Below are 115343 nucleotides of genomic sequence, written 5' to 3'. Positions count from 1 at the left end.
GGTGGCGATGGGGCGCGTATGACCCCGCGGCTAAACCCCGAGCGCTCGTCGGACGGCCGTGAGCCGGACCCTGGACTCGGCGATCCAGTCGGGCTTGAGGTCGAGAGGCACGCGGACACAGATCTGTGTGCTGGGCGCGTCGTGAACCTCGACCACGTACGGGTCATCGGCCACGAACGTGAGGTACGCGGCGCGTCCCTCTCTCGGCCAGTTCCCGGCGAACACATCGTCCTCATCCTGCTCGGTGTCCGCGTCGTCGTCCTCGACCGCATCCAGGAGGTCGCCCCACTCGCCGATGTCGTCGGCGTCGAAGTCCGTCCGCACCGTGGCGTTCACGAAGTCGCTGCGGATGACGATCTCGGCGTCGTAATAGCCGGGCTGCGTCGACAGCACACGTACGACGACGCTCTGCGTCCCGTCGTCCAAGCGGATCAACTCAAGCGGCTCGGCGCTCTCGGTCACGGCTCCCCCTCCGGCTGACACGGTTTCTGTACTTCGCTGCTGTACTTCGCTGCTGTACGGGCAAACGCAAGAGGCCCCCGGATCTCTCCGGGGGCCTCTCATCTATGTGCACTCGGCAGGATTCGAACCTGCAACCTTCTGATCCGTAGTCAGATGCTCTATCCGTTAAGCTACGAGTGCTTGTTCTGTTTTTGCCTCGGTCCCGGCCCCTTCGACCCGTTCCCGGCGACAGGAAGAACATTACATGACTGCCGCCGTCATGTGAAATCCGTTTGCCGCACCCCTTGTGAGCTGGGCAAACACCGTCTTGCGGGTCCGAAACGCCGAAGCCCCGGTCCATCAGGACCGGGGCTTCGGATCTTGGAGCGGAGGCGGAGGGATTTGAACCCTCGATGGGCTTTAAGGCCCAAACCGCATTAGCAGTGCGGCGCCATAGACCGGACTAGGCGACGCCTCCAGCACTACCCCCCGCGCGAGCGCGAGTGGTGCGTCCAGATGATGACACAGCATCGCGCCGTGTCACCAATTGGCCCCCACGGTACTAGGCGTCCAGGGCGGAGAGCAAAGCCCTTCTGTTCGTCCTCGTGTCCCGGGGCCCACCGCAACATCGCGGGCCGCCCGGCGTTAGACGCGGTGGAGCCGCTCGGGACGGTGCGGTTCCTCAGTCTTCTTCTTCTCACTCATTCGTGGAGCCCCCTCATGTTGCTGCGCCACATCGCCCTCACCGCCGCATCCGCCGCCGCGCTCTGCGCGGTCCCCGCCGCCGCCCACGCCGACACGGGACCGCTCGGCCTCCCCCAGTTGTTCGCCAAGCCCGCCGCCCAGGACCAGCTACGGGTCACCGTCACCGACACGGGTGACGGAAGGGACGGGACGTACGAGCTGGAGTGCGGGCCCTCGGGCGGTACCCATCCGGAACCCGCGAACGCGTGCGCGCGGCTCGACGAGCTGTCGGCGAACGGCCGCGACCCGTTCGCGCCGCCCTCGCCGGACGCCCAGTGCACGATGCAGTACGGAGGCCCCGCGACGGCCCGCGTCACCGGAACGTGGCACGGCCGGCCCGTCGACGCGACCTACAAGAGGACCAACGGCTGTGAGATCTCGCGGTGGCAGGGGCTCGTTCCCGTGCTGCCCGCGACCGGTCGGTGAACGAGGGCGGGCCATTGTGTGGGGAACGTGCCAAGGTGCGGCGCGGCTCCGGACACCCTGTGACCAGGCATATGCCCGCGCATGCCCCGCCGTCACGCGGCCGGGTGGGGCCACGCACCGACGCATCTTCATTCCACGGGCACATCTTCCGCGTGCGACCTCCCTCTCATCCGGCGCCGCGACCGCAACCTCTGCCCGTAGACTCCCTCCCGTGACATGCCGCGAGCCACGTAGGAAGATGGCTCGCGCGGTCGGCAAGGTGCGGTAATCAGGGAGGAAGCGTCGTCGTGAGCAGCAGGCCATCCCGAGGCGCTGCTCGCCTCGCAGCCATACTCGACGCGCTCCCGGATGCGCTGGTGCTGGTCAACACCAACGGGACCGTCGTCAACGCGAACACCATCGCCCTGGAGGCCTTCGAGGCCCCGGGCACCGCTCTCGTGGGGCGCGGACTGCTCGATCTGCTGCCCGAGTTCGACTCGCGGCTCATCCCCGGATCGATGCGCAGGCCCGACACCACGGACGAGCGCGGGCGCACCAAGCCGACCCGGATGATGGCCCGCCGCACCGACGGCAGCGAGTTCCCCGTCGAGGTCACCAGCGCCAATCTCGCCGACGGCCGCGACGCCGTCGACGGCAACAGCTCGTACGGGAGCGGGAGCTATGGCAGCGGCGCCTCCGAGCTCCTGATGCTCGTCGTGCGCGACCTGTCGGGGACCGTCGACACCGAGGCCGAACTCGCGCGTTCGCAGCGCCAGACCGAGATGATCCTGCGCGCCGCCGCCGAGGGCGTCGTCGGCACCGACACCGACGGCCGGATCGTGCTCGTCAACCCGGCCGCCGCGCAGATCCTCGGCTTCCGCGCCAGCGACCTGGGCGGGCAGGAACTCCACGCGCTCGTCCTCCACTCACGCGCCGACGGCGAGCCGTTCCCGTACGAGGAGTCCCCGCTCGCCGACACCCTGCGCTCCGGGCGCAAGCACCGGGTGCGCGGGCAGGTCCTGTGGTCGAAGAGCGGCGCGCAGGTGCCCGTCGACATGACGACGGCGCCCGTGCGTGACGGTGACCAACTGGTCGGCGCCGTGATGACGTTCACCGACCGGCGGCCCTACGACGAGCTCGTCGTGGCGCACGCGGAGGAGATCGACCGGCGCGACAAGGAGACGGAGCGCGCCGCCACGGAGCACGCGGAGACGCTCGCCCGCACCGTCGAGGAGCATGAGGCGCAGACCGCGCGTACCGAAGAGGAGCACGCGGCCGAGCTCGCCACGATCACCGAGCAGCACACCGAGGAACTCTCCGCCGAGAAGGACCGGATCGCCGCTCTCGCCGAGCGCGAGAAGGACCGTTACGAGGCGCTCGCGGCCCGGCACGAGCAGCTCCTCGCCGTCCTCGGCCAGTCGCTGCGCGGCCCCCTCGACGAATTGCGCGGCCAGCTCACCACCCTGGCCGCGGACGACGCGGGCCAGCTGTGGCCCGAGGCCAACCAGATCCTGCACCACCTCGCGGCCGGCTACAGCCGCATGACCACGCTCGTCGACAACGTGCTCGGCTATCAGCTCCTCGACTCCGGCGACGCGCAGCTGACCCGTACGAACGTGATGCTCGACGCGGTCGTCGCCGCAGGTGTCGACGGGGCGGTCGAGCTGATCGGGCCCGGGCGCGCGCAGTTCGCCGTGCACGCCCCTCCCATCGAGGCCGAGGTCGACGCGGCGCGCCTGGCCACCGCGCTCGCCCACCTCGTCGCGGACGTCGCAGGCATCGACGCCACCGGCAACGCGCGCGTGGGCGTCGTTCCCACGAGCGGCGTCGGCGGATACGTGGACTCGACGATCGTCGTGGCAGCGGCGCTGCGCGGCGAGAGCGTCCGTATCGAGGTACGCGGGCCCTACACGGGCGGCGACCCGGTGCACGAGCCCATCGTGCGCGGCATCGTGCGGGCGCACGGCGGTGTGCTCCAGACGCACGAGGTGCCCGGGATGAGCGGCAGCGCGTACGTACTCGAGGTGCCGATCGGGGGCGGGGCCGGGGCGGTTCCGGTTGCCGATCCGTCGGGTGTTGTCGAGGTGGCCGGTCCCGGTACGGCTGGTCCTGGTACGTCTGTTCCCGGTACGGCTGTCGAGATCGCTTCGTCGGCTGGTCCCGCCCGTACTGAGGTCGGTGCTGAGGTCGGCGCGGGGCTGCCCGAGCAGGCGTCGGGTACGCGCGGCGGGCGGCGGCGGGCACGGCGTGCTTCGGGCGCGTCGGTGGACTCGTTCCTGGAGAGCGGTGTCGCGGCGGCCGCGAGTGCGGTGCCGGGTGCCGACGAGGCCGGGCAAGGCGGCGGTGGCTCGGAGGCTGCCGCTCCGACCGGGCGGCGCAGGCGGCGGGCCGAGGAGTCCGCGGCGGCGGGTGCGCCCGGAAGTGCTCAGGGGCAACTGCCGGCGCAGGCCACGCAGACTCCGGCCGGCGGAACGCCTGCGGGTGACGCGGGGGCCGGGACCGGTACGGGGCGTCGGCGCGGGAGGCCCAACCCGGCTGAGGTCGCCGTTCCGGCGGGAGCCGATGCCGGTCCCGGTGCCGCCGAGGGTTCCGTGGTCACCGCTGCCGAACACGCGGCTGGATCCCCCGCCCTGGGCGAGACCGTGCCGCCGCAGGGTGTGCCGGTCGGAGCGTCCTCGGGCCGCCGGGCCCGGCGCAACTCCGAGCAGGCCGCGCTGCCTGCCGGTGGTTCGGGTGCATCGGGGACTTCGGGTGCATCGGGGGCTTCCGATGCACCCCAGGCCGGGCAGAACGTCCCCGCCGGGCGTCGCGCGCGCCGCGCTCTCGGCAGTGCCCCGGAGCGGGAGACCGAGCAGGCCGGCGCCGCGCGCACCGTATTCGCGCTGCCGCCCGCGGAGGCCGACCGGACGACGCCCGAGCCGGGCACCGCCACGGACGCCGACGCAGAGACGACTACGGGTACGGGTACGGGTGCTGACGGCGAGCGGCACGACACCGCGCAGCGTCACCCCTCCGACGACCACACTCCGCCGCAGCCCCACCCTGTCCAGACGGTTCCGGGCGCGCGCGCCGCGCTGCCGCCGGAGAACGGTGCCAGGCCCCGTGCCGCGCAGCCCCTCCCCGCCGAGGCCCCGTCTGCTGACCCCAACTCGACTCAGGGCCGCGCCATAAGCGTACGAACGCTGGGGCAGGGCGTTCCCTTCGGGCGTCAGATCGCCGAGCAGCAGCGCCCGCCGCGGCCGCAGCCGCTGGCCCCCGGAACGGCCCAGCCGCTGCCGACCCCGGCGCTCCCGAACCAGCAGGCGAACCCGCAGCCCAATGCGCAGGCGCCCGCACAGCCGAACCAGGCCGGCCCGGCGACGGGCAAGCAGCCCGGTCCGCAGGCGAAGCAGCCGTCCGGCGCGCAGGGCGGTCCGTCCGGCCCGAAGACCGGGCAGCAGCCCGTTCAGTCGCCCGGCGGCAACCCTTCGCTCCAGGTCCCGCTGCCCCCTCAGGTCCCGCAGCCCGCGGCGGCCCCGCAGGAGCAGACACAGCACACGCTCGGCGGCTCCGGCCGTCGCCGCAGGCTGTCCACCCGGCCGGACCCCGCCGGCACCCAGCCGGAGACCGCGGCCCGCCCGCACCCGCAGTCCCCGTCGCAGTCGTCGCCGGCGCAGCCGAAGGCTCAGCCCCAGACGCCGTCCGGCCAGTCCCAGCCCGGTCAGCCGCAGTCGCTGCTGTCGTCGTCATCGGAGGGCCGCGGACGTTCGTACGCGATCGGCGCCCCCGACCAGGACGCCGACGAGGGACCCGAGCCGCTGGACGGGCCCGGTGGCGCCGTCGAGGTGGCGATCCGGCCCCAGCCTCAGCCGATGGACGACGAACTGCCCCCGGAGCCGCTCGACAACCCGCGCCGTCTCCTGGTCTGGCCCGCGCCCGACGCGACCACGCAGCAGGCCCTGAGTGACCGCGGCTACCGCCCGGTGACCGTGCACTCCCGCGAGGAGGTCGACGCGCAGATCGCGGCCTTCCCCGCCGCGCTCTTCGTCGACCCGCTGACCGGACCGATCACGCGCACCGCCCTCCAGTCGCTGCGCCAGGCCGCCGTGGCCGCCGAAGTTCCCGTCCTGGTGACGGCCGGGCTCGGACAGGCGACGCGCGAGGCCGCGTACGGGGCCGATCCCGCCGTCCTGCTGAAGGCCCTCGCGCCGCGGGACAGCGAGCAGCACCCGTCGCGCGTCCTGCTCATCGAGGAGCGCGAGGAGATCGCGCTCGCGCTCACCGCGACGCTGGAACGGCGCGGAATGCAGGTCGCGCGGGCGAGTTCCGACGCGGACGCAGTGACGCTGGCCGCGCAGATGCGGCCGAACCTGGTGGTGATGGACCTGCTCCAGGTACGTCGCAGGCGCGCCGGAATCGTCGACTGGCTGCGCGCGAACGGCCAGTTGAACCGTACGCCCCTCGTCGTCTACACCGCCGCTGTCGAGGAGGCCGACCTGCCGCGCCTGGCCGCGGGCGAGACCGTCCTGTTCCTGGCGGAACGGTCGACGAGCGACGAGGTGCAGGGCCGGATCGTGGACCTGCTCGCGAAGATCGGTACCAACTGAGAAACGCGCAACTCGACGAAGGCGCAACTGACAAACCCACAACTGACAAACAGGGGCGGCCCGTTCGGGCCGCCCCTGTTTCACGTGAAACAGTCGCTGAGCTGTGGGCTCAGAGCCGTGTGATGTCCAGATCCCCGTCCGCGTACTGCTTGCGCAGCACCTTCTTGTCGAACTTGCCGACGCTCGTCTTCGGCACCGCCGTGATCACCGTCCAGCGCTCCGGGAGCTGCCACTTGGCGACCTTCTCGCCGAGGAACGCGCGCAGGATCCCGAAGTCGGCGCTCGCGCCCTCCTTCAGGACCACGGTGGCGAGCGGGCGCTCGCCCCACTTCTCGTCGGGGACGGCGACGACGGCCGCCTCGGCGACGTCCGGGTGGGACATCAGGGCGTTCTCGAGGTCGACGCTGCTGATCCACTCACCGCCGGACTTGATGACGTCCTTGGCGCGGTCGGTGAGGGTGAGGAAGCCGTCGGGGCTGATCGTGCCGACGTCGCCCGTCTTGAGCCAGCCGTCGTCGCTGAACTTGTCGGAGGGGCGCAGCGGTTCGCTGTCGGGGCCCGAGTAGTACGCGCCGGCGATCCACGGCCCCCGGACCTCCAGCTCACCGGCCGACTCGCCGTCCCAGGCCAGCAGTTCGCCGCCCGGACCCGAGAGGCGCGCCTCGACGCCGGCCGGGAACCGGCCCTGGGTCAGGCGGTACGCGAACTCCTCGTCGGTGCCGACCGCCGCGGCCGGCGGCCGGGCGACCGTGCCGAGGGGAGACGTCTCCGTCATGCCCCAGGCGTGGCAGACCCGCATGCCGAGCTCGTCGAAGGCCTTCATGAGTGAGGGTGGACAGGCCGAGCCGCCGATGGTGACCTGCCCGAGCGAACTCACCTCGCGGGGCTTCGCGGTGAGCTCCGCGAGCAGGCCCTGCCAGATGGTGGGGACGGCCGCCGCGTGCGTGGGGCGCTCGCTCTCGATCATCTCTGCGAGCGGCGCGGGCTGGAGGAAGCGGTCAGGCATCAGCATGTTCACGCCGGTCATGAACGTGGCGTGCGGCAGGCCCCACGCGTTCACATGGAACTGCGGCACCACGACGAGCGAGGTGTCCTCGTCGGTCAGGCCCATGGACTGCGTCATGTTGACCTGCATGGAGTGCAGGTAGATCGAACGGTGCGAGTAGACGACGCCCTTGGGGTCGCCGGTGGTGCCGGAGGTGTAGCAGAGCGCGGCGGCCTGGCGCTCGTCGAGCTGCGGCCAGTCGTACGTCACCGGCTTTCCGGCAATGAGCTCCTCGTACTCGTGGACCTGGGGGCGCGCTCCGTCGAGGAGCGAACGGTCGCCCGGCCCGGAGACGACGATGTGCTCGACACCCGTCAGGGACGGCAGGAGCGGCGCGAGCAGCGGCAGCAGGGAGCCGTTGACGATGATCACGCGGTCGGCGGCGTGGTTGACGATCCACACCAGCTGCTCTGCGGGGAGGCGCAGGTTCAGGGTGTGCAGTACGGCGCCCATGGAGGGGATCGCGAAGTAGGCCTCGACGTGGTCCGCGTTGTTCCACATCAGGGTCGCGACGCGGTCGTCGTCCACGATGCCGAGGTCGGCGCGCAGAGCGTGCGCGAGCTGGGCGCTGCGGTCGCCTATCTCGGCGAAGCTCCGGCGCTGCGGCCCGCTCTCACCGGTCCAGGTCGTCACCTGGGACGTGCCGTGGATCGTCGACCCATGGGTCAGGATCCTCGAGATCAGCAGTGGTACGTCCTGCATCGTGCTCAGCACGGCGTCCTCCCGGTGGGCGCTACGGCGCAGTAATGTTCCGCCGATTCTCACCGCATACCAGTCGGTATGTCACTAGCCCAGGGAATGATCGATCAGCGAGTAGTCCCGGTCAGCCCTTGGCCGGGCGCAGTTCCGGGTCCTCGCGGAGCTTGCCGAGGGCCCGCGAGACCGCGCTCTTGACCGTGCCGACGGACACCCCGAGCACCTCGGCCGTCTGCACCTCGCTCAGGTCCTCGTAGTACCGCAGGACGACCATCGCGCGCTGCCGGGCGGGCAGCTTCATGATCGCGCGCCACATCGCGTCGTGCAGGGCCTGGTGCTCGGCCGGATCGGCCGCCGCCACGGTCTCCGGCTCGGGCAGCTCGTCGCAGGCGAACTCGTCGACCTTCCGCTTACGCCACTGCGACGTACGCGTGTTCAGCAGGGCCCGGCGCACATAACCGTCGAGCGCCCGGTGGTCCTCGATGCGGTCCCACGCCACATACGTCTTGGTGAGCGCGGTCTGGAGCAGGTCCTCGGCGTCGCACGGGTTCGCGGTCAGCGACCGGGCGGTCCGCAGCAGTACGGGCTGCCGCGCCCGCACGTACGACGCGAACGACGGGTACGACTTGTGCGGCGCGTACGGCGTCGGATGGGCGGCCGGCGCGTACGGCACCGGGTGGGAAGAGTGAGGCGTCATCGCGGCTCGCGGCGCGCTGCGCGTCGCGGCATCCGATGCACTGGAGCAGACAGGCGCCATGGTTGCGGTCATGGCTCCACGCTAGGAGCGCCCCCTACCCTCGCGGATCGGCCGCAGGTCCCGAAGCGGTGTCCGCCTCAGGTTGTAGGAGTGGTGGTATCCCCACCTCCTGAAGGTGGAGGACGCGGTACGCACCCCTGAGGGTTCATCCCTGAGAGCCATTCCATGGGCTTCCTTCCACTCTGTCGCTCCCGCGGACCGGGGCGGCTCATCGGATGCGGGCCACCGGCGCGTGCACCAGATTCCGGTCGATGACGAGGGTCCGCCCGCCGTGCCGCTCCTTCACGTTCCCCGCGTACTGGTGGATCCTGCGCCGCGAACTCCAGGCGGACCCCCGCAGCACGGGCTCCTGGGCCAGCCGGGGCCGCGTGTGCCAGCGCGCGAACCAGATCACCGACGGCAGATCCCGCGCCCCCGCCCGCGCCGCGGCCCGCATGTGCCGCACTCCGGAGTCGGCACTGCTGTAGAACCCGGGCACGTACCCCTTCCGGCGCACCTGCCGGTCCCAGCCCCGCACAAAGGTGAGCGTCGTGCGGGCGCACTTCTTCTGCCGGTACTTGTATGCCTCCATGTCGAGATAGAGCGGGCTGCCCGGCCGGATGCCTACGGCCGTCGCCCTGCGTACGGCGTCCCGCCCCTCCCGCACGCCCTGGCGCCAGGCGTGACGGCCGATGCGATAGGGCTTCTTGGAGGCCGCGACGACACACGGCGACTGCGAACCGACGTACACCGGCAGCACCCGCCACCCCAGCCGCTGCACCCCCTTCATCCAACGGTGCCCGAGCCGGGGCTGATGAGGACAGGCCCGCCCACGGCCCCCGTAGTACACGCCCACCGCCCCGTACTTCGACGACTGCCAGCGCCGCATGGTGTCGAGCGACGGCGCCATGCAGGTGTCGAACGCCGGCCCGTGAAACATCCGCGGATTGGAGAGGGCGGGGAGCAGGGGTTCGGAGGAGGGACCGCCGGCGGCGCCCGGTGCCCCAGGGTCCCGGGCCGGGCCTGTGGCTGGGCCGTCGAGTGCGGAGTCTCCGAGTACGAAGCCGGGGATGGTGGCGAGGTCGGGCAGGGAGAGGCTGGCCAGGGGGTCGAGGTTGGCCAGGGGGTTGAGGTTGGCCAGGGGGTCTGGGTTGGCCAGGGGGTCGGGGTTGGGGTCGTGCGTCGGAGACGGCTGGGGGAGGCCGGGTTCGGCCCGCGCCGACGCGGGGAGGGCTGTCAGCGCCATCAGGAGCAGCGCTAGACCCACGACCAGCTTCCGGCGGTGCCTACGGCGAGTGCGGTGCATAGGGCGAGTGAAGGGGCCGGGGTGCGGACCGGACCCGGGACACACCCCGCGTTCAGCCGTCCGCTCCCAGAATCAGACCCGATGTGGGGACGCCGGTCCCCGCAGTCACCAGCGCCGTGGCGGCGCCGGCTATCTGGTTCACCGCCGTGCCCCGCACCTGTCTGACCGCCTCCGCTATGCCGTTCATCCCGTGCAGGTACGCCTCGCCGAGCTGCCCGCCGTGCGTGTTTAGCGGGAGCCGACGCTCCGCCACGAAGTCCGCCGCCTCACCCGGTCCGCAGAACCCGAATTCCTCCAGCTGCATCAGCACGAACGGCGTGAAGTGGTCGTAGAGGATCCCCACGTCGATCTCGCCCGGCGCCAGCCCTGCCGACCGCCACAACTGCCGTGCCACGACCCCCATTTCGGGCAGGCCCGTCATGTCGTCCCGGTAGAAGCTCGTCATCTGCTCCTGGCCGCGCCCCGCCCCCTGGGCCGCCGCCGTGATCACGGCGGGACGGTGCGGGAGATCGCGGGCCCGCTCGACGCTGGTGACGACGATCGCCTGCCCGCCGTCGGTCTCCTGACAGCAGTCGAGCAGCCGCAACGGCTCCACGATCCACCGCGACGCCGCATGGTCCTCCAGCGTGATCGGCTTCCCATGGAAGTACGCCGCCGGATTGGTGGCCGCGTACGCGCGGTCCATGACGGCGACATGACCGAACGCCTCCGGGCCCAGGCCGTACGCGTGGAGGTAGCGCTGAGCCGCCATCGCCACCCACGACGCGGGCGTGAGCAGTCCGAACGGCAGTGCCCAGCCGAGCGCCGCCCCCTCCGCCGACGGCTCCCGATGCTGCACCCCGGAGCCGAACCTCCTGCCTGAGCGCTCATTGAACGCCCGGTAGCAGACGACCACTTCGGCCACCCCGGTCGCCACGGCGAGCGCGGCCTGCTGAACGGTGGCGCAGGCCGCACCGCCGCCGTAGTGGACCCGGGAGAAGAACGAGAGGTCCCCTATCCCGGCCGCCTGCGCGACGGTGATCTCCGGACTGGTGTCCATGGTGAACGTGACCATGCCGTCGACGTCGGCGGGGGAGAGCCCGGCGTCGTCGAGCGCCGCGCCCACCGCTTCCACCGCGAGCTTCAGCTCACTGCGCCCGGAGTCCTTGGAGAACTCGGTCGCCCCGATCCCGACGATCGCCGCCCGCCCGCCAAGACTGTCCTTCGCCCGCACACTCATGCCGGCCTCCCCGACACCGAGGGACGGGACGGCGTACTCGTGGGGTTCACAGGGCTCGCGAGACTCGGGAGCGTGACCGTCACCGTCCCGGTGACGTGCGTGCCCAGCCCGTTGGCCCCGGCGATCCGCACCACCACCGTGGCACCCCGGCCGGCGGACTCGCCCCCGCTCCCGTCCCCGTCTTCGGCCTCGGCCTCGGCCTCGATAACCGTTCCCGTCAACACCATCGTGTCCCCTGGGTAGTTGGGTGCCCCCAGCCGTATGGCGACCTTGCGCAGAACCGCGGTGGGACCGAAGTGATCGGTGATGTAACGGCCGACGAGTCCGTTCGTCGTCAGGATGTTCATGAAGATGTCGGGGGAGCCCTTCTCCTTGGCGAGCTCCGCGTCGTGGTGCACGTCCTGGTAGTCACGGGACGCGATGGCCCCGGAGACGATCAGCGTCCGGGTGACCGGGATCTCCAACGGCGCCAGCTTCGCGCCGACCCCGGCCCCGATCCCTGTCGAGGCATCCACCATCACCACTTCCCCCTCCTCCCGATCCCTTGCCGCCCGATCCATTCCCTCCGCCTTCACTTCCGCGCTGCCCACGTCGCCCCCGCCCTCTCGGTACCGCTCCCCTCGCCACAGGCGATCAAGTCGCCCAGCTCCGCGAGCAGTTCACCCCCGCATCCCAGATACGCGTCGAGCTGTCTGCCCCACAGGAAATGCCGGTGCACGGGATGCTCCAGGTCGGCGCCCATGCCGCCGTGCAGATGCTGTCCGGCGTGCACGACCCGTCTGCCCGCTTCCGACGCCCACCAGGCCGCGGTCAGCGCATGGCCCGCGCACGGCAGCCCCTCGTCCCGTCGCCATGCCGCCTCGTACGCGGTGACGCGGATGGCCTCCGTATCCAAATAGGCGTCGGCCGCCCGGAGTTGAACCCCCTGCTTCGCGGCGAGCGGTCTGCCGAACTGCTCCCGCTCGTTCGTGTACTCCACGGCACGCGCCAGCGACCCCGCGCAGACCCCGGCCTGAAGCCCCGCGAACGCGGTCCGCGCCATCGCCAGGACGTCGTCGTACGCACCGGGCCCGCCGACCCTCTCCGCCGGCGCCCCGTCGAGAACCAGCCGGCCCACCGACCAGGGCGCGGTGAGCTCGACCGCGTCGCAGCCGGCATCGGCCGTACGCACTCTCCACAGGCCTCGGTCGGCCGTCGCCACCAGAACCCAGGACGCGTCCCGGAGCCACGGAACCCAGGGCACCACCCCCGTGAGCCGCCCCGTGCCCCCGCCCGTCCCCGTCTCCCCGGCCTCCGCTCTGTCGACCCGCACCCCGGCCTGCGCGGGTAACGCCCCCGTGGCCACCTCCGTCCCGTCCCGCAGCCCCGGCAGCAGCCGGTTCCGCTGCTCGGAGGTGCCATGCCTCGCCACCGCGAGCAGCCCGTACGCGCAACTGGCGGCGAACGGCACCTGTGCCGTCGTCCGGCCCTGCTCCTCCAGCATCAGCACGAGCCCGAGCAGCCCGGTCTCCTCCACCGCCCCAGGCAGCCCCGCCGAGCCGAGAGCCTTCCACAGCTCGGGGTCCGTTCCCGTGCCGGCCGCCGCGAGGCGCTCGGGGGTCGACAGGTCACCGAAGATCCGCGCGGCCAGGTCGGCTGCGGCCACCTGGTCCTGCGTAGGTGTGAAGTCCACGTCAGCCCTCCCGTCCCGTAGCAATCCCCGAAGCAACCCCCACTGCAGCACCGTCACCGGCCCGGAAGACCGGCAGCTCCAACTCCTTGTCCACCCGCAGGAATTCGAGCCGAACCGGCATCCCTATTCGGACCTTGTCGTACGGCACCCCCACCACGTTGCTGATGATCCGGACGCCTTCGGCCAGCTCGATCAGGCCCACCGCGTACGGCGGGTCGAAGGCGGGGAAGGACGGGTGGTGCATCACCACGTACGAGAAGACGGTCCCCTCGCCGCTCGCCTCGACCGTGCTCCAGTCCTGCGAGGCGCACGCGCCGCACCCCGGCAGCCAGGGGAAGCGCAGCGTCCCGCATGCCTCGCAGCGCTGGATGAGGAGGCTGTGCTCGCGGACCCCTTCCCAGAACCCGGCGTTGTCCCGGTTCACCACCGGACGGGGCCGCCGGGCCTGCTGCTCCCGTGCCGGCCCCACCGCCCGCCCTGCCCGCGCCGCCGGGGCGTACTTGAGGATCCGGAAGCGATGCGTCCCTGCGAGCTCGCCATCAGCCCTGACATCCATGCGCGTCGTGACGAAGTGCCCCGTGCCCAGCTTCGTCGTCTTGCGCTCGGACACCGACTCGATCACCGCATCGAAGGTGATCGCGTCACCGGGCCGCAGCGGACGCAGATACTCCTGCTCGCAGTCGGTGGCGACGACCGAGGTGTACCCCGCGCCGTCCAGCAGGGCGAACAGCTCGTCGTAGGCGCCGCTGCGCCCCTGGTGCCCGGAGAGCCCACCCATCGTCCAGGCCTGGAGCATGGTCGGCGGCGCTATGGCGTCGGGCCCCTCGTACGCGGGATTGGCGTCGCCCATCGCCTCGCACCAGTGCCTGATCATCGGCTCGTTGACCCGGTCCCTGCCCACCCCCGCGGTGGCCGCGGGCAGCCCTTCGAAGGCCTTCAGCGCCTCGTACGTCATGTCGCCGGTCACCGCCGCCCCCTCCTCATCCCGAGCCGCATCGTCGCGACGATCTCCCGCTGCACCTCGCTCACGCCGCCCCCGAACGTGTTGATCTGCGCCGCCCTGTTCATCCGCTCCAGCTCCCCCTCCGCCGTCCCACCCCAAGCACCACCGCCCGACCCGCCACCACCGGACCCACCACCCGCGCCACCACCAGCCCCACCCCCGAACGCTCCCGGCGACCCGGCTCGAACCAGCGCCGCGTCTCCCGCGATCTCCTGACACATTCGGTACACCTCGACCGCCGATTCGGTTCCCATGACTTTCACGCCGCTCGCGTCGCCCGGCGCGAGGCGCCCCGCCCCGACATCCCCCACCAAACGCCAGTTGAGCAGGCGCGTTGCCGCCAGACGGGCATGCACCTCGGCCAGCCGCGACCGCACCCACGGCAGGTCGATCCGGCGTTCCCCCGTCACCGGATCGGGTGAACGAACCGCTTCGAGCACCGCCGCGTAGAAGTCCTCCGCCTGCATCCCGATCGCGGCGAGCGCGACCCGCTCATGGTTGAGCTGATTGGTGATGAGACCCCAGCCGCCGTTCTCGTCCCCGACGAGATTCGAGGCGGGGACGCGGATCCCGTCGTAGTACGTGGCGGTGGTGGTCAGCCCGCCGACGGTCTCGATGGGCGTCCAGCTGAAGCCGGCGGCGTCCGTCGGCACGAGAATGATCGAGATGCCCTGGTGCTTGGCGGCTTCGGGGTCCGTGCGGCAGGCCAGCCAGATCCAGTCGGCGTTCTGCGCGTTCGACGTGAAGACCTTCTGCCCGTCGATGATCCAGTCGTCGCCGTCGCGGACGGCCCGCGTCCGCAGCGAGGCCAGGTCGGTCCCCGCCGACGGCTCGCTGTACCCGATCGCGAAGACCAGCTCGCCCTTGAGAATCCGCGGCAGGAAGTACGCCTTCTGTGCCTCGGTCCCGTACTTGATCAGGGTCGGCCCGACGGTGTTCAGGGTCACCATGGAGACAGGCGCGCCCGCGCGATACGCCTCGTCGAAGAAGACGAACTGCTCGTCGGGCCCCCGGCCTTGGCCTCCGTACTCGACGGGCCAGCCGAGCCCGAGGAGGCCGTCGGCGCCGATGCGGCGCAGCAGGCGCCGCTGGGCCGTTCGATCGTCGTGGGCCGGCGGCCCTTCCGGCATCAGTTCCCGGAAGTAGGCGCGCAGTTCGGCGCGGAGTTCATGCTGGCGCGCGGTGGGGGCGAGGTGCACGGCGGCGGCCCTCCCGGACCTCGTACGAACAAGGGTCTCTGACCGTCTGTTTCTGACTGACCGTCAGATTCGGTACGACTGTCCGCCAGGTTCGGTACGGGTGTCAAGGGATCAGCACGCGCGCGTGAAGGGCTGGCGGGTGCGCGAAAACGCCTGTGCGGCGATGCCGAAGCACCGCCGCACAGATGTCACGCACCCCTGGCAATGGCCCCCGCCGACAGGAGCCTGCGGGTCACCAGAGCTCGGTGAAGTTCACCGCGATGTTCTCGTTCGACTGGTCGATGGCCGTGAACGCGGAGCCGTTCACCTGGGCCGTGTTGTTCTGGTTCGAGGCGCCGGAGCCCACCGCCTGCTGCTGCGTGGTGGACGAGTTGCCGTGGTTGTTGCCACCGACACCACTGCCGCTCACGGTCGCCACACCCGCGTTCGATCCGTTGTCCGCGAAGGACCCGTTGTCGGCCATCGCCACTCCCGAGAAGAGGGCTGCCGCGAGGGGCAGGGCGGCGACGGCGGCGAGGGCGCGGGCGGTACGGATGTGTGCCATGTCAATTCCTCCAGGAACCGGTAACTACTGGTTGCTCCAAGGCAGTTGGCCGACCGCCTCGGTCGTTGCTCACGACGTCGCGAGATCAGAATTGCCCACCGAATCCCCGGCGAACCAGGGCGGAAGGCCGTATTCCCTCGCAAGCGTGAGGACATGTCGATAAACCTGCTTCACACTCTTAAAGCCCCAGCTCAGCCCGGATTGCGTCCGACTGGCGCAGGACGGGTCAGCCACCGCAGGGGCTGAAGCGTTTCGGCACATTTTTGGTAAATACGCTCCACCCGGGCGAGCCCCCTTCCTTTACTCGAACATTCGTACGAACATGGATGCATGGCCACCACCGACCGGCATGCCGTACCCCTTGCGACCCTGGCCCTCGCCCACGCCCTCTCCGCCGCCGAGCGTGGACTGGCCGTGATCCCGCTCTCCCGCACGAAGCTCCCCGCCCTGCGCTCCCCGCACCGCGACGAACCCGACCCGGCCCCGTGCCACGGCGAATGCGGCCGCCCCGGCCACGGCGTGTACGACGCCACGACCGACCCGGGCCGCATCCGTGACCTCTTCGCGGCGGCGCCCCGCGCCACCGGCTACGGCATCGCGTGCGGACTGCCCCCGCACCACCTCATCGGCGTGGACCTCGACACCAAGTCCGGTACGGACTCCTCGGCCGCACTGCGCGAACTGGCGCTGCGCCACCTCTTCACGATCCCGGACACCGTCGTCGTGGCCACCCCCAGCGGCGGCCGTCATGTGTGGCTCTCCGGACCGCCGGACATCGTGGTCCCCAACTCGGCGGGACGCCTCGCACCGGGCATCGACATCCGCGGCGCGGGCGGCTACCTCGTGGGCCCCGGATCGCGCACGGCCCAGGGCGTCTACAGCGCGGTCCCCGGCACCGCGCACCTGCCTGTCGCGCCCTGCCCGCCGGCACTCCTGCGCCTGCTCACGCCCCCTCCACGCGTGCACCACCCGTCACCGGCACATGCGGGCCAACACGGCCAGGGCCTGGTCCAGTTCGTGCTCGCGGCGCATGAGGGACAGCGCAACACCCGCCTGTTCTGGGCCGCTTGCCGCGCCTACGAGAGCGACCTCGGCGACAGCCTCACGAACGCCCTCGTGGAAGCCGCGACCCGCACCGGCCTGACGGAACGCGAGGCCCGCTCCACGATCGCCTCAGCGGCCCGCCTGACCCAGCGCAACGACGCGGAGGCGTAGGACGCGACGTCCGGGAGGGCAAGCCCTCCCCGCACCCGGGCGAACCCGCCTCCCCAGGACACGCGTAAGGGGCGCCCGCCATAGCGAACGCCCCTTACGAACACCTACCTACCGGCGGTGGGTGTGGGATTTGAACCCACGGTGACTCGCGCCACGACGGTTTTCAAGACCGTTCCCTTAGGCCGCTCGGGCAACCCACCCTCGCCCCGCCGACGAGCGGCGGAGCGAGGACCAGGGTAGCGGGTTCGGCCGGGAGTTCGGTCAGCTGTCGCCCTTGCGCTCACCGAGGACTACGTCGACGGTGTGCTCCGCGCCGCCGCGCTTGTACGTGATCTTGACCGTGTCGCCCGGCTTGTGCGTCCAGATCTGGCCGATCAGGGTCGGACCGCTGTCGATCACCGTGTCGTCGAGCTTGGTGATGACATCGCCGGGCTTCAGGCCGGCCTTGTCCGCCGGGCCGTTCGCCGTGACCGCGGACGAACCGCCCGCGCCCTGCTCGGTGATCTTCGCGCCGTCACCCTGCTCGTCCAGCGCGACCGAGGCGCCGATCACCGGATAGACCGGCTGGCCGGTCTTGATGAGCTGCTTGGCGACATTCTTCGCCTGGTTGATCGGGATGGCGAAGCCGAGGCCGACGGAGCCCGACTGGCCGGAGCCCGCGATGCCGCCGCTGCTCGCCGGCTGGATCGCCGAGTTGATGCCGATGACCGCGCCCCGCGCGTCGAGCAGCGGGCCACCCGAGTTGCCCGGGTTGATCGAGGCATCGGTCTGCAGCGCGTTCATGTACGACGCCTTGCTGCTGCCCGAGCTGTCACTGGACGCCACCGGGCGGTTCTTCGCCGACACGATGCCCGTGGTCACCGTGTTCGACAGGCCGAAGGGCGCGCCGATCGCGATGGTCGCGTCACCGACGGCGACCTTGTCCGAGTCGGCGAGCACCAGCGGCTTCAGGTTCGACGGGGCGTTCTTCAGCTTGATGACCGCGACGTCGTAGCCCTGGGCGCGGCCGACCACCTCGGCGTCGTACTTCTTGCCGTTCGAGAACGTGGCCGAAAGCTTTCCTCCGTCGGCGGCGGAGGCCACCACGTGGTTGTTGGTGAGTATGTGGCCCTGCGTGTCGTAGACGAAGCCGCTGCCGGTGCCGCCCTCGCCGTCGCTGCCCTCGGCCTCGATGGTGACCGTGCTCGGCAGCGCGTTCGCCGCCATGCCGGCGACCGAGGACGCGTCACGCTTGAAGTCGGCCGGGTTGTCCGAGGCGGAGACCGTCGTCGAGCCCGAACCACTGTCGTCGTTGCGCTCGGCCGCCCAGTAGCCGATGCCGCCACCGACACCGCCCGCGATCAGGGCCGCCGCGACCACCGCGGCCAGCAGCCCGCCGCGCCGGAGGCCCGGCTTGGGCGCCGGAGGCTGGTAGGAGGCGCCCCAGGAGTGCCCACCGCCGCCGTCCGCGTACGAGGGAACGGAGAGCGGTGGAGGCGGCCAGCCACCCGAGGCCGCGTTCGCGGCCTCGTGCTGCCCGCCGGGTCCCGGTGCAGCCCCCGAGGCCGCGCCGGGACCCTCGTGTGCCCCAGGCGCCGCGCCCTCGACCGGCGGCATCGCCGCGGTGGGTGCGTCGGCAGGCTCCGGAGGCGGTGCGGAACCGGCGGGGGCGGGTGCGGGAGTAGCGGGAGATTCCACCGGCACGGGAGGTGCGGACGGGGCTGGGGGTACCGAAGTGCCCTCGTTCTCGGTGCTCACAGCTCTTCTCCTCGATCCACGGCTGTACCAGCTGATTCCATCGGCATTGCTGTTTGTATGCGGACAGCTTTTCCCACGGGACGTCAGGGCACCATAAGGCGTTCCTGTGTGTCCGGTGCCATCCTTTACGCCGGGCGAAACGGACGCATCCGCTGGGCGGCCCAGCGCCACGCAATGGGACCATGACGCGGTGACCCTCGCACGACAGCAGCAGATCCAGGTCGTCGCCCACCGCGGAGCCTCCGACGAGGCCCCCGAGCACACGCTGGCCGCGTACAGAAGGGCCATCGAGGACGGTGCCGACGCCCTCGAATGCGATGTACGGCTCACCGCGGACGGCCATCTCGTCTGTGTGCACGACCGCCGCGTCAACCGTACGTCGAACGGACGCGGAGCGGTGTCGGCCCTGGAACTGGCGGATCTCGCCGCGCTCGACTTCGGCTCCTGGAAGAACAGCGAGGCCGGCCGCACCAGCACGGAGGGCCCCGACTGGGAGGACACCTCCGTCCTGACCCTGGAGCGGCTCCTGGAACTGGTCGCCGACGCGGGCCGCCGCGTGGAGCTCGCCATCGAGACCAAGCACCCCACCCGCTGGGCCGGCCAGGTCGAGGAACGCCTCCTGATGCTCCTCAAACGGTTCGGCCTGGACGCCCCTACCGGAGCGCCGGACGCACCGTCCCCGGTGCGCGTCATGAGCTTCTCGGCCCGCTCCCTGCACCGCATCCAGGCCGCGTCCCCCCACCTGCCGACGGTCTACCTGATGCAGTTCGTCTCGCCCCGCCACCGCGACGGCCGCCTCCCCAGGGGAGTGCCGATCGCAGGCCCGGGCATCCGGATCGTGCGCAGCCACCCCGGGTACGTGGAGAAGCTCAAGCGGGCGGGCCACCAGGTGCACGTGTGGACGGTCAACGAGCCGGAGGACGTCGACCTGTGCGTCGGCCTCGGCGTCGACGCGATCATCACGAACCGGCCCCGCGCGGTTCTGCGCCAGCTCGGGAGGGGCTAAATCCGGCCATCGCCTCACAGGGAGTGCTCCGGCGCGTTCGCTCCGTATTCGATCGTTACGAGTGCGTCACTGAGCGTGGATTGGCCGGTTTCCGGTCCAGTCCATTGGGGCATTCACACCGTGGCGTGGGGCAAAGGAGGTCTCGGGGGTGGCGTTGGTGGTGGCACAGGAGGTGCCCACGTCGTCGAGCATGGCCGTACCCCATGGCCCTGCGGGCGTGGGCGAAGCAAGACACCGGATGCGTGATCAGCTGCGCGTCGGCGGGGTCTCGGAAGCGGTCATCGACGATGCCGTACTGATCCTGTCGGAACTGTTGAGCAACGCCTGTCGGCACGGCAGGCCGCTGGGCGACGACATGGCCGGGGACGGCGACGTCCGGGCCGCTTGGAGGGTCGATGTGCGGGGCTGTCTCACCGTCGAGGTGACGGACGGTGGTGGTCCGACCCGCCCGGTTCCGGCCACACCCTCGGTCACCGCGCGCGGCGGCCGCGGGCTCAACATCATCTCGGCGCTCGCCGACGACTGGGGCGTACGTGACGACGCCTCCGGTGAAGTCACCGTCTGGGTGGTCGTGCACAAGGATGTGCGCTCCGAAGCCGAAACACAGGGGCAGGGCAACTTCGCTACGCGCGTGGCGAGCCGCGCGCCCGCGGGCATGTCCGACCTCGATTTCGCGGACGCCTTCGAGGACTTGGGCTGAAACCCGCTCCGGCCCGGCGACCCGGCCTGATCCCCGCCCCCGGCCGTACGAGGGGCTAGGCTCGCGCCCGTACGTACGAGAGCCGTAACCGGGAGACACCCAAGATGGCCAAGAAGCGCCCCCAGACCAAGGGCAAGTCGCACGTCAGCAGCGGGGAGATCCCGGTCGTCGGCGCCCGTGAGCCCTGCCCCTGCGGGAGCGGCCGCCGGTACAAGGCCTGTCACGGCCGCGCCGCCGCGCACGCGGTGACCGAGCTGGTGCAGCGCCCGTTCGAAGACCTCGCGGGAGAGGGCGACTGGATCGCGCTGCGCGAGCTGGTGCCCGCTGCGACGGTGCGGCTCACCCTCAAGGAGAGCCTGCCGGACGGCGTTCCGTCCGTGACACTCGCGACGGTGCTCCCGATGGCGTGGCCCGCACTGCGCCGCGACGACGGCTCGGTCCTGCTCGGCCTGCAGAACGACACCCCGTCGGGCGACCTGAGCCGTGACCTCGCCGACACCCTTCAGCGCGCGCTCACCGCCGAGCCCGGTACGCCGGTGCAGGCGCGCCGCGCACCCGCCGACGGCCCGCGCCTGCAGGACCTGCTCGACCCCGCGGCCGCCTTCGAGCCGGTCGTGCACACGGGATTCGAGTTCTGGGTGCCCGACTCGGAGAACGCGAGCCCGGAGGTCGCCGCCTCCCTGGAGCGGGCAAACGCGGCCGCCATCCCGACCGTGAAGCTGTCCGGTGTCGACGGCGCGTACTGGTGCGAGACCCCCGACAAGAACCACCTGCGCTGGGTCATGCCGCACCCCGAGGAGCAACTGCTCGACGCGCTCGCCCGGCTGCACGCGGCCGGCAGGTCCTCGCTCGGCGAGGGCACGCGCCTGGTCGGCTCGTTCCGCGCACACGGTCTGACCGTTCCCGTCTGGGACCTGCCCACCGGGGTGAGCGCCGAGGATGTCGAGAAGCCGGCGGCCGAGTTCGCCGAGCGGCTCGCCGCGGCCCTCGCCTCCGAGGCGCCGCTGACCGTCGACGAGCGCAGGGCGCGCGGCGGCCTCACCAATCGACAGGTGACGCTCAGCTGACCGACCGGTCAGCCACAGGAAGCCCTCGGAACGGGTGACTCCGGTCACAACTCCCCGTAGCGGCAGGTAAATCCGCATACGAATAGCCGAGATCGAATTTGCTAACGGCCGATCTCTTGTTACCGTTCGAGTAGCCCGGTTGCTGGTGCATCCCCCGTCGCCAGCAACCGGGTCCTTGTCTTTCCGGGACTTCCCCGTGGGCCTGCGCCCGGGAAATCGTCCCGCTCGCTCAGCGTCCGGCCGGCGTCGGCGCGTCGCTTCCCGACCTGAGCAGCAGCGGCCCCGCGTCCCCGGCTCCCGCGAACTCCGCCACCGCCGAGTAGTCGCTCGCCTCACCCGAAGTGCGCTCCCGCGGCGTGTCACACGTCCCCGGCTCGTCCTGAGCACCCACCGCACAGTGCATCTGTACGGTGCGGCCTCCCGGCGCCATCAGGGTCAGCACGGAACTCAGCGGCCCCCCTGTCGCGTTCCGGTAGTAGGTCCTCGCCCATGTGTCCCGCCCCTGGGTCAGTACGCAGGTCTGCGCCTCGATGCCGTCGGGAGAGGCGAGTTCGGGTCCGCACCGTGCCTTCGTGGCGATCCCGAGACCGGCGAGGACGGAGGTGCCCGGCGGTCGCTCGTGGGACCGGCGCCCCTTGCCGGCCGTGTCCGCCGCTGCCGTATCCGACGCCGTGGTGTCCGCCGGGTCGCTCGTGCCTGCACCCGGTTTGCCGTCGACCTTGTCGGCGTTGCTCGTGCTGCCGGCGTTGCCGGTGGGCAGTTCGCCGGAGTTGAGGCTGTCTTCCGCGGCGGTGTCGCCGACGGGGCCCGCGGACGCGCCCGCCAGCGGGAGGAGAACGGTCAGGACCACGACCGCGAGAAGACCGAGCAGACGGAGGCGCGAATGGGGTCTCCCCTGCTCGAGGCTGGTCGAGAGCTTGGGGAAGGAGGGCATGCGCCGAAGATATCGGCGCCGCCCCTTCGCACCCCTCGCCGCGCGCCCAATTCCCCTACAACTCGGGGGCGCTCACACCCGTACGAGTGAGGGCGTCCACCACCGCGTCCACCACGGCCTCCACATCGGGCACCCAGGGTGCCGCGGAGCCGGGCAGCGGGGCGCGCTCCCAGCGGACCTGGCCGAGGCCGGTGTCGGACGGAGGCAGTGCCAGATAGCCGCCCTCGCCGTGGAAGCGCAGGGACCCCGGCACCCAGTCCTGGGCGTAGAGGAGCTCGCCCAGCTGCTCCATGGAGTAGGGCGCCACCAAGATGAAGAGACGATCCCTCGTGGCCACGACCGGGCCGAGCCTGATGTCCGTACGGTCGAGTGCCTTGAGGGCGCGGGCTCCGGCGACCGAGGGGAGGCTCACGGCACAGGGGGCGCGGCCGCCGCTCGCGCCCGCGCCGGCCCCCGTGGCCAGCACGATCGGCGCGGCCGGACGGTTGGTCCACCACCAGCGGATCATGCGCTCGTCCGTGGTCGCGGCGAGCAGCCCCGGGTCGAAGGGGTGCGCGCCCGGCACCGTGCACTCCGGGTCGGGGCAGGCGCAGCTGACGCCGTCACGGCGCCCCGCCCCTACGAGCCCCACGCCCGGGAGCACGGGCCACTGCCATGCGGTCGCGAAGGTCAGGGCCGCGCTGAACTGATCAGACTTCCCGTTGTTTCGCCTGGACAGGAGCCTGCGTCGCCTTCCGAGGATCTCGCGCATGAGCGCTCGTTCCTTTCCGTAGACCGAAGAGAACGCTGTGGGCCACATCACACAATGTGTCGATCACTTCACTGAGCGTACGTACTGGGAGCGTCGCACCCCAGCCTTGAGCAGGGGGAACCCCTATTGTCCGAGCGCCGGCCGCGTACTTGAAAAGCCTGGCGTGGGGTGGCGGCGCCTGGCGTTTACCGTCGCGCGTGTTACTCGCCGTCTCCGCCACGGGAGGATGGGGCACGGTCGTCGGTGGTTAAGACGCCCGGGTCCGTCGCCAGGTTCCGGGTCGATCCCAACTGTCCCTGGCCTTCTCCGAGTACGTACCCATCACGACCGCTGTGACGCTCTGTCGAACAATGCCAGTCGACCGCAATATGCCCTTACCCGAGGCACTTTTTGGCCAAGTTCGATCAGAGATCACTAATGCCGCACGGGCCTCCTGGACACCAGGAATCCCAGCAGGACAATGCTGGACATCCCCTCATCAGTGAGTGTAGATGTGGAGGCACTGCTGGCGGCGCAGAATCACATGGGGGTTTGCGATGCTATTGAGCAATACGCACCGGTCGGAAAGCCGGACGCCATGACAACCCCTCACTTCCCGAAAGTGGCTGGAATCGATTCAACGGTTCCCCCACCGGCACACACTGTCGCGCCCGCGTCACCCGCGCCCCCTTCCTCCCCCGGAGCGCCCGGAGCCCCCGGAGCCCCCGGAGCGCTGATCCAGGACCGGCTCGCCGGCTGGGTCTCCGACCTCACCACGCTGCACGAACTCACCGAGCGCCTGGCCAGGACGGCTGTCATGGACGACGCCCTGCACGAGGTGCTCCGCGCCGGTGCCGCACTCGTCGGCGCGCGCCGCGGACTCGTCGTCCTGGAGCCCGCCGACGGCCTGGGCCCCGACACCACCGTGGGGCTCGGCCTCGCCCGCGCCGACCTCGGCCACATCGAGACGGTGCCGCGCGGCGCGACCTCGTACGGCAAGATCCTCGACCGCACGGACGGGACCGGCGAGCCCGAGGTGCACGCGGATCTGCTGTCCGAGGACGGCCTCGACCCGCGTCACCGCGAGGTCGCCGCCAGGCTCGGCTACGCGGCGAGCTTCGCGCTGCCCCTCGCGACGGAGGCGGCGGGCCGGCTCGGCGCCGCGGTGTGGCTCTACGACGAGCCCGCCGAGCCCGTGGAACGCCAGCGCCATCTGGTCGGTCTGTACACGCGTTACGCCACCGAACACCTCGCGCGCCTGCTCGAACTGGAGCGGGCGCGCACCAAGTCCCGCACCATCGCGGAGGAGTTGCTGCCGCCGCGGCTCCCGCGGGTCGCGGGCGTCCAGCTCGCCGCCCGGCGCCGCACGGGCCCGCGAGGCGGCGGCGACTGGTACGACGCGCTGCCGCTGCCCGAGGGCGCGCTCGGCCTCACCGTCGGCTCCGTCACCGGCTCCGGGGCGAGCGCCGTCGCCGCGATGGGCCGGCTCAGAGCCAGCCTGCGGGCGTACGCGGTGATGGAGGGCGAGGACCCCGTCGCCGTCCTGTCCGATCTGGAGCTGCTGCTCCGGCTGACCGAGCCCGCGCGCAGCGCCACCGCCCTCTTCGCGTACTGCGAGCCCGCCCTGCGCAAGATCGTCCTGGCCGGGGCCGGGCACAGCCCGCCGCTGGTGATCGGCGAGAGACGCACCGAGTTCGTGGAGACGTCGCTGTCCGCGCCGCTCGGCATGCTGGCCTGCTGGGAGGCGCCGAGTGTCGAGCTCAGCCCCGAGCCCGGCGAGACCGTGCTGCTGTACACGGACGGCCTGCTGCACCGCACCGGTGACCCGATGGACCGCGCCTTCGCCCGCCTGCACGCGGCGGCCGCCGGCGTCCCCCGCACCATCCGCGACGACCCCGGCGCGATCGCCGACCACGTCCTGCACACCGTCCTGCCGGACGGGCTCGACGCCGCCGACAGCAACGAGGACGTCGTGCTGCTCGCCGCGCGCTTCGAGTGATTCCGGTGACCGGGGCGGTACGCCCCGTAGCCCCCGATGTAACAGGTCTTCCGGCCCTGGGCCCCCTTCCGTACGACCGTACGATGGAGGGGGTCCACCGTTGTACCCAGGCCGCACCCTTGGCCGTTCCAGGGCCGTATCTAGGAGGAAGACGTGTCGGAGGAGCTCACCCCGGAGAACCCGGAGATCTCTCAGACCGAGAGCGACGAGCCGATCAAGCAGCGCAAGAACGGCCTGTACCCGGGCGTGTCCGACGAGCTCGCCGAGAGCATGAAGTCCGGCTGGGCCGACACCGAGCTGCACGGCCTCGAGCCGATCGCGCAGGCATCCGAGACGGCCGCCCGCCGCGCCGCCCTCTCCGCGCGCTTCCCCGGTGAGCGCATCGTCGTCCCCGCGGGCAACCTCAAGACCCGCTCGAACGACACCGAGTACGCCTTCCGCGCCTCGACCGAGTACGTGTACCTGACCGGCAACCAGACGGAGGACGGCGTCCTCGTCCTCGAGCCGACGGCCACCGGGCACAACGCGACGATCTACCTGCTGCCGCGCTCCGACCGCGAGAACGGCGAGTTCTGGCTCGACGGCCAGGGCGAGCTGTGGGTCGGCCGCCGCCACTCCCTCACCGAGGCCGAGCAGGTGTACGGCATCCCCGCCTCCGACGTGCGCGAGCTCGCCGGCAAGCTGTCCGAGGCCACCGGCCCGGTCCGCGTGGTGCGCGGCCACGACGCCGGCATCGAGGCCGCCCTCGCCGACAAGGTCACCCGCGAGCACGACGAAGAGCTGCGCGTCTTCCTCTCCGAGGCCCGCCTCGTGAAGGACGCTTTCGAGGTCGGCGAGCTGCAGAAGGCCGTCGACTCGACGGCCCGCGGCTTCGAGGACGTCGTGAAGGTCCTCGACAAGGCCGAGGCCACCAGCGAGCGCTACATCGAGGGCACGTTCTTCCTGCGCGCCCGCGTCGAGGGCAACGACATCGGCTACGGCTCGATCTGCGCCTCCGGCCCGCACGCCTGCACCCTGCACTGGGTCCGCAACGACGGCCCGGTCCGCTCCGGCGACCTGCTCCTCCTGGACGCGGGCGTGGAGACCCACAGCCTCTACACCGCCGACATCACGCGCACGCTGCCGGTCAACGGCCGCTACACCGAGCTCCAGAAGAAGATCTACGACGCCGTGTACGAGGCCCAGGAGGCCGGTATCGCGGCCGTCAAGCCGGGTGCCAAGTACCGCGACTTCCACGACGCCGCGCAGCGCGTGCTCGCCGAGAAGCTCGTCGAGTGGGGCCTCGTCGAGGGCCCGGTCGAGCGCGTCCTGGAGCTCGGCCTCCAGCGCCGCTGGACGCTGCACGGCACCGGTCACATGCTCGGCCTCGACGTCCACGACTGCGCGGTCGCGCGCACGGAGACGTACGTGGACGGCACGCTGGAGCCCGGCATGTGCCTGACCGTCGAGCCCGGTCTGTACTTCCAGGCCGACGACCTGACCGTGCCGGAGGAGTACCGCGGCATCGGTGTCCGGATCGAGGACGACATCCTCGTGACCGAGGACGGCAACCGGAACCTCTCCGCCGGTCTGCCGCGCCGCTCGGACGAGGTCGAGGCGTGGATGGCTCAGCTCAAGGGCTGAACCACGCGCGCGTAGAGACGCGACCACGCGCGCGTAGAGACGCGTTTGCGAAGTGGCCGGGCACGGCAGAACGGTGCCCGGCCGCTGTCGTGTCCGGAGGGGGTCAGGCGGAGACGAGGGGCGCGTTCTCGCGCCACTTGAGCACCTTGTCGAAGCTGACCACCGCACCGCCCCTGCCTGGTCTGTTGACGAAGTGGACGTGGTCCGCGAGCTCCTGGATGAGACACAGTCCGCGGCCGTGCTCGGCGTGGTCGGGGGCGGGCTTGAGCAGGGTGGTGCCGCGGCCGCGCAGCGCCGGGAAGCCGGGACCGGAGTCGGCGACCTCGATGCGGCAGGTCTCGCCCTCGAGGTAGGCCGTGACCCGGTAGGCGCCCGCCGGATCGTCGGGGTCCGGATCGCCGCCGTGCTCGACGGCATTGGCACACGCCTCGGTGAGCGCGACGGACAGGTCGTACGAGACGTCGGGGTCCACGCCCGCGGTCTCCATGGTGTCGATCAGCAGGCGCCGGGCGAGCGGGACGCTCGCGGCCTCGCGGCGCAAGTGCAGAGACCACCAGATGCTCATGCTCCAGCCTCCAGGCCACGGCTCGACATACCGATACGTATTGCCGCAACGGCCCCTGTGCAATCGCGTGCTTCGCGTGATACCGCCCATACGGCGGACGCGCGGACCGGTGGCGGCGGTGTACGGAGTCGGCCGCAAGGGGGCGGGGCGGAAGATTCCGGACCTTGTGGACCTGCCGTATGAGGCGGGTAAGCCCAGTGCGATGATGAGCCCGCCATGTCTGCCCCCCACCAGCGCGAGGCGCGCACCGGAACGGATGTCCGGCTGCTGAGGGCCGCGGTGTTCACCGCGGTCTGCGTCGCGTTGTCCGCGGCCGGACATGTGCTCGCCTCGTGTGCCACCGTCCCCCTGTGGACGCTGGGTGTCGGGTTCCTCGCGGTGTTCGCCGTCGCGGCACCGCTCGCCGGGCGCGAGCGCTCGCTGCCGGGCATCGCCGCCGCTCTCGCGGTCGGCCAGACCGGGCTGCACACCCTCTTCGGAGTGGGCCAGCACGGCACCATGACGATGGCGCAGACGGCCCAGGAACCCTCGGTTGTGGAGCGCGCGGCCCGGCTCATGTGCGGCACGGGCATGGCGGCGATCAGTCCCGCGCAGGCGCAGAAGATCCTGTCGGACGCCGGCGTCGAACCCGGTTCCGGAACGGCCATGCACCACCACGCCGTCACCGAAGCGGCCACCTCCATGCCGCTGCTGCCGTCCCTGCCGATGCTGCTCGGGCACCTGCTCGCCGCGGTCGTCGCAGGCTGGCTGCTGCGCCACGGGGACCTCGCGCTCGGCCGGCTCGTCCGTCTCTCGGCGAACTCGGCGCATGGAGTCGCCCAGGGGGCGCTCGTCCGTTCCCTGCGCGCCGCTCTCGCTCTCGTACGCGCCCTCAGGGCGGGCCTGCCCGGGGCTTCCGAAGCGGTGCCCCACGTGGTGCCCATCGAGCTCCTCGCGCCACTGCCCCTGCGCACTACGGCACTTCAGCACTCGGTGATCAGGCGCGGCCCACCAGCGGGCGACGCGTTCCGTCTCGCTGCCTGACACGACACACGTACTCCACGCGGGGCCCTTGTACGGGTTCCCGCACAGCGCGGAGGGGTGTTGTGCGGCACGCGCGCGTGCCCCTTTTCCGGTGCACGCACTCACCGTTCGCCTGATCCCGCTGAACCCGAGTGGAGTGGTTTCTGCAATGAAGAAGATTTCCCGCGTCGCCGTAGTCGGCGCCGGCGCCGCGTCCGCCGTCCTGGCGCTCTCCGTCCCCGCCTTCGCACACGTGAGCGTGCAGCCGGAGGGCGTCGCCGCCAAGGGCGGATACGCCGTCGTGAACTTCAAGGTGCCGAACGAGCGCGACGACGCCGCGACCACCAAGGTCGAGGTCAACTTCCCGACCGACCACCCGCTGGCCTCGGTCATGCCCGAGCCCATCCCCGGCTGGACCGCCAAGGTCACCAAGTCCAAGCTCGACAAGCCGCTGGAGATGCACGGCGAGAAGATCGACCAGGCCGTCTCCCAGGTCACGTGGACCGCCGACGGCTCGGGCAAGGACAAGGGCATCCAGCCCGGCTTCTTCCAGAAGTTCCCGCTCTCCATCGGGCAGCTGCCCGAGGACACGGACGAGCTCGTCTTCAAGGCGATCCAGACGTACGACAACAAGGAAGTCGTGCGCTGGATCGAGCCGCAGGCCAAGGGCCAGGAGGAGCCGGAGAACCCGGCGCCCACCCTGGAGCTCTCGGCCGCGACCGAGGACCACCACGGCGGCGCCGCGGCCGACGACAGCGCCAAGTCGGGTGACGACAAGGCGGCCACGGCCGCGTCCTCGTCCGACAGCTCCTCCGACGGCTCTTCCGGCAGCGACACCACCGCACGCGCCCTCGGCATCGCCGGCATCGTCGTCGGCGCCGCCGGCGTGGCCTTCGGCGTGCTCGCGGGACGCCGTCGTACCAACAGCTGAACCAGCCGCGGGTGTGCACCGGGGCCGGCGCAGGCGGCGGCCCTCCGCGGCCGCCGGCCGACCCCGGTGCACACCGGCCCGCCTCACATCTGGGACATTTTTCTATGCGCTCTCCCCGTAAGACCCCGCACACAGCTCCTCGCCAGGCCCTCCGTAAGAAGACGCTGCTCGCCGCCGGGCTCATCGCCGCGGCGTCGCTCACCCTCTCCGCCTGCGGCAGTGGCGACGACAGCAACAAGCCCGTGGCAGAGGTCTCCGCCGAGACCGGCTCGAACAAGGCCGCGACCGTCCTCGACTCGCCCTTCAAGAAGCCGGACGTCGTCCTCACGGACACCCATGGCAAGAAGTTCGACCTGCGCGAGCAGACCAAGGGCAAGCCCACGCTGATCTACTTCGGCTACACCCACTGCCCCGACGTGTGCCCCCTGACGATGAGCAACATCGCCGTCGCCAAGAAGGCCCTGCCCAAGGCCGAGCAGGACAAGCTCCAGGTCGTCTTCGTCACCACCGACCCGGACCGTGACACCGCGCCCGTCCTCGGCAAGTGGCTCAAGGCGCAGGACCCCGACTTCATCGGCCTGACCGGCGACTTCGCCACCATCCAGGGCAGCGCCCGCACCCTCGGCATCTCCATCGAGCCGACGCAGAAGGACAAGAACGGCAAGCTCGTCTCGATGCACGGCACGCAGGTCATCGCCTTCTCGCCGAAGACCGACGCCGGGTACGTCCTGTACGGCGAGGACGCCACCGTGGACGACTACACCAAGGACCTCCCCAAGATCATCAAGGGGGAGCAGCCGTGAGGCGTACACCGCTCGCCCTCGGCGCCACTGCGCTGGCGGCCGGACTCGCCCTCACGGCCTGCGGCTCCGGCGACTCGTCGGCCTCGGCGTCCTCCGACAAGCCCGCGGTGAAGGTCGGCGCGGCGTTCATACCTGCGCCCGCGGGCGGCGACATGGCGGCCGGCTTCTTCGTCGTCCACAACAGCGGCGGCGCCGACACGCTCACCTCGGTGACCAGTGCCATCGCCCAGCAGGTCACCCTCCACAGCACCAAGGGCGGAGTGATGAAGGAGCAGAAGTCCTTCCCCGTCCCGGCCGACGGCGAGCTCGACTTCGACCGCGGTGGCAACCACCTCATGTTCGAAAACCTGAAGCAGACGCCCAAGGAGGGCGACAAGGTGTCGGTGGAGTTGCACTTCGCCAAGTCCGGCACCGTCACGGTGACCTTCCCGGTGAAGGCCGCCACCTACAACCCGACGGCGAAGTCGGCGCACTCGTCTATGTCGTCGATGCCGTCGCACAAGCCGCACACGTCGCACACGTCGCACACGTCGCACACGTCGCACTGAGGGGCTGACCGTTCGTGAAGACCATCGCTCCCCGCTTCCGGCACTTGTTGCTGCTGCTCCTCGCCGTCACCGGCGCCCTCCTCGCCGGCGCCGCGCCCGTCTCCGCGCACGCCGCGCTGACCGGGAGCGACCCGAAGCAGGGCGCGGTGGTCGAGCAGGCCCCCACCCGGGTGTCCCTGACCTTCTCCGAAGAGGTCGCCATGTCCGACGGCTCCGTACGGGTCCTCGACCCGGCCGGGAAGCGCGTCGACACCGGCAAGACGACCGACCTCGGCGGCACGACCTACGGCGTCCCCCTCCACTCCGGGCTGCCCGACGGCACGTTCACCGTCGCCTACCAGGTCGTGTCGGCCGACAGCCACCCCGTCTCCGGGGCGTTCACCTTCTCCATCGGCGCCCCTTCCAAGACCACCGCGGCCCTGCCCGACCAGACCGCGGGCGGCGGCGTCGTCGGCTGGCTCTACGGCGTCGCGCGGTACCTCTCCTACGCGGGCTTCATCCTCACCGTCGGCGGCGCGGCCTTCGTCCTCGCCTGTTGGCCGCGCGGAGCGGGTGTCCGCCCCGTGCAGCGGGTCGTGGTGGGCGGCTGGATCACCCTCACCGGCGCGACCCTCGCCATGCTCCTGATGCGCGGCTCCTACACGGGGTCCGGCGCGGTCGGTGACATCTTCGACCTCACCCTCCTCGGGCAGGTCCTACAGACCAAGTCGGGCGCGGCCCTGGTGTCACGGCTCCTGCTGCTGGCCGCCGCCGCCCTCTTCATCGCCGTGCTCTTCGGCGCGTACGAGAAGCGGACCGACCCCAGGGAGAAGAAGGACCTCACCTTCGGGCTCGCGATCGGCGGGGCGGTCGTCGCCGCCGGTCTCTCCGCGACCTGGGCGATGGCCGAGCACGCCTCCACCGGCATCCAGGCCGGACTCGCCATGCCCGTCGACGTACTGCACCTGCTCTCGGTCGCGGCCTGGCTCGGCGGGCTCACCACCCTGCTCGTCGCCCTGTACCGGGCGCCCTCGATCGAGGCCACGGCCGTCCGGCGGTTCTCCCGGGTGGCGTTCTGCGCGGTCTCCACGCTGGCCGCGACCGGGCTCTACCAGTCCTGGCGCCAGGTCGGCTCCTGGTCGGCACTCACCGGCACCCGTTACGGGCAACTGCTGCTGCTCAAGATCGGGCTCGTCGCCGTCATGGTCGGCGTCGCCTGGATCTCGCGGAAGTGGACGGGACGCCTGTCGGAGGGCCTCGCCCCGGAGGCCGCCGCAACCACCGTGATCGAGGAACGCACGCGGTCGGAGGAGGCGGTGACGGTACCGACGGGTGGCGCATCGAAGGGGTCGTCGTCGGGGTCGTCGTCGGGGGACTCCAGGGGCGATACGGGTTCGGGTTCCGGCTCCGGTGCCGATACGGGTCCGGGTCCCGGCTCCGGTGCCGATACGGTTTCGGGTTCCGGCTCTGATACGGGTTCCGGTTCCGGCTCCGGTGTCGACGACAAGCGGTCCACCCAGCTCGCACGGCAGCGCGCCGCGCTCGCCACCGCCCGTGACAAGCGCATACGGGACGCCGACCCGGGCCGCTCCGGACTGCGCCGCTCCGTACTCACCGAGGCCGGTGTAGCCGTCGTCCTGCTCATCGTCACGACCGTGCTCACCTCCACCGAGCCGGGCCGCACCGAGGAGGAGGCCAAGGCCGTCACCGCGGCGGCCTCCCAGCGGTCGGGGCCGCTCTCCCTGAAGCTGCCGTTCGACACGGGCGGCCAGGACGGCAAGGGCACGCTCCTCCTGGACATGGATCCCGGACGCACCGGCAGCAACGACATGCACGTCTATGTGGAGCGCCCCAATGGCAAGGCGTTCGACGTCCCCGAGGTGAAGGTCTCCTTCACCCTCGCCGCGAAGAAGCTCGGCCCCCTGCCGGTCGTTCCCGACCACATCGCCACCGGACACTGGAGCGCGAGCGGCGTACAGATCCCCGTGGCGGGCGACTGGAAGATCGCGATCACCGTGCGCACCTCCGACATCGACCAAGTGACCGTCAACAAGAACGCGAAGATCGGCTGACCCCCACCATGGCTGACTCCGAGAACCGGACCGACTCCGGCATCTCCCGACGGCGACTCCTCGGTACCGCGGGCGCGACGGGCCTCGCCCTGGGCGCCGTGGGCGGCGCCGCCGGGTACGCGACCGCGTCGTCGAACTCCCCCGACGCCCCCGCGTCGCTGACCTCCCTCGGCGCGGACCGCGTGATGTTTCACGGGAAACATCAGCCCGGCATCACGACCCCGATGCAGTCCCGCGGGCACTTGATCGCCTTCGATCTCGCGCCGGGCGCCGGGCGCAAGGAAGCGGCGGCCCTGATGCGCCGCTGGTCGGCAACCGCCCAGCGGCTGATGGCCGGCGAGACGCTCGGCGACTCCGACACCGACGTCGCCCGCGATGCCGGCCCTTCCTCGCTGACGCTCACCTTCGGCTTCGGCCACAGCTTCTTCTCCCGTACGGGGCTGGAGAAGCAGCGCCCCGCAGCCCTCGACCCGCTGCCCGACTTCTTCTCCGACCACCTCGACAAGGCCCGCAGCAACGGCGACCTGTGGGTGCAGATCGGCGCGAACGACGCGCTCGTCGCGTTCCACGCCCTGCGCGCGGTCCAGAGGGACGCGGGGGAAGCGGCCCGGGTGCGCTGGCAGATGAACGGCTTCAACCGCTCGCCCGGCGCCACCTCCCACCCCCTCACCGCCCGCAACCTCATGGGCCAGATCGACGGAACGAACAACCCGAAGCCGGCCGACGCCGACTTCGACAAGCGGATCTTCGTGCCCGCTTCGGGCGACCCCGCCTGGATGGCCGGCGGCTCGTACGCCGTCGTACGACGCATCCGCATGCTGCTCGACGACTGGGAGAAGCTGTCGGGGAAGGCGCAGGATGACGTCATCGGACGCAAGAAGTCCGACGGCGCGCCCCTGACCGGCGGCACCGAGACCACGGAGCCGGACCTGGAGAAGACCGGCGCCGACGGCAAGCTCGTCATCCCCATCAACGCCCACGCGCGCATCACCCGGCCCGACCAGAACGGCGGCGCCGCGATGGTCCGCCGCCCGTTCTCGTACCACGACGGCATAGGCCACGACGGGGTGCCGGACGCCGGGCTGCTCTTCATCTGCTGGCAGGCGGACCCCCTGCGCGGCTTCGTCCCGGTGCAGCGCAAGCTCGACCGGGGAGACGCCCTGTCGGACTTCATCCGTCACGAGTCGAGCGGGCTGTTCGCGGTGCCCGGCGGGGCAGGCGAGGGCGAGTACGTGGGGCAGGCGTTGCTGGAGGCCCATTAGGGTGACCAATATGTCAGCCAGCTACGCGTATCTCGGCCCTCAGGGCACCTTCACCGAGGTTGCTCTGCGCACGCTTCCGGAGACCGCCACCCGGGAACTCGTCCCGATGGTGTCCGTGCCCGCTGCACTCGACGCCGTGCGCAACGGCGAGGCCGAGGCCGCGTTCGTGCCGATCGAGAACTCCGTCGAGGGCGGCATCACGACCACGCTCGACGAGCTGGTGGCCGGCGAGCCGCTGATGATCTACCGCGAGGTACTGCTCTCCATCACCTTCGCGCTGCTGGTCAGACCCGGTATGCAGGTGTCGGAAATCAAGACGGTGACGGCCCACCCGGCGGCTCAGCCGCAGGTCCGCAACTGGATGAAGGCGAATCTCGCCGAGGACGTGACGTGGGAGTCGGCGGCGTCGAACGCGGACGGCGCCCGCCTGGTGCAGGAGGGCCGCTACGACGCGGCGTTCGCGGGCGAGTTCGCCGCCGAGCGTTACGGCCTGGTGCCGCTGGTCACCGAGATCCACGACGCGGAGAACGCGCAGACGCGGTTCGTCCTCGTCGGCAAGCCGGCCCGCCCCGCGGCGCCCACCGGTGCGGACAAGACCTCCGTGGTCATCTGGCAGCGCGACGACCACCCCGGCGCGCTGCTCGAACTGCTCCAGGAGTTCGCGGTGCGCGGCGTCAACCTGATGCTGCTGCAGTCCCGGCCGACCGGTGAGGGCATCGGGAACTACTGCTTCGCCATCGACGCGGAGGGCCACATCTCGGACCGCCGCGTGGGCGAGGCGCTGATGGGGCTCAAGCGGGTCTGCCCGCAGGTGCGCTTCCTGGGCTCGTATCCGAGGGCCGGGGTCACCAGGGCGGACGCCCGGACTCCGCGAACGGGGACGTCCGACAGCGACTTCATTGCGGCGTCCGACTGGCTCGCGCGCTGCCAGGACGGCCGTTTCTGACGCCTCCGGGTTCCAGGTCGCGGAGCCTTCGGGCATTCGGGTTCTGAGGGCTTTCCGGCGTCTTCGGGCGCCGGATTTCGACGTTTCGAGAACCAGTCCTACCTGCAGATTTTCGCCATCCACAGAAGTTATCCACAGGTGCGCTTCTCGACCTGGGGACAAGTCGACACCATCTCGCTACATGGTCGACAAATCGCCCTACAGCCCTCAAGTCCGTCCACAGGCGCGCACGTCACCCCTCGTCCACTCTTTTCCTTTGATCAACTCTATAGAGCGAACCATTTCCACTCGAAAGTGCGTGTGAGATGGGTTTGGATCGGGAATCCTTCGCCGCGCATGCGGCTTTCGGAACGATCTCTTCCGGCGTCCACAGATCTTTCGCACAGCCTGTGGATAACTTTTCGGAGAGCCACATTCCTGTGGACAACCCCGTTCCCAAGTCCCGCTGCACACAAGGGGATTTAGTCAAGCGGCCGTGCCGCGTCTGCCCCATTTCGGGGAATGGGACCCTTTTCATTGACCGGCATCCACAGCGTCCGACCGGTCCCGAGAAGATCCATTTCGGCCACGCGCTTCGTCGCGCTCGACCTCGCATCGCCGAATTCATATTCCGGCATATCGGTCATAAGGTAAGGCACGGGATATCGGTTCGTGCGGTGGAACCGCGCACCGGTAGCCTTGAGGGGTGATTGACCTTCGCCTGCTCCGTGAGGACCCCGACCGTGTTCGCGCCTCCCAGCGTGCCCGTGGAGAGGACGTCGCGCTAGTCGACGCCCTGCTCTCCGCCGACGAGCGGCGCAGGTCGTCCGGGCTCCGCTTCGACGAGCTCCGTTCCGAGCAGAAGTCGCTCGGCAAGCTGATCCCCAAGGCCCCCGCCGACGAGAAGCAGGAGCTCCTGAAGAAGGCCGGCGAGCTCTCCGCCGCCGTCAAGAGCGCCGAGGCCGAGCAGCGCGAGGCAGACGAGGAGACCCAGCGCCTCGCCCTCCTGCTGGGCAACATCGTGCACACGGACGTCCCGGTCGGCGGCGAGGAGGACTTCGTCGTCCTCGAGACGCACGGCACGATCCGTGACTTCGGCGCCGAGGGCTTCGAGCCCAAGGACCACCTGGAGCTCGGCGAGGCGCTCGGCGCCATCGACGTCGAGCGCGGCGCCAAGGTGTCGGGCTCGCGCTTCTACTACCTGACGGGCGTCGGCGCCCTCCTCGAGCTCGCCCTGGTGAACGCGGCGATCGCACAGGCCACCGAGGCCGGCTTCATCCCGATGCTGACGCCCGCCCTGGTGCGCCCGCGCGCCATGGAGGGCACGGGCTTCCTCGGCCAGGCCGCGGAGAACGTGTACCACCTGGAGAAGGACGACTACTACCTGGTCGGCACCTCCGAGGTCGCGCTCGCCGGCTACCACATGGACGAGATCCTCGACGCGGACAAGCTGCCGCTGCGTTACGCCGGCTTCTCGCCGTGCTTCCGCCGCGAGGCCGGTACGTACGGCAAGGACACCCGGGGCATCTTCCGCGTGCACCAGTTCGACAAGGTCGAGATGTTCTCGTACGTCGCTCCCGAGGACGCCGAGTCCGAGCACAAGCGGCTTCTGGAGTGGGAGAAGCAGTGGCTGACCGGCCTCGAGCTGCCCTTCCAGGTCATCGATGTGGCGACGGGCGACCTCGGGTCCTCGGCCTCGCGCAAGTTCGACTGCGAGGCGTGGATCCCGACGCAGGGCAAGTACCGCGAGCTGACCTCGGCGTCGAACTGTGACGGCTTCCAGGCCCGTCGCCTGTCCATCCGGATGCGCGACGGCAAGAAGGTGCAGCCGCTGGCGACGCTCAACGGCACGCTGTGTGCGGTGCCGCGCACCATCGTGGCCATCCTTGAGAATCACCAGCAGGCCGACGGCTCCGTGAGGGTGCCCGAGGTGCTGCGTCCGTACTTGGGGGGACGAGCCACTCTTGAACCGAAGTAAATGCAGTCTGGAGCCGATCAACAAGTGAGCCACCCTGCTCCACTCGATCACCCGTTCCCGTACAAACTCGTCGCGACCGATCTCGACGGGACGCTTCTGCGGCCCGACGACACGGTCTCCGAGCGGACGCGTGAGGCGCTCACCGCGGTCACCGCGACGGGCGCCGCCCACATCATCGTGACCGGGCGGGCCGTGCCCTGGACCCGGCACATCCTCGACGACCTCGGCTACGAGGGCCTCGCGGTGTGCGGGCAGGGCGCGCAGGTCTATCACGCCGGCGAGCACCGGCTGCTGACGTCGGTGACGCTCGACCGGCAGCTGGCCGGTCTCGCGCTCTCCAAGATCGAGGCGGAGACCGGGCCGCTGGCCCTGGCCGCGAGCCGTGACGGCCTCGAGGGCGAGGTCATCGTGGGGCCCGGCTACCAGGTGCAGGAAGGCCCCCTGCCGGTCATCCCGTTCACGGATGTCACCGAGCTCTGGAAAGCGCCGCTGAACAAGGTGTACGTGCAGCACCCCGGCATGACCGACGACGAGCTGGCCGCCGTGGCGCTGGCCGTGGCCGGTGATCTGGTGGGCGTCACCATGGCGGGCGAGGGCATCGTCGAGCTGCTGCCGCTCGGTCTGTCCAAGGCGACCGGTCTCTCGCTCGCCGCGCGCCGGCTGGGCGCGAAGGCGGCCGACACGATCGCTTTCGGCGACATGCCCAACGACATCCCGATGTTCGGCTGGGCGGCGCACGGCGTGGCGATGGCCAACGCCCACGCGGAGCTCAAGGCAGTCGCGGACGAGGTCACGACGTCGAACGCGGACGACGGCATCGCGGTGGTCCTGGAACGCCTGCTGGGCTGACGGCCTGCCGTCGCCGCGGCCGTCTGCGGCTGCCGTTCCCCTGAGGGGCGCGGCATCGAAAAGTCTGGGTGGGCGGCCCGCGCACCCGGAAGATGCGCGCTCGAAGCGGCCGCCCCGGGCAGCCTCCCCGTGAGCCGGCTCGTACGGAGTGAGTAACTACTCCGGAGCCTGCCGTGGGCTGCCCTGCCGGGAGCTCGACGGAATCTTGACCGACATCGTCTCGCTCCTCTCCCAGCAGGCGGGCGCCGTGCGCGGCGCGGTTACAGAACTACTGTGCCCCTACTGGGAGTTGGGCGCCACCGAATAAAACCGGGATCGGCAGGCGGCTAGCGTCTGCGCCACTTGCGGCGTCAGGCGCGGCTGAAGAACCAGCCCGCGGGGGGCTTGTCGGACCGCCACGGCTGGGGCTCGGGGGACTCGTTCCGCCAGCGGGCGGCGAGCATGCGGGCCCGCGCGGACGGCTCCGTGGTCTCGGCGGACCGTATGAAGTCCTCGTCGAAGGTCACGTCCTCCCACGTCTCGTCCCGCTCATGCTCCGGATCCGCCGCCATCTCCACACATCTCCACTCCTCCTGGAACGGGTCGCCTTCCTGGAAAACGGTTCGTTCTCCTGGAGAACAGATCGCTCTCCTGGAAAACAGGTCACCCTCCCGACCAGTGTCCTGATGGGAGGGTGAAGCCGCTGTCAAGAGCCGTCACTCCTCGCCGGCGAGCTTCAGCGTGCGCAGCTTCTGGCCCGCGTACCAGGTGGCGAGCACGGTGACCCCGGCGAGCAGGACGGTGGCGAGGGGCAGGCCGACGTCCGAGGTGATCAGGTCGCCGCCCGCCACCTTGTGGGCCACGGCGAGGGACCACTGCTGCACACTGAGGGTGCGCGCACCGGCCACGAGCGACCCGAAGAGCGCCTCCCAGACCAGGGCGTAGACGAGGCCGAAGACCACCGCGTGGCGCGTGATCGTGCCGAGGAGCAGGAAGAGCGCGGCGTACGCGATGGAGGCGACGAGGGCCGCGATCGTGTAGGCGACGGCGATCTGCTGCCCGTTCCCGTTCAGGATCAGGCCCGCGATGAGCGTGGGGACTGCGGAGAACGCCATCGTCACGGCGACGGCGACGATCAGCTTGGTGAAGATGATCGTCGGGCGCTTGATCGGCTTCGCGAGGAGGTAGACGACGGAGCCGTCGTCGATCTCCGGGCCGATCGCGCCCGTGCCCGCGATGACGCCGATGATCGGCACCATCGTGGCGAGCGCGAACCCGCCCAGGACGTCGGCGGCGATCTGGTCGTCCGCTCCGGTGAGGCCGCGCACGAGCGCAGAGATGGCGATGAGCAGGACGGGCAGGGCACACAGGATGAGGGCCCGGCGGCGGCCGAGCAGGGCTCGGTAGGTGAGCCGGGCGACAGTGGGGTCGTACATCAGGGCCTCCTACGCCGCGACCAGATACGAGAACACGGACTCGAGGGACTCGTCGGACGGCGAGACCGTGAGCAGTCTGATGCCGTGGGCCTTGGCGACCTGGGGCAGCAGGGTGGTGAACCGGCCGAAGTCGACGGCCTGGACGCGCAACGCGCCCTCCTTGAGGTCGACTTCGATGCCCGCGGTGGACGGGTCCGCGATCAGCGCGGCCGCGAGGGCGCGGTCGTCGCTGGAGCGGATGAGATAGCGGTGCGGGCGGTCGGTCATCAGGCGGCGGATCTTGCGGAAGTCCCCGCCGGCCGCGTGGCGCCCGGCGACGATCACCTCGATGTGGGAAGCGAGCTGTTCGACCTCTTCGAGGATGTGGGACGAGAAGAGGACCGTGCGGCCCTCGGCGCCCATGCGGCGCAGGAGGTCCATGAGCTGCATGCGCTGGCGCGGGTCCATGCCGTTGAACGGCTCGTCGAGCAGCAGCACGGACGGCTCGTGGACAAGGGCTGACGCCATCTTCACGCGCTGCCGCATGCCCTTGGAGTACGTCGAGATCTTGCGGTCCTGCGCGTACTCCATCTCGACCGTGGCCAGCGCCTTCTGCGCCTCGTGCGTGCCAAGGCCCTGCAACTCGGCGTTGGCGACGACGAATTCGCGGCCGGTGAGGAAGTCGTACATCGCCTCGCGCTCGGGGACGATGCCGATGTGGCGGTAGACCTGTTCGTTGCGCCAGATCGGCTCCCCGTCGAGGGTGACCGTTCCGTTCGACGGGGCGAGGAAGCCGCCCATCATGTTGATGAGGGTGGACTTTCCCGCGCCGTTCGGGCCGAGGAGGCCGGTGACGCCGGGGGAGATCGTCATCGTGATGTCGTTGACCGCCACCACGTTGCCGAACCAGCGCGATACGTGGTCGATGTTGATCGTGGTCACAGTCCGACCTTCCGGTAGCGGCGCATCAGGAGGCCGTAGCAGCCCGCGATGAGTCCGAGCACGACGAGCAGATAGACGATGCCCTGGCCGGTCGAGGGGCCGTGTCCGCCGGGGAAGGCGGAGGTGGCGCCGAGGAAGGCGGTCTGCACGCCGTCGATGAGGGTGACCGGTGAGAAGAGGCCGAGCCACGTGATCGCGCCGCTGTTGTCCTGTGAGTCGGCGATGGCCTGGACGGTGGAGACCGCTCCGTAGGAGATGGTCATGACGGCGATGACGGCGGCGATGCCGAAGCCGCGGCGGGGTGTGACCGCCGAGACGACGAGGCCGATGCCGGCGAAGAGCAGCGAGAGCAGCGCCACGGAGACCAGTCCCTGGGCGAATCCCTGTGTCTGTTCGGCGAAGTCGAGCTTGGCGAGCAACGCGCCTACGTAGAGCACGATCAGCGGGGCCGCCGTGAGGGCGAAGAGGGCGGAGGTCATGGCCGCGTACTTCGCCAGTACGTAGTCACCGCGCTCGATGGGGCGGGAGAAGTACAGCGGGATCGATTTGAAGCGCAGGTCGCGCGAGACGGACTGGGGTGCCTGGGAGGCGAGATAGAGACCGATGACGGCCTGCAGGAGGATCGCGTAGCGCGTGTAGTCGACGGGCAGGTCCTTCATCTTCGTGGTGACGGCGACCGCGACCATGATGAGGGCGGGCACGCACATCACTACGAAGAGCAGCATCGGCAGCACTTTGGACTTGGCCGAGCGGCCGAGGCCGTAGGCGCCGCGCAGGCTCTGGGAGAAGAGCGAGCGGCGGGCGTAGGCGCGGCCGAGGCGCGGGCCGTCGTAGTGGCGGTAGCCGATGTTGTGGATGCGGGTCTGCTCACCGGCGGGGGTGAGGGACTGCTCAACCGCCATGGGTGACCGCCTCCTTCCGCTCGTTGTCCGTCTCTGAGCGGAAGACTTCCGCGATGTGGTGCCTGCGCTGTTCCATCCGGATCAGCCCGAGGCCGAGCTCGGCGACGATGTCGCGTACGAGGTCGTAGGTGTCGTCGCTCTGGGTGGTGATCAGCACCGTGTGTCCGGCGCCGGGCAGCTCTCCGCCGGTCGCGGTCTCGGTGCCGCGCAGGGCGAAGGCCTCGCGCAACGCGCGCGTGCCGTCCGGGTGTTCGTCGGAGTCGGTGACCTCGATCGCCAGAGTCGTCGTGGTCTGGGTGAAGTCCGTGGTGGAACTGGAGCGCAGAAGCTTTCCGCCGTCGACCACGACGACGTGGTCACAGGTGCGCTCGAGCTCGCCCAGGAGGTGCGAGGTGACGAGGACCGAGATGCCGAAGTCGGTGTGGACGCGGCGGATCAGGTCGAGCATGTCGTCACGGCCGACCGGGTCGAGACCGTTCGTCGGTTCGTCGAGGAAGACGAGCTGCGGGTCGTGGACAAGAGCCTGCGCGAGCTTCACGCGCTGCTTCATGCCCGTCGAGTAGCCGCCGATGGGGCGGTAGCGCTCTTCGTAGAGGCCGACGTGGCGGAGGGTGTCGGCGGTGCGCTCGCGGGCCGCGGTGGGCGGCAGGCCCGACATGCGCGCCATGTGGACGACGAACTCGGTGGCCGAGACGTCGGGCGGCAGGCAGTCGTGTTCCGGCATGTAGCCGACGCGCTCGCGGATGGCGGCGCCTTCGGTGGCCACGTCGAGGCCGAGCACGGCGGCGCGGCCCTCCGTGGCGGGGGACAGACCCAGAAGGATCTTGATCAGTGTGGACTTGCCGGCTCCATTGGCTCCGACGAGTCCCGTCACACCGGGCCCGATGTCCATGGAGAGCCGGTCAAGCGCGGTCACCCGGGGGAACCGCTTGCTCAGGCTTTCGGTCGCGATCACAGTCACAACTCGAAGGTAGTGGCGCAGACCACACGGATCGTCAGACCAGGGGCTTGTCCCCGTCTCAGACTCGAGTACTACGGGTCCCTAGGGGTTCCTCCCTGAGTCGCCCTCCGTGAGCTCCCGGAGTTTTCCACAGGCGCCCGTGCACACCCCTTGACGCAGCCGCCAACCATTGTCACATTCATCAGTGTCAAGTTACGAGCGCGTACGGCAACGGACCGGACACGGACGGACGGTGGCATGACCCCAGCAGTGGTACGTGAACTCTCCGCGGAGCTGCGGGGGTTCAGAGAAGTCCAGTCCCTCGCATACGAGTGCGCGGAGGCGGTCGCGGCGCAGCTCAAGCCTGGCGTGACGGAGCGCGAGGCCGCCCGGATGCAGCGGGAGTGGCTGCGGGAGCGCGGTGTGCGCGACTGGTTCCATCTGCCGTTCGCCTGGTTCGGCGACCGCACGGCGTTCGCCGGCTTCCGGATCCCGCTCCAGTTCTTCCCGACGAACCGGAAGCTGGAGGCGGGGATGCCGTTCATCCTCGACATGGCCCCGGTCTACAAGGGCTATACGGCGGACATCGGCTACTCGGGCTCGCTCGGCCTCAATCCCGTGCAGGACAAGCTGCTCGCCGACCTCGAGGTGCACCGCGAGCTGATAGTGCGCGAGGTCCGTGAGCGCCGTTCCCTGCGGGAGATCTACGAGGACGTGGACCGTCTCATGGTCCGCCAGGGCTATGCGAACCGGCATCGCGCGTACCCGTTCGGGGTGATCGCGCACAAGGTGGACCGGGTCAAGGAGCGCCGGATCTCCCCGACGCTGTTCGGCTTCGGCACGCAGTCCCTGAAGGGACTCGCGAGCGACGCGATCCATGGGCACCGGGACGGCTGGTCCCCGCTGTGGTCGCCGTACAAGTTCTCCGACCATCCGCCGCAGCCGGGCCTGTGGGCGGTGGAGCCGCACCTCGGCTTCCGGGGTACGGGCGCGAAGTTCGAGGAGATCCTGGTCGTCACCGACTCCAAGGACCCCGAGCAGAGCGCGTTCTGGCTGGACGACGATCTGCCGCATGTGCGGCGCTGGGCGGAGGGCATCTGATGGCGGGACTCAAGGGGCTGGCCGGAGCGCGGGAGCGCTGGGTGAGCACGGGCGGTATCGAGCTGTGCGTGGCCGAGCTGGGCGACCCGACCCGGCCCACGGTGGTGCTCGTGCACGGGTACCCGGACTCCAAGGAGGTGTGGTCGGAGGTCGCCGAGCGGCTCGCCGACCGCTTCCATGTGGTCCTGTACGACGTGCGGGGCCACGGCAGGTCGACGGCGCCGACGCCGCTGCGCGGCGGGTTCACGCTGGAGAAGCTGACGGACGACTTCCTCGCGGTCGCCGACGCGGTCAGCCCGGACGAGCCGGTCCATCTGGTCGGCCACGACTGGGGTTCGGTGCAGTCCTGGGAGTTCGCCACGGTCCGGCGCACCGAGGGCAGGATCGCGTCCTTCACCTCGATGTCGGGCCCCTCGCTCGACCACTTCGGGCACTGGATCAAGAAGCGCATGGCGCGGCCGACGCCCCGCAGGGTGGGCCAGCTGCTCGGCCAGGGCGCCAAGTCCTGGTACGTGTACATGCTGCACACGCCCGTGCTGCCCGAGCTCGCCTGGCGGGGGCCGCTCGGCAAGCGCTGGCCGAAGATCCTCGAACGCATGGAGAAGGTGCCGGCGGGCGACTACCCGACGCCGTCCCTGCCCTCGGACGCCGCCCACGGCGCCTGGCTCTACCGGGACAACGTACGGGCGCGGCTGAGCAGGCCACGCGCTGACGCGTACGCGCACGTGCCGGTCCAGCTCGTCCTGCCCCTCGGCGACATCTTCCTGTCCGAGCGGCTCTATGACGAACTGGAGCTGTGGGCACCGGGGTTGGTCCGTCGCACGTTGCCGGCCAAGCACTGGGTGCCGCGTACCCGGCCGGATCAACTGTCCGCGTGGATCAGCGAGTTCGTCCTGGCGAACGAGGAGCGGGAGGCGGGCGTGCCCGCACAGCGCACGAAGGCCACGGGCAAGCACGCCGAGCGCTTCGGCGGCCAGCTCGTGCTGGTCACCGGCGCGGGCAGCGGGATCGGGCGGGCCACCGCCTTCGCATTCGCCGAGGCCGGCGCGCGCGTGGTGGCCGTCGACCGGGACACGGAGAGCGCGGCCCGCACCGCCGAGATGGCCCAGCTCATAGGCGCCCCCCAGGCATGGGCCGAGACCGTGGACGTCACCGACGAACAGGCCATGGAGAAGCTCGCCGAGAAGGTCGCCGCCGAATACGGCACCGTCGACGTGCTGGTGAACAACGCGGGCATCGGCCTGTCCGGGTCCTTCTTCGACACCACACCGGAGGACTGGAAGAAGGTCCTCGACGTCAATCTGTGGGGCGTCATCCACGGCTGCCGCCTGTTCGGCAAGCAGATGGCCGAGCGCGGACAGGGAGGCCACATCGTGAACACGGCATCCGCCGCGGCATTCCAGCCCTCCAAGGCGCTGCCCGCCTACAGCACGTCCAAGGCGGCCGTCCTCATGCTCAGCGAGTGCCTGCGCGCCGAGCTGGCGGGCCAAGGGATCGGTGTCTCCGCGATCTGTCCAGGCCTCGTGAACACGAACATCACGGCGACGGCCCGCTTCGCCGGGGTCGACGCCGAGGAGGAGAAGCGCCGCCAGAAGAAGTCCTCGCGCCTGTACGGCCTGCGTAACTACCCGCCGGAGAAGGTCGCCGACGCGATCCTGACCGCCGTCGTGCGCAATCAGGCGGTCGTCCCGGTCACACCGGAGGCGCGCGGCGCCCACCTCATGTCCCGCTTCACGCCCAAGGCCCTGCGCGCCGTCGCACGATTGGAGCCGCCGCTGTGAGCACCGAGGAGAGCACCGGGCACACCGGACACACGGAACCCACCGGGCACTACGCGATCACCCCGCGCCGCGTCTCCTTCGACTGGGAGACGACGCCGCTGCACTGGATACCGGACGAGCCCACGGCGACGCACGTCATCAATGTGCTGCACCTGCTGCTCCCGGCGGGGGAGCGGTGGTTCGTGAAGGTCTTCAAGGAGGGCCTGCCGCTCGTCGACGATCCCGAACTGCTGGGGGACGTCAAGGGGTTCATGGGGCAGGAGGCCACGCACAGCGTGCAGCACGCGTACGTGCTCGACCATCTGGCCGCGCAGCGGCTCGACACCGGGGACTTCACGAAGTACGTCGACTTCCTCTTCGAGAAGCTCCTCGGCGAGCGGCCGCCGCTGGGCGCCCCGGTCTCCACCCAGGAGTGGCTGCGCTTCCGGCTCTCCGTCGTCGCGGCGATCGAGCAGTTCACCGCGGTCCTGGGGAACTGGGTGCTGCACGCCGAAGGGCTCGACGCGGCGGGCACGGACGAGGTCATGCTCGATCTGCTGCGCTGGCACGGCGCGGAGGAGGTCGAGCACCGCGCGGTCGCGTTCGACATGTACCAGCACTGCGGCGGCGATGGCCTGCCCCGCTACGCCCGCCGGCTCGCGGGCATGGCCGTCACCGCTCCCGTGATGCTGTACCTGTGGGCCTGGGGCGCGGCGTATCTCATACGTCACGACCCGCAGCTCGCCGGACGGATGCGCTACTCGCTGGCGGAACACAACAGGGCGGTGCGCAAGGGACTGCTGCCCAGCTGGCGGGAGCTGGGTGCGGCGATACCCCGCTATCTGCGGCGGTCGTACCATCCCTCGCAGGAGGGGTCGCTGCGCAAGGCCGTCGAGTATCTGGCGCAGTCGCCCGCGGCCAGGACGGCGGCGGGCGCGATCGGCCGGACCGCTCTGTCCTAGGGACTTTCGTCCGGCCCGCACGCGGGCGGCGTCCGGATACGGGTCGGCGCCGCCTTCCCACAGGCACGGCGGCCACAGGCACGGCAGAGGGATGTGAAGCGTGACGGAGCAGGCTGTGGCCGAGTACCGGATCGAGGACCTGGCGCACCGCAGCGGCGCCACGGTCCGCACCATCCGCGCCTACCAGGACCGCGGGCTCCTCCCCCGCCCCGAGCGGCGCGGCAGGGCCAATGTGTACGGGGACACGCATCTGGCCCGGCTGCGGCAGATCGCCGACCTCCTCGACCGCGGGTACACCCTGGCCTCGATCAAGGAGCTGCTCGAGGCGTGGGACGCGGGGCGCGGGCTCGGTGGTGTGCTCGGCCTGGTCGCGGAGGTCGACGGGCCGTGGACCGACGAGGAGGCCGACCGGATCTCGCGCGCCGATCTCGCGGCACGGTTCGGAGGCAGCGAGGACGAGGCGGCCATCGCCGACGCGGTGGCGCTCGGGATCCTGGAGCAGATCCCGGGACACGAGGACGAGTTCCTGGTGCCGAGCCCTCAAGAGCTGGCGGTGGCAGCCGAGTTGCACGCATCCGGCGTCCCGCTGCCCGCGATCTCCGCTCATCTACGGGAGTTGAGGGGGCAGATCGAGCACATCGCCACCCGTTTCCTGGAGTTCACGACCGAGCATGTCTTCGCACGCTACCTCGGCCCGTTGCCCCCCACGGACGCGGAAGCGGCCGAGGCGGCCTCGCTCGTACGCAGGCTCCGGCCGCTCGCGCAGCAGTCGGTCGACGCCGAACTGGCGCGTGCCATGAAGCTGTTCGCCACTCGGCACCTCCACCGACACCTGTCGGAGGGCCCGGTCACCTCGCATGCGGAGGAGTCCCATTCGGTTGCTCTTCCCGCCGACACGATCCGCGCTGTACAGAGCCTCGTTGGCGCCAAGAGCGTCGCCGAGTTCATCGCCGCGGCGACCGAACGGGAAGTACGAGCAAGGGCATTGGACACTCTTACCTCAAACCATCACAATTCAGCTTCTGTTGGCCAAATGCCGCCAACGGCATGATGGTTGTCCACAGAATCGCCAAATCTCCTGTGGATAACCGGACTTGGCTGTGGATCAAACCTGCGAACAGAAAAATCACGTGCCGAGGAGTGAGATGCCCGCCACTCTGACGGGATGGATGAAAGACGCACCGTCAAGGTGTCGAAGTACCTCTCGAAGCATCTGCGGCACCAGCCGGAGCGGATCGGGCTGACCCTCGACGAGGGCGGCTGGGTCGAGATCGGGACGCTGCTCGCCGCGGCCGCCGCCCACGGCTTCCGCATCACGCGGGACGAGCTCGACCATGTCGTCGCCGCCAACGACAAGCGGCGCTTCGCGATCGAGGGCTCCCGGATCCGCGCCAGCCAGGGCCACACCGTGGATGTCGACCTCGGACTGCCCCCGGCGACCCCGCCCGCGTACCTCTACCACGGCACCGTCGCCGCGGCCCTGGACTCGATCCGCGCCGAAGGACTGCGGCCCATGAGCCGGCACGACGTCCATCTCTCGCCCGACCGCGAGACCGCCACCCGCGTCGGCGCCCGCCGTGGCCGGCCCGTCGTGCTGTCCGTCGACGCGGGAGCGATGCACCGGGACGGCCACACGTTCCGCGTCAGCGCCAACGGCGTCTGGCTCACGGAGGCCGTTCCACCCCGCTACCTGCGGTTTCCCGACTGAGCCGACCGGTCCCGCGAGGCGCGGTCCCCCACGCCGCCATCACCCCCGGCCCACGCCCGGCGCGCGCCGCTTAGGCTCTGGGGCATGAGCGATCAGCCCCGTCAGCCCACGCCCGCCCTGCGCCTGAGCACCGTGATCCTGCCCTACCGCCGCTGGCACGAGGGCAGCCGAGCCGCATGGCAGCGCGCCGAGGAGCTGGGCTTCCACACCGCGTACACCTACGACCACCTGGCCTGGCGGACCTTCCGCGACGGCCCGTGGTTCGGCGCCGTGCCGACCCTGACCGCCGCCGCGTCCGTCACGGAGCGGATGCGCCTCGGCACACTCGTCACCTCGCCGAACTTCCGGCACCCGGTCACGCTCGCCAAGGAACTGATCTCCCTCGACGACATCTCCGGTGGCCGGATCACCCTCGGTATCGGCGCGGGCGGCAACGGCTTCGACGCGACGACGCTCCTGAAGGCCGGCGAGGAGCCGTGGACCCCGCGCGAACGGGCCGACCACTTCGCCGAGTTCGTCCCGCTGCTCGACCGGCTGCTGAGCGAGGACTCGGTGACATACGACGGTGAGTTCTACTCGGCGCAGGAGGCGCGGAACATCCCGGGCTGCGTACAGCGGCCCAGGCTGCCCTTCGCGGTGGCCGCGACAGGACCTCGCGGACTGAAGCTGGCCGCCCGGCACGGGCAGGCGTGGGTGACGACGGGCGACCCGAAGCTGTTCGAGACGGGCACGCCCGAGGAGTCGATTCAAGCCATTCGCGGACAGGCCGCCAAGCTCGCCGACGCCTGCGCCGAGCTCGGCCGGGACGCCGCCGAACTCGACAAGGTCCTCCTCACCGGATTCACCCCGGACCGCAGCCGTCCGCTGGAGTCCGTGGACGCCTTCGTCGACTTCGCCGGCAAGCACGCCGCCCTGGGCATCACCGAGATCGTGATCCACTGGCCCATCCCCGACTCGGAGTTCGCCGCCGACCAGAAGGTCTTCGAAAGCATCGCCACGGAGGCCCTCGCCCAGCTCGGCTGAGGCCCCGCGGCAACCCGGCGGAACCGGTGGGGCGCCTGCGCGAGGACCGTACTCATCTGCGCGCCCCACCGCACGCCCGTGCGCGCATATGCGGGACAATAGTGCGGTGACCTCACCGACTCCTCGGCCCTGGACCCCGGCCGCCAACGCCCCCGCGCCCCGGCTCGTCGCCACGGACCTGGACGGCACGCTGCTGCGCGACGACAAGTCCGTCTCGCCGCGGACGGTCGCCGCGCTCGCCGCCGCCGAGCAGGCGGGCATCGAGGTCTTCTTCGTGACCGGCAGACCGGCCCGCTGGATGGACGTGGTCAGCGACCACGTGCACGGCCACGGCCTGGCGATCTGCGGGAACGGCGCGGCCGTTGTGGACCTGCACGGCGGCCCCGGCCGCCACCGGTTCGTGAAGGTCAGGGACCTCGCCCCCGAGATCGCCCTCGACGTCGTACACATCCTGCGCGCCGCAGCGCCCGGCACGGCCTTCGCCGTCGAGCGGACCGGCGGCCTCCACCACGAGCCGACGTACCCGCCGCTGCACCTGGAGGCGGGGGAGAGCGTCGCGGCCGCCGAGAAGCTCCTCGCCGACGGCTCGCCCTGCGCGGACCAGCCCGTCCTCAAGCTGCTCGCGTACCACGCGGACCTCGCCCCCGACGAGTTCCTCGCTCTCGCCCGCGCGGCCGTCGGCGACCGCGCGGCGATCACCCGTTCCAGCCCCAGCGCGCTCCTGGAGATCAGCGGCCCCGGCGTCTCCAAGGCCAGCACCCTCGCGCTGTGCTGCGCCGAGCGCGGCATCACGGCGGCCGAGGTCGTCGCCTTCGGGGACATGCCCAACGACATGGAGATGCTCCGCTGGGCCGGCACCTCGTTCGCAATGGGCAACGCGCACCCGGACGTGCTCGCCGCCGCGTCGGGCCACACGGTGCCGAACAACGAGGACGGCGTGGCCGCGGTCATCGAACAGATCCTGGCGGCGCGTCAGCCCTCCGGGGACGGCGCACCGGGCGACTCCTAGAAGCAGACTCCTAGAAGCGCTGGCAGAAACGGTCCTCCACACGTGGGTCCGGCCCGCACATAGCCCCGCCCCGCACATGGTCCCCGCTCTTAAAGCGGCACCCCATGTCTCGGATCGTGGCCCGGGGCTTACGACGACGGCCTGCCGAACTCGTGCGCCTGGGGAAGCGGGCGCCCCGTACGGCTCAGATCCGTACCCCTCGAACAGGGCCCGGCGCGGTACCTGGGTCGCGCCCTCAGTGAGGCGCCTGCCAGACCACCGTCGTGCCGCCCCCGTCCTCGCCGATGCCCGGCCCGTACCAGCTGTCGCCGCCCAGGGACTCGGCCCGCAGCTTGAGGTTCTTGAGGCCGCTGCGCCGGCCGCCCTCCGGGATGCCGACGCCGTCGTCGGAGACCGTCAGCCGGACACCGCGCTGCCCGTCGGGGAGCGACACGTTCGCGTCGACGACCACGTCGATACGGGCAGCCTCCGCGTGCCGGAACGCGTTGGACAGCGCCTCACGCAGGGCCGCGATGAGGTTCTTGCCGGTGAGTTCGCCGACCACGGTGTCGACGGCGCCGACGAAGTGGTGCGTGGGCTTGAAGCCGAGCGGCACGGCCGCCATGTTGATCTCGCGCAGGACGCGTGTGCGCAGGCCCGAGGGCGCCTCGGCGGGCCCCTGCTGGAGCGCGAAGATGGCCGTGCGGATCTCCTGGATGGTGACGTCCAGCTCGTCGACGGCCTTGCCGACACCGACCTGCACCTCGGGCACGACGGACCTGCGCTGGGCGCTCTCCAGCATCATCCCGGTGGCGAACAGGCGCTGGATGACGAGGTCGTGGAGATCGCGGGCGATCCGGTCGCGGTCCTCGTACACCGCGAGCCGCTCCCGGTCGCGCTGCGCCTCCGCCATCATCAGCGCGAGTGCGGCCTGCGAGGCGAACTGGGCGGCGAGGGTGCGCTCCGCATCGGTGAAGGGCCGGGCGCCACGCGCGCGTGGCGTCACGAGTGCGCCGAGGACGCGGCCGTCGCTCTGGAGGGGCAGCATCATCGCGGGACCGTAGTCGCGCGCGAGATCGGTCAGTATGCGCGGGTCGGTGGACGCGTCGTCGACGAACACCGTCGCGCCGCCCAGGAGTTCGGCGACGATCTCGCTCTCGGCCGGGATCATCACGCCGAGGGCCTGCGACGGCTCGTCCGACGAGACGGCGACGATCTCCATGCCGCCCTCCTCGGCCGGCAGGAGGACGATGCCGGCCGCCGAGCCCGACAGGTGCCTGGCCTGTTCGGCGACGACCTGGAGGGCTTCCTCGGCGTCACTGCCGGACAACAGGGCGGTCGTGACGGCCACCGACCCGTCGATCCACCGCTCGCGCTGCCTGGCGGCCTCGTACAGGCGCGCGTTGCCGATGGCGATGCCGGCCTCCGTGGCGAGGACGCGGACCATGTTCAGGTCGTAGTCGTTGAACTCGACCCCGCCGTGCTTCTCCGTCAGATAGAGGTTGCCGAAGATCTCCCCCTCGACGCGGATGGGGACGCCCAAAAAGGTCCGCATCGGCGGGTGGTGGGCCGGAAAGCCGCAGGAGCGCGAGTCGTCGGCCAGGTTCGAGAGGCGTACCGGGCCCGGGTCGTGGATGAGCGCTCCGAGGAGCCCGCGGTGGCCGTCCGGGAGCCGTCCGATGAGCTCCGCCGTCTCCGCGTCGACTCCGTGGAAGACGAAGTCCGAGAGCGCCTCGCCGTCCTCGGAGACGACGCCGATCGCCGCGTAGCGGGCGTCGGCGAGTTCGGCGGCCGTCTCGCAGATGCGGTCGAGGGTGGAGTGCAGTTCCAGACCGGTGCCCACGGAGCGCATCGCTTCGAGCAGCTGCGGCACCCGCGCGGTCAGCTCGGCGGACAGTCCCTGGAGCCCGCGCGTCGCCTGCGTCGCCGCCTCCAGCGCGTCGGAGGAGTCCCGCTCGCCGTCGGACGGTGGGGTGGCGCCGGGCACCGGTGCAGCTGACATGCCTCGAGACTAGTTAGTCCCATTTGGAGAGGAAAGTCGGCGTTACGGGCCACTGCCCCGCCACCTGGTACGTGTGGCTGGCCGGTACACGTGGCAACCCGGTACGCGAGGCCGCCCGGTACGCATGGCCACCGGGTACACGTAGCTACCCGGTACACGTAGCTACCCGGCCACCAACAGCTCCGCCTCCCGCTCGCGTTGCCACAGCGCGCGCAACGGCCCGTCGACCGCCACCAGATCCTCGTACCTGCCGCGCTGCACGACCCGCCCCGCGTCGAGGACGAGCACCTCGTCCACGGCGTCGAGGCCGGCCATCCGGTGCGTGATCAGCAGCGTCGTGCGGCCCTCGGTCGCGGACAGGAGGTCCGCCGTGAGCGCGTCCGCCGTCGGCAGGTCGAGGTGCTCGGCGGGCTCGTCGAGCACGAGGACGGGGAAGTCGGCCAGCAGGGCGCGGGCCAGGGCGAGCCGCTGCCGCTGGCCTCCGGACAGGCGCGCGCCGTGTTCGCCGACGAGGGTGCCGAGCCCGTCGGGCAGCGAATCGGCCCACTCCAGGAGGCGTGCGGCGGCCAGGACTTCGCGCAGATCGTCGTCGGTGGCGTCCTTCTTGGCAAGGAGCAGGTTCTCGCGCACCGAGCTGTCGAAGAGGTGCGCGTCCTGCGCGCACAGCCCGACGAGCCGCCGCACCGCATCCCCTTCGAGCCCGTACGCGTCCTGCCCAGCCAGGGTGTACGCCCCCTCGCCCGCGTCCAGGAACCGCAGCAGGACCTGGGCGAGCGTCGTCTTTCCGGATCCCGACGGGCCGACGACGGCGACCCTGCGGCCCCGCTCCAGCGTGAGATCGACCCCGTGGAGCGCGTCCCGGCCCTGCCCGTCGTGGCGCGCGGCGAGACCGCGCACCAGCAGAGGGAAGGGGTCCTGCGGCGCCTGCGCGGGCAATTCCGGCTCCCGTACGGGGTCCGGCGCATCCAGGACCTCGTGGACACGTTCGGCGCTCTTCTTGACCCGCTGGCGGTACTGCACGGCGAGCGGGAGTCCCATGACGGCCTCGAACGCGGCCAGCGGCGTGAGGACGACGACCGCGAGCTGGACCCCGTCGAGGCGGCCCTCGCGCACTCCCTGCATCCCGGCGAGCGCGGCACCGACCACGGTGAGACCGGTGATCAGCGCGGTGAGACCGTCGCCCAGCGCGGTGGCGGTGGCGGCGCGGGACGCGATCCGCGTCAGCACGGAGTCGGCGGCCTTCGCCTGCGCGGTGCGCGCGGGCAGCGCTCCCGCGACGGTCAGTTCGGCGGTGCCGGTGAGGAGTTCGGCCACGCGAGTGGCGAGCGTCCCGCGCGCGGGGGCCAGCCGGCGCTCGGCGCGGCGGGCGACGGCTCCGGAGAGCAGCGGCACGCCGATCCCCGCGAGCAGCAGGCCTACGGCGAGCACGGCACCGGCGGCGGGCAGCAGCCAGGCGGTGAACGCGACGGAGGCGGCACCGACCACCGCGGCGGCCGACGCGGGCAGCAGCCAGCGCAGCCAGTAGTCCTGGAGGGCGTCCACATCGGAGACGAGCCGGGAGAGCAGATCGCCTCGGCGCGTCGCGCGCAGGCCCGCTGGGGCGAGCCGCTCCAGCCGCCGGTAGACGGCGACCCGGGTGTCCGCGAGCATCCGCAGCACGGCGTCGTGCGACACGACCCGCTCGCCGTACCGGAAGCAGGCGCGCCCGATCCCGAAGGCGCGGGTCGCCGTGACGGCGACCATCAGGTACATCACGGGCGGCTGCTGCGAGGCCCGCGAGATGAGCCACCCGGAGGTCGCCATGAGCCCGACGGCGCTGCCGAGGGCGAGCGCACCGAGCAGCAGCGCAAGAGCCAGCCGCCCCCGCCGCGCCCGTGTGGCGCCTCGCACCCGCGAGAGCACACTGCCCCGGCTCTCTCCGGAGAGGGCCGATTCGTGACGATCCTCTACGGAGACGGGCAGTTCGGCCGCCAGGGTCGGCGGCACAGGACGTACCGCAGGCTCCCCCGCCCCCGCGGGCTTCCCCGCGGGCTCCCCCGTCACCGCAGGGGAACGCGGTACGTCGAGACGCACCACCCGGTCGGCGACGGCCAGCAGCGCGGGACGGTGCACCACCAGAAGGACGGTCCGGCCGGCGGCGAGTCGGCGGACCGCCTCGACGATCCCCGCCTCGGTCTCGCCGTCGAGCGCGGCCGTCGGCTCGTCCAGCAGCACCACGGGCCGGTCGGCGAGGAACGCCCGCGCCAGGGCGAGCCGTTGTCGCTGCCCGGCCGAGAGCCCGGCCCCGTCCTCGCCGAGCAGGGTGTCCGCGCCGTCGGGCAGCGCGCGGACGAAGTCCTGGGCCCCCGCCTCGCGCAACGCCTCCTCGACCTCCGCGGGCGACGCGTCGGGCCGCGCGAGCCGCACGTTGTCCGCGATCGACCCGGCGTACAACTGAGGACGCTGAGGCACCCAGGCCACGCGCGCGTGCCACGCCGCCCGGTCGAGACCGGCCAGATCGGCACCTCCGACGAGAACCCGGCCGGCCTGGGGACGGACGAATCCGAGCGCCGCGCTCAGCAACGTCGACTTGCCCACGCCGCTCGGGCCGACGAGCGCCACCGTCTCCCCGGGTGCGACCTCGAAGTCGGCCTCCGAGACGGCGTCCGCGGACCGGCCGGGATAGCGGACGGTCACTCCGTCGAAGGCGATACCGGTGGTCGCGGGCACCGCGCCGGCGCCGGACGGCGGCACCAGGGTCTCCAGGACGGCGAAGATCTCCTCCGCGGCGGCGAGTCCCTCGGCCGCCGCGTGATACTGCGCGCCGACCTGACGCAGCGGCAGATAGGCCTCGGGCGCGAGGACGAGGATGACCAGTCCCACGTAGAGGTCCATGTCGCCGTGCACGAGCCGCATGCCGATGGTCACGGCCACCAGGGCGACCGACAGTGTGGAGAGGAGTTCGAGGGCGAACGACGACAGGAAGGCGATGCGCAGGGTCCGCATCGTCGCCTGCCGGTACTCGCCGGTGATCCGGCGGATCGACTCGGCCTGCGCCTTGGCCCGGCCGAACACCTTCAGCGTCGGAAGGCCGGCGACCACGTCCAGGAAGTGCCCCGAAAGCCGGGACAGGAGCCGCCACTGACGGTCCATGTGGGACTGGGTGGCCCAGCCGATGAGGATCATGAATACGGGGATCAGGGGCAGGGTGCAGACGATGATCGCCGCGGACACCCAGTCCTCGGTGACGATGCGCGCGAGTACCGCCACGGGCACCACCACCGCGAGGCCCAACTGCGGCAGATAGCGCGAGAAGTAATCGTCGAGCGCGTCCACGCCCCGCGTCGCGAGCGCCACCAGGGATCCGGTCCGCTGCCCACTGAGCCACCCCGGGCCCAGCTGGGAGGCGCGTTCCAGGAGCCGTCCGCGCAGCTCCGACTTGACCGCCGCGCTGGCCCGGTGAGCGGCCAGCTCGGTCAGCCACGAGACCAGACCGCGTCCGGCCGCCACCAGCGCAAGCAGCAACAGCGGTGTGCGCAGGGCGGAGACATCAAGGCCGTGCTCGAAGGCCCCCACCACCACTTCGGCGATGAGCATCGCCTGAGCGATGACCAGGCCCGCCCCGGCCACGCCGAGGACCACCACCGCGATCAGGAAGAGGCGAGTGGCCCTGGCGTACCGGAGCAGACGCTGGTCGATCGGTTTCACGTGAAACACACCCTCGTCATCAGGGGCTCAGTGTGCGGCGTCGGCGATGTGCTGCGTGCCGATCCGCTTGCGGAACACCCAGTACGTCCACGACTGGTAGAGCAGCACGATGGGCGTCGCCACCGCCGCGCACCAGGTCATGATCTTCAGGGTGTAGGGGCTCGACGAGGCATTGGTGACCGTGAGGCTCCAGTCCGGGTCGAGCGAAGACGGCATGACGTTCGGGAACAGCGTCAGGAAGAGCATCGCGACGGCTGCCGCGATCGTGATGCCGGACAGCGCGAACGACCAGCCCTCACGCCCCGCCTTGATGGCGACGATGGCGCCGACGAGGGCGGCCACCGTGACGATCATCGCGATCAGCGACGAGCCGTCGCCCTTGTCGGCCTGGGTCCAGATCAGGAAGGCGAGCGCGAAGGCCGCAGCCACCAGACCGAGCCCCAGCGCCATCTTCCCCGCCCGCACCCGGATGTCGCCCACCGTCTTGAGCGAGGCGAACACCGCGCCGTGGAAGGTGAACAGCGTCAGCGTCACCAGGCCGCCGAGGATCGCGTACGGGTTGAGCAGGTCCCAGAAGCTGCCCACGAACTCCTTGTGCGCGTCGATCTTCACGCCGCGCACGATGTTCCCGAAGGCCACGCCCCACAGCACCGCCGGGATCAGCGAGGTCCAGAAGATCGCGTGCTCCCAGTTGGTCTGCCACTTCTCCTCGGGCCGCTTCGCCCGGTACTCGAAGGCGACACCCCGCACGATCAGGCAGACCAGGATCACCAGCAGCGGCAGGTAGAAGCCCGAGAAGAGCGTCGCGTACCAGTCCGGGAAGGCGGCGAAGGTCGCACCGCCGGCCGTGAGCAGCCACACCTCGTTGCCGTCCCAGACGGGTCCGATGGTGTTGATCAGGACGCGCCGCTCGGTGCGTCCGCGGGCGAGCACCTTGGTCAGGACCCCGATCCCGAAGTCGAATCCCTCCAGGAAGAAGTAGCCGATCCACAGGACCGCTATGAGTACGAACCAGACGTCGTGAAGTTCCATGCCTCAGCAGCTCCTCAGTCTCAGTAGGAGAAGGCCATGGGCCGGTCGGCATCGGAAGCGTCGCCGGAATCCGCTCCGGATCCCGGGCCGCCGATCTTGGTGGGCGGGTTGAGGTCGGCCTCGGTGAGCTCGGGCGGCCCCTGCTTGATGTACTTGACCATCAGCTTCACCTCGATGACGGCGAGCGCGGCGTAGACCAGCGCGAACACGATCAGGGAGGTGAGCACCTCGCCCTGCGAGACGCCGGGGGAGACCGCGTCCCTGGTCCTGAGCACGCCGTAGACCACCCACGGCTGGCGCCCGGTTTCGGTGAAGATCCAGCCCCAGGAGATGCCGATGATCGGGAAGATCAGCGTCCACTGGGACAGGCGCCACCACCAGATGCCCAGCTTCGGCATCAGCTCCTTGTTCTTGGTGAGCATCAGCTTCGGCACTTCGTCCTCGCCGGTGCGGTGCTCCGGCGCCAGCCAGAACCTGCGGCGGGTGAGCCACAGACCCGCCGTGCACAGGGCCATCGAGACCCCGCCGAAGCCGATCATCCAGCGGTACGACCAGTAGGCGGTGGGGATGTTGGGGCGGTAGTCACCGGGCCCGAACTTCTTCTGTTCCGCCTTGTTGATGTCGTTGATCCCGGGGATCTCGGCGTTGAAGTCGTTCTTGGCGAGGAAGGACAGCACGCCCGGGACTTCGATGGCGACCGTGTTGTGGCCCTTGGAGACATCGCCGTACGCGAAGATCGAGAACGGCGCCGGCCTCTCCGTGTCCCACAGCGCCTCCGCGGCCGACATCTTCATCGGCTGCTGCTCGTACATCACCTTGCCGAGCGTGTCCGCGCTGACGACGGTGAGGAGCGTGCCGGCCATGGCCGTCACCAGGCCGAGGCGCAGCGACATCCGCATGGTGCGGATGTGCTGCTTCTTGCGCAGGTGGAAGATCGCTATGCCGGTCATGAACGCGCCGCCGACCAGGATGGACGCGCTGATCACATGCCAGAAGTTGACGAGCACCGTCTCCTGGAAGAGCACGGCGGCGAAGTCGGTCAGCTCGGCGCGCTTGGTGCCGTCCCGCTCCACGATCCGGTAGCCGACCGGATGCTGCATGAACGAGTTGGCGGCCATGATGAAGTACGCCGACAGGATCGTGCCGATGGACACCATCCAGATCGTGGCGCAGTGCAGCTTCTTCGGGAGCTTGTCCCAGCCGAAGATCCACAGACCGATGAAGGTCGACTCGAAGAAGAAGGCGATCAGCGCCTCGAAGGCGAGCGGAGCGCCGAAGATGTCGCCGACGAAGCGCGAGTAGTCCGACCAGTTCATGCCGAACTGGAACTCCTGCACGATGCCGGTCACGACGCCCATGGCGATGTTGATCAGGAAGAGCTTGCCCCAGAACTTGGTCGCCCGGAGGTAGTGCTCCTTGCCCGTGCGCACCCAGGCCGTCTCCAGGATCGCCGTCAGCGCGGCGAGCGAGATGGTCAGGGGAACAAAAAGGAAGTGATAGACGGTCGTGATGCCGAACTGCCATCGCGCCAGAGTTTCCGGCGCCAGAGCCATCAACGTTGGGTCCACTGCGTTATCTCCTTAAGTCGCCGTGGTCCAGCGGCAATTTGCCCCTTTAATCCCACTGCTCTCCGGATCAACCGGGCGCGCTTGTGAAAGCGTTCACATTCACAAGCATTATGTACTACCGGCTCAGGACAGCAGAAGGGGGGTCCCCCCTTACTCCGGGGAACCCCCACCGCGCTACAGAGCGGCCGCAGCCGCCGGGCCTACAGCTCCTTGCGGAACGCCGCCGCCGTGTTCAGGAAGACGTCGTTGGCCTCGGCCTCCGCGATCGTGGCCCGCATGCCCTCGCCGGCGAACGGCCGCACGACCACACCTGCCTGCTCGCACGCCGCGGCGAAGTCCGCCGTGCGCTCCCCCAGCCGCAGCCACACGAAGTTCGCGTGCGTCTCCGGCACCGTCCAGCCCTGCGCCCGCAGCGCCTCGACCACGCGGTTGCGCTCACACACCAGCGAGCCGACCCGGCCGAGCAGCTCGTCCTCGGCCCGCAGCGAGGCGACCGCCGCGTCCTGCGCGAGCTGGCTCACGCCGAACGGCACCGCCGTCTTGCGCAGCGCGGCCGCCACCGGCTCATGGGCGATGGCGAAGCCGACCCGCAGACCCGCGAGCCCGTACGCCTTGGAGAACGTCCGCAGCACGGCGACATTCGGACGGTCCCGGTAGATCTGGGCGCCGTCCGGCACCTCGGCGTCACGGATGAACTCGCGGTACGCCTCGTCGAGCACGACCAGGACATCGCTCGGGACCCGGTCCAGGAACCGCTCGAGCTCGGCCCGGCGCACCACCGTGCCGGTCGGGTTGTTCGGGTTGCACACGAAGATCAGGCGCGTGCGGTCGGTGATCGCGTCGGCCATCGCGTCGAGGTCGTGGACCTCGCCGGACGTCAGCGGCACCTCCACCGCCTTGGCGCCGCTGATCTGCGTGATGATCGGGTACGCCTCGAAGGACCGCCAGGCGTAGATGACCTCGTCACCGGGGCCACTGGTCGCCTGGAGCAGCTGCTGCGCGACCCCGACCGAGCCGGTGCCCGTGGCCAGGTGCGTGACCGGCACCGCGAATCGTTCCGCCAGCTCGTTCATCAGCCCGGTGCAGGCCATGTCCGGGTAGCGGTTGAAGGAACCGGCTGCCGCGACAACACTCTCCATCACGCCGGGAAGCGGCGGATAGGGGTTCTCGTTAGAGGACAGCTTGTACGCCACCGGCCCACCGGCCGCGGCAGCCTTGCCCGGCTTGTAGGTGGGGATACCCTCCAGCTCGGCACGCAGCTTGGGGCTCGTCTCGCTCACCGCAGTCCTCCTCGCGACCACCATTTCAATACTGCTCACCTTAAGAGGATTCGCGGCAGAGCCCAATGGCCCGGGGCCCCCGACATCCCGGGTGATCGTCCGACACCACCCCTGACGACGGCCGCGGACCTCCCGAAGGCGTACGGAGGAGGGGGAGCGCTCCCTTTCGCGGCGCGCGCCGGTAGCTCGCGCCGTGGCGCGCATCCCCCGTGAAGGTGAGTTGAGACCTACTCGCAACATCGCCGACTTGGCAGGCCCATGCGCGCCGACAAGTGACGTCCTGGCGTCGATGCCCTCAGCATCCTTGTTTTCCAAGGTCATTGGCTCTGTCCGGCCATGCAGAAACGTGCCTGTCAACGCGTGCATATGCACTCACGCCACCCCGCCACATGAGCCCTACTATCGGCTCGCCATGACAGCAGCAGGGAAGCACCAGGTGAGCAGGGCGGAGACCACCCGTCGGGGCACCCGGCAGGTGCGGGCGGGCATCAGAGACGTTGCCGCCGCCGCCGGGGTCTCCATCACGACTGTCTCCGATGCGCTCAACGGTAAGGGCCGGCTCCCGGACGCCACCCGACGCCATGTCCGCGAGGTCGCCGACCGGTTGGGCTATCGCCCCTCCGCGGCGGCCCGAACGCTCCGTACCGGAAAGTCGGGCCTCATCGGCCTGACCGTCACGACCTACGGAGATGAACCTTTCACCTTCACCGAATTCGCGTACTTCGCGGAAATGGCGAGAGCCGCCACCTCGGCGGCGCTGGCCCGCGGGTACGCCTTAGTCATCCTGCCCGCCACCTCACGCCACGACGTGTGGTCGAACGTCGCTCTCGACGGCACCGTCGTCATCGACCCGTCCGACCACGACCCGGTGGTCACCGAACTGGTCCGCCAGGGCCTGCCCGTCGTCTCCGACGGGCGCCCCGCCGGCACCCTCCCCGTCACCGCCTGGGTCGACAACGACCACGAGGCCGCCGTCCTCGGCATCCTCGACCACCTCGCCGCCGCGGGGGCCCGCCGCATCGGACTGCTCACCGGCACGACCACGGACACGTACACCCATCTGTCCACGTCCGCGTACCTGCACTGGTGCGAGCGGATCGGACAGGAACCCGTGTACGAGTCCTATCCCGCGCACGACCCGTGCGCGGGGGCCGTAGCCGCCGACCGGCTCCTGGCCCGCCCCGACCGGCCCGACGCCGTGTACGGACTCTTCGACCCCAACGGCACGGACCTGCTCGCCGCCGCCCGCCGGTACGGCCTGCGCGTCCCCGAGGACCTGCTGCTCGTCTGCTGCAGCGAATCGACCGTCTACGCCACCACGGAACCGCCCATCACGACCCTCTCGCTCAAGCCGCGGCGGATCGGCACCGCGGTCGTCCAGCTCCTGATCGACGCCATCGAAGGGGTTGAATCGGACCAGACGGTCGAGCAGGTGATACCGACGGAACTCATCGTCCGGACCTCGTCCCAGCGCCGTCCGCCCCGCACGACGGTCAGCCCGCCCCGCTCCCCGGGACAGGGCTGAACGACGGCTTCCGGGTGGTCACCCCGAAGACCACCCGGAAAAGCCCGTACCAATTCGGGAGAAAAGCACGGTGAACAGCCGCCCGGATCCGATTCACCACCCCTGGTGCATCACACAGCGCGAGCCGCATTCCTATGATGGGCGCACGACACCGCGGGCCGCTGCGACCAGGCAGTCCGATCGGGTGCAGAGGCGGCGCAATGGTGGTGGAGGGGTCGATGACTCAGGGGGCCGGTCAGGGACCCGAGGTGCGCACGGCGACGCTGCGCGACTTCCGCGTCCCCGCGTACGTCCATGACGTACCGGCGAACGTCCAGGAGCCCGGCCACGACCCCGCTCCGCCCGCCCCTGCCGTGCCCCCGCAGGCGGAGCCGGATCCCGCGTACCAGGAGCCGTCGCTCTCGCAGCCCTCCTACGCGGAGCCTGCGCATCAGGACCCCGCGTTCGACCAGCCCGACGGGTACACGCCCACCCAGCGCGACCTGCCGGTCATCAACCGCGGGGACACGGTCCAGGTACAGATCGACACCGAGCCGGCGCCCCGTCCCACCGATGGCCTCGGCCCGCTGTACGTCGTCGGCGACGTGCACGGCTACCTCGACGAACTGATCGCGGCCCTGTACGAGCAAGGCCTCATCGACGCCGAGGGCAGCTGGTCGGCGGGCACCGCCCGACTCTGGTTCCTCGGCGACTTCACCGACCGCGGGCCCGACGGCATCGGCGTCATCGACCTCGTGATGCGGCTGTCCGCGGAGGCCGCGGCCGCCGGCGGCTACTGCAAGGCCCTCATGGGCAACCACGAACTGCTCCTGCTCGGCGCCAAGCGCTTCGGCGACACCCCGGTCAACTCGGGCGCCGGCACCGCCACTTTCCAGGCGGCCTGGCTGCTCAACGGCGGCCAGAAGTCGGACATGGACCGTCTCCAGGACGTCCATCTGCAGTGGATGTCCCGGCTCGACGCCATCGAGCTGGAGGACGACCACCTCCTGATGCACTCCGACACGACCGCGTACCTCGACTACGGCGACTCGATCGAGGCGGTCAACGACACGGTCCGCGAGACCCTCACGCGTAACGACGCGGACGAGTGCTGGGACCTCTTCCGCAAATTCACCAAGCGCTTCGCGTTCCGTGACGAATCCGGACCCGAAGCCGTGCGCGAGCTCCTCGACGCCTACGGCGGCACGCGCGTCGTCCACGGCCACAGCCCCATCCCGTACCTCCTCGGCGAGGTAGGTACCGAGGACGCGGCGGACGGATCCGAGGACAGCCGCCCGCAGATCGAGGGCCCGCACGTGTACGCGGGCGGGCTCGCGATCGCGATGGACGGCGGAGTGACCATGGCCGGAAAGCTGCTGGTCCAGCAACTCCCCATGGATAGCTAGGCGTTCCCCGGGCAGGCGCACCGAACGGGGGCTCAGTCCGGCCACCGGGCCGAATTCGGGAAACCCCCTGTCACCGCGTGCCGTCACCGCTCTACCATCGGCTTATCCGTAGCAGGCTCCCCTCCGGTTCTGCCCGACGGCTCGTAACCATGCGAGCCCCCAAGCCCTACGGAGCATCGGGGGATGCACATGAACAGCGCTCCGCACCTGCTGAACGAGGACCGCCCCGAGTTCGAGCGGATCCTCGATGAGGCGCTGCGTACCGCACCGGACCGCCCTGATCTCGCCGCAGTGGGGCAGCGGCTCAACCCCGAACAACTGCGCACCATGGCGCTCAACGCCACCGCGCTGATCACGGCCGCCGCAGCGACCGAGTACCAGAACTACGTGAAGGTCCGCGCCGACCTGCGCGCCTCGCCCCGGCCCGTACGTCCGCTGCGCGAAGGAGGAAGCGCGGCGGAGTCCGGCGGCGGAGCGATCGGCCTGGCCGCCACTGTGGGCGAGGTGGCGGAGACCACCGGCGCCGGCGTCATAGCCGTCGTCGCGGTGCTCGCCCCCCTGCTCGCCGGGACGGCTGCCGCGATCTTCCTGCTCGTCGGCTACATCCTGAAGATGCTCGATCCGGAACCGGCGTTCGCCCAGACCCTGTTGACGGCCGGCTGGGTGTTCGGCGCGCTGACGGCGGCGGGGATTCTTGTCGCCGGCGTGGGCCTGCTGCTCACCGCTCTGCGCAACGGCGCGACGTCCTTGCAGGCCGGCGCGCACAGCGAGTCGAACGAGGAGGTGGACCGGGCCAGGGAAGCCTGGTGCCTGGTGCTCCTGGAGCGCGGCATCCTGCCGTTCCTCCGGGAGGCCCTCGCGGAACCACCGCCGGCCCCCGCCAACCGCGGGGGCGGCCCCGGAACCGCGGGCCGCATGCCGCATCTCGGGTACAACAGGCCCGGGTTCAGCAGCCCGGGCACCGACAGCGGCTCCCCTGCGGCCCCGCGCCCGACGTACTCGAGCCCGGACTTCACAAGCCCCGACTTCGGAGGCCCGGACCACCAGCCGGACTAGGGTCTTTCGTTTGGATCAGGCTGGATCAGGGAGCGGGGTCATGGGGGTCCCCCTGCTCGAGCGCAGCCGAGAGCTCGGGGGAGTCGGTGATTGACGGCAACGCCGCAGTTACGCGTGCCAGACCCCGCGAGCCCAGCCCGCTCCAAACAAGAGGCCCTGGGGCCTGCCAGGCCTGGTCCCGGAACACCCTGTCCACCGGCCGCGAAGGGCGACCGGTGGACAGCGCGCGGCGCCTGTGGGCGCGCGGGCGAGGTCAGTCCGCGATCGGCAGATAGACCCGGTTGCCCGCGGCGGCGAACTCCTTGGACTTCTCCGCCATGCCCTCCTCGATCTCGCTCTTGGTACCGCCGTGCTGGCGGCGGATGTCCTGGGAGATCTTCATCGAGCAGAACTTCGGACCGCACATGGAGCAGAAGTGGGCCGTCTTCGCGGGCTCGGCCGGGAGCGTCTCGTCGTGGAACTCCCTTGCCGTGTCCGGGTCGAGGGCCAGATTGAACTGGTCCTCCCAGCGGAACTCGAAGCGCGCGTCGGAGAGGGCGTCGTCCCACTCCTGGGCACCCGGGTGTCCCTTGGCCAGGTCCGCCGCGTGGGCCGCGATCTTGTAGGTGATGACGCCGGTCTTCACGTCGTCACGGTTGGGCAGGCCCAGGTGCTCCTTGGGCGTGACGTAGCAGAGCATCGCCGTGCCCCACCACGCGATCATCGCGGCTCCGATGCCGGAGGTGATGTGGTCGTACGCAGGGGCGATGTCGGTCGTCAGCGGGCCGAGTGTGTAGAAGGGCGCCTCCTCGCACACCTCCTGCTGAAGGTCGATGTTCTCCTTGATCTTGTGCATCGGGACGTGCCCGGGGCCCTCGATCATCGTCTGGACGTTGAAGCTCTTCGCGATCGTGTTGAGCTCCCCGAGCGTCTTCAGCTCGGCGAACTGCGCTTCGTCGTTGGCGTCCGCGATCGAGCCCGGCCGCAGGCCGTCGCCCAGCGAGTACGTGACGTCGTACGCCGCGAGGATCTCGCAGAGCTCCGCGAAATTCTCGTAGAGGAAGCTCTCCTTGTGGTGCGCCAGGCACCAGGCGGCCATGATCGAACCGCCGCGCGAGACGATGCCCGTCTTGCGGTTGGCGGTGAGCGGGACGTACGGCAGCCGCACGCCCGCGTGGACCGTCATGTAGTCCACGCCCTGCTCGGCCTGCTCGATGACCGTGTCCTTGTAGATCTCCCAGGTCAGCTCCTCGGCGCGGCCGTCGACCTTCTCCAGCGCCTGGTAGAGCGGGACCGTGCCGATCGGGACGGGGGAGTTGCGCAGGACCCATTCGCGCGTGGTGTGGATGTTGCGGCCGGTGGAGAGGTCCATGACGGTGTCGGCGCCCCAGCGGGTCGCCCATGTCATCTTCTCCACCTCCTCCTCGATGGACGAAGTGACCGCGGAGTTGCCGATGTTGGCGTTGACCTTCACCAGGAACCGCTTGCCGATGATCATCGGCTCGATCTCCGGGTGGTTGACGTTGGCCGGCAGGACCGCGCGGCCCGCGGCGATCTCCTCGCGGAGGACCTCCGGCTCCACGTTCTCCCGGATGGCCACGTACTCCATCTCGGGCGTGACCTCCCCGCGCCTGGCGTACGCGAGTTGGGTCACCGCCTGGCCGTCACGCCCGCGACGAGGCTGGCGGGGGCGGCCGGGGAAGACCGCGTCGAGGTTGCGCAGACCGCCGCGCGGCGAAGTGTGCTTGATGCCGTCGTCCTCGGGGCGGACCGGGCGGCCCGCATACTCCTCGGTGTCGCCACGGCTGATGATCCAGTTCTCCCGCAGCGGCGCGAGGCCCCTGCGGACGTCGGTGTCGACACTCGGATCGGTGTACGGCCCGGACGTGTCGTAGAGCGTGACCGCCGTGCCGTTGGTGAGGTGCACCTGGCGGACCGGCACCTGGAGGTCGGGGCGTGAGCCCGTGACGTACCCCTTGTGCCAGCCGATGGACTTCCCGGCCTCGCCCGTCTCTGCGGACAGGTTGGAGGCAGGCGTGCGTGCGTCCGATGTGGTCATGAGACCTACTCCCTACGCCGGCATTACCCGGTAACAGGTTCGGCGGTCGACGCAGCGGCTTCCGTCGGGCGATGTTTCATGTGAAACATCGCCGAAGCGGAGGTCAGCGCCCTCTCAGCCCGGTGCTCCGAGCTCCCGCGTGTGCAAAGGTGCCCCCACGCTAGCGTCATTTCTGGCGTGCTGAACAGAGGGCCCCTGCCGTTCTTGCGATGATCGGGCGGTGACCAGCACGCAGCAGCCCCCGCCCCCGCCGCCGCATCCGCCCCATGACCAGGGGGGCGGAGGGCACGGGCACTCCCACAGTCACGGCCCTGCCGCGCCTGTTTCCAAGCATCTGCGCAAGGTCATCGCCGCGGTGCTCATCCCGTTCTCCGTGGCGGTCGTCGTCGGCCTCGTGGTGCTCTGGCCCGGCGGCGCCCCCTCCCATGCCCGTACGGGCGTCGGCTTCGACCGGCAGACCCAGCAGGGCACCGTCACTCGCGTCGACAAGGTCGACTGCAAGTCCGTGAACGCCTCGGGCGAGACCCCCACCGGCGATACATCCACCGCCGAGGGCCAGTCCGCCGAGCAGCAGGCGAAGGGCACATGCGAGAAGGCAACCGTCCGCGTCGACAGCGGCAAGGACACCGGCCGTACGTTCACGGAGATCGTGCAGCCGGACTCACCACGGCAGTTGCACGAGGGCCAGAAGGTGATCGTGGCCTACGCGCCCGACGCGCCCAAGGAACTTCAGTACTCCGTCACCGATGTGAACCGCAGGCTCCCGATGGCACTGCTGGCCGGGATCTTCGCGCTGGCCGTGGTCGTCGTGGGCCGGCTGCGGGGCGTCATGGCGCTCGTCGCGCTGGCGATCAGCTTCATGGTGCTGACCTTCTTCATCCTGCCCGCGATCCTTCAGGGCTCGAATCCGCTGGTGGTGGCGGTGGTCGGGGCGAGCGCCATCATGCTGATCGCGCTCTACCTGTGTCACGGTCTGACGGCCCGGACGTCGGTCGCGGTGCTCGGCACGCTGGTGTCGCTGGTCCTGATCGGTCTGCTCGGCTCGCTGTTCATCGGCTGGGCGGCGCTGACCGGCAACACGGACGACAACACGGGCCTGATCCACGGTCTTTACCCGTCCATCGACATGAGTGGTCTGCTGCTCGCCGGCGTCATCATCGGTTCGCTCGGTGTGCTCGACGATGTGACGGTCACGCAGACGTCGGCGGTGTGGGAGCTGCATCAGGCGGACCCGACGATGGGGCGGCGCGGTCTGTACCGCGCGGGCATCCGGATCGGCCGCGACCACATCGCGTCCGTGGTCAACACGCTTGTGCTGGCGTACGCGGGCGCGGCACTGCCGCTGTTGCTGCTCTTCTCTATCGCGCAGAGCAGTGTGGGCACCGTGGCCAACAGTGAACTGGTGGCCGTGGAGATCGTGCGGACTCTGGTGGGCTCGATCGGGCTGGTCGCCTCGGTGCCGGTGACGACCGCGCTCGCGGCTCTGGTGGTCTCCGCCGACCGACCGGGATCCCCGTCCGCTGCCGCGGCCGGTCCGGCACGCGGAGGAAGGGGCCGGCGTCGGAAGCGCTGAACCCCTGCGAGGGCACCCCGAGGGCGCCGGTCTGCTGAAGCGTTACATCAGTTGATCGTCCGCGGACTCCTGGAGCCCGTCAGCCCGCGCTCTGCTCCTCGGCGAGAATCCGGTCGAGTGCCTCGTCGAGATGCGTCTCGAAGTCGGCGAGTGCCCGCTCCTGGCCGAGCGGGACGAGCTTGTCGGTGCGGTCGAGGAAGGCGACGAGGGGAGCGACGCCCGCCCGGAACAGCGCCTGGTCACCACCCACTTGGAGCCGGATGTGCACCTCGCCCGGCATCTCGCCCGGGCTGCCCGCCAGTTCCACCGGCTCGATGCGCACATCGCCGTCGCCGCAGGGACCGGCCACCCCGTCCACCAGGAGCTCTCTACCGAAGGCCCAGGTCACCGGGGCGTCCCCGGGGAGGTGGAAGGTCAGCCGCACGGCGTAGGGATCAGCGGCGGCATACCGCAACTCCACCGGGATGCGGAACGAGAGTTCCTCGGAGACGAGGAAGCTCATCATGACCTCTGCTTGTACTGCCTGTACCGACTCGCGCATCGCCTACCCCGTCAATTTGCCGTCGATCGGCCGGGAATAGCCTTCCCGGCACCCTTCGCATCTTGCTTAACGTACATGCGGGATCACAAGGAGTGAGTTTTCAGATGCTGATAGAGAAGGCGAGTGTCCCCACGAGTTTCCCGACTTCGTTCTGCAACTGCCGGGCCGCGGACAGCAGACGACCGGCCTGATGAGACGGGAGGGAGACCGCCATCGTCGCCGCGGTGGACCCGACGGTGATGGGAAACGCGGCGCAGACCGTGCCCAACGCGTACTCCTGACGCTCCACGACCGGCTGCATCCGCCCCTGCCCGTTCAGCCGCCGCAGCAGCGCGCGGTCGTCGCGCACCGTGTACGGGGTGATCGAATACGCGGGATAGCGGTCGAGGTGATCGCGTCGGCTCTCGTCGTCGAGCTGGGCGAGGAGGCACTGGCCGATCGCGTGGGCGTGCCCCGTCTCGCGGAAGTCGGCCCATTCGGCGACCGCGGGATTCCCGGGCGTGTCGGCGACGGCCACGACTTCGATCTCGCCCTCGCGGTAGACCGAGAAGTACACCGGGACGCCGATGGCGTCGCGCCAGTGCTGCAGGGCGTCGGTGATCATGCCGCGACGATTCTGCTGCGCTCCGCTGTTACTCAGCCGCTCGGCCGCCGCCCCCAGGACGAAGAGGCCCTTCTCCTTGCGGAGATAGCCCTCGTGGGCGAGCGTGCGCAGCAGGTGGTACGCCGTGGGAAGCGCGAGGCCGGCCTCCCGGGCGAGCTGCTTGGCCGGCGCTCCCTCTACGTGCGACGCGACGGCCTCGAGAAGGCGCATCGCGCGCTGGACGGAACCGATGAGGGTGGGCGGGGCGCCGGCCGGGCTCTCGGGGTGAGCCTCGGCCTGGGCGTCGTCGTAGGTATGCGTGCGACAGCCGTGGGGTGGGGCCACCGCGTGTGCGGACATGGCGTCGGCAGACATGGTGTCGGGGGACGTGATGTCGGCAGACAACGGGGCGGCGGAAAGCGGTTCAGCCGTGGCCAAGGTTCACTCCCGAAGCGCGTGGGGTCCCCCCGCTTCTCGGGAATCACGGGGGTGCGGCCGTCGAGTTCCGGACTCTAGCCCTGGCCACCACTTCGAGAGGGCCGCGCGGGGAAACTTCCCCCGCGCGAGCGAACCGTTGCCCGGTGCTACCAGTCGCTGCGCGAGGACGAGCCCATGATGAACTTCCGTACGACGTAGATGAGTCCACCGACCAGGGCCACGAAGACCAGCACCTTGAAGAGCAGACCGATCACGAAACCCACGACGCTGGCTATCAGCCCGCCGAAGACGACCAGGGCGATGACCGGCACCGCGACCCACTTAACCCACCACGGCATGCCCGCGAAGATCTCTCGCACTGCCATCGTCCTTACCTCTCTCCCGAGCCGTACCGCTTCGATACGGCTTCTGCATTCGATGCTGGCACGCCGAGGCGCTCCGTGGGGGCCGCGGACCCCTTGTCGTCCCCTGAGCGACCCCCTAGGGAACCCCGAGATCCGCCGTCAGCTCTCAGGCGGAGAGAACACCACCAGAACCCGCAGGTCCTCGCTGATGTGATGGAACTTGTGGGCCACCCCGGCCGGCACGTACACGACGCTGCCGCGCGCCACCTGGGTCGTCTCCATGCCGACGGTGATCGAGCCACGACCGCTGACGACGAGGTAGACCTCGTCCTGCTGATGGGGCTGCTGCGGGTCCTGGTCCCCCGCATCGAGGGCGTAGAGCCCGACCGACATGTTCCGCTCACGCAGGAACTGCAGATACGCGCCGTCGTTCGCGGCACGTTCCGCTTCCAGTTCGTCCAGCCGGAATGCCTTCATCCCTCTTGTCCGCCCCTTGCCCGTGAATGGCCTCGCTGGGCCACTCTCATGATCCGGTCTCGTCTGCCACGATCAGACACATGAAGAATTTTGTAGTCAAGACGATCGCCAACGCCGGGGCCCTGGCCGTCGCGGTGTGGCTGCTCGACAAAATCACGCTGACGGGTGACAGCACCGGCAAGAAGGTCGGCACGCTGATCATCGTGGCGCTGCTCTTCGGCCTGGTGAACTTCCTGGTCAAGCCAATAGTGAAGGTCCTCACCTTCCCGCTCTTCATCCTGACGCTCGGCCTGATCACGCTCGTGGTCAACGCCTTGATGCTGCTGCTGACCTCGTGGCTGGCCGACCAGTTCGACCTGAGCTTCCACGTCGAGGGGTTCTGGACCGCCGTCCTCGGTGGCCTGATCATCTCGGTTGTCTCCTGGGCGCTGAACGTCGTCCTGCCCGACGACAAGGACTGAGCCCCGCCCATGCCCTTCCGCGTGTGCTTCGTCTGCACCGGCAACATCTGCCGCTCGCCCATGGCCGAGTCGGTCTTCCGCGCGCGCATCCACGAGGCCGGTCTCGACGGCCTCGTGGAGGTGGACAGCGCGGGCACCGACGGCTGGCACGAGGGGGACGGTGCCGACCACCGCACCGTCTCCGTGCTGGCGGCCGGCGGCTACGAAAGCGGCCATAGGGCCCGGCAGTTCAGCGCCTCGTGGTTCTCCCGGCTCGACCTGGTGATCACCCTGGACGCCGGGCATCTGCGCACCCTGCGCCGCCTGGCACCGACCCCCGGGGACGCCGAAAAAGTCCGCCTGCTGCGTTCGTACGACCCCTCGCCAGGGACAGACCTGGACGTACCGGACCCGTACTACGGCGGCATCGATGGCTTCGAGGAGTGCCTGAGAATGGTGGAGGCGGCGAGCGACGGTCTGCTCGACGCGGTACGCGCAGCACTGGAAGGACGGGCGGCATGACGCAATCGGCGCAGATCGGGGACGGCACGAGGGCAGTGAGGGCGGGGCTGCCCGAGGCCTTGAAGAACGAACCGACGCTGCCAGGGCCTGTCTTCGCCGCACACTTCCACCTGCCGGGTGATGTCTCGGGGCCCTACACGTACGGCCGCGACGACAACCCGACGTGGACCCACCTGGAGCGGGCCATCGGCGAGCTCGAGGCGCCCGGCCAGGAGGACGTCGACACCCTCGTCTTCGCCTCCGGGATGGCCGCCATCTCGGCTGTGCTGTTCTCTCAGCTCAAGGCCGGCGACGTGGTCGTTCTGCCGAGCGACGGCTACCAGGTGTTCCCGCTCGTCCGCGAGCAGCTCACGGCGTTCGGCATCGAGGTCCGCACCGCCCCCACCGGCGGCGACGCCCAGCTCGACGTGCTGGACGGCGCGAAGCTCCTGTGGATCGAGACTCCGTCGAACCCCGGCCTCGACGTGTGCGACGTGCGGCGGCTCGCCGAGGCGGCACACACGCGTGGCGCCCTGGTAGCGGTCGACAACACGCTCGCCACGCCGCTCGGCCAGCGCCCCCTGGAGCTCGGCGCCGACTTCTCCGTGGCCAGCGGCACCAAGCAGCTCACCGGCCACGGCGACATCCTGCTCGGCTACGTGACCTGCCGCGACGCCGAGCTGACCGCCTCGGTGCGGGGCTGGCGCAAGATCGTCGGCGCGATCCCCGGCCCGATGGAGGCCTGGCTCGCCCATCGCTCGCTCGCCACACTCCAGTTGAGGGCGGAGCGGCAGAACGCCAACGCGCTCGCGCTCGCTCTCGCCCTGCGCGACCGCGACGACATCGAGGGCCTGCGCTATCCGGGTCTGCCCGACGACCCCTCGCACAAGATCGCAGCGCAGCAGATGCGGCGCTTCGGGTGCGTGGTCTCCTTCACGCTGCCCACACGCGCGCGTGCCGAGCGGTTCATGGAGGCCCTGACGCTCGTGGACGACGCGACGAGCTTCGGCGGCGTGCGGTCCACCGCCGAGCGCCGTCGCCGATGGGGCGGGGACGACGTCCCGGAGGGCTTCATCCGCTTCTCCGCCGGCGCCGAGGATCCGGACGACCTGGTGGCCGATGTGCTGCGCGCGCTCGACGAGGCGGCCGTCTAGGGCCTCTCGCGGGCCACTTCGCGCCCGCCGTGGCCTCGGCCCAGTAACCGACTACGCACAACGGACGGCCCGAGCCTCCCCCCTCGTGGCTCGGACCGTCCCCGGTTCCTGCGCGCCAAGAACCGCGCGCATAAGGCTAGTTGACTCTGTGTCAGTGTCCAATCACCGTAGCGACAGAGACCTATCGACATATTTATAGTTGGGGCCGACCCGAGGGCCGAGAGGGGAGGACACCGCCATGGATCTCGCCCTGCTGCGCACCTTCGTGACCGTGCACCGGGCAGGCTCCTTCACGCGGGCCGCCGCGCTCCTAGGCCTTTCGCAGCCCGCGGTGACATCCCAGATCCGCACCCTGGAGCGGCAATTGGGCCGCCCCCTGTTCCTTCGCCAGGCGCGTGGCGTGACCCCCACCTCCATCGGTGACGAACTCGCCCACAAGGCCGCTCCGCACCTCGACGCCCTCGTGGAGATCACCGAGACCGGCATCGACGAGGAGTCGCCGGTACGCACGCTGCACCTCGCGGGGCCTCCGGAGTTCACCGCCGAGCGCGCGCTGCCCGCCCTCACCGCGCTCACCCGTGACGACGGCCAGAGCTTCGCCCTGCGCGCCTCCTTCGGCAACGCCGAGGAAGTCCTGGAGGGTCTTGGCGCCGGACATCATGATCTGGCCATCACGACGGCCCGCCCGCGCGGCGCCCTGCTCACCGCGACTCCGCTCTGCGACGAGGAGCACGTCCTCCTCGCCTCACCCCGGTGGGCCGCCCGCATAGGGCCCGGCACCTTGCGCCGTAACGGCGCGGCCGCGCTGGAGGACCTGCCGCTGGTCGAGGCGCACGAGTCGCTGCCGTTCGTCGCCCGCTACTGGGCCGCCGTCTTCGACTCACGCCCTGCCACCTCGGGCACGGTCATCGTTCCTGATCTACGCGCGGTGCTCGCCTGCACCATCGCCGGTGCCGGGCTCTCGGTGCTCCCGCGCTACCTCTGCGCGCCGGCTCTCGAGCGTGGCGAGGTCGTAGCGCTGCTCGATCCCCCGGTGCCTCCGCTGCGGACGTACTTCCTCGTCGTGCGTACGGGCACGCTGGCCATGCCGCACATCGCGCGGTCGCACGAGTGGCTGCTGCGCGCCGCCGTCGATTGGTGCTGATCAGTTCGTGGTGATCAGTCGGTGGCGATTAATCCGTGGTGATCAATCCTTGGTGATCAACTAGCGCTGATCAATTGGCGCTGTCCTGAGGCCAGGTCGGTACGGAATGTTTCACGTGGAACCGGCGGGGCCACATTTCTCCCATGACCGTCCGACCCGTGGTCAAGCGCACCGCACGTGCCGTGCTGCTCGACGGCAACGACCTGATCCTGATCAAGCGGACCAAGCCCGGCATGGATCCGTACTGGCTGACCCCAGGCGGCGGGGTCGAACCCGAGGACGAGACCGTCGTCGACGCCCTGCACCGCGAGGTGCACGAGGAGCTCGGCGCCAAGATCCTCGATGTGGTGCCCTGCTTCGTGGACACCGTCGAGCACATCGGCGAGGACGGCGGCGCCACCGGCGTGAAGGTCCAGCACTTCTTCGTCTGCCGCCTCGAGTCCATGGACCTCAGCCAGCGGCACGGCCCCGAGATCGAGGAGCCGTGCGGCGAGTACGAGATCGTGCGGGTGCCGTTCACCCGCGTCGGCATCGCCTCGGTCCATCTCGTCCCACTGTCCCTGCGGCACTATCTCGACGGCAACATCGAGGGCGTACGGGCGATGCACGCGCCTGACCTGGGCTGACGGGGCGAGGTCGGCCTTGTTCAGGCCCGGCCTCAGTTGCCGGTCGCGACGAGTTCCTCCACGGAGTCGTGGCGGATCCGGTCCACCGGGATCCCGATGTCCCGCAGGGCGTCCACCCCGTTGCGGATCATGCCGGGCGGACCCGACAGATAGGCGTCGTACTCGTTCCAGGGGCCGTACTCGCGCACCGCGTCGGGCAGTTGCAGATGGGCCTGCTGATCGACGATCGGGCGGACCGCCAGCCAGGGGTGGGTCTGCTGGAGCCGCAGCATCGTGTCGATGTCGTACAGGTCGTGGTCGGTGCGAGCCCCGTAGAACACCTCGACCGGGCGCCGCTGGCCGTGCTCCGCGACGTCCTCGACGAGGGCCTTGATGGGCGCGATGCCGGTGCCTCCGCCGAGACAGAGCAGCCCGCTGTCGGAGCTGTGGTCCACCGTCATCGAACCGGAGGGCGGGCCGAGGCGGATCACATCGCCCGGGCGGGCGCGGTGCACGAGCGCGTTGGAGACCCACCCCGCCGGGACGGCCTTCACGTGGAACGAGAGCAGCCCGTCGGAACGGGGCGCCGAGGCGAAGGAGTAGTGCCGCCAGATCCGCGGCCACCACGGCGTCTCCAGGCTCGTGTACTGCCCGGCGAGGAACGGGTACGGCTGGTCGGGCCGGACCGTGACCACGGCGATGTCCGAGGTCCTCAGATCGTGCGAGACCACCTCGCCGTACCACCACGCGGGCGCGCGCAGTTCGTCCGCCGCCGACGCGTCGATCATGACCTGGGAGATCGTCGTGTACGTGCGCACCCAGGCCGCCTCCGTCTCCTGGTCCCACGTCGTCGTCGCGTATCGGGTCAGCGCGCCGATCAGGCACTCGCCGACCGCGGGGTAGTGCTCGGGCTGCGTGCCGTACTTGCGGTGTCCGCGGCCCAGGTTCTTCAGGTACGGGACGAGGACGCTCTTGTTGTCGGCGTGCTCGGCCGCCGTCAGCAGCGCCTTGAGGAGCCGGTCGCGCTGGGTGTCCATCGAGGCGGGGAACAGTGGCCGCAGTTCGGGGTGGCGCACGAAGAGCAGCGCGTAGAAGTACGAGGTGACCTTGTCGGCGTCGGGGCCGACTTCCTCCAGCGTGCGGCGGATGAGCCGCGCGTCGGGGGAGGCCTCGGGCGCGGGAGCGGGGCGGGGGGTGGTCTCTGCCCTGGGCGCAGTTGGTGCCTGTGCCGGGGGCGCGGAGTGCGGCGGGTGCGCGGGGCTCGACCCCTGCCCGTGCTGGGCGGCGTGGGGGCGCGCGGTCGCGTGCGGGCCGGGCTGCTGCGGGGGCGTGCCAGCGGCTGACGCGTACTGAGGGGAGGGTGTGGCTTCCGCGGCTGGGGCGGCGCTCTGCGCGGGCACCGTCTCCGCGTGGTCGTCCGATATTGGCCCGGGTCGGCCCACGGGCCGTATCGGCGTGACCTTGCGCCCCTCTGACGGCGTCTCCTGGTCCGTGCTCGCGCCGGCGGGCGGCGCCTTGCGCGGCGTGAACCAACCGCCCCCGCCGCCGGACCCGGAGTCGGCCGACGTAGTGGTCGGAGCGTCCATGCTGTGCCTCGCCTCGAACATCTTTCGGTCGGTCTGCGTACTTCCGCGATCGGAAGTCGCTCTTTCCCCGTTCTGCCGCGGCAGAATGCGGCGGCCCAAGTGAACCCGCATTCCGGTCCGCTACGGACAAGTAAGGGAGGAATGTGACATTGCCCGCAGTTCCTCCCCGCAGCGTGCCATCCGGCGTGACCACGCAAGCCGCATAGCGGAAATAGCAGGTCTTCGATCTCTCCGTCCCGTTAGGCTGTCTTGGCCTGCGTGCATGGCCCGGGATGCGCTGAGCGCGCCTGCCGTGAACCGGAGTCGACCCTACCGGCACCCGCCAAACGCACAAGTCCCCCTTGCCCACCAAGGAATTCGACAGGCGATATGCCCCTGCAATCCCTCAATTAGCGGGCGTGCCGCACCAATTCGTACGCCTCCCACAGATCGCGGCCGGCATACGAGTGAGTCGCCAGAGCCGCGACGTGCTGATCCGCATTGATCGCGACCGATACCGGCACGGCGCCGAACAGCTCCACATCGGAGAACGAGTCGCCGTAGGCAAGGCAATCGGCCCGGGACACCCCGAACTCTTCACAGAGCCGGTCCGTGATCTTCACCTTCGCCGCGGCGCTGAGAACGCCCGCGGGGTCGACGGGCTCGGTGAAGGGCACCGCGGGGAAGCGGGACCCGTACGCCGCATGGGCGCCCCACCCCGTCAGCCGCTCCACGAAGAACGACGGCGAGAGCGAGACCACCGCGCAGTACTCGCCGCGCGCCCGTATCTCCGCCCAGGTCTCCCGGATACGCGCCAGCCAGGGCGCACTCTCAAACGCTGCCGTCACGTGCTCGGGCGTGAGACCCGCCCACAGGGCGTGCACCCGCCGCGCGTACTCCGGCGGACCGATGCGCTGAGCGCCGATCTCACGGTCCAGGGCCACGGTCTCGGCCTCGAGCCCCAGTTGACGGGAGATTTCCACGGGCGCCGACGTGCCGTGCAGCAGCGTTCCGTCCAGATCAAAGAGATGCAGTCTCGCCATGTACGCCGAGGCTAGTACCCGGGGTTACTCCCTCTGTCGGACGCCCTCGAGGGGCCACTCCCGGCACGGTGTTTCACGTGAAACTACGCCGTTCCGCCCGCCGGGCCATCCTCGTCGTCCATGTGACGTCCTCCGCTTGTTGGCTGGGGCTCACGCTCGGCCTGCTCGCGCTCGCCGTCACGGCGATCACCACGGGTTCCGACCCGATGGTCGAGGCCGCCTGCCGCGCAATGAAGGTCTTCACGGACTGGTTGGTGATCCCGCTCGCTCTGCTCACCCTCCTGAGCGGCCTGCTGCTGTCACTGGGCACCCCGTGGGGCCTCGCCCGGCACCGCTGGGTCTACGCCAAGTTCTGGCTCACGCTCGCCACCACCGCCGCTTCGATCTTCGCGCTGCGTCCCGGCATCGACACCGCGGCCACAACGGTGGCAACGGGTGCTCCGCTGCCCCATCCGAGCGACCTGGTGGCCGGTCCCATCGTCTCCCTCACCGCCTATCTCTTCATGACGGTGATCTCGGTACTCAAGCCATGGGGACTGACGCGACGTGGCCGAAAGCAGCGGCTTGCCGCCCGCAAAGCGGTGGACGCGGACCGGCTGAGTCAGACAGCCTGACCTGCGTGTCGACACCTCCCCTCTCCGCTCTGCCCATCCGCCGGCTGACCCCGCGCGACCTCACGGCGTGCGCCGACCTCTCCGAGGATCGCGGCTGGCCCCGCGAGGAACACAAGTGGGGCCTGCTGCTCGCGGCCGGCACCGGCTACGGCATCGACGACCCCGACGGGGGCCTGGTGAGCGCCTGCGTGGTGACCGACTACGGTCCGCCGAACCGGCCCACGCTGAGCGCCATCGGCATGGTTCTGGTCGCCGAACGCCACGCCCGCCGCGGCATCGGCCGCCGCCTCATGCAGTACGTGGTCGAGCAGGCGGACACCACACCGCTCACCCTGCACGCGACCCCGTACGGCCGCCCGCTCTACGAAGGGTTGGGCTTCAAGGTCACCGGGCGCGCGGAGATGGTGCGGGGACGCTTCACCCGCGGCGGACCGACACCGTCCGTGGCCACGCGCGCCGCGACCGCGGAGGATCTCTCGGCCATCCTTCGCCTGGACGCGGAGGTCTTCGGCCCCGACCGCACCCACGTCCTGACCCGCCTCCCGGCCTTTGGCGACCAGTTGCGCGTGGCCGAGGACAGGGGCGAACTCATCGGCTTCGCGGCCGCCTGGCCCAACATGGACACCCACGTCATCGGCCCGCTGATCGCCCGCGACACCGAGACGGCGAAGGCTCTCGTCACCTCCCTCGCCGCCGGTACGGATCGCCCCCTGCGTACCGACATCGACGTGCGCCACGAGGAACTGCTGGCGTGGATCAAGGCACGAGGGGTGGAGTCCCTGGCCTTCAACGCCGTGATGACCCATGGCGCCCCCGACCTTCCCGGCGACTGGACGCGCCGTTTCGCGCCTCTCACGGTCGCCGCGGGCTGACCTGGGACCGGGCGGCGCATGCGACGAAGTCCGCCCCGGACACCGTGGGATCACGGTGTCCGGGGCGGACTCTTGTATGGGCAAGGCCGGCGCGCTTACGCCTCGTGGAGCGTCAGACGAGCTCTGCCACGGCTGCCGTGGCGAACCCGTGGTCCTGCTCCGGTGCGCCGCCACCGACACCGATGGCGCCGATGAGGCGGCCGTCGCGGTGGACGGGGATGCCGCCCGCGATGAAGAGCAGCGGACGGTCCAGGGCGGTGGGCAGGCTGTGGAAGGGGCCGTCGGGCTTGACCAGGTCGACGAGGTCCGCGGTCGGGGCGTTCAGCTGGAGGGCGGTGTACGCCTTGCGGGTGCTGGTCTCGCCGGAGATCAGGACGGCCCGGTCGTCGCGCCGGAAGGCGAGCAGGTGTCCGCCGGCGTCGAGGACGGTGACGCTGACGGTCACTCCGACGGACTCGGCTGCACGGCTGGCGGCGGCCACGAGGATCTCCGCGTCCTGGATGGTCAGCGGCGCGACAGCGGTGGTGGTGCTCATGAGGGGTCTCTCCTTGCGGGGGTGTGCGGTGGAACGGGTGCGGGGACGACACCGGCCCTGCGGGTGGGGATGAGGTGAAGTGCTACGGGACGCTCAGCTGTGAGCGGGTTCCGCCTTGCGGGTCCCTTCGGGCGCCGCGCTTGCGACGACCAGGTTCGAGACCTTGGACCGGCGCTCGAGGCCCGCGGACATGACGGCCAGGACGAGCGCGGCGGCTGCGAGCACGGCTCCGACCCAGTTGGGGGCCGTGTAGCCGAGGCCGGCCGCGATGACGAGGCCGCCGAGCCAGGCCGAGAGAGCGTTGCCGAGGTTGAAGGCGCCGATGTTGACCGCGGAGGCCAGCGTGGGGGCGCCGTGGGCGTGGTCGAGGACCCGCTTCTGCAGCGGCGGCACCGTGGCGAAACCGAGGGCGCCGATCAGCGCGATGGAGATCGCCGCCAGGACCTTGTTGTGGGCGGTCAGCGTGAACAGGGCCAGCACGACGGCCAGCCCGCTCAGGGCGACGTACAGCATCGGCATCAGCTTGCGGTCGGCGAACTTGCCGCCGATCAGGTTGCCCGCGACCATGCCGAGGCCGAACAGGACGAGGAGCCAGGTCACCGACGTGTCGGCGTAACCGGCGACGTTCGTCATCATCGGTGCGATGTAGGTGATGGCGGCGAAGACTCCGCCGAAGCCGAGCACCGTCATGGCCATCGCCAGCAGGACCTGGACGTTCTTGAAGGCCGCGAGCTCGTGCCGCAGGTGGACGCCTTCGGCCTTGGGCATGTCGGGGACGAGCTTGGCGATGCCGAGCAGTCCGACGACTCCGAGCGCCGCGACGACCACGAAGGTGACCCGCCAGCCGATGCTCTGGCCGATGAGTGTGCCCAGGGGTACGCCGACGACGTTGGCGACGGTCAGGCCGGTGAACATCATGGCGATGGCTCCGGCCTTCTTCTCGGGGGCGACCAGCTCGGCCGCGACGACCGCGCCGATTCCGAAGAAGGCACCGTGGGCGAGTGAGGCGACCACGCGGCCGATCACCATGACGAGGAAGACGGGCGCCACCGCGGAGAGCACGTTGCCCACGATGAACAGGCCCATCAGGAGCAGCAGCATCCGCTTACGCGAGATGCGGGTGCCCAGAATCGTCATGAGGGGGGCGCCGAACATGACGCCGAGGGCGTAGCCGGTGACCAGAAATCCGGCCGTGGGGATGGAGACGCCGAAGTCGCCCGCGACCTCGGGGAGCAGCCCCATGATCACGAATTCCGTGGTTCCGATCCCGAAGGCCCCGATCGCGAGAGCCAGAAGCGCGAGAGGCATAGGGTCCACCTTCCCAGACTGTTGCAGATGCGCTTTGCGTGCGTTCACAATACTTGCAGACGCGCATTACTTGCAAGCGCTGACAATTTCACACGTGGACTATCCTGGGTTCAGCCGCTTCGGGACGGAGGAACTAGAGCCATGACCGCCACAGACCCCGCACTCACCGCCCTGGCCCAGGGCTGGTGCGCTCTCTCCCTGCTCCACGGGAGGATCGAGACCCACATCGAGCGCGCTCTGCAGGCCAAGCACGATCTGAGCGTGCGGGAGTACTCGCTGCTCGATGTCCTCAGCCGTCAGCACGACGGTGAAGGCGGTCACCTGCAGATGAAGCAGGTCGCGGACGCCGTCGTCCTCAGCCAGAGCGCCACCACGCGCCTGGTGACGCGCCTTGAGGACCGCGGCCTACTCGCCCGCTACCTCTGCCCCACCGACCGACGCGGCATCTACACGGACGTGAGCGAGGCAGGCCTGGCTCTGCTCGCCGATGCGCGGCCCACCAATGACACCGCCCTGCGCGAGGCACTCGACGAGGCGGCGAAGAACCCTGAACTCGCCCCGCTGGTCCGCGCGGTGGAAGCCGTACGCGTCCCGGCCTGAGGCATCGCCTCGGCGACGCCGACGGCTCGCAAGGCAGTCCGGGACCGACGACGCCATGGCCGCATAGGCTGCGGGCCATGGGAGATCTTGAGATACGGCCTGCCGTGGCCGCCGACGTCCCGGCCATCGTGGCGATGCTGGCGGACGACCCTCTGGGCGCCAGCCGCGAGTCACCGGAGGACCTCACGCCATATCTCGAGGCGCACGCGCGCATCGCCGGGGACCCCAACCAGCACCTGGTCGTCGCCGTGCGCGAGGGGCGCACTGTCGGCACCCTTCAGCTCACCGTCATCCCCGGGCTGTCACGCAAGGGCTCCACGCGCTCGATCATCGAGGGCGTCCGCATCCACGCGGACGAACGTGGCAGCGGGCTCGGCACGCTGCTCATCGAGTGGGCCGTGGACGAATCCCGCCGTCAGAACTGCCATTTGGTGCAGCTGACGTCCGACGCCACCCGTACCGACGCCCACCGCTTCTACGAGCGACTGGGTTTCGAGGCCTCACATGTGGGCTTCAAGCTCCAGCTCTGACAACACCGAGGGGCCGGGTGGTCGTCTGTTTCACGTGAAACAGACGACCACCCGGCCCCTTCACCATGCCGACCTGGATCGAGGCCGACCGGGAGAGCGAAGCTGACCAGGAACGAGATCAGCTAGGAACGCGGAAGCCCCCGCCAGCCCTCCGGGTCCACCCCGCCGGGAACCGGCGCCCCCTTCTCGTACGGCTCACGCGTGAAGACGAACGATCCGAGATCGAGATGGCTCACCGACCTGTCGGGCCGGCGCTCGACGCGCAGGAGCTCCCCCGCGTAGTAGCCGTCCAGTCCCGTCCAGGTTCCGTCGCCGTTCGGGCGGAATCGCGAGTCCCGCACCCCACCCGTCAGCGGCCCGAGCGAGACGCCCCCGTCGGCCGTCAGCCGTAGCACCGTACTCTGCGTCCCCCAGTACCAGGGCCCGGCGAGCTCCAGCACCGCCGCATCGACCTCCGGCAGGGGCCGCCACGGCTCAGGGATGCCCGGCTCGGCCTCGGCGACGATACGGAGAAGGTCCGTACTGACCGTCGATGCGGGAACGCCTGACGTGCAGTTGGCGAGCGTGACCGCGGCCAGGCTGTCCTCCTCGCTCAGCCACAGCCCCGCCACGAACCCGGGCAGCGAACCGCCGTGCCCGACCAGCACCCGGCCGTTCCTCCGTGCCAGCTGCAGACCGAGGCCGTACGAGGAGTCCCAGTCCCCCGGCAGTGTGGGTGCCGCGGGCGTGCGCATCTCGCGTACGGACTGCGCACTCAGAACCCGGTCGTCACCCTCCATCAGGAACACAGCGAACCGCCCCAAGTCCGCCGCCGTCGACCAGAGTTGTCCCGCCGGAGCCATCAGCCCCAGGTCCTCCGCGGGCTCCGGCAACATCACATCGGCCCAAGGGTGCACGGCCCAGCCACCGGCGTACGGGGCCTGCGGCTGCCCGCTCGTCCGGTGCAGACCGAGCGGCTCCAGGACCTCGCGGCGCAGGACGTCCTCCCACGGAGCACCGCGCAACGCCTCGACCAGCGAACCCAGCAACGTGTAGCCGGGGTTGGAATAGTGATGCTGCTTGCCGACCGGATGCCGGAACGGCTCCTCGCCCAGCACATCGGCAAGCTCGGGACGCAACGAGGACGACGAACGCTCCCACCACGGCCCGGGGGTCTCGGCCGCCAACCCACCGGTGTGCGCCAGGAGTTCGGCGATGGTGACCTGACCGGCGCCGGTGCCCGGCAGATGCTTCTCCAGTGGGTCTCCGAGGTCGAGCACCCCCTCGTCCCGCAGCCTCAGCACCAGCACGGCCGTGAACGTCTTGGTGATCGAGCCGATCCGGTACTGCACGTCCTCGTCCGGAGCATGCCCGTCCACACAGGTACGCCCATCGCTCCACACCAGCTGACCGTCACGCACGACCGCGGCCACCAGCGAAGGCGATCGACCTTCCGCCTGAGCGGTGGCGATGCGGTGCAACAGAGCTCGGCGCGTCGCGGGCAGAAGTTCTTCGGGGGATGTTGTCATGCCCCAAGTCCACCCCGCCGGGCGCCGGGCGTCGACCGCTTTTTGGGCCGACAGATCCGGGCCCGAGCAGGTCCAGAGCGTGCACGTTCAGAGCACGCAGGTCCAGGCCGGGTGGGACCAGGTCGTGGGGGATCAGGTCTGCGCCATGTCCACGAAGCGCGAGTAGTGACCCTGGAAGGCAACCGTGATCGTCGCCGTCGGACCGTTACGGTGCTTGCCCACGATGATGTCCGCCTCGCCGGCGCGGGGCGACTCCTTCTCGTAGGCGTCCTCGCGGTGCAGCAGGATCACCATGTCCGCGTCCTGCTCGATCGAGCCGGATTCACGCAGGTCGGACACCATCGGCTTCTTGTCCGTACGCTGCTCGGGGCCACGGTTCAGCTGCGAGAGCGCGATGACCGGCACTTCCAGCTCCTTGGCGAGGAGCTTCAGGTTTCGCGACATGTCCGAGACTTCCTGCTGACGGCTCTCGGAACGCTTCGAACCACCGGCCTGCATCAGCTGCAGGTAGTCGATGATCACGAGCTTGATGTCATTGCGCTGTTTGAGGCGCCGGCACTTCGCGCGGATCTCCATCATCGACAGGTTCGGGGAGTCGTCGATGTAGAGCGGTGCCGCCGAGACCTCGGGCATCCGGCGCGCGAGCCGGGTCCAGTCCTCGTCCGTCATGGTGCCGGAGCGCATGTGGTGCAGCGCGACCCGTGCCTCCGCGGACAGCAGACGCATCGCGATCTCGTTGCGGCCCATTTCCAGGGAGAAGATGACGCTGGGCAGGTTGTGCTTGATCGAGGCGGCACGGGCGAAGTCGAGCGCCAGTGTGGACTTACCCATGGCGGGACGGGCGGCGATGACGATCATCTGGCCGGGGTGCAGGCCGTTCGTCAGGGAGTCGAAGTCCGTGAATCCGGTGGGCACACCGGTCATCTCACCGCTACGGGAGCCGATCGCCTCGATCTCGTCGAGCGCGCCCTCCATGATGTCGCCGAGCGGCAGGTAGTCCTCGCTGGTGCGCTGCTCGGTGACCGCGTAGATCTCGGCCTGCGCACTGTTCACGATCTCGTCGACGTCGCCGTCGGCCGCGTATCCCATCTGCGTGATGCGCGTGCCCGCCTCGACGAGCCGACGCAGGACCGCACGCTCGTGGACGATCTCGGCGTAGTACTCGGCGTTCGCCGCCGTCGGAACCGTCTGGACGAGGGTGTGCAGATACGATGCGCCACCGACCTTGGTGATCTCGCCACGCTTGGTGAGCTCGGCCGCGACCGTGATCGGGTCGGCCGGCTCGCCCTTCGCGTACAGGTCGAGAACCGCGGTGAAGATCGTCTCGTGCGCGGGGCGGTAGAAGTCGTGCCCCTTGATCACCTCGACGACGTCGGCGATCGCGTCCTTCGACAGGAGCATGCCACCGAGGACGGACTGCTCGGCATCGAGGTCCTGGGGCGGCACCCGCTCGAAGGACGGAGCTCCGTCGTCCCAGCCGCCGTCGCCACCGCGGTCGTGCTGCTCCTCGCGCCCCCGCCCACCGCTGCCACGCTGGCGGGAAGCAGGCAGACGGTCACTGGGACCGCTGTCGGCCCAGGGGTCGTCCAAAGGCTCGGAGATACTCACCGGGCCACCTCCTCCAGTCCGCCGTGCGGACCTCGCCGTGCCCTCTTTCTTACGGCACGACACTGACAAATATGGGGACCCGACTCCGGTTCTGACGCGTCGGTTCATGACGTTTCCGAGGCCTGAAATCGTGGCGGGCGCCGCACCACGGTAGGCCCCTCGGCACCTTCAGCCAATCTGGTTATCCACAGGCGGTGTGGATGAAGGGCCTCTCGCTGTGGAGAACTCCGCAAAACCTGTGCACGACACGGTGGACAGCCCTGTGAACAAGCCCTCAGGAGACGCGCAGAAGCGTGCCTGACCTGCGACTTTCCCGTCCACCGGCTGTGCAGGAAAAATACTTTCCCCGTCGGCTCAAGATCCCTGTAAACGGTGCGTGACGCCACGCCCGAGAGGCTGCAAAGTAAGGGCTCAAAGGCGGTTGCATCTCTTACCTGTGGAAGATTACATTGGTGCTCATGACACAGGCTCCCGCGGCGTCCAAGGCCGCCCGGCGGCGGCATGACCGCGAGATCGTCGCGCTGGCCGTCCCCGCCTTCGGCGCGCTCGTCGCCGAGCCTCTTTTTGTGATGGCCGACAGCGCCATCGTCGGCCATCTGGGGACCGCCCAACTGGCCGGTCTCGCTGTCGCCTCTCCCCTCCTGATGACCGCCGTCAGCGTCTTCGTCTTCCTGGCCTACGCGACCACGGCCGCGGTGGCCCGCCGCGTCGGCGCCGGAGATCTCCAGTCCGCGATCCGTCAGGGCATGGACGGGATCTGGCTCGCCCTACTGCTCGGCGCCGCGGTCATCGCCATCGTCCTGCCCACAGCCCCAGCGCTCGTCGAACTGTTCGGTGCCTCGCACACCGCGGCGCCCTATGCGATCACCTATCTGCGGATCTCCTCGCTCGGCATCCCCGCGATGCTCGTCGTCCTCGCGGCGACAGGAGTCCTCCGTGGCCTCCAGGACACCAAGACTCCGCTCTATGTCGCAGTCGGAGGCTTCGTCGCCAACGGCGCGCTCAACGCGGGGCTCGTCTACGGCGCCGGCCTGGGCATCGCAGGGTCCGCTTGGGGCACCGTCACCGCCCAGCTCGCCATGGCCGGCGTCTATCTTGTCGTCGTCGTACGCGGGGCCCGTCGTCACGGCGCTTCCCTGCGCCCCGACGCCGCCGGGATACGAGCCTGCGCCCAGGCAGGCGCACCGCTGCTCGTCCGCACCCTCTCGCTGCGCGCGATCCTCATGATCGCCACCGCGGTCGCAGCCCGGCTCGGAGACGCGGACATCGCCGCGCACCAGATCATCATCTCCCTGTGGAGCCTGCTGGCCTTTGCGCTCGACGCCATCGCCATCGCGGGCCAGGCCATCATCGGACGCTACCTCGGAGCGGACGACGCCCAGGGCGCACGGGATGCCTGTCGCCGCATGGTGCAGTGGGGCATCGCCGCAGGGGTCGTCCTCGGACTCCTGGTGATCGTCTCGCGACCGCTCTTCATTCCGCTGTTCACGAATGATCAGGCAGTGCAGAGCGTGGCGCTGCCCGCTCTCCTGATGGTCGCGCTCTCCCAGCCCATCTGCGGCATCGTCTTCGTTCTCGACGGAGTCCTGATGGGAGCGGGAGACGGTCCGTATCTCGCCTGGGCGATGCTCGCGACCCTGGCGGTCTTCACGCCGGTCGCCCTGCTGGTGCCGGTTTTCGGAGGTGGGCTCACCGCTCTGTGGGGCGCGATGACTTTGATGATGACCGTGCGCATGCTGACCCTGTGGCTGCGCTCTCGCTCCGGCCGCTGGATCGTCACAGGCGCCACGCGCTGACCCGGTTTCACGTGAAACGGTGACTGTGAAACGCGTTGGGCCGCACCCCGAGGGGTGCGGCCCAACGTTTGCTTCAGCTCTGCCAAGCGCAGTGCTTAGGCGGAGACGACCTCGACGCTGACCTTGGCGGCAACCTCGGGGTGCAGACGCACGGTCGCCTCGTGGGCGCCCAGCGTCTTGATCGGCGAGCCCAGCTCGACGCGGCGCTTGTCGACCTTCGGGCCACCAGCGGTCTCGATCGCCGAAGCGACGTCAGCCTGGGTGACGGAACCGAAGAGACGACCGGCGTCGCCGGAGCGGACGGCCAGGCGGACCTTGACGCCCTCGAGGCGGGCCTTGATCTCGTTGGCCTGCTCGATGGTCGCGATCTCGTGGATCTTGCGGGCGCGGCGGATCTGCGCCACGTCCTGCTCGCCACCCTTGGTCCAGCGGATCGCGAAACCACGCGGGACCAGGTAGTTGCGGGCGTACCCGTCCTTGACGTCGACGACGTCGCCGGCGGTGCCGAGGCCAGAGACCTCGTGGGTCAGGATGATCTTCATTAGTCGGTCACCCTTTCCTTATCGCGCGGTGGACGTGTAGGGCAGCAGCGCCATCTCACGGCTGTTCTTCACGGCCGTGGCGACGTCACGCTGGTGCTGCGTGCAGTTGCCGGTCACGCGGCGGGCACGGATCTTGCCGCGGTCGGAAATGAACTTCCGCAGCATGTTCGTGTCCTTGTAGTCCACGTACGTGACCTTGTCCTTGCAGAAAGCGCAGACCTTCTTCTTAGGCTTGCGCACAGGCGGCTTCGCCATGGTGTTTCTCCTGTGTGATCAAGAAGTGTGGGTACGGCCCACCCCTTGGCCCTGAGGCCTAGAAGGGGGGCTCGTCCGAGTAGCCGCCGCCGGAAGAGGAGGAGGAACCGCCGGAGTTTCCGCCCCAGCCGCCTCCGCCGCCCTGCTGGCCGCCGCCGGCCGGCGCACCGGTCGCCCAGGGGTCGTCGGCGGGAGCACCGCCGCCGCCCTGCTGCTGACCGCCACCGGAGCCACCGCCCCAGTTGCCGCCGCCCTGCTGGCCGCCGCCACCGCCGCCGTATCCGCCCTGGCCACCGCGACCGGTGGTCTTGGTGACCTTGGCCGTGGCGTTCTTCAGGCTGGCGCCGACTTCCTCGACGTCCAGCTCGTAGACCGTGCGCTTGACGCCCTCACGGTCCTCGTAGGACCGCTGCTTCAGCCGGCCCTGCACGATGACGCGCATGCCTCGCTGGAGCGACTCCGCGACGTTCTCCGCCGCCTGACGCCAGACCGAGCAGGTCAGGAACAGGCTCTCGCCGTCCTTCCACTCGTTCGTCTGACGGTCGAAGGTGCGCGGAGTGGACGCGACACGGAACTTCGCGACCGCCGCACCGGAAGGGGTGAAGCGCAGCTCGGGGTCGTCGACAAGATTGCCGACGACCGTGATGACGGTCTCGCCTGCCATGGGGGAACCTCTCGGCGGGTTTGCTGCTGGCTGCTTGCTGCTACTCGAAACCCGAGTGCCGCTGAGCTAGGAAGCTCAGTGGGTCTCGGGACGGAGGACCTTGGTCCGGAGGACCGACTCGTTCAGGTTCATCTGGCGGTCGAGCTCCTTGACGACCGCAGGCTCGGCCTGCAGGTCGATGACCGAGTAGATGCCCTCGGGCTTCTTCTTGATCTCGTACGAGAGACGACGACGGCCCCAGGTGTCGACCTTCTCAACCTTTCCGTTGGCCTCACGGACAACAGAAAGGAAGTTCTCGATCAGCGGGGAGACAGCGCGCTCCTCGAGATCGGGGTCGAGGATGACCATCACTTCGTAGTGACGCATGTGGAACCCACCTCCTTTGGACTCAGCGGCCACGGTCGTTCCGTGGCAGGAGGGTCGTGATGCGTACGCAACGGTATCGGCGACCACTGACAATCGGGCCCCCGCTGGCGGGGATCCCTGGTCAGGGCATGAGCAGACACCGGTGCAGACGGTACAGACTACCCGCACCACGGCTTCCGGTTGAAATCCGCCCGCGAGAGGGCACAATCTGTACACATCGGGTGTGTATGGCGCTACTATGCGCCGCCTTCCGCAGGAGGTGCCACATGGCACAGGCAATGCGACCCAACACCACGACATCTCTCTTCGCCACGGACGGGAAGCCCCATCCCCTCCAGGACTCGTTTGTCGCGGTGGCGATGGTTCTCGGGGCGATCGCCATCATCTCTTCGCTCTTCAGCGGCCTCCACCTGCTCAGCTCCTGGGCAGGGCTGATCGGCATCCTGACCGGCGCGTACGGCCAGTTCATCTCGGTGACGACGCGCGAGCGCTTCGGTCTCATCCTGGGCCTCGGCGCCTCGGCGATCGGCTTCTTCATCGGCATGGCCCACGGCGGCCTGTTCGGCGGTGTCATCGGCTGACGGCCCGCGAAGCTTCCATAGGCCCATTCGGGGCGCTCCCAGGGCGCAGTAGGCTTCGGCGCGAGAGCCGGAGCCCTTGTACCCATGGGGACACACCAGCCCGAGGAGCGCCCCGAATGAGCCTGACCCTGAGGACCATCAGCCGAGAGCAGCATCTGGCATACATCCAGAGCCTGCCCTCGGCTAGCCACATGCAGGTTCCGGCATGGGCTGATGTGAAGGCGGAGTGGCGCTCCGAGAGCCTGGGATGGTTCGACGAGCGGACCGGCGAGATGGTCGGCGCGGGCCTGGTCCTGTACCGGCAGCTGCCCAAGATCAAGCGCTATCTCGCCTATCTGCCCGAGGGCCCGGTCATCAACTGGTTCGCTCCGAACCTCGACGACTGGATGCGTCCGATGCTGGCGCACCTCAAGCAGCAGGGCGCCTTCTCCGTGAAGATGGGCCCGCCGGTGATCATCCGGCGCTGGGAGGCCACGTCGATCAAGAAGGGCATCCAGGACCCGGACGTCAAGCGCCTGCGCGACATCGAGGCCGACTTCATCGAGCCGCGTGCCTTCGAGGTCGCCGACAAGCTCCGCCGCATGGGCTGGCAGCAGGGCGAGGACGGCGGCGCCGGCTTCGGCGACGTCCAGCCCCGCTACGTCTTCCAGGTGCCGCTGGCCAACCGCTCCCTCGAGGACGTACACAAGGCCTTCAACCAGCTCTGGCGCCGCAACATCAAGAAGGCCGAGAAGGCCGGCGTCGAGGTCGTCCAGGGCGGCTACCAGGACCTCGCCGAGTGGCAGCGTCTCTACGAGATCACGGCTGTGCGCGACCACTTCCGGCCCCGCCCGCTGTCGTACTTCCAGCGCATGTGGACGGCCCTCAACAGCGAGGACCCCAACCGCATGCGGCTGTACTTCGCCCGCCACGACGGGGTGAACCTGTCGGCGGCGACGATGCTCGTGGTCGGGGGGCACGTCTGGTACTCCTACGGAGCCTCCGACAACATCGGCCGTGAGGTCAGGCCCTCGAACGCGATGCAGTGGCGGATGCTCCGCGACGCCTACGCGCTCGGCGCGACGGTCTACGACCTGCGCGGCATCAGCGACTCGCTCGACGAGTCGGATCACCTCTTCGGTCTGATCCAGTTCAAGGTGGGCACCGGTGGGCAGGCTGCCGAGTACCTCGGCGAGTGGGACTTCCCGCTCAACAAGCTGCTGCACAAGGCCCTCGACATCTACATGTCGCGGCGCTGAGCCCCTCCCGGTCCGCCTGGTCCACACGGCCCGGGCGGACCCTGCACAATTCACGTAGCTCCAAAGCTTCTTCATACCTCTGATACACCGCAGCCACGAGAAAGGTTCCGGGACCGGCCATGGCGCTCACGCTCTACGTCGACACCGCGCGCTGGCGGGCACACCACAAGCACGTGCTCGAGCAGTTTCCGGGGATCGTCCCGGTCTGCAAAGGCAACGGCTACGGCTTCGGCCACGAACGGCTCGCGGACGAGGCCACCCGCTTCGGCTCGGACGTCCTCGCCGTCGGCACGACCTACGAAGCCGCCCGGATCAAGGACTGGTTCAGCGGTGACCTGCTGGTCCTGACCCCGTTCCGGCGGGGCGAGGAGCCCGTGCCGCTGCCCGACCGTGTGATCCGCTCCGTCTCCTCCGTCGACGGCGTGCACGGCCTCGTCGGCGCCCGCGTCGTCGTCGAGGTGATGTCCTCGATGAAGCGGCACGGCGTGAGCGAGCAGGAATTGCCCCTGCTCCACTCCGCCATAGAGGACGTCCGGCTCGAGGGCTTCGCGATCCACCTGCCCCTGGACCGCACCGACGGCTCCGACGCCGTCGAGGAGGTCATCGGCTGGATGGACCGTCTGCGCGCGGCCAGGCTGCCGCTGCACACGATGTTTGTCAGCCACCTCAAGGCCCAGGAACTCGCCCGCCTTCAGCAGCAGTTCCCGCAGACCCGGTTCCGGGCGCGCATCGGTACGAGGCTCTGGCTGGGCGACCACGAGGCGACCGAGTACCGCGGCGCGATCCTGGACGTCACCCGCGTCGCCAAGGGCGACCGCTTCGGTTACCGCCAGCAGAAGGTCGCCTCGGACGGCTGGCTCGTGGTCGTCGCCGGCGGTACGTCGCACGGCGTGGGCCTGGAGGCTCCCAAGGCGCTGCACGGCGTCATGCCGCGCGCCAAGGGCGTGGCCCGCGCCGGCCTCGCGACCGTCAACCGGAACCTGTCGCCGTTCGTCTGGGGCGGCAAGCAGCGCTGGTTCGCGGAGCCCCCGCACATGCAGGTCTCGATCCTCTTCGTACCGTCCGACGCCCCCGAGCCCCGGGTGGGCGAGGAGCTCGTGGCCCATCTGCGGCACACCACCACGCAGTTCGACCGGATCCTCGACCGCTGACCGAGGCTCAGGACACGTCGAGTCCTACGGACAAACGGAAGGGCCGGACACCATCACGGTGTCCGGCCCTTTCGTGCGTTCGCTCAGAGCGAACGCTCCTCGTCCTTGCCCCAGCCCCAACTCACTTGCGGCCGCTCCTCGTTGTGTACCGCGTGCCGCGGGGGATGGGCGGCGTATCCGAGCACGAACACGTCCGGCGCTCCGTCCAGGACACCGCCCGACGGATCGTCGTCCCCGGAGCGTCTGACCACGTCCCGTTCCGGCATCAGGATGTCGCGGACGATCACCGCGCACAGATAGAGCGTGCCCAGCAGGTGGATGAGGATGACGAGGTGGTAGCCGTCCGTGGGCAGCCCCCGGTGCTTGTCACCGCTCGTGGTGTACGCGAGGTACATCCAGATCCCCAGGAAGTACGCGACCTCGCAGGCCTGCCAGATCAGGAAGTCCCGCCAGCGCGGCCTGGCGAGGGCCGCGAAGGGGATCAGCCACAGGACGTACTGCGGCGAGTAGACCTTGTTGGTGAGGATGAACGCGGCGATGACCAGGAAAGCGAGCTGCGCGAGGCGGGGCCGGCGTGGTGCGGTGAGGGCGAGTGCGGCGATGCCCAGGCAGGCCAGGACCATCAGCACCATCGCGTAGGTGTTGGCATCGTCGGGGCTGATCTGCGCGTTCCACCGCTGCTGGATGATCAGCCAGATGGACCCGAAGTCGACGCCGCGCTCCTGACTGAAGCGGTAGAACTTCGACCAACCCTCGGGGGCGAGCAGCATCACCGGCAGGTTCACAACGAGCCACGCGCCCACCGAGCCGGCCAGGGCCTTCCCGAAGTCCCGCCAGCGTCCGGCGCGCCAGCAGAGCAACAGCAGCGGGCCGAGCACCAGGAACGGATAGAACTTCGCGGCCGTGGCCAGGCCCAGCAGGACACCGAAGGCGACCGACCGGCCGCGCGACCACATCAGCATCGCGGCCGCTGTGAGGGCCACGGCGAGCAGATCCCAGTTGATGGTGGAGGTCAGCGCGAACGCGGGCGCGAGGGCGACCAGAAGGCCGTCCCAGGGGCGTCGCCGGTGGGTGCGGGTCACGCAGATGGCGATCGCCACCGCGCAGATCATCAGCATCCCCGCGTTGACCATCCAGTAGACCTTCTCCAGGTGCTGGATGGAGCCGCCGCCCAGAGTCAGCCAGGACGCGACCTCCATGAATACGCCGGTCAGTACCGGGTACTCGAGGTAGTCCATGTCGCCGGGCAGCTTGTCGAAGTAGGGCACCAGGCCGTCGGCGAAGCCCCGCCCCTGGTAGAGGTGCGGGATGTCCGAGTAGCAGGCGTGCGTGTACTGCGAACTGGCGCCGAAGAACCACGCGCCGTCGTAGCAGGGGAACTTCTGCACCATCCCCAGCGCGAACATGCCGATCATCACCAGCGCGATGACGCGTACGGGCGTCCACCAGGAACTCCCGAGCAGCGCCCATCGTCCGATCGGTCCGCCGATCAGCTCGCTCCCCGCTGCGGCGACCGCGTCCTCCTTGGTCGGCCGTACCGGGTCCGCCTGTTGCACATGCGTGCGCGTCGTCTCTGCACTGGGCATGCCGCACATCCTGCCGTACGCACCTGAGAACGGGGCGAGGGCCGCCGCACCCGGTCGGTGCGGCGGCCCTCACTTGGCGTGCATCACGCACTGTTTCACGTGGAACACGCAGCGTTTCACGTGAAACACGCGGCGTGAAATCAGCTTCGGCTAACCCGCTGGGCCTCCGAAGATCCCTCCGTTGCCGTTTCCGTTGCTGCCGCCGTTGCCGCCTGTTGGCGACGACGGCGAGCTGGTGACACCTCCGTCGGTGCCGCCCGTGGGCGTCCCGCCAGTGCCACCGTTCGACGTTCCGCCGTTGTTGTTGCAGTTCCACGACCAGCTGCTGCAGGACTCACTGGTCGATGGCGACGGGCCGGGGGAGGACTGGCTGGGCGACGGTTCCACCGATTCCGACGCCGAGGGAGAAGGAGTCGCCGAGGGAGTGATGCTCGGGCTCGGGGTGGCGCCGACGATCGAACCGATGGGCTCGGGAGTGGGGAACGCCTCCGGCGCCACTCCCTTGAGGGCCTCCATCATGTAGTCGTGCCAGATCTCGGACGGGAACGAGGCTCCGTGGATCTTCTCCTGGTTACCCGTGCCGTACATCTCCAAGAACTCGCGCTTCTTGCTGTTCTCGTCGTCGTCCATCCGGTACATCGTGATCGCCGTCGACAGCTGCGGGGTGTACCCCACGAACCAGGCGGACTTGTTGCCGTCGGTCGTACCGGTCTTGCCCGCGACCTGGCGGTCGGGCAGCTTCGCGTTGGTACCCGTTCCCTTGTCGACGACGGTCCTCAGGACGTCGGTGACGTTGTCCGCGACCGCCGGCTGGAAGGCCCTGACCGGCGCCTTCGGGTGCCGGTAGACCGTCTCACCTGCGTGGTCGACCGACGTCACCGAGAACGGATCGTTCCGCTGCCCGCTGGCCGCGAACGTGCCGTAGGCGCCGGCCATACGGATCGCGCTCGGGTCGGAGGTGCCCAGGGAGAAGGACGGGTAGTTGGCACTGGCGAAACTGCTGTCCTTGATACCCGCGTCGCTGGCGGCCTGCTTCACCTTGTCCAGACCCACGTCCATGCCCAGCTGGACATAGGCGGAGTTCACGGACTCCCGCATCGCCTCACGAAGGTCGATCTGGTAGGTCGGCCGGTTGTAGGACTGCCCGCCGTCGTTCTTCTGGAGCCACTCCTTGCCGTCCTTGTCCGTCCAGACCTCGCCGTTGTACTTCTTGATCTTCAGCTTGTTCTGGCCGCTGTAGAGACTCTTCGGGGAGACCGGGGTGCGCTCGCCTTCACCCTGGTTCTCGACCCCCTTGGGGTCGCGAACCCCGTCCCTCATCGCCGCGGCCAGCACGAACGGCTTGAAGGTCGAGCCCACCTGCGCACCGGTCTGGTCGGCGTTGTTCGTGTAGTGCGTCGTCGCGTTGACACCGCCGTAGATGGCCTCGATCGCACCGCTCGTGGGGTTCACCGAGGCGCCGCCGAACTGGACGTACTTGTCCGTCTTCGGGCGGAGCTTGTCGTTGATGTTCTCCTTGCGGACCTTCTTCACGGCCGCTTCGAGCTTGTCCACCTTCTTCTTGTCGAAGGTGGTGTGGATCTCGTAGCCGCCCTTCTGCAGGTCGAGGGCAGTGATCTTGCCGTGACTGTTGTTGATGACGTAGGCCTTGGCGAGGTCCACGAGGTAGCCGGTCTGGCCACCCAGCGAGGGGTTGGACCGCGGGCTCTGCAGCGTGGGGAAGTCCTGGAAGGTCGCCCGCTTAGCGGCATCAAGACGCTTGTCCTTGACCTCTTCGTTGAGGATCCAGCGCCAGCGCTTCTCCGCGCGCGCCCTGTTCTTTGCGGGCGTCGCCTCGACCGGGTCGATCTCCGGCGCACCGGCGGGGTCGTAGTACGTCGCACCCTTGAGCACGGATGCCAGGAATGCGCACTGGCTCGCGTTCAGCTTCCAGGCGTCCTCGTTGAAGTACGTGCGGGCAGCCGCCTGGATCCCGTAGGCACCGCGTCCGTAGTACGCGGTGTTCAGGTAGCCGGCCATCACCTTCTCCTTGGGCTGCGTACGGCCCACCTTTATGGAGACGAACAGCTCCTTGACCTTGCGCGAGATCGTCTGCGACTGGTCGTCGAGCATCGCGTTCTTCACGTACTGCTGGGTGATGGTCGAGCCGCCCTGCGTCTGGCCGCCCTTGGCCATGTTGACGAACGCGCGGGCGATGCCCATGGGGTCGACGCCCTTGTCCGTCTCGAACGTCTTGTTCTCGGCGGACATGACGGCGTACCGCATGGCCTCGGGGATCTGTTCGTACTTGATGATCTGCCGGTTCGTCTCGCCACCGGTCGCGACCATCTGCTTGCCGTTGGCCCAGTAGTAGACGTTGTTCTGGGCCTTGGCCGTGTCCGCCGTTTTCGGGACGTCCACCAGGGCGTACCCGATGCCCGCCGCGGCCATGAGGCTGCCGCAGAGGCCGACGAACAGACCCGTCACCAGGCGCCAGGACGGCAGCCAGCGGTGCACTCCGTACTTGTCGGAGCGCGGGTAGTCGATGAACCTCTTCTTCTGCGGCCGGGAGGGCCCGCGGCCCCTGCCGCGCCCGGGTCCACCCGACCCCTCGGGGCCTCCTCCGCCACGGCGGCCGCCGCCTCCGCGGCCGCCACCGCCGTCGGGAGCCTTCCTGCGGCTCCCTCCGGCGCTGCGTTGCGCGGCTCGGCGCGCTTCCGCGCGGCCGCCGTACGGGCGGTCGTCGCCCGTCGAGCCGGACGATCCTGTGGACCCCGGCGTTCCATATGCATCAGAAGGTGATCCGGTGGCGTCACGCGGTGCCGCGCGACGGCCCGGCGATGCGCCGGACGTGCCGCGACGGGCCGCGGCACGTCCGCCGCCCTGTGGCTGCGGCGGTTTGCGACGGTGCTCGCTCATCGAACGACTACTCCTCGGGCAGGCGCGGAGATACGCGCCTGGAAACGGCGGCTGGTTTCCGGTCCCCCCGAAATACGGATGCGCCCCTTCTGGCACTCACCCGCAATGCACCGGGGACAACGACGCCCACAGGCGTCACTTGGTTCCCGGCGGTCTGCATGGCGGACAGACTACGCACCGCCAAAACCCGCCTAGGGGTGAAGTTCACCCCAAATCAGGCAACTTGCTTGGTATGAATCGGTGATGTGACGCCGTTCACCGTGATCCCTCTTGTCCCATCCGTGGGGCCGTTCTATCGTCGTGATGTATCGAGTCGATACATCAGCTCGGCATAAAGAGTCCGTAAGAGGTCGTGACACCGACCGCGGCAGAGGAGGAGGCGACGATGAGCCGACGTTCCGGCATCCTCGAGTTCGCCGTCCTCGGACTGCTCCGCGAGTCCCCGATGCACGGCTACGAGCTGCGGAAACGACTCAATACATCGCTGGGGGTCTTCCGCGCCTTCAGCTACGGGTCCCTCTACCCCTGCCTCAAGACGCTGGTCGTAAGCGGCTGGTTGATCGAGGAATCGGGGAGCACACCCGAGGACGCCCTCGCCGCACCACTCGCAGGGCGTCGCGCCAAGATCGTCTATCGGTTGACGGCGGAAGGTAAGGAGCACTTCGAGGACCTGCTCTCGCAGACCGGTCCCGACGCCTACGAGGACGAGCACTTCGCCGCGCGGTTCGCCTTCTTCGGGCAGACCTCGCGTGACGTACGCATGCGCGTGCTCGAAGGCCGTCGCAGCCGTCTCGAGGAGCGCCTCGAAAAGATGCGCATCTCCTTCGCCCGCACCCGGGAACGCCTTGACGACTACACCCTTGAGCTCCAGCGGCACGGAATGGAATCCGTGGAGCGCGAAGTGCGCTGGCTGAACGAGCTCATCGAGAGCGAGCGGGCGGGGCGGGATCAGCGGCGATCCGACCCCTCCGACGCAGCTCAGCAGGACACATCTGGAGAGACGGGCGGCCTGCCCCGGCACCGGGACAGCACCCGGCCGGATCCGTCCGACGACACCGCCACGTGAGGCCCATTCGGGGTTTCACCGATACACACAGGGAGCAACCGGAATGGGTTCGGTTCGCGTAGCCATCGTCGGCGTGGGCAACTGCGCCGCCTCGCTGGTCCAGGGCGTCGAGTACTACAAGGACGCTGACCCGGACGCCAAGGTCCCGGGCCTGATGCACGTCCAGTTCGGCGACTACCACGTCCGCGACATCGAGTTCGTCGCCGCCTTCGACGTCGACGCGAAGAAGGTCGGCCTCGACCTCTCCGACGCCATCGGTGCCAGCGAGAACAACACCATCAAGATCTGCGACGTGCCCAACACGGGCGTGACCGTCCAGCGTGGCCACACCCACGACGGCCTGGGCAAGTACTACCGCCAGACCATCGAGGAGTCCCCCGAGGCCCCGGTCGACGTCGTCCAGGTCCTGAAGGACAAGCAGGTCGACGTTCTGATCTGCTACCTGCCCGTCGGTTCCGAGGACGCCGCGAAGTTCTACGCGCAGTGCGCCATCGACGCCAAGGTCGCGTTCGTCAACGCCCTTCCGGTCTTCATCGCCGGCACCAAGGAGTGGGCGGACAAGTTCACCGAGGCGGGCGTGCCGATCGTCGGTGACGACATCAAGTCCCAGGTCGGCGCCACCATCACGCACCGCGTCATGGCGAAGCTGTTCGAGGACCGCGGTGTCCGTCTCGAGCGCACCATGCAGCTGAACGTCGGCGGCAACATGGACTTCAAGAACATGCTCGAGCGCGAGCGCCTGGAGTCCAAGAAGATCTCGAAGACGCAGGCCGTCACCTCGCAGATCCCCGACCGCGACCTGGGCGAGAAGAACGTCCACATCGGCCCGTCGGACTACGTCCAGTGGCTCGACGACCGCAAGTGGGCCTACGTCCGCCTCGAGGGCCGCGCCTTCGGTGACGTTCCGCTGAACCTGGAGTACAAGCTCGAGGTCTGGGACTCCCCGAACTCCGCGGGTGTCATCATCGACGCCCTGCGCGCCGCAAAGATCGCCAAGGACCGCGGCATCGGCGGCCCGATCCTCTCCGCGTCCTCGTACTTCATGAAGTCCCCGCCGGTTCAGTACTTCGACGACGAGGCCTACGCGAACGTCGAGAAGTTCATCAAGGGCGAGGTCGAGCGCTAACCACACACAGTGCGGCGCGTACCAGCGGTAACGCGCCTCTCCTTGTGGGCTGTTGAGGTCCCCGGATGCACATGGCGTGCGCCCGGGGATCTTTCCCGTATGTGAGGCTGGGCCCCATGGCTGTCGTCCGTGACCTGCGCGTACTCCTGCGCTTGAGGGACTTCCGGCGCCTGTTGGCGCTGCGGCTGCTCTCCCAGGGCGCGGACGGCGTCTACCAAGTCGCGCTGGCCACCTACGTGGTGTTCTCGCCGGAGAAACAGACTTCGGCCGGCGCCATCGCCTCGGCCATGGCCGTACTGCTTCTCCCGTACTCGGTCGTCGGCCCGTTCGCGGGCGTCCTCCTCGACCGCTGGCGCCGCCGCCAGGTCTTCCTCTACGGCAACCTCCTGCGGACCGTCCTGGCATCCTTGACGGCCGTCCTGATGCTCAGCGATGCGCCGGACTGGCTCTTCTACGCCTCCGCCCTGTGCGTCACCGGCGTCAACCGGTTCATCCTCTCCGGGCTCTCCGCCGCCATGCCGCGCCTGGTCGACGCCGAGCGCCTGGTGATGGCGAACTCCGTCTCGCCGACCGCGGGCACCCTCGCCGCCACGCTGGGCGGCGGACTCGCGTTCGCCGTCCGTCTGCTCATCTCGGACTCCGACGCCCTCGTGGTGCTGGTCGGGGCTGCCCTCTACCTGTGCGCGGCGCTAGCCTCCCTGCCCATGTCCGCGGAACTGCTCGGTCCGGACGCGGAGTTGGTGCGGCCAGGCTTGCGGACAGCGCTCAGCGGTACGGCGCAGGGGCTGGTCTCGGGCGTGCGCCATCTAACCGCCCGCCCCCCAGCCGCCCGCGCCCTGGCCGCCATAACGCTGATGCGGTTCTGCTACGGGGCGCTGACGGTCATGGTCCTCATGCTCTGCCGCTACTCCTGGTCGTCCACGGAGTCCGACGGACTGGCCCTGCTGGGTGTCGCCGTGGCGATCTCGGGGGCGGGATTCTTCGCCGCCGCCGTGGTCACGCCCTGGGCCGCGGGGCGGCTGGGACCCGCCGGGTGGATCACCGTCTGCGCGGGGGCGGCAGCCGTCCTCGAACCCGCCCTCGGGCTTCCGTTCGCACCTGCCCCCATGATGGCCGCCGCCTTCGTCCTGGGCCTGACGACCCAGGGCGCGAAGATCGCCACCGACACGGTCGTGCAGTCCTCGGTGAACGACGGCTTCCGTGGCCGGATCTTCTCCGTTTACGACGTGCTGTTCAACGTCGCGTTCGTCGGCGCGGCCGCAGTGGCCGCACTGATGCTGCCTCCTGACGGACAGTCGGTCCCGCTGGTGCTCACAGTGGCGATCATCTACGCAGCAATCGCAGCCGTTCTGGCCCGGGCTGACGCCCGCTGAGGTCAGATCGGACCACGCCCTACGCGTCGAACACCTTTGCTCTGAAAAACCTCAACTGCCTTGAAAATCAACGAGCTTGGAGGAAATGATCCTACTCGTGCACGGAGATGACCAATCCGAGCACGACAAAAGGGAGTATCTACACTCCAGAAATCGGGGACGCGCATGAAGAATCGCACCACGCAAGGGATAGCTGCAGCGCTCGGCACCCTCGCAATTCTTGCCGGCACAGCATCACAGGCATCCGCCGCCAAGTCCGGCCAGACCGAGGCCAGGCAGAGCGACCCGGCCGCCAGCCCTGCCGCGTACACCACGTACCTCCGCCACTCACATGAAGAGGGGGCCGCTGATGCCCTCACAGCCTTCCAGCGGCTGACGCGGAGTGAGCAGAACAAGTTCGTCGGGTATCTCCACGACCCCGCCGTGCTCAAGACGTTCCTTGACCGGGCAACGGATCAGGGAAGTGGCATTTCTGCCTATTCCCGCAACGCCAGCGACTCGACGTCCCTGCACAACGGCGACGTCACCATTGGCCGCCAGCGCACCGTCAGTGGCCTCTCCACGGCCGCGAGCAGGCCGCTCCCCCGGGGCAATCACACGGTGTCGTACACCACCTACATGAAGATCCACGGCGTGAAGATCATCAAGCTCAAGTTGTGGGTGAACTTCCACAGCAACGGGCGGGACATCACCAAAGCGAACTACGCAGACGCCGGCAAGAAGAACCTCTCCGGTGTCATTTCCATCTCCAAGGGCACCCCGAAGAAGGGCCTGGGCCAGTGGGGCTTCTGCAGGAGGGGACATCCTTGCACCCACGGCCACAACGCGACTGCCTCGGTTGTCTGGGAAGGCAGCGTGGGCTACCGAGGGAGCGTTTGGCAGATCGACAAGAAGCAGTCGATGACGGCCAACATCTACGGCAGGCTTGTCGACTACTCCCTTAAGAACGTGTAGCGGAGAAGAACAACGCGACGGCCGGATGGTCCATCACCACTCGGTGGGGATAGACCATCCACGCCAACACCGCTCAGATCCAAGAGCGCGGCTCCATGTTTCACGTGAAACATGGAGCCGCGCTCTTGGGCTTCAGCTCTGCGCCGCCCACCATTCCTTGAGCGCCGCCACAGCCGCATCATGCTCCATCGGCCCGTTCTCGAGCCGCAGTTCCAGCAGGAACTTGTACGCCTGCCCGATCGCCGGCCCGGGCTTGATGCCCAGGATCTCCTGGATCTGATTGCCGTCGAGGTCGGGACGGATCGAGTCCAGCTCCTCCTGCTCCTTGAGCCGCGCGATGCGCTCTTCCAGGCCGTCGTACGCACGCTCCAGCGCATTGGCCTTCCGCTTGTTGCGCGTCGTGCAGTCGGAGCGGGTCAGCTTGTGCAGGCGGTCCAGCAGCGGACCCGCGTCACGGACGTACCGGCGGACCGCGGAGTCGGTCCACTCGCCGGTGCCGTATCCGTGGAAGCGCAGGTGCAGCTCGACCAGTCGCGAGACGTCCTTCACGAGCTCGTTCGAGTACTTCAGCGCCGTCATGCGCTTCTTCGTCATCTTGGCGCCCACCACCTCGTGGTGGTGGAAGGAGACCCGGCCGTCGTCCTCGAAGCGCCGCGTCCTCGGCTTGCCGATGTCGTGCAGCAGGGCCGAGAGACGGAGCACGAGATCCGGGCCGTCCGACTCCAGCGCCATCGCCTGCTCGAGGACGATCAGCGTGTGGTCGTAGACGTCCTTGTGCCGGTGGTGCTCGTCCCGCTCAAGGCGCAGCTCGGGCAGCTCGGGAAGGACATGGCCGGCGAGGCCCGTGTCCACAAGGAGGGTGAGACCCTCGCGCGGGTGCGCGGAGAGGATCAGCTTGTTCAGCTCGTCCCGCACCCGCTCCGCGGAGACGATCTCGATGCGGTCGGCCATGTCCTTCATGGCCTTGACGACCTCGGGGGCCACCTCGAAGTCCAGCTGCGCGGCGAACCGTGCGGCGCGCATCATCCGCAGCGGATCGTCGGAGAAGGACTCCTCCGGGGTTCCGGGCGTACGCAGCACGCGCTCAGCGAGGTCATCGAGCCCGCCGTGCGGGTCGATGAACTCCTTCTCCGGCAGGGCCACGGCCATCGCGTTCACCGTGAAGTCGCGACGCACGAGGTCTTCCTCGATGGAGTGGCCGTACGAGACCTCCGGCTTGCGCGAGGTCCTGTCGTACGCCTCGGAGCGGTACGTGGTGACCTCGATCTGGTAGCCGTCCTTCTGACAGCCGACCGTCCCGAAGGCGATCCCGACCTCCCACACGGCATCCGCCCAAGGCCTGACGATCTTGAGCACATCTTCGGGACGCGCGTCCGTGGTGAAGTCCAGATCGTTGCCGAGCCTGCCGAGGAGCGCATCCCTGACCGAGCCACCGACCAGGGCGAGAGAGAACCCGGCCTCCTGGAATCGACGGGCGAGGTCGTCGGCGACAGGGGCCACCCGCAGCAGCTCGCTCACCGCGCGGCGCTGCACCTGGCTCAGGGCACTGGGATTGTCTTCATTGGCGTTCGGCACAACAGAAAAGGGTACGTGGCCCGAGCCCAGGGTTCCGCCTCGTTTTCCGCGGGTGTGCGCGAGCCCTGCCCGATGCCCCCTACCCTGTCTTCCGATCATGTGGAGCAGTCCGCGGCACTTCGCCACAGCGCACCTCGTTACCATGCGTGGACTATCCGACGACCACTGACGACGACGAGGGACGGGCGAGCGCGTGGCCGAGGCGGCAGACTTCCAAGGGATGACTCCCTCACCTGCCCGTCGAAGGCGGCGGCGCACGGGGGCGTTGCTCGCCGGAGCGCCTCTACTGGCCGCCCTGACCCTGTTCGGCGGCTCCCCCGGATACGCCTCCCCGCAAGCGCCTGCGGCCGACGCGATCGGCACGAGCACCGTCGATGTCGCCGTGAACTCGCTCACTCCGAGCGCACCGTCCGACGGCGACACGGTCACCGTCACCGGCACACTCACGAACGACAGCAAGCAGGCCGTCACGAACGCCCACGTGGCGCTCCGCCTCGGTTCTGCCCTCGGTGGGCGGGCCTCGATCGACAACGCCTCCCGGCACGCGGCGGGGGGAGTGCCGGACGGCAGGGAGATCGGCGGCAAGTACGCCAAGAAGATCTCCAAGCTGGCCCCCGGCGCGACACAGGGCTTCAGCCTCTCCGTCCCCGTCAAGGAGATGGACCTCGGCGCCGACGGCGTCTACCAGCTCGGTGTCGCCCTGACCGGCCAGACGGCGACGCAGCCGTACCAGCAGACGCTCGGCATCCAGCGGACCTTCCTCCCCTGGCAGCCCGAGGCCGCGGACACGAAGACGAAGACGACGTACCTGTGGCCGCTCATCTCCCAGACCCATCTCACGGCCGAGACGGGATCCGACGAGCAGCAGACGCGCATCTTCCATGACGACAGCCTCGCCAAGGAGATCGCTCCGGGCGGCCGCCTCCAGCAGATGCTGTCCCTCGGCACCGCCCTCGATGTGACCTGGGTGGTCGACCCGGACCTCCTCGCCTCGGTCGACGCCATGACGAGGCCGTACAAGATCAAGAAGCCGGACGGCACCGAGATCAACGGCAAGAATCAGGCGGTCGCCAAGCAGTGGCTGAACGACCTGAAGAACGCCGTCGCCGACCAGAAGGTCGTCGCCCTCCCCTTCGCCGACCCGGATCTCGCGTCGCTGGCCCACAACGGCACGAAGGTGACCGGCTCCCTCGGGCACCTCAAGGACGCCACCGATGCGGCAACCACGACCGTGGAGACGGTCCTGCACGTCAAGCCGGACACGAGCTACGCCTGGCCCGCCGACGGCGCGATCGACCCCAGCATCGTCAATGTCGCGACGTCCGCCGGCGCCGACACCGTGATCGCCCGCAGCGACAGCCTCCAGGAGCGGAACAACCTGCCGTACACGCCGTCGGCAGCCCGCCCGATCGGCAGCGGCACGACGGCCGTGGTGACCGACGCGCGGCTGTCGGAAGCCTTCCAGGGCGACATGACGAAGGCCGAGAACTCGACGCTCGCCGTGCAGCAGTTCCTCGCGCAGAGTCTGACGATCAACCTTCAGGAGCCGGACGACGAGCGCAACATCGTGGTCGCGCCGCAGCGCATGCCGTCCGCAAGCCAGGCGCAGTCCATGGCTCAGGCGATCAAGGCCGACCAGGACAGCAGCTGGTCGGAGTCCGAGGACCTGGCCGCAGCCACGAAGGCGAAGCCCGACCCCGAAGCGACGACCCGGGTCCCCTCCTCCCGGTCCTACCCCTCGTACCTGCGCAAGCAGGAGCTGCCCCAGTCGGCCTTCCAGGCGATCCAGGACACCCAGACCAAGCTCACCAACTTCCAGGTGATCCTCTCCGACCCGTCCCGCGTGGTGACGCCGTTCGGGCGGGCCATGGACCGGCAGATGTCCACGTCCTGGCGGGGCCGCCCCGCGGAGGCGCAGGCGTACCGCGACGGAGTCGCCGACTACCTCACGGCGCTCACCAAGCGGGTCAGGCTCATCGAGAAGTCCGAGGCGAAGCTCTCCGGGCGCAGCGCGACGATCCCGGTGACGGTCCAGAACAACCTGGTGCAGGGCGTCGAGCACCTCGTCCTGCGCCTCACGTCGACGAACGGCACCCGCCTCAAGATCGGCGACGGACCGTACGCGGAGCGTCGGGTGAAGGTCGCCGGCGGGCACAGCCAGTCGGTGAAGTTCACCACCACCTCGAACGCCAACGGCAGGGTCCCGGTCTTCGCCCAGCTGTACACGGAGGACGGCCAGCCCTACGGGCCCGAGGTCCGCTTCGACGTGAACGTCACCGAGATCACCCCGACCGTGATGCTCGTCATGGCCGGCGGCGTCCTGCTCCTCGTCCTCGCCGGGTTCCGCATGTACACACAGCGCAAGCGCGCCTCGGCGCAACGAGCCGAGGAGGGACCTGACGACGGTCAGAACGGGGAGTCGGGCTCCGAGCCCGGGGAAGGCGACCCCGAGCAGCCGAGTGACCCGACACCGGACACCGCTCCGGAAAGCACGGACCCGTCCGGCACGGGTGAGAGAGTGGACCGTTGAGCGATGTCGTGGCCGTGGGCCCGGGGACGATGAGGTGGGGTAACCATGAACGCGCCGTACGACAGTGACCGTGGCCAGGGCCCGGGCGGCTCAGCCTCGGCCGGGGGCCCGCCCCCCGGTCATCAGGGGGCGCCCGGCCAGGTCCCGCCGCCCCACCCAGCCCCGGACGCGTATCCGCAGGACGCGTACCTCCAGGACGCCTACGACCAGGATCCGTACCGGGCCCAGGACCTCACGGCCCAGGATCCGGTGACGGAGGCGCTCTACGACCGCGCCGCGCACCCTCCGCCGCCTCCGGGCGCCTATGAGGCCCCTCAGCCGCTCTACGACCCGCCTCCCGCAGCCCAGTACCCCCCGGACCCCCGCGTGTGGGCCCAGACGCCCGCTCCCGAGCCGGAGGGCCCGTCGCGGCTCCTTCCCTACGGCGACGACGCCAGGACCACGCAGTTCCTGGGCGTCGACGATCTGATGACGCAGGCGAGCGAGGAGCAGCACGAGCCCGACGCCTTCGCGCATCTCTTCCGTGACCAGCAGAGCAACGGCGGGGGCCGTCCGCCGGCCGACGCTTCCGGCGTTCCGGTGCCCACCGCCGGACCGGCTCAGCCTCCCGTCCAGGGCGGCACGCCCGCACCTGTCCCTGCCCCGACCAAGGGGGGCCGCGCGTCGGGCCTCCTGAAGTCGAGTGCCGTCATGGCGGCGGGCACCCTGGTCTCACGCCTCACCGGTTTCGTACGCACCGTGGTCATCACCGCGGCTCTCGGCTCCGCGCTGCTCGGTGACGCGTGGACGGTGGCGTACACCCTGCCGACGATGATCTACATCCTGACCGTCGGCGGCGGCCTCAACTCGGTGTTCGTGCCGCAGCTCGTGCGGTCCATGAAGGAGGACGAGGACGGCGGCGAGGCCTACGCCAACCGCCTGCTGACACTCGTCATGGTCGCGCTCGGCGTGATCGTCGCCGTGGCCGTCTTCGCGGCGCCAATCCTGATCCGGCTGATGTCGACGGGGATCGCCAACGATCCGAACGCGAACAACGTCGCCGTCACCTTCGCCCGCTACTGCCTGCCCACAATCTTCTTCATGGGCGTGCACGTGGTCATGGGCCAGATCCTGAACGCCCGCGGGAAGTTCGGCGCGATGATGTGGACCCCGGTCCTGAACAACATCGTCATGATCTTCACGTTCGGCATGTTCATCTACGTCTACGGCACCGCGGCAGACTCTCAGCTGCACGTCGACACGATCCCCGCGGACGGTGTCCGGCTGCTCGGCATCGGCACCCTGCTCGGTCTGACGGTGCAGGCGCTGGCGATGATCCCGTACCTGCGCGAGACCGGCTTCCGGTTCCGGCTGCGCTTCGACTGGAAGGGCCACGGCCTCGGCAAGGCGGTCAAGCTCGCCAAGTGGACCGTCCTGTTCGTCCTCGCCAACCAGGCGGGCGTCCTCGTCGTCACCCAGCTCGCCACCGCCGCCGGGAAGGCGTCCGGCAAGTCCGGCGCGGGCATCATGGGTTACTCCAACGCCCAGCTGATCTGGGGCATGCCGCAGGCCATCATCACCGTCTCCGTCATGGCGGCGATGCTGCCGCGGATCTCGCGCGCCGCCCACGACGGCGACCCCGGAGCGGTCCGTGACGACATCTCGCAGGGCCTGCGCACCTCCGCGGTCGCGATCGTCCCCGTCGCCTTCATGTTCGTCGCCCTCGGCGTGCCGATGTGCACCCTGCTCTTCGGGTCCAGCGGCGCCGACGGCGCCCGCTCCATGGGCTACATCCTCATGGCGTTCGGCCTCGGCCTGATCCCGTACTCCGTGCAGTACGTCGTGCTGCGCGGCTTCTACGCGTACGAGGACACCCGGACGCCCTTCTACAACACGGTCATCGTGGCCGCCGTCAACGCGGCCGCGTCGGGGATCGCCTACCTCCTGCTGCCCGCCCAGTGGGCCGTGGTCGGCATGGCCGCCTCGTACGGTCTCGCGTACGCGATCGGTGTGGGCGTCGCCTGGCAGCGCCTGCGCAAGCGTCTCGGCGGAGACCTGGACGGCGCACAGGTCATCCGTACGTACGCCCGCCTCTGCATGGCCTCGATCCCGGGGGCCGTCGCCGGTGGCGCGGTCGGTCTCCTGATCATGAGGGCGCTCGGCAGCGGCGCGGCGGGTTCGATCGCAGCGCTGGTCGTGGGCGGGGCCGTACTGCTGGGTGTCTTTTATGTCGCTGCCCGGCGCATGCGGATCGAAGAGCTCAACTCGATGGTCGGAATGGTCCGCGGGCGCCTCGGCCGCTAGCGGCCCGGCAGGCCGCACAACCATCGCGGGCTGCCGCGTGTCGTGCTTATCGCCGGACTGTGGGCACAATTGGCTTTGGCGTCGCAGAGCGCGCAACGGATGGGGAGGCAGGAACGACGGTGGCGGAACGGAGTACGGCTGCCGTCGACGTGGCAGACAACAGTGGTGACGAGCCACTGACCGCGAAGGCGGAGCAGACCACGGCCGACGGGGTGGCCCAGACCCGGGAGCGGGACACGGCAGCGAACGAGGACGCGGAGGACACCGACGGTTCGACGAGCCCCGGCTCGTCCATTCCCCCCGAGCTGCACAGCGGTCACAAACTCGCGAGACGCTATCGCCTGGAGGAGTGCGTCACCCGGCTGGACGGATTCAGCAGCTGGCGCGCGGTGGATGAGAAGCTCCGCCGGGCCGTCGGGGTGCACCTGCTCCCCGCGGACCACCCGCGGGCACGGTCCGTCCTCGCGGCGGCACGCTCGTCGGCGCTGCTCGGCGACCCTCGCTTCGTCCAGGTCCTGGACGCGGTCGAGGAGAACGACCTCGTGTACGTGGTGCACGAGTGGCTGCCCGATGCCACGGAGCTGACCGCGCTGCTCGCCTCGGGTCCCCTCGAAGTGCACGAGGCATACCAGCTCGTGAACCAGATCTCCCAGGCGATGGCTGCCGCGCACCGCGAGGGCCTCGCACATCTGCGGCTCACCCCGAGCGCGGTGCTGCGCACCTCGACCGGCCAGTGGCGCATCCGCGGCCTCGCCGTCAACGCCGCCCTGCGCGGCATCACGTCGGAGACACCGCAGCGCACGGACACCGAGGCGATCGGTGCCCTCCTGTACGCCGCCCTGACGCAGCGCTGGCCCTACGAGGACGACGCGTACGGCCTGTCCGGGCTGCCCAAGGACATCGGCCTGATCGCGCCCGACCAGGTGCGGGCCGGCGTGCATCGCGGGCTGTCCGAGCTGGCCATGCGTGCCCTCGTCAACGAAGGGGCGACGGCGTCGCGGCAGGATCCTCCGTGCACCACGACCGAGGACCTGGTGAAGGCCGTCGGCGAGATGCCCCGCATCCGTCCCCCGGAGCCCGTGTTCACGGCGCCCGCGGAGTACCAGCGGACGACCTACCAGCAGGGCACGTACGGCCGTCAGGCTCCGCGTCCCGGGGTGGCCCAGCCCATGCCGGCGGCGCCCCCGCCGCCGCTGCAGAGCCGGACGGGCAAGGCGCTCAAGTGGGCCGTGTCGGCGTTGCTCATCGTGGCCCTCGGCCTCGGCAGCTGGCAGCTCGCGGAAGCCCTGATGGACCGCGGCAAGTCGGGCGACTCCAACACGTCGCACAACACCGACGGCAACGACAAGGGCGACGAGCGCAAGCCGACGAAGCCGATGACCATCGAGGACGCCAGGGAATACGTCGCCAAGGGCGAGGCACAGGCCCCGGGTGAAGTGGCGAAGACCTACGACGGCGACAGCAAGACGTTCTGGCGTACCAAGACCTATAACGACGGCCCGAAGCTGGCGCCCTACAAGCCCGGCGTCGGTATCGTCTACGACCTCGGCTCGGCCAAGGACGTATCGGCCGCGTCGATAGCTCTTCAGTACGGCGGCGACCACACGACGGTCTCCCTGTACGCGGCCGATTCGCTGTCACCCACGACGTCGATCGACTCCATGAAGAGCATCGGTACGGACACCACGACGGGCACCACCGCGAAGATCGAGGCCGACAAGCCGGTGAAGACGCGGTACGTGCTCCTGTGGATGACGGCCCTGCCGAAGTCCGGATCCGACGGTTACTACGGAGCGGGTTACAAGCAGGCTCTCACCGACGTGAAGTTCACCGGCTGAGGGTTCACCTGGGGGAGGGGGTTCGAAAGTGGACGACGCCGCCTACGGCGAAGCAAGCGATCAGGACCTCCTCACCCGCCACGTCGCGGGTGACAAGGACGCCTTCGGCGAGCTCGTGCGCCGCCATCGTGACCGCCTGTGGGCCGTCGCGCTGCGCACCCTGGGAGACCGGGAGGAAGCCGCTGACGCCGTCCAGGACGCCCTGGTCTCCGCCTACCGGGCGGCGCACACGTTCCGCGGGCAGTCCGCCGTCACGACATGGCTGCACCGCATCACCGTGAACGCCTGCCTCGACCGGGCCCGCAAGACCGCGTCGCGGAAGACTTCTCCGGTCGAGGACACGGAGCGCCTGGAGCAGCTCCTCGAACCCCACGAGTCCGCGGCCGCCCCTGCCGAACGCAACGATCTGCACCGTGAACTCTTCGAAGCGCTGGGCACCCTTCCCGTCGACCAGCGGGCCGCGCTCGTCCTGGTCGACATGCAGGGCTACCCGGTGGCCGAGGCGGCCCGCGTTCTCGGCGTTCCCACCGGCACGGTCAAGAGCCGCTGCGCGCGCGGCAGAGCCAGACTCCTGCCGTTGGTCACCCATCTGCGGACCGACAACGGCGAGAACCCGAGTGGCAAGAACCCGCCCCCGGAAGCGCCCGGAAGGAACCGGACGCAGGGGACACCCGTCCCACCGGCAGCAGAGCCCCGGGACGGGGCAGGACCAAGTGATTCAGCTGCCGTGAAGGGCGGAGGTGGGCGAGCGTGACATCCACGACCGACACGGCCGAGCACCCCGCGATCGACGAGATCTCCGACCTCACCGAGGGCCTGCTCTCCCCTTCCCGCACCGAAGAGGTACAGGAGCACCTGAGCGGCTGCGAGCTGTGCGCCGACGTCCACGCCTCCCTCGAGGAGATCCGCGGCACGCTCGGCACGCTCCCCGGTCCACCCCATATGCCTGCCGACATCGCGGGCCGCATCGACGCCGCGCTCGCCGCGGAGGCACTGCTCGACACGAAGGCACCTGCCGACACCGAGTACGAGGACAAGGGCGAAGCCGAGGCACAGTCCGCGTCGCCTGTTTCACGTGAAACAACGTCGGCCGACTCGCCGACCACCCCCGCGGACCGCCCTTCCGGTCATCCACGTGCCGCGACAGGTCCGGGGCGCGGCGGCCGGACGCACACTCGGCGCCGTCGGGGCGCCGCCCTCGGAGCGGTCTTCACCGCGGCCGCAATCGGCCTGGGAGTCTTTTTCCTGCAGAACGGGGGCGGCACACCTACCGGCGCTCCCGAGAGCGGCACGCCCCGTCAGGCGAGCTCCGCACTTTCCTTCTCCGAGAACAAGCTCGAGAGCCAGGTGCAGAACCTTCTGACGGAGAAATCCTCCGCGCCCTCCGACTCGTCGACATCCAAGCCGTCCCTCGACATCCAGCAGTCGGGGCCGAAGACCCCCCGGACGAACTCCCCGATGCGGGGGAAGACCGTCGTGGTGCCGGACTGCATACAGCGGGGCACCGGCCGTCAGACCCCTGCCCTCGCCATCGAGCGGGGGGACTACAAGGGCACCACCGCCTACCTCGTCGTGCTGCCCCACGAGTCGGATCCTGCCCAGGTCTCGGCCTACGTCATCGACGCGACCTGCGTGAAGCAGCTGTCCTCGGCTCCCGGCAAACTGCTGCTGACCCACTCCTACGCGCGGCGCTGACTCCACACCGGGACACACTTCGCGTGTGCTCCCGGACACGGTGGGAATGCGCGCCCCGTAGGATCCGTTGGGTGGGGTGAGAGTCCGGAGACGGACTCCCCCGGCAGTACGCAGCAGTCCCGCAGAGACGAGGAATCAAGCCGTGAGCGACGTCCGTAACGTGATCATCATCGGCTCCGGGCCCGCCGGCTACACGGCGGCCCTGTACACCGCGCGCGCGTCGCTGAAGCCGCTGGTGTTCGAGGGCGCTGTCACCGCGGGCGGTGCCCTGATGAACACCACCGAGGTGGAAAACTTCCCCGGCTTCCAGGACGGCATCATGGGCCCCGAGCTCATGGACAACATGCGCGCCCAGGCCGAGCGCTTCGGCGCCGAGCTGGTCCCGGACGACGTCATCTCCGTCGACCTGACGGGCGAGATCAAGACCGTCACCGACACGGCGGGCACCGTGCACCGCGCGAAGGCCGTCATCGTCACGACCGGCTCCCAGCACCGCAAGCTCGGCCTGCCGAACGAGGACGCGCTCTCCGGTCGTGGCGTCTCCTGGTGCGCGACGTGCGACGGCTTCTTCTTCAAGGACCAGGACATCGCCGTGATCGGCGGCGGTGACACCGCGATGGAGGAGGCGACCTTCCTCTCCCGGTTCGCCAAGTCCGTGACGATCGTGCACCGCCGTGACACCCTGCGTGCCTCCAAGGCCATGCAGGATCGCGCCTTCGCCGACCCGAAGATCAAGTTCGCCTGGGACAGCGAGATCGCCGAGGTCCACGGCGACCAGAAGCTCTCGCACCTGACGCTGCGGAACGTCAAGACGGGTGAGACCTCCGAGCTCCCGGTCACCGGCCTGTTCATCGCGATCGGCCACGACCCGCGCACCGAGCTCTTCAAGGGCCAGCTCGAGCTGGACGACGAGGGCTACCTGAAGGTCGAGGCCCCTTCGACCCGGACGAACCTGACCGGTGTCTTCGGTGCCGGTGACGTCGTCGACCACACCTACCGCCAGGCGATCACCGCGGCCGGCACTGGCTGCTCCGCCGCCCTGGACGCCGAGCGCTTCCTCGCCTCTCTCACCGACAGCGAGTCCGCCGCGGCCGCCACCGTCTGAGAACTCACACCCGCCCCACCGCATCACCAAAGTAGCTAAGGAGCCCGCCGTGGCCGGCAACCTCAAGAACGTGACCGACGCTTCCTTCGATGAGGACGTCCTCAAGAGCGACAAGCCCGTACTGGTGGACTTCTGGGCCGCCTGGTGCGGACCGTGCCGCCAGATCGCGCCGTCCCTCGAGGCGATCGCCGCCGAGTACGGCGACAAGATCGAGGTCGTCAAGCTCAACATCGACGAGAACCCGGCCATCGCCGCGAAGTACGGCGTCATGTCGATCCCGACCCTGAACGTCTACCAGGGCGGCGAGGTCGCCAAGACCATCGTCGGCGCCAAGCCGAAGGCCGCCATCGTGCGCGACCTCGAGGACTTCATCGCCAACTGATCGGCGATGCGGCTCCACGGCGGAGCGGCGATGTTTCACGTGAAACACGAACGGGCCAACCCAACCGGGTTGGCCCGTTTGCGTGACCGCCGCAACGGATGGATCGGGACTCACAGGGGGCGGAGCGCCGGTTCCTTCTGCACCGCTCCGAGGAGCCGGTCCAGGGCGAGCTCGACGTCCTCCTTCCACGAGAGCGTCGTACGCAGCTCAAGGCGGAGGCGCGGATAGGAGGGGTGAGGCCGCACGGTCTTGAAGCCAACGGCCAGCAGATGGTCCGCGGGGAGCATGCAGGCCGGTTCCTTCCAGCGCGCATCACCGAACGCCTCGATCGCCTTGAACCCCCTGCGCAGCAGATCCTTGGCGACGGTCTGCACCATCACCCGGCCGAGCCCCTGGCCCTGATAGCCGGGCATAATCCACGCCGTCATCAGCTGCACGGCATCGGGGGAGACCGGACTCGTGGGAAAGGCAGTGGAGCGGGGGACGTACGCCGGCGGCGCATAGAGCACGAAGCCGACCGGGACATCGTCCACGTAGACGACCCGGCCGCAGGAGCCCCATTCCAGGAGGACAGCCGAAATCCAGGCCTCCTTCTCCAGCTCCGGAGTGCCTGCCTTTACCGCGGCTTGGCCGCTGACCGGATCCAGCTCCCAGAAGACACACGACCGGCAACGCTTGGGAAGGTCCGGAAGGTTGTCCAGTGTGAGCGGTACGAGCCGACGCCCCATGAAGGCAGTTCCTCACTTCCTTCGCCCGCCGCGTCACGGGCGGCTGTCAGAGCGCTCCGTTCCCTGAGCAGGCTGCCGACGAAACCGCCGACCGCGCCCAGCCCGAGACCCGCGGTCATCAGCCCGGCACGACTCACCGATTGCATGACCCGCCTCCCGCGTGAGGTGACTTTGAGGGGTGCGCTCTTCCCTGTCGCATCGTATCCACGAAGCGATTCCATCGATACCGACAGAAAGCAAAGAGCAGGCCATGTTCCGGTACACACCGGACACGGCCTGCTCTCGCGAGTCGTGTCGAACGGGACCAACCCCCGTTCTCCTAGCCCTCGTTCTCCTGGTCCTCGTCCTCCGTCGCTCCGTGCTGGAGGACGGGTCCCTCACCCGGAGCGAGCTGACCGAGGATGCGCTCCAGATCGTCCATCGAGGCGAACTCGACGACGATCTTGCCCTTCTTCTGCCCGAGGTCGACCTTCACCCGCGTCTCGAACCGGTCGGACAGGCGCGTGGCGAGCTCGCTGAGCGCCGGCGAGAGACGAGTCCCGGCCCGCGGACCCTTGGCTCGCGCCGTGCTCGTAGGACGTGAGCCCATCAGCGTCACGATCTCCTCGACGGCCCGCACCGAGAGACCTTCGGCGACGATCCGGTGAGCGAGACGGTCCTGCTCCTCCGAGTCCTCCACGGAGAGCAGGGCACGCGCATGGCCGGCCGACAGCACGCCCGCGGCCACCCGGCGCTGAACGGCCGGAGAGAGCTTCAGGAGCCGCAGCGTGTTGGAGACCTGCGGCCGCGAACGCCCGATCCGATCGGCCAACTGGTCGTGCGTGCAGTTGAAGTCCTTCAGCAACTGGTCGTAGGCGGCAGCCTCTTCCAGCGGGTTCAGCTGAGCGCGGTGCAGGTTCTCCAGGAGCGCGTCGAGGAGAAGCTTCTCGTCGTCCGTCGCCCGGACGATCGCCGGAATGCGCTCCAGACCGGCCTCGCGGCAGGCGCGCCAGCGGCGCTCACCCATGATGAGCTCGAAGCCCGACGAGCTCAGCTGCCGTACGACGACGGGCTGGAGAAGCCCGACTTCCTTGATTGAGGTGACGAGCTCGGCGAGGGCGTCCTCGTCGAACACCTCGCGCGGCTGACGCGGGTTGGGCGTGATGGCGTCAATCGGAAGCTCGGCGAAGTACGCTCCCGCCGGCGTTTCCGGAGCGTCCACCGGCCCGCCGAACAAGTCCTCTGTTTCATGTGAAACATGGGGCTGCGGAAGCGAGGCAACCTTCGCCGCCGCCACTCCACGCTCCGCCGTCAGGACGGGCCCGGCGGAGGGCGAGCCGGAGGCACCTCCCATCGCGCTGCCTGGTGCCGTCTTGTCGGGGGTGGGGGCTGCTGGAATCAGTGCGCCGAGGCCACGGCCCAGTCCCCTCCGTCGCTCGCTCACTGGATACCCTCCACCGTGCTGTGCTGGTCAAGTTGAGTGCCCGTATGGGCGTGCTGAGCGTCGTAGCGGATGCCGACCCCGCGCAGCGCCATCTCCCGCGCCGCCTCGAGGTAGGAGAGTGCGCCGCTCGACCCCGGATCATAGGTGAGCACCGTCTGCCCATAGCTCGGGGCCTCGGAGATGCGCACGGAGCGCGGGATGCTCGTCCGCAGGACCTCTTCACCGAAGTGGCTTCGGACCTCGTCGGCGACCTGCGACGCCAGTCGGGTACGGCCGTCGTACATCGTGAGCAGGATCGTCGACACATGCAGATCCGGGTTCAGATGCCCGCGCACCAGATCCACGTTGCGCAGGAGCTGCCCCAGGCCCTCCAGCGCGTAGTACTCGCACTGGATCGGGATCAGCACCTCGGCGCCGGCGACCAGAGCGTTAACCGTCAGCAGGCCGAGCGACGGAGGGCAGTCGATGAGGATGTAATCCAAGGGCTGCTCATACGCCTGGATCGCGCGCTGCAGTCTGCTCTCGCGTGCCACCAGCGAGACCAGCTCGATCTCTGCACCGGCGAGATCGATGGTGGCGGGGGCGCAGAAGAGGCCCTCCACATCGACCACGGGCTGTACGACTTCGGAGAGCGGCTTGCTCTCGACCAACACGTCGTAGATCGAAGGGACTTCGGCGTGGTGGTCGATGCCCAGAGCCGTGGAGGCATTGCCCTGCGGATCCAGGTCGATCACCAGCACGCGGGCACCGTGCAGTGCCAGCGAGGCGGCAAGGTTGACCGTTGTGGTGGTCTTGCCGACCCCGCCCTTCTGGTTGGCAACCACCATGACGCGGGTCTGCTCAGGTCGCGGCAGGCCCTCGCCTGCGCGACCAAGGGCTTCTACCGCCAGCTGGGCAGCACGACCGATAGGGGTGTCGTCCATCGGAGGCGGTGTTTCACGTGAAACATCCTCCCCCACCGACTCGGTACGGGGACCGGGGACCGGATCGGTCATCGGTCCCGCGATGTTGGCGTCGGACCGCAAGGATTCACTCTCCTCGACTTCAGGCTCGCAATGAACAGAGCCTCCCATGCTTTTGGGGTCGTGAACCAGCGAGGCCCTGTCTTCTGTGGAGGAAACGGCCTCTGTGGACAACTCCGTGCCCGATTCAAGGGATCCGAGAGGCCTACGGTCGCGGGGTGCAGCCGCGGCGCGACCGCGACTGATGATGCCATGCAGCAGTGAGCGACGTTTCACGTGAAACACGATGCACCGCAGGCCGGTCGGCACCCGTGCGACACCCCGACATACATACGTTTGGCAGGTTTCACGGAGTACGGGTCCTCGTCAGGACGGATCAGCGGCAACCCACCGACGCCCCTCGGTGCCGTCCAATGCGTGAGCTGCCGACACCAGACGCTGGAGACCCACGAGACAAGCGTCACCTAAAAATCGAAGGCAGCTCGGATAAAAGCAATGGCCGCTCCGGTCCCAAGGACCCGAGCGGCCATCACCGCGAGAAACACATTGTCGCCTAGAACACAGCAGACGCTGGAAGACGAGGAGCAACGTCAGCGTCGACGCCGGACCCGCCCGACGCGAGCTGCCTTGGCGCGCTTCGCCGCGAAGCGCACACCACCGGGGCTCTCCCCGACCTCGACACGCACCACGGTCGAGAGCGGATCCACCACGCCCTCTCCGACGTGAAGCACCGAGGTGGCCACCGCGCCGAGCTTGCTCAGGGCAGCCCCCGCGCTCTTGACCTCTTCCTCGGCAGTGTCGCCCTTGAGGGCCAGCATCTCGCCGTACGGCCGCAGCAGCGGGACTCCCCACGCCGCGAGACGGTCCAGCGGAGCGACAGCGCGCGCCGTCACCACATGGACGGGAGTCAGCTTGCCGAGGACCTCTTCGGCACGGCCGCGTACCACGGTCACATGGTCGAGGCCGAGGAGCTCGACGACCTCGGTGAGGAAGGTCGTGCGCCGCAGCAGCGGCTCCAGGAGCGTGATCTTCAGGTCGGGCCTGACCAGGGCCAGCGGGATACCGGGCAGGCCGGCACCGGAGCCCACGTCGCACACGGTGACGCCCTCCGGCACGACCTCGGACAGCACGGCGCAGTTCAGGATGTGCCGCTCCCACAGCCGGGGCACTTCCCGGGGACCGATGAGACCACGCTGCACCCCCGCGTCGGCCAGCAGCTCCGCGTACCGGACCGCGTCCGTGTAGCGCTCGCCGAATACCGCTCGGGCCTGTTCAGGAGCCGGGGGAAGCTCTGCTGCCTCCGTCACGTGGACCGTCCTTCCGTACCGCGCTACCGCGTTGGGTGGCTGACTATCAGGCTGACAAAGATCGGCCCCGCCTGCGAACAGACGGGGCCGTAGAGCGACGTACCGCTCAGGCAGGGAGCACGACGACGAAGCGCTGCGGCTCCTCGCCCTCGGACTCGCTGCGCAGGCCGGCGGCCTTGACCGCGTCGTGGACGACCTTGCGCTCGAAGGGCGTCATCGGGTCGAGCTTGACCGGCTCGCCGTTGCTCTTCACCTCAGCCGCGGCCTTGGCTCCCAGCTCGGAGAGCTCCGCACGCTTCTTCGCACGGTAACCGGCGATGTCCAGCATGAGGCGGCTGCGGTCCCCGGTCTCCCGGTGGACCGCCAGACGGGTCAGCTCTTGGAGGGCCTCGAGAACCTCACCGTCGCGGCCGACCAGCTTCTGCAGGTCGCGGGTGGACGCGTCGCTGACGATCGAGACGGCGGCGCGGTCGGCCTCGACGTCCATGTCGATGTCGCCGTCGAGGTCGGCGATGTCCAGCAGACCCTCGAGGTAGTCCGCCGCGATCTCGCCTTCCTGCTCGAGGCGAGTCAGGGTGTCGCTGCCCTCAGGAGCGGCGGAGGTGATGCCTTCCGTCACGGGATGGACTCCTTCTTACTTCTTGGACGGGGACTTGGGCCGCTGCGGGCCCTTGCGCTGTCCGGACTTGGCTTTGCTGCGGGCAGGGGTGCCGGAAGCGGGCTTGCCACCGGCCGGCTTGGCCTCGGGCTTGGCGTCTTCCGCCTCGTCCTTCTTCTCGAGGGACGTGGGCTCCGGCGCGTCGGACTCGTCCTTGGCCGCGCCCTGGGCGGTGCCGTGCTGGCGCTGCGACTTGGACTGGCGCTTGGGCTGCTGCCGCTTCGGCGTACCGCCCGTCGTCTGAGTCCCGTCCTCGTCCTCGGTCAGGGTGCCGGCCGTGCTCTTGATGACCGTTCCGTCGGCCTGGGCGGCGAGGTTCACCTTGGTCAGGCCGTTGATGAACTTGCGCTCGAACTCGTTGCGGTCACGGCCCTTGGCGACGATCGCCTTCACGATGCCGCGCTCCCGACGGTTGCGGGTCTTCTCAGCGTGCGTGACGTGCTTGAGCAGGCGCTCCAGGTGGG

Annotated in this window: 101 protein-coding genes, 3 tRNA genes and 1 riboswitch (2 of these 105 running past the window's edge); of the genes, 53 read left to right on the top strand and 51 right to left on the bottom strand. The window is 69.6% G+C overall.

Translation table 11 applies throughout. From position 1 onward, the window contains the following. Positions 1-22: the 3' portion of a hypothetical protein gene (locus OHA58_RS18295; RefSeq protein WP_405485431.1), read on the top strand. 179 nt of this gene lie to the left of the window's left edge; the window shows 22 of its 201 coding nt (coding positions 180-201); its start codon lies beyond the left edge, outside the window; it ends in the stop codon at positions 20-22. A gap of 8 nt (positions 23-30) precedes the next feature. Here the strand turns inward: OHA58_RS18295 and OHA58_RS18290 are convergent, their stop codons facing one another. From OHA58_RS18290 to OHA58_RS18280, 3 genes are all read right to left on the bottom strand, one after another. Continuing rightward, the gene (locus OHA58_RS18290; RefSeq protein ID WP_405479959.1) at positions 31-462 is read right to left on the bottom strand and encodes a DUF5959 family protein; all 432 of its coding nucleotides are present in this window, start codon (positions 460-462) and stop codon (positions 31-33) included. A 107-nt stretch (positions 463-569) separates the two neighbouring features. After that, positions 570-642, bottom strand: a tRNA-Arg gene (locus tag OHA58_RS18285). A gap of 186 nt (positions 643-828) precedes the next feature. Further along, positions 829-919 (bottom strand) — tRNA-Ser (locus OHA58_RS18280). A 242-nt stretch (positions 920-1161) separates the two neighbouring features. On the opposite strand from OHA58_RS18280, the gene OHA58_RS18275 reads away from it, so the two are divergent. Beyond that, entirely contained in the window at positions 1162-1611 is a 450-nt protein-coding gene (locus tag OHA58_RS18275) for an SSI family serine proteinase inhibitor (protein ID WP_405479957.1), read from the top strand. A gap of 287 nt (positions 1612-1898) precedes the next feature. Further along, entirely contained in the window at positions 1899-6176 is a 4278-nt protein-coding gene (locus OHA58_RS18270; protein WP_405479955.1) for a PAS domain-containing protein, read from the top strand. A gap of 109 nt (positions 6177-6285) precedes the next feature. On the opposite strand, the gene OHA58_RS18265 is transcribed toward OHA58_RS18270, so the two are convergent. From OHA58_RS18265 to OHA58_RS18225, 9 genes are all read right to left on the bottom strand, one after another. Next, positions 6286-7935 carry a long-chain fatty acid--CoA ligase gene (locus OHA58_RS18265; RefSeq protein WP_405479953.1) on the bottom strand — a complete coding sequence of 550 codons (1650 nt, stop codon included), beginning with the start codon at positions 7933-7935 and terminating at the stop codon, positions 6286-6288. 109 nt (positions 7936-8044) lie between these two features. Continuing rightward, entirely contained in the window at positions 8045-8686 is a 642-nt protein-coding gene (locus tag OHA58_RS18260; protein WP_405479951.1) for a SigE family RNA polymerase sigma factor, read from the bottom strand. A gap of 196 nt (positions 8687-8882) precedes the next feature. Continuing rightward, the gene (locus tag OHA58_RS18255; RefSeq protein ID WP_405479949.1) at positions 8883-9899 is read right to left on the bottom strand and encodes a glycoside hydrolase domain-containing protein; all 1017 of its coding nucleotides are present in this window, start codon (positions 9897-9899) and stop codon (positions 8883-8885) included. Between the two features lie 112 nt (positions 9900-10011). Beyond that, the gene (locus OHA58_RS18250) at positions 10012-11178 is read right to left on the bottom strand and encodes a lipid-transfer protein (protein WP_405479947.1); all 1167 of its coding nucleotides are present in this window, start codon (positions 11176-11178) and stop codon (positions 10012-10014) included. Further along, entirely contained in the window at positions 11175-11696 is a 522-nt protein-coding gene (locus tag OHA58_RS18245; protein WP_405485031.1) for a MaoC/PaaZ C-terminal domain-containing protein, read from the bottom strand. The genes OHA58_RS18250 and OHA58_RS18245 overlap by 4 nt, the downstream gene beginning before the upstream one ends. A gap of 53 nt (positions 11697-11749) precedes the next feature. Further along, a complete protein-coding gene (locus tag OHA58_RS18240) occupies positions 11750-12850 on the bottom strand; it encodes an acyl-CoA dehydrogenase family protein (protein WP_405479945.1) in 1101 nt (366 codons plus the stop codon). A 1-nt stretch (position 12851) separates the two neighbouring features. After that, positions 12852-13805 carry a bifunctional MaoC family dehydratase N-terminal/OB-fold nucleic acid binding domain-containing protein gene (locus OHA58_RS18235; protein ID WP_405485029.1) on the bottom strand — a complete coding sequence of 318 codons (954 nt, stop codon included), beginning with the start codon at positions 13803-13805 and terminating at the stop codon, positions 12852-12854. Positions 13806-13813: 8 nt separating this feature from the next. Further along, positions 13814-15052: an acyl-CoA dehydrogenase family protein gene (locus OHA58_RS18230; RefSeq protein ID WP_405479943.1), complete on the bottom strand. Its 1239-nt coding sequence runs from the start codon at positions 15050-15052 to the stop codon at positions 13814-13816. A 232-nt stretch (positions 15053-15284) separates the two neighbouring features. Further along, on the bottom strand, positions 15285-15596 hold the full coding sequence (locus OHA58_RS18225) for a hypothetical protein (RefSeq protein ID WP_405479941.1): 312 nt from the start codon (positions 15594-15596) through the stop codon (positions 15285-15287). Positions 15597-15926: 330 nt separating this feature from the next. On the opposite strand from OHA58_RS18225, the gene OHA58_RS18220 reads away from it, so the two are divergent. Then, a complete protein-coding gene (locus OHA58_RS18220) occupies positions 15927-16811 on the top strand; it encodes a bifunctional DNA primase/polymerase (RefSeq protein ID WP_405479939.1) in 885 nt (294 codons plus the stop codon). Positions 16812-16926: 115 nt separating this feature from the next. Here the strand turns inward: OHA58_RS18220 and OHA58_RS18215 are convergent. Then, positions 16927-17011: transfer RNA gene (locus tag OHA58_RS18215), tRNA-Ser, on the bottom strand. A gap of 61 nt (positions 17012-17072) precedes the next feature. After that, positions 17073-18548 carry a S1C family serine protease gene (locus OHA58_RS18210; RefSeq protein ID WP_405479937.1) on the bottom strand — a complete coding sequence of 492 codons (1476 nt, stop codon included), beginning with the start codon at positions 18546-18548 and terminating at the stop codon, positions 17073-17075. Positions 18549-18738: 190 nt separating this feature from the next. Between OHA58_RS18210 and OHA58_RS18205 the strand changes: the two genes are divergently transcribed. The 3 genes from OHA58_RS18205 (at position 18739) to OHA58_RS18195 (ending at position 21321) form a co-directional block, all read left to right on the top strand. Then, a complete protein-coding gene (locus tag OHA58_RS18205) occupies positions 18739-19554 on the top strand; it encodes a glycerophosphodiester phosphodiesterase (RefSeq protein ID WP_405479935.1) in 816 nt (271 codons plus the stop codon). Between the two features lie 79 nt (positions 19555-19633). Next, the gene (locus tag OHA58_RS18200) at positions 19634-20254 is read left to right on the top strand and encodes an ATP-binding protein (protein WP_405485027.1); all 621 of its coding nucleotides are present in this window, start codon (positions 19634-19636) and stop codon (positions 20252-20254) included. Between the two features lie 104 nt (positions 20255-20358). Continuing rightward, a complete protein-coding gene (locus OHA58_RS18195) occupies positions 20359-21321 on the top strand; it encodes a DUF5926 family protein (RefSeq protein WP_405479934.1) in 963 nt (320 codons plus the stop codon). A 229-nt stretch (positions 21322-21550) separates the two neighbouring features. Here the strand turns inward: OHA58_RS18195 and OHA58_RS18190 are convergent, their stop codons facing one another. Both OHA58_RS18190 and OHA58_RS18185 read right to left on the bottom strand, forming a co-directional pair. Beyond that, a complete protein-coding gene (locus OHA58_RS18190; RefSeq protein ID WP_405479932.1) occupies positions 21551-22255 on the bottom strand; it encodes a hypothetical protein in 705 nt (234 codons plus the stop codon). 55 nt (positions 22256-22310) lie between these two features. Next, positions 22311-23006, bottom strand: a complete 696-nt coding sequence (locus tag OHA58_RS18185) for a bifunctional DNA primase/polymerase (RefSeq protein WP_266562429.1) — start codon at positions 23004-23006, stop codon at positions 22311-22313. A 460-nt stretch (positions 23007-23466) separates the two neighbouring features. On the opposite strand from OHA58_RS18185, the gene OHA58_RS18180 reads away from it, so the two are divergent. Both OHA58_RS18180 and OHA58_RS18175 read left to right on the top strand, forming a co-directional pair. Next, on the top strand, positions 23467-24984 hold the full coding sequence (locus OHA58_RS18180) for a PP2C family protein-serine/threonine phosphatase (RefSeq protein WP_405479929.1): 1518 nt from the start codon (positions 23467-23469) through the stop codon (positions 24982-24984). A 153-nt stretch (positions 24985-25137) separates the two neighbouring features. Next, the gene (locus tag OHA58_RS18175) at positions 25138-26607 is read left to right on the top strand and encodes an aminopeptidase P family protein (protein ID WP_405479927.1); all 1470 of its coding nucleotides are present in this window, start codon (positions 25138-25140) and stop codon (positions 26605-26607) included. Between the two features lie 103 nt (positions 26608-26710). Here OHA58_RS18175 and OHA58_RS18170 read toward each other — a convergent pair whose 3' ends face one another. Continuing rightward, entirely contained in the window at positions 26711-27172 is a 462-nt protein-coding gene (locus OHA58_RS18170) for an ATP-binding protein (protein WP_375985366.1), read from the bottom strand. A gap of 216 nt (positions 27173-27388) precedes the next feature. Between OHA58_RS18170 and OHA58_RS18165 the strand changes: the two genes are divergently transcribed. From OHA58_RS18165 to OHA58_RS18125, 9 genes are all read left to right on the top strand, one after another. Continuing rightward, positions 27389-28195 carry a hypothetical protein gene (locus tag OHA58_RS18165; protein ID WP_405479924.1) on the top strand — a complete coding sequence of 269 codons (807 nt, stop codon included), beginning with the start codon at positions 27389-27391 and terminating at the stop codon, positions 28193-28195. 148 nt (positions 28196-28343) lie between these two features. Next, a complete protein-coding gene (locus tag OHA58_RS18160) occupies positions 28344-29105 on the top strand; it encodes a YcnI family protein (RefSeq protein ID WP_405479922.1) in 762 nt (253 codons plus the stop codon). Positions 29106-29209: 104 nt separating this feature from the next. After that, on the top strand, positions 29210-29908 hold the full coding sequence (locus tag OHA58_RS18155; protein ID WP_405479920.1) for an SCO family protein: 699 nt from the start codon (positions 29210-29212) through the stop codon (positions 29906-29908). Next, positions 29905-30456, top strand: coding sequence for a copper chaperone PCu(A)C (locus OHA58_RS18150; RefSeq protein ID WP_405479918.1), 552 nt, complete (start codon positions 29905-29907; stop codon positions 30454-30456). Before OHA58_RS18155 ends, OHA58_RS18150 begins: the two co-directional genes overlap by 4 nt. A gap of 14 nt (positions 30457-30470) precedes the next feature. After that, positions 30471-32507, top strand: coding sequence for a copper resistance CopC/CopD family protein (locus tag OHA58_RS18145; RefSeq protein ID WP_405479916.1), 2037 nt, complete (start codon positions 30471-30473; stop codon positions 32505-32507). Positions 32508-32515: 8 nt separating this feature from the next. Beyond that, positions 32516-33769 carry an iron uptake transporter deferrochelatase/peroxidase subunit gene (efeB, locus tag OHA58_RS18140; protein ID WP_405479914.1) on the top strand — a complete coding sequence of 418 codons (1254 nt, stop codon included), beginning with the start codon at positions 32516-32518 and terminating at the stop codon, positions 33767-33769. 10 nt (positions 33770-33779) lie between these two features. Beyond that, positions 33780-34715 (top strand): prephenate dehydratase, encoded by a 936-nt coding sequence (gene pheA, locus OHA58_RS18135; protein ID WP_405479912.1) that lies wholly within the window; start codon positions 33780-33782, stop codon positions 34713-34715. A 685-nt stretch (positions 34716-35400) separates the two neighbouring features. Next, positions 35401-36672: a serine--tRNA ligase gene (serS, locus tag OHA58_RS18130; protein ID WP_405479910.1), complete on the top strand. Its 1272-nt coding sequence runs from the start codon at positions 35401-35403 to the stop codon at positions 36670-36672. 24 nt (positions 36673-36696) lie between these two features. Then, positions 36697-37521 (top strand): HAD family hydrolase, encoded by an 825-nt coding sequence (locus OHA58_RS18125; protein WP_405479908.1) that lies wholly within the window; start codon positions 36697-36699, stop codon positions 37519-37521. A 350-nt stretch (positions 37522-37871) separates the two neighbouring features. On the opposite strand, the gene OHA58_RS18120 is transcribed toward OHA58_RS18125, so the two are convergent. The 5 genes from OHA58_RS18120 to OHA58_RS18100 form a co-directional block, all read right to left on the bottom strand. Continuing rightward, entirely contained in the window at positions 37872-38072 is a 201-nt protein-coding gene (locus tag OHA58_RS18120) for a hypothetical protein (protein WP_405485025.1), read from the bottom strand. A gap of 144 nt (positions 38073-38216) precedes the next feature. Continuing rightward, the gene (locus OHA58_RS18115) at positions 38217-38936 is read right to left on the bottom strand and encodes an ABC transporter permease (RefSeq protein WP_405479906.1); all 720 of its coding nucleotides are present in this window, start codon (positions 38934-38936) and stop codon (positions 38217-38219) included. 9 nt (positions 38937-38945) lie between these two features. After that, positions 38946-39857 carry an ABC transporter ATP-binding protein gene (locus tag OHA58_RS18110; RefSeq protein ID WP_100597168.1) on the bottom strand — a complete coding sequence of 304 codons (912 nt, stop codon included), beginning with the start codon at positions 39855-39857 and terminating at the stop codon, positions 38946-38948. After that, entirely contained in the window at positions 39854-40759 is a 906-nt protein-coding gene (locus tag OHA58_RS18105; protein WP_405479903.1) for an ABC transporter permease, read from the bottom strand. Before OHA58_RS18105 ends, OHA58_RS18110 begins: the two co-directional genes overlap by 4 nt. Continuing rightward, entirely contained in the window at positions 40749-41714 is a 966-nt protein-coding gene (locus tag OHA58_RS18100) for an ABC transporter ATP-binding protein (RefSeq protein ID WP_405485023.1), read from the bottom strand. The genes OHA58_RS18105 and OHA58_RS18100 overlap by 11 nt, the downstream gene beginning before the upstream one ends. Before the next feature lie 243 nt (positions 41715-41957). Here OHA58_RS18100 and OHA58_RS18095 point away from each other — a divergent pair, with 243 nt between their 5' ends. The 7 genes from OHA58_RS18095 to OHA58_RS18065 all read left to right on the top strand — a co-directional run bounded on the left by OHA58_RS18095 (position 41958) and on the right by OHA58_RS18065 (position 49262). Then, positions 41958-42800 (top strand): M24 family metallopeptidase, encoded by an 843-nt coding sequence (locus OHA58_RS18095; RefSeq protein ID WP_405479901.1) that lies wholly within the window; start codon positions 41958-41960, stop codon positions 42798-42800. Beyond that, positions 42800-44581 (top strand): SDR family oxidoreductase, encoded by a 1782-nt coding sequence (locus tag OHA58_RS18090; protein WP_405479899.1) that lies wholly within the window; start codon positions 42800-42802, stop codon positions 44579-44581. Before OHA58_RS18095 ends, OHA58_RS18090 begins: the two co-directional genes overlap by 1 nt. Further along, positions 44578-45522: a metal-dependent hydrolase gene (locus OHA58_RS18085; protein WP_405479897.1), complete on the top strand. Its 945-nt coding sequence runs from the start codon at positions 44578-44580 to the stop codon at positions 45520-45522. Before OHA58_RS18090 ends, OHA58_RS18085 begins: the two co-directional genes overlap by 4 nt. A 100-nt stretch (positions 45523-45622) precedes the next feature. After that, positions 45623-46573 (top strand): MerR family transcriptional regulator, encoded by a 951-nt coding sequence (locus tag OHA58_RS18080; protein WP_405479895.1) that lies wholly within the window; start codon positions 45623-45625, stop codon positions 46571-46573. Between the two features lie 114 nt (positions 46574-46687). Next, the gene (locus tag OHA58_RS18075; protein ID WP_405479893.1) at positions 46688-47230 is read left to right on the top strand and encodes an RNA 2'-phosphotransferase; all 543 of its coding nucleotides are present in this window, start codon (positions 46688-46690) and stop codon (positions 47228-47230) included. Between the two features lie 84 nt (positions 47231-47314). Next, entirely contained in the window at positions 47315-48253 is a 939-nt protein-coding gene (locus tag OHA58_RS18070) for an LLM class flavin-dependent oxidoreductase (RefSeq protein WP_405479891.1), read from the top strand. 88 nt (positions 48254-48341) lie between these two features. Continuing rightward, complete coding sequence (locus OHA58_RS18065) at positions 48342-49262, top strand: HAD-IIB family hydrolase (protein WP_405479889.1); 921 nt, start codon at positions 48342-48344, stop codon at positions 49260-49262. A 235-nt stretch (positions 49263-49497) separates the two neighbouring features. Here OHA58_RS18065 and OHA58_RS18060 read toward each other — a convergent pair whose 3' ends face one another. The 5 genes from OHA58_RS18060 to hisC form a co-directional block, all read right to left on the bottom strand. Next, positions 49498-51243 carry a GAF domain-containing protein gene (locus OHA58_RS18060; RefSeq protein ID WP_405479887.1) on the bottom strand — a complete coding sequence of 582 codons (1746 nt, stop codon included), beginning with the start codon at positions 51241-51243 and terminating at the stop codon, positions 49498-49500. Between the two features lie 162 nt (positions 51244-51405). Then, positions 51406-54930: a thiol reductant ABC exporter subunit CydD gene (gene cydD, locus OHA58_RS18055; RefSeq protein ID WP_405479885.1), complete on the bottom strand. Its 3525-nt coding sequence runs from the start codon at positions 54928-54930 to the stop codon at positions 51406-51408. Between the two features lie 27 nt (positions 54931-54957). Then, positions 54958-55962, bottom strand: coding sequence for a cytochrome d ubiquinol oxidase subunit II (cydB, locus tag OHA58_RS18050; protein ID WP_405479883.1), 1005 nt, complete (start codon positions 55960-55962; stop codon positions 54958-54960). A gap of 20 nt (positions 55963-55982) precedes the next feature. Beyond that, positions 55983-57515: a cytochrome ubiquinol oxidase subunit I gene (locus OHA58_RS18045; protein ID WP_405485021.1), complete on the bottom strand. Its 1533-nt coding sequence runs from the start codon at positions 57513-57515 to the stop codon at positions 55983-55985. 215 nt (positions 57516-57730) lie between these two features. Next, complete coding sequence (gene hisC, locus OHA58_RS18040) at positions 57731-58810, bottom strand: histidinol-phosphate transaminase (RefSeq protein WP_355687064.1); 1080 nt, start codon at positions 58808-58810, stop codon at positions 57731-57733. A 412-nt stretch (positions 58811-59222) separates the two neighbouring features. On the opposite strand from hisC, the gene OHA58_RS18035 reads away from it, so the two are divergent. The 3 genes from OHA58_RS18035 to OHA58_RS18025 all read left to right on the top strand — a co-directional run bounded on the left by OHA58_RS18035 (position 59223) and on the right by OHA58_RS18025 (position 62776). Beyond that, positions 59223-60335 (top strand): LacI family DNA-binding transcriptional regulator, encoded by a 1113-nt coding sequence (locus OHA58_RS18035; protein ID WP_266672278.1) that lies wholly within the window; start codon positions 59223-59225, stop codon positions 60333-60335. Positions 60336-60538: 203 nt separating this feature from the next. Then, positions 60539-61720 carry a metallophosphoesterase family protein gene (locus OHA58_RS18030; protein WP_405485019.1) on the top strand — a complete coding sequence of 394 codons (1182 nt, stop codon included), beginning with the start codon at positions 60539-60541 and terminating at the stop codon, positions 61718-61720. A 183-nt stretch (positions 61721-61903) separates the two neighbouring features. Next, the gene (locus OHA58_RS18025; RefSeq protein WP_405479881.1) at positions 61904-62776 is read left to right on the top strand and encodes a hypothetical protein; all 873 of its coding nucleotides are present in this window, start codon (positions 61904-61906) and stop codon (positions 62774-62776) included. A gap of 253 nt (positions 62777-63029) precedes the next feature. On the opposite strand, the gene thiC is transcribed toward OHA58_RS18025, so the two are convergent. Further along, the gene (thiC, locus tag OHA58_RS18020; protein ID WP_405479879.1) at positions 63030-64814 is read right to left on the bottom strand and encodes a phosphomethylpyrimidine synthase ThiC; all 1785 of its coding nucleotides are present in this window, start codon (positions 64812-64814) and stop codon (positions 63030-63032) included. Beyond that, a riboswitch (TPP riboswitch) is annotated at positions 64807-64963 on the bottom strand. (Overlaps the previous gene by 8 nt.) A 71-nt stretch (positions 64964-65034) precedes the next feature. Here thiC and OHA58_RS18015 point away from each other — a divergent pair. Then, positions 65035-66387, top strand: coding sequence for a YibE/F family protein (locus OHA58_RS18015; RefSeq protein WP_405479877.1), 1353 nt, complete (start codon positions 65035-65037; stop codon positions 66385-66387). A 79-nt stretch (positions 66388-66466) separates the two neighbouring features. Here the strand turns inward: OHA58_RS18015 and OHA58_RS18010 are convergent, their stop codons facing one another. The 4 genes from OHA58_RS18010 to OHA58_RS17995 all read right to left on the bottom strand — a co-directional run bounded on the left by OHA58_RS18010 (position 66467) and on the right by OHA58_RS17995 (position 68770). Further along, positions 66467-66928 carry an SsgA family sporulation/cell division regulator gene (locus OHA58_RS18010; RefSeq protein ID WP_389480918.1) on the bottom strand — a complete coding sequence of 154 codons (462 nt, stop codon included), beginning with the start codon at positions 66926-66928 and terminating at the stop codon, positions 66467-66469. 100 nt (positions 66929-67028) lie between these two features. Continuing rightward, positions 67029-67742 (bottom strand): IclR family transcriptional regulator, encoded by a 714-nt coding sequence (locus OHA58_RS18005; protein ID WP_405485017.1) that lies wholly within the window; start codon positions 67740-67742, stop codon positions 67029-67031. A gap of 353 nt (positions 67743-68095) precedes the next feature. Then, positions 68096-68308, bottom strand: a complete 213-nt coding sequence (locus OHA58_RS18000) for a DUF5326 family protein (RefSeq protein WP_405485015.1) — start codon at positions 68306-68308, stop codon at positions 68096-68098. 144 nt (positions 68309-68452) lie between these two features. Beyond that, a complete protein-coding gene (locus tag OHA58_RS17995; protein WP_100597187.1) occupies positions 68453-68770 on the bottom strand; it encodes a cupin domain-containing protein in 318 nt (105 codons plus the stop codon). Between the two features lie 80 nt (positions 68771-68850). On the opposite strand from OHA58_RS17995, the gene OHA58_RS17990 reads away from it, so the two are divergent. From OHA58_RS17990 to OHA58_RS17970, 5 genes are all read left to right on the top strand, one after another. Further along, entirely contained in the window at positions 68851-69231 is a 381-nt protein-coding gene (locus tag OHA58_RS17990; protein ID WP_405479875.1) for a phage holin family protein, read from the top strand. A gap of 9 nt (positions 69232-69240) precedes the next feature. Then, positions 69241-69732, top strand: a complete 492-nt coding sequence (locus tag OHA58_RS17985) for a low molecular weight protein-tyrosine-phosphatase (RefSeq protein WP_405479873.1) — start codon at positions 69241-69243, stop codon at positions 69730-69732. After that, positions 69729-70865 carry a cystathionine gamma-lyase gene (locus OHA58_RS17980; protein WP_405479871.1) on the top strand — a complete coding sequence of 379 codons (1137 nt, stop codon included), beginning with the start codon at positions 69729-69731 and terminating at the stop codon, positions 70863-70865. The genes OHA58_RS17985 and OHA58_RS17980 overlap by 4 nt, the downstream gene beginning before the upstream one ends. 238 nt (positions 70866-71103) lie before the next feature. After that, positions 71104-72009 carry a LysR family transcriptional regulator gene (locus tag OHA58_RS17975; protein ID WP_227296002.1) on the top strand — a complete coding sequence of 302 codons (906 nt, stop codon included), beginning with the start codon at positions 71104-71106 and terminating at the stop codon, positions 72007-72009. A 143-nt stretch (positions 72010-72152) separates the two neighbouring features. Further along, a complete protein-coding gene (locus OHA58_RS17970) occupies positions 72153-72635 on the top strand; it encodes an NUDIX domain-containing protein (protein WP_116512109.1) in 483 nt (160 codons plus the stop codon). Positions 72636-72667: 32 nt separating this feature from the next. Here OHA58_RS17970 and OHA58_RS17965 read toward each other — a convergent pair whose 3' ends face one another. Both OHA58_RS17965 and OHA58_RS17960 read right to left on the bottom strand, forming a co-directional pair. Then, positions 72668-74200, bottom strand: a complete 1533-nt coding sequence (locus OHA58_RS17965) for a globin domain-containing protein (RefSeq protein WP_405479868.1) — start codon at positions 74198-74200, stop codon at positions 72668-72670. Between the two features lie 389 nt (positions 74201-74589). Then, a complete protein-coding gene (locus OHA58_RS17960; RefSeq protein WP_405479866.1) occupies positions 74590-75222 on the bottom strand; it encodes an HAD family hydrolase in 633 nt (210 codons plus the stop codon). A 77-nt stretch (positions 75223-75299) separates the two neighbouring features. On the opposite strand from OHA58_RS17960, the gene OHA58_RS17955 reads away from it, so the two are divergent. Beyond that, positions 75300-75836, top strand: coding sequence for a DUF2269 family protein (locus tag OHA58_RS17955; protein WP_405479864.1), 537 nt, complete (start codon positions 75300-75302; stop codon positions 75834-75836). A 5-nt stretch (positions 75837-75841) separates the two neighbouring features. Next, complete coding sequence (locus tag OHA58_RS17950) at positions 75842-76708, top strand: GNAT family N-acetyltransferase (protein ID WP_405479862.1); 867 nt, start codon at positions 75842-75844, stop codon at positions 76706-76708. A 112-nt stretch (positions 76709-76820) separates the two neighbouring features. Here the strand turns inward: OHA58_RS17950 and OHA58_RS17945 are convergent, their stop codons facing one another. Continuing rightward, positions 76821-77243 (bottom strand): heme-binding protein, encoded by a 423-nt coding sequence (locus OHA58_RS17945; RefSeq protein ID WP_405479860.1) that lies wholly within the window; start codon positions 77241-77243, stop codon positions 76821-76823. Between the two features lie 93 nt (positions 77244-77336). Beyond that, the gene (locus tag OHA58_RS17940) at positions 77337-78551 is read right to left on the bottom strand and encodes an MFS transporter (RefSeq protein ID WP_405479858.1); all 1215 of its coding nucleotides are present in this window, start codon (positions 78549-78551) and stop codon (positions 77337-77339) included. A gap of 141 nt (positions 78552-78692) precedes the next feature. Between OHA58_RS17940 and OHA58_RS17935 the strand changes: the two genes are divergently transcribed. Together OHA58_RS17935 and OHA58_RS17930 are read left to right on the top strand one after the other, a co-directional pair. After that, on the top strand, positions 78693-79151 hold the full coding sequence (locus OHA58_RS17935; RefSeq protein ID WP_116512102.1) for a MarR family winged helix-turn-helix transcriptional regulator: 459 nt from the start codon (positions 78693-78695) through the stop codon (positions 79149-79151). Between the two features lie 77 nt (positions 79152-79228). Then, positions 79229-79681, top strand: coding sequence for a GNAT family N-acetyltransferase (locus tag OHA58_RS17930; protein ID WP_405479856.1), 453 nt, complete (start codon positions 79229-79231; stop codon positions 79679-79681). Between the two features lie 122 nt (positions 79682-79803). Here OHA58_RS17930 and OHA58_RS17925 read toward each other — a convergent pair whose 3' ends face one another. Continuing rightward, the gene (locus tag OHA58_RS17925) at positions 79804-81189 is read right to left on the bottom strand and encodes a serine hydrolase domain-containing protein (RefSeq protein ID WP_405479854.1); all 1386 of its coding nucleotides are present in this window, start codon (positions 81187-81189) and stop codon (positions 79804-79806) included. Between the two features lie 132 nt (positions 81190-81321). Continuing rightward, a complete protein-coding gene (gene dnaB, locus OHA58_RS17920) occupies positions 81322-82797 on the bottom strand; it encodes a replicative DNA helicase (protein ID WP_266672310.1) in 1476 nt (491 codons plus the stop codon). A 458-nt stretch (positions 82798-83255) separates the two neighbouring features. Between dnaB and OHA58_RS17915 the strand changes: the two genes are divergently transcribed. Then, positions 83256-84593: an MATE family efflux transporter gene (locus OHA58_RS17915; protein WP_405479851.1), complete on the top strand. Its 1338-nt coding sequence runs from the start codon at positions 83256-83258 to the stop codon at positions 84591-84593. Between the two features lie 95 nt (positions 84594-84688). Here OHA58_RS17915 and rplI read toward each other — a convergent pair whose 3' ends face one another. The 4 genes from rplI to rpsF form a co-directional block, all read right to left on the bottom strand. Then, positions 84689-85135: a 50S ribosomal protein L9 gene (gene rplI / locus OHA58_RS17910; protein WP_116512098.1), complete on the bottom strand. Its 447-nt coding sequence runs from the start codon at positions 85133-85135 to the stop codon at positions 84689-84691. 18 nt (positions 85136-85153) lie between these two features. Continuing rightward, positions 85154-85390, bottom strand: coding sequence for a 30S ribosomal protein S18 (rpsR, locus tag OHA58_RS17905; protein WP_003949403.1), 237 nt, complete (start codon positions 85388-85390; stop codon positions 85154-85156). Positions 85391-85448: 58 nt separating this feature from the next. Next, positions 85449-86054 (bottom strand): single-stranded DNA-binding protein, encoded by a 606-nt coding sequence (locus OHA58_RS17900; protein WP_405479849.1) that lies wholly within the window; start codon positions 86052-86054, stop codon positions 85449-85451. A gap of 75 nt (positions 86055-86129) precedes the next feature. Further along, entirely contained in the window at positions 86130-86420 is a 291-nt protein-coding gene (gene rpsF / locus OHA58_RS17895) for a 30S ribosomal protein S6 (protein ID WP_052578287.1), read from the bottom strand. A 266-nt stretch (positions 86421-86686) separates the two neighbouring features. On the opposite strand from rpsF, the gene OHA58_RS17890 reads away from it, so the two are divergent. The 3 genes from OHA58_RS17890 (at position 86687) to OHA58_RS17880 (ending at position 89390) form a co-directional block, all read left to right on the top strand. After that, positions 86687-87001, top strand: a complete 315-nt coding sequence (locus tag OHA58_RS17890; protein ID WP_405479847.1) for a hypothetical protein — start codon at positions 86687-86689, stop codon at positions 86999-87001. Between the two features lie 116 nt (positions 87002-87117). Continuing rightward, entirely contained in the window at positions 87118-88239 is a 1122-nt protein-coding gene (femX, locus tag OHA58_RS17885) for a peptidoglycan bridge formation glycyltransferase FemX (protein ID WP_227296028.1), read from the top strand. A 119-nt stretch (positions 88240-88358) separates the two neighbouring features. After that, on the top strand, positions 88359-89390 hold the full coding sequence (locus OHA58_RS17880; protein ID WP_266562329.1) for an alanine racemase: 1032 nt from the start codon (positions 88359-88361) through the stop codon (positions 89388-89390). 83 nt (positions 89391-89473) lie between these two features. Here the strand turns inward: OHA58_RS17880 and OHA58_RS17875 are convergent, their stop codons facing one another. Together OHA58_RS17875 and OHA58_RS17870 are read right to left on the bottom strand one after the other, a co-directional pair. Next, positions 89474-90985 (bottom strand): glycosyltransferase family 87 protein, encoded by a 1512-nt coding sequence (locus OHA58_RS17875; protein ID WP_405479844.1) that lies wholly within the window; start codon positions 90983-90985, stop codon positions 89474-89476. Positions 90986-91126: 141 nt separating this feature from the next. Further along, a complete protein-coding gene (locus tag OHA58_RS17870) occupies positions 91127-93874 on the bottom strand; it encodes a transglycosylase domain-containing protein (protein ID WP_405479842.1) in 2748 nt (915 codons plus the stop codon). Between the two features lie 385 nt (positions 93875-94259). Between OHA58_RS17870 and OHA58_RS17865 the strand changes: the two genes are divergently transcribed. The 4 genes from OHA58_RS17865 to OHA58_RS17850 all read left to right on the top strand — a co-directional run bounded on the left by OHA58_RS17865 (position 94260) and on the right by OHA58_RS17850 (position 98393). Continuing rightward, positions 94260-94940, top strand: a complete 681-nt coding sequence (locus tag OHA58_RS17865; protein WP_376255334.1) for a helix-turn-helix transcriptional regulator — start codon at positions 94260-94262, stop codon at positions 94938-94940. Between the two features lie 43 nt (positions 94941-94983). Further along, positions 94984-96066: an inositol-3-phosphate synthase gene (locus OHA58_RS17860; RefSeq protein ID WP_326712107.1), complete on the top strand. Its 1083-nt coding sequence runs from the start codon at positions 94984-94986 to the stop codon at positions 96064-96066. Positions 96067-96182: 116 nt separating this feature from the next. Next, the gene (locus OHA58_RS17855) at positions 96183-97439 is read left to right on the top strand and encodes an MFS transporter (RefSeq protein ID WP_405479839.1); all 1257 of its coding nucleotides are present in this window, start codon (positions 96183-96185) and stop codon (positions 97437-97439) included. Positions 97440-97604: 165 nt separating this feature from the next. Continuing rightward, positions 97605-98393, top strand: a complete 789-nt coding sequence (locus tag OHA58_RS17850; RefSeq protein ID WP_405479837.1) for a hypothetical protein — start codon at positions 97605-97607, stop codon at positions 98391-98393. Positions 98394-98525: 132 nt separating this feature from the next. On the opposite strand, the gene OHA58_RS17845 is transcribed toward OHA58_RS17850, so the two are convergent. After that, on the bottom strand, positions 98526-99968 hold the full coding sequence (locus OHA58_RS17845; RefSeq protein ID WP_405479835.1) for a CCA tRNA nucleotidyltransferase: 1443 nt from the start codon (positions 99966-99968) through the stop codon (positions 98526-98528). Between the two features lie 193 nt (positions 99969-100161). On the opposite strand from OHA58_RS17845, the gene OHA58_RS17840 reads away from it, so the two are divergent. The 7 genes from OHA58_RS17840 (at position 100162) to trxA (ending at position 109801) form a co-directional block, all read left to right on the top strand. Then, the gene (locus OHA58_RS17840; protein WP_405479833.1) at positions 100162-102498 is read left to right on the top strand and encodes a DUF6049 family protein; all 2337 of its coding nucleotides are present in this window, start codon (positions 100162-100164) and stop codon (positions 102496-102498) included. A gap of 45 nt (positions 102499-102543) precedes the next feature. Beyond that, positions 102544-104781, top strand: coding sequence for a murein biosynthesis integral membrane protein MurJ (murJ, locus tag OHA58_RS17835; protein WP_405479831.1), 2238 nt, complete (start codon positions 102544-102546; stop codon positions 104779-104781). Between the two features lie 119 nt (positions 104782-104900). After that, positions 104901-106619 carry a protein kinase family protein gene (locus tag OHA58_RS17830; protein ID WP_405479829.1) on the top strand — a complete coding sequence of 573 codons (1719 nt, stop codon included), beginning with the start codon at positions 104901-104903 and terminating at the stop codon, positions 106617-106619. Positions 106620-106647: 28 nt separating this feature from the next. Beyond that, a complete protein-coding gene (gene sigM / locus OHA58_RS17825; RefSeq protein WP_405479827.1) occupies positions 106648-107373 on the top strand; it encodes an RNA polymerase sigma factor SigM in 726 nt (241 codons plus the stop codon). After that, positions 107370-108314 carry an anti-sigma factor family protein gene (locus OHA58_RS17820; RefSeq protein ID WP_405479825.1) on the top strand — a complete coding sequence of 315 codons (945 nt, stop codon included), beginning with the start codon at positions 107370-107372 and terminating at the stop codon, positions 108312-108314. Before sigM ends, OHA58_RS17820 begins: the two co-directional genes overlap by 4 nt. 142 nt (positions 108315-108456) lie before the next feature. Then, complete coding sequence (trxB, locus tag OHA58_RS17815; RefSeq protein ID WP_376255353.1) at positions 108457-109419, top strand: thioredoxin-disulfide reductase; 963 nt, start codon at positions 108457-108459, stop codon at positions 109417-109419. Positions 109420-109468: 49 nt separating this feature from the next. Then, complete coding sequence (trxA, locus tag OHA58_RS17810; RefSeq protein ID WP_100597220.1) at positions 109469-109801, top strand: thioredoxin; 333 nt, start codon at positions 109469-109471, stop codon at positions 109799-109801. 110 nt (positions 109802-109911) lie between these two features. Here the strand turns inward: trxA and OHA58_RS17805 are convergent, their stop codons facing one another. From OHA58_RS17805 to yidC, 6 genes are all read right to left on the bottom strand, one after another. Beyond that, positions 109912-110529 carry a GNAT family N-acetyltransferase gene (locus tag OHA58_RS17805; RefSeq protein WP_405479822.1) on the bottom strand — a complete coding sequence of 206 codons (618 nt, stop codon included), beginning with the start codon at positions 110527-110529 and terminating at the stop codon, positions 109912-109914. 319 nt (positions 110530-110848) lie between these two features. Continuing rightward, the gene (locus tag OHA58_RS17800) at positions 110849-111952 is read right to left on the bottom strand and encodes a ParB/RepB/Spo0J family partition protein (RefSeq protein ID WP_405479820.1); all 1104 of its coding nucleotides are present in this window, start codon (positions 111950-111952) and stop codon (positions 110849-110851) included. Then, the gene (locus OHA58_RS17795; RefSeq protein WP_100597223.1) at positions 111949-113025 is read right to left on the bottom strand and encodes an AAA family ATPase; all 1077 of its coding nucleotides are present in this window, start codon (positions 113023-113025) and stop codon (positions 111949-111951) included. Before OHA58_RS17795 ends, OHA58_RS17800 begins: the two co-directional genes overlap by 4 nt. 479 nt (positions 113026-113504) lie before the next feature. Continuing rightward, positions 113505-114221, bottom strand: a complete 717-nt coding sequence (rsmG, locus tag OHA58_RS17790; RefSeq protein WP_116512079.1) for a 16S rRNA (guanine(527)-N(7))-methyltransferase RsmG — start codon at positions 114219-114221, stop codon at positions 113505-113507. Between the two features lie 106 nt (positions 114222-114327). Beyond that, a complete protein-coding gene (locus OHA58_RS17785; protein WP_393872973.1) occupies positions 114328-114840 on the bottom strand; it encodes a protein jag in 513 nt (170 codons plus the stop codon). A gap of 15 nt (positions 114841-114855) precedes the next feature. Then, positions 114856-115343, bottom strand: partial view of a membrane protein insertase YidC gene (yidC, locus tag OHA58_RS17780; protein WP_405479817.1) — the 3' portion only. Its footprint extends 802 nt past the window's final position; only the last 488 of its 1290 coding nucleotides appear in the window; its start codon lies off the right edge, out of view; it ends in the stop codon at positions 114856-114858.

This window comes from Streptomyces sp. NBC_00009, assembly GCF_045040855.1.
GTDB lineage: Bacteria > Actinomycetota > Actinomycetes > Streptomycetales > Streptomycetaceae > Streptomyces > Streptomyces aureus.
Note: the sequence above shows the minus strand (reverse complement) of the source record. Positions and strands in the feature narration are given on the sequence as shown.

Bases quoted from the DNA above. Each gene is read 5' to 3' on its own strand.
- OHA58_RS18275 (WP_405479957.1), top strand. From the start codon at position 1,162: ATGTTGCTGCGCCACATCGCCCTCACCGCCGCATCCGCCGCCGCGCTC.
- OHA58_RS18260 (WP_405479951.1), bottom strand. From the start codon at position 8,686: ATGACCGCAACCATGGCGCCTGTCTGCTCCAGTGCATCGGATGCCGCG.
- OHA58_RS18255 (WP_405479949.1), bottom strand. From the start codon at position 9,899: ATGGCGCTGACAGCCCTCCCCGCGTCGGCGCGGGCCGAACCCGGCCTC.
- OHA58_RS18250 (WP_405479947.1), bottom strand. From the start codon at position 11,178: ATGAGTGTGCGGGCGAAGGACAGTCTTGGCGGGCGGGCGGCGATCGTC.
- OHA58_RS18245 (WP_405485031.1), bottom strand. From the start codon at position 11,696: ATGGTGGATGCCTCGACAGGGATCGGGGCCGGGGTCGGCGCGAAGCTG.
- OHA58_RS18235 (WP_405485029.1), bottom strand. From the start codon at position 13,805: ATGACGTACGAGGCGCTGAAGGCCTTCGAAGGGCTGCCCGCGGCCACC.
- OHA58_RS18225 (WP_405479941.1), bottom strand. From the start codon at position 15,596: ATGGCACACATCCGTACCGCCCGCGCCCTCGCCGCCGTCGCCGCCCTG.
- OHA58_RS18220 (WP_405479939.1), top strand. From the start codon at position 15,927: ATGGCCACCACCGACCGGCATGCCGTACCCCTTGCGACCCTGGCCCTC.
- OHA58_RS18195 (WP_405479934.1), top strand. From the start codon at position 20,359: ATGGCCAAGAAGCGCCCCCAGACCAAGGGCAAGTCGCACGTCAGCAGC.
- OHA58_RS18190 (WP_405479932.1), bottom strand. From the start codon at position 22,255: ATGCCCTCCTTCCCCAAGCTCTCGACCAGCCTCGAGCAGGGGAGACCC.
- OHA58_RS18185 (WP_266562429.1), bottom strand. From the start codon at position 23,006: ATGCGCGAGATCCTCGGAAGGCGACGCAGGCTCCTGTCCAGGCGAAAC.
- OHA58_RS18180 (WP_405479929.1), top strand. From the start codon at position 23,467: ATGCTGGACATCCCCTCATCAGTGAGTGTAGATGTGGAGGCACTGCTG.
- OHA58_RS18170 (WP_375985366.1), bottom strand. From the start codon at position 27,172: ATGAGCATCTGGTGGTCTCTGCACTTGCGCCGCGAGGCCGCGAGCGTC.
- OHA58_RS18165 (WP_405479924.1), top strand. From the start codon at position 27,389: ATGTCTGCCCCCCACCAGCGCGAGGCGCGCACCGGAACGGATGTCCGG.
- OHA58_RS18160 (WP_405479922.1), top strand. From the start codon at position 28,344: ATGAAGAAGATTTCCCGCGTCGCCGTAGTCGGCGCCGGCGCCGCGTCC.
- OHA58_RS18155 (WP_405479920.1), top strand. From the start codon at position 29,210: ATGCGCTCTCCCCGTAAGACCCCGCACACAGCTCCTCGCCAGGCCCTC.
- efeB (WP_405479914.1), top strand. From the start codon at position 32,516: ATGGCTGACTCCGAGAACCGGACCGACTCCGGCATCTCCCGACGGCGA.
- pheA (WP_405479912.1), top strand. From the start codon at position 33,780: ATGTCAGCCAGCTACGCGTATCTCGGCCCTCAGGGCACCTTCACCGAG.
- OHA58_RS18120 (WP_405485025.1), bottom strand. From the start codon at position 38,072: ATGGCGGCGGATCCGGAGCATGAGCGGGACGAGACGTGGGAGGACGTG.
- OHA58_RS18115 (WP_405479906.1), bottom strand. From the start codon at position 38,936: ATGTACGACCCCACTGTCGCCCGGCTCACCTACCGAGCCCTGCTCGGC.
- OHA58_RS18105 (WP_405479903.1), bottom strand. From the start codon at position 40,759: ATGGCGGTTGAGCAGTCCCTCACCCCCGCCGGTGAGCAGACCCGCATC.
- OHA58_RS18095 (WP_405479901.1), top strand. From the start codon at position 41,958: ATGACCCCAGCAGTGGTACGTGAACTCTCCGCGGAGCTGCGGGGGTTC.
- OHA58_RS18090 (WP_405479899.1), top strand. From the start codon at position 42,800: ATGGCGGGACTCAAGGGGCTGGCCGGAGCGCGGGAGCGCTGGGTGAGC.
- OHA58_RS18075 (WP_405479893.1), top strand. From the start codon at position 46,688: ATGGATGAAAGACGCACCGTCAAGGTGTCGAAGTACCTCTCGAAGCAT.
- OHA58_RS18070 (WP_405479891.1), top strand. From the start codon at position 47,315: ATGAGCGATCAGCCCCGTCAGCCCACGCCCGCCCTGCGCCTGAGCACC.
- OHA58_RS18065 (WP_405479889.1), top strand. From the start codon at position 48,342: ATGCGGGACAATAGTGCGGTGACCTCACCGACTCCTCGGCCCTGGACC.
- OHA58_RS18060 (WP_405479887.1), bottom strand. From the start codon at position 51,243: ATGTCAGCTGCACCGGTGCCCGGCGCCACCCCACCGTCCGACGGCGAG.
- cydB (WP_405479883.1), bottom strand. From the start codon at position 55,962: ATGGAACTTCACGACGTCTGGTTCGTACTCATAGCGGTCCTGTGGATC.
- OHA58_RS18045 (WP_405485021.1), bottom strand. From the start codon at position 57,515: ATGGCTCTGGCGCCGGAAACTCTGGCGCGATGGCAGTTCGGCATCACG.
- OHA58_RS18035 (WP_266672278.1), top strand. From the start codon at position 59,223: ATGACAGCAGCAGGGAAGCACCAGGTGAGCAGGGCGGAGACCACCCGT.
- OHA58_RS18025 (WP_405479881.1), top strand. From the start codon at position 61,904: ATGCACATGAACAGCGCTCCGCACCTGCTGAACGAGGACCGCCCCGAG.
- thiC (WP_405479879.1), bottom strand. From the start codon at position 64,814: ATGACCACATCGGACGCACGCACGCCTGCCTCCAACCTGTCCGCAGAG.
- OHA58_RS18010 (WP_389480918.1), bottom strand. From the start codon at position 66,928: ATGCGCGAGTCGGTACAGGCAGTACAAGCAGAGGTCATGATGAGCTTC.
- OHA58_RS18005 (WP_405485017.1), bottom strand. From the start codon at position 67,742: ATGCGCCTTCTCGAGGCCGTCGCGTCGCACGTAGAGGGAGCGCCGGCC.
- OHA58_RS17995 (WP_100597187.1), bottom strand. From the start codon at position 68,770: ATGAAGGCATTCCGGCTGGACGAACTGGAAGCGGAACGTGCCGCGAAC.
- OHA58_RS17990 (WP_405479875.1), top strand. From the start codon at position 68,851: ATGAAGAATTTTGTAGTCAAGACGATCGCCAACGCCGGGGCCCTGGCC.
- OHA58_RS17985 (WP_405479873.1), top strand. From the start codon at position 69,241: ATGCCCTTCCGCGTGTGCTTCGTCTGCACCGGCAACATCTGCCGCTCG.
- OHA58_RS17980 (WP_405479871.1), top strand. From the start codon at position 69,729: ATGACGCAATCGGCGCAGATCGGGGACGGCACGAGGGCAGTGAGGGCG.
- OHA58_RS17975 (WP_227296002.1), top strand. From the start codon at position 71,104: ATGGATCTCGCCCTGCTGCGCACCTTCGTGACCGTGCACCGGGCAGGC.
- OHA58_RS17970 (WP_116512109.1), top strand. From the start codon at position 72,153: ATGACCGTCCGACCCGTGGTCAAGCGCACCGCACGTGCCGTGCTGCTC.
- OHA58_RS17965 (WP_405479868.1), bottom strand. From the start codon at position 74,200: ATGGACGCTCCGACCACTACGTCGGCCGACTCCGGGTCCGGCGGCGGG.
- OHA58_RS17960 (WP_405479866.1), bottom strand. From the start codon at position 75,222: ATGGCGAGACTGCATCTCTTTGATCTGGACGGAACGCTGCTGCACGGC.
- OHA58_RS17945 (WP_405479860.1), bottom strand. From the start codon at position 77,243: ATGAGCACCACCACCGCTGTCGCGCCGCTGACCATCCAGGACGCGGAG.
- OHA58_RS17940 (WP_405479858.1), bottom strand. From the start codon at position 78,551: ATGCCTCTCGCGCTTCTGGCTCTCGCGATCGGGGCCTTCGGGATCGGA.
- OHA58_RS17935 (WP_116512102.1), top strand. From the start codon at position 78,693: ATGACCGCCACAGACCCCGCACTCACCGCCCTGGCCCAGGGCTGGTGC.
- OHA58_RS17930 (WP_405479856.1), top strand. From the start codon at position 79,229: ATGGGAGATCTTGAGATACGGCCTGCCGTGGCCGCCGACGTCCCGGCC.
- OHA58_RS17925 (WP_405479854.1), bottom strand. From the start codon at position 81,189: ATGACAACATCCCCCGAAGAACTTCTGCCCGCGACGCGCCGAGCTCTG.
- OHA58_RS17915 (WP_405479851.1), top strand. From the start codon at position 83,256: ATGACACAGGCTCCCGCGGCGTCCAAGGCCGCCCGGCGGCGGCATGAC.
- rplI (WP_116512098.1), bottom strand. From the start codon at position 85,135: ATGAAGATCATCCTGACCCACGAGGTCTCTGGCCTCGGCACCGCCGGC.
- rpsR (WP_003949403.1), bottom strand. From the start codon at position 85,390: ATGGCGAAGCCGCCTGTGCGCAAGCCTAAGAAGAAGGTCTGCGCTTTC.
- OHA58_RS17900 (WP_405479849.1), bottom strand. From the start codon at position 86,054: ATGGCAGGCGAGACCGTCATCACGGTCGTCGGCAATCTTGTCGACGAC.
- rpsF (WP_052578287.1), bottom strand. From the start codon at position 86,420: ATGCGTCACTACGAAGTGATGGTCATCCTCGACCCCGATCTCGAGGAG.
- OHA58_RS17890 (WP_405479847.1), top strand. From the start codon at position 86,687: ATGGCACAGGCAATGCGACCCAACACCACGACATCTCTCTTCGCCACG.
- femX (WP_227296028.1), top strand. From the start codon at position 87,118: ATGAGCCTGACCCTGAGGACCATCAGCCGAGAGCAGCATCTGGCATAC.
- OHA58_RS17880 (WP_266562329.1), top strand. From the start codon at position 88,359: ATGGCGCTCACGCTCTACGTCGACACCGCGCGCTGGCGGGCACACCAC.
- OHA58_RS17875 (WP_405479844.1), bottom strand. From the start codon at position 90,985: ATGTGCGGCATGCCCAGTGCAGAGACGACGCGCACGCATGTGCAACAG.
- OHA58_RS17870 (WP_405479842.1), bottom strand. From the start codon at position 93,874: ATGAGCGAGCACCGTCGCAAACCGCCGCAGCCACAGGGCGGCGGACGT.
- OHA58_RS17865 (WP_376255334.1), top strand. From the start codon at position 94,260: ATGAGCCGACGTTCCGGCATCCTCGAGTTCGCCGTCCTCGGACTGCTC.
- OHA58_RS17860 (WP_326712107.1), top strand. From the start codon at position 94,984: ATGGGTTCGGTTCGCGTAGCCATCGTCGGCGTGGGCAACTGCGCCGCC.
- OHA58_RS17855 (WP_405479839.1), top strand. From the start codon at position 96,183: ATGGCTGTCGTCCGTGACCTGCGCGTACTCCTGCGCTTGAGGGACTTC.
- OHA58_RS17850 (WP_405479837.1), top strand. From the start codon at position 97,605: ATGAAGAATCGCACCACGCAAGGGATAGCTGCAGCGCTCGGCACCCTC.
- murJ (WP_405479831.1), top strand. From the start codon at position 102,544: ATGAACGCGCCGTACGACAGTGACCGTGGCCAGGGCCCGGGCGGCTCA.
- OHA58_RS17805 (WP_405479822.1), bottom strand. From the start codon at position 110,529: ATGGGGCGTCGGCTCGTACCGCTCACACTGGACAACCTTCCGGACCTT.
- OHA58_RS17795 (WP_100597223.1), bottom strand. From the start codon at position 113,025: ATGGGAGGCTCTGTTCATTGCGAGCCTGAAGTCGAGGAGAGTGAATCC.